A 114,102-nucleotide genomic window follows, 5' to 3' on the forward strand; every position below is an offset into this window, starting at 1 on the left:
TCGATGCGCAGCCGGGCGCGGCGCCGGGCGCCGGAGTGCTGCGGGCCGTCGAGCAGCGACGACGACCGGGCGAGCGTGCCCGCACGCGCGGCCTGGACGAGCGCGAGGGTCCGGGCGGCCCAGTCGTTGTGGGCGGCCTCGTGGAAGTAGTTGGCCGCGCACCACTCGGGCGTCGGGGTGCGGAAATCGGCCTTGGCGAGGTCGTCGAGGGTGCCGAGCGAGCCGGAGCCCTCGAACACCAGGTTGATCATCTCGGCGCTGACCCCGAAGTCGGACAGCACCAGCAGCGGCACGCCCTGGGCGATGGCCTCCAGCGCCGCCGTCGAGCTGACCGTGACGAAGCCGTGGGCGCGGGCCAGGTGCTCGTGCATCGGCCCTGCCTCGAACGACAGCTTGTCGGCGGGCACCCGGCCGTCGGCGGCCATGGTCTTCCAGAGCCGCTCGTAGTGGTGCTTCTCGTTGTGGGTCTGGCGTTCGTCGTCGCGGGCCCGCAGCTTCACGACCACCCGCAGGTCGGGCCGGGCGTCGGCGAGCGACTTCAGCGCCAGCAGCACGCTCTCGCGGTCGTCGCGCTTCATCGGCACCTTGGCCTGGGTGGCGAACACGACCCGGTCGCGCGCGTCGCCGGCCGAGGGGTGGCCGGTCAGGTCGAGGTAGGGCAGCCGGGCCAGCGCGATCTGGCCGCCACCTCCGAGCCGCTGGGCGATCTCGCCGAACTCCTGGGTCTCACGGCCGCTGTGCAGGATGAACAGGTCACACCCGCTGCGGTAGATCCAGGCCTTCTCGGTGGCCGGGACCGAGATGCCGGGCAGGCCGGTGATGAAGACGGGACGCGGCTTCAGCCCGGACAGGACCTCGCTGACCAGGGCGTCGACGACCGGCCCCGTGCAGGACACCAGGATCACGTCGGGCCTGAACCGCTCGGCGGCCTTGCGCAGCGCCCGCGCGCCCAGGGTCGGCACGTCGTGGAACCGGGTCCCGCTGACGGCGGCGGTGATCTGCGACTCCGAGGGGGCGATCGGGGTGCGCACCACGGCGAGTTCGATCTGCCAGTCGGCAGGGGCTCCTCCGACGAGCCCCGCGGCCCATTTCAAGTAGGAGTCGGAATCGGCCACGGCGAAAACGCGGATCAAGGAGCGACTCTTTCGTGAGCGAAAAGCTGGAGGTGGGAGCGGAGCGACGGACCCGCTGAGGCGGTCCACCAGTCGTCCGGCACGTCGACCGTCTCCACCGAGACGCCGCGTGCTCGCAGCAGGATACGGAGAGAAGTGACCGCCGTCGACGGCAGACTCAGCACCCGCTGGCCGGGGCGCAGGTCGCGCAACGTCATCTCGGCGGGGGCGCCGGTCTCGTAGACGGTGACGCCGTCGATGCGGCGGACCCGGTCGAGGTCCCTGGGGTCTTCGCGGCGGTGCGGGTAGTAGGCGACCGGCTCGTCGAGCGCGGTCAGCCACTTCACGTAGGCGTCGCGGTGGATCAGCCCGTTGCGCACCAGCGAGGTGCCCAGCACGACCGTCTTCTCGGTCGGCGGGCGCTTGCCGGGCTGGCTGCGCAACCAGGGGAAATCGTGTTTCACCACGTCGGCGCCGAGGGCGCGGACGGCCTCGACGACCTCGTCGGGCACCGGCAGCGCGGTGAAGACGGTGAGACGCCTGCGGCGGGCCAGCCGGCGCAGCCGCACCCCCGCCACCGCCCCCATGGCGGTGCGCGCGGTGCCGGGCACGGCACGGGCGCGCAGCAGCGGGCGGCGGGCGGCGAGCAGTTCGAGCAGCCGGATCGTGGCCAGGCCGTCGTCGACGAGCAGCAGCCGCCGGACCGGCGAGGTCAGCAGGCTGAGCTGGACGCGCCCGGAGAAGGCGTCGCCGACCGCCCAGGAGCGGCCGGGCTTGGGCATCTTCGCGGTGGGCTCGGCGAACCTCAGCCCGGTGGGCAGGTCGAGCCGGGAGATCTCGTTACGGGTCAGGCGGAGTGCGGGCAGGCCGGAGCGCGGCACGACGGTGGCGTCGTCGCCGAGCAGTCCCGCGTGCTGCGCCTCTATGACGCAGAGCAGTTGCAGCGGGGACTCGACCCACGCGACGGACGAACCGTCAGGACTCGCAGAACACTCCATGGACCCGTTCACGACGGGCTCACCGTAGCCGCCGTTGTCGACAGGACAGGGAACGACGGGTGAACAGCCGAATACGTGAACCCCCGGATCTCATGTGAATCACTGTCCCGGAGCGATTACAACGGTGCAACCGGTTGAAGGAATCCACTACGTTTCGTGTACGGTCCGCTGCTAAATGTACGTTTTCGCAGGTGTAACACAGGCAATGATCTGCCCCATGCTGAAGAGGAGTCTCGCCTGCGGTCTCGCTTTCGCCTTCCTGGCGGCGCCGCTGACCATAACCCCGGCCACCGCTGCGAAGGCGCCTCCGAACGTCGTTTTCATCCTGGCCGACGACCTCGACACGGCCGACCTCCACCGGTTCCCCAACATCAGGCGGCTGGCGTCGAGCGGCACGACGTTCTCGCACTTCTATGTGACGAATCCGTGGTGCTGTCCGTCGAGGTCGTCGATCCTGCGCTCGCAGTACATCCACAGCCACGGCGTGACCAGCAACCGCTTCCCGACGGGCGGGTTCAGGAGGTTCAAGCCGCTGGAGGAGAGCACGCTCGGCACCTGGATGAAGGACGCGGGTTACCGCACCGCGCTGTTCGGCAAGTACCTGAACGAGTATCCGGGCCACGAGGTGCCGCGCACCTACATCCCGCCGGGCTGGGACGAGTGGGCGGTCCCGGTCACCAACCTCTACCGCGAATACGGCTACGCCCTCAACGACGACGGCATCATCGTCGAGCGCGGCGGGCAGCCCGAGGACTATCTGACCGACGTGCTGGCCGGCAAGGCCGCCTCGTTCGTGCGCCGGAGCGACCCGTTCTTCCTCTACCTGTCACCCACCGCGCCGCACCGCCCGGCCAACCACGCCCCGCGCCACGCCGACGCGTTCGAGGGGGCGCGGGCGCCGCGCACGCCGTCGTTCAACCAGGAGGACCTGTCGGCCGAGCCGCTCTGGGTGCAGCAGCGCAAGCCGATGTCGCGGCGGGTGACGCGCAACCTCGACCAGATGTACCGCGACCGGCTCCGCTCGACGGCGGGCCTCGACGACCTGGTGGGCACGGTCGTCTCGGCGCTCGAGCAGGCCGGGAAGCTGGATGACACGTACATCTTCTTCGGCTCGGACAACGGCTTCCACCTGGGCCAGCACCGGCTGCGGTCGGGGAAGACGACGCCCTACGAGGAGGACATCCGGATCCCGTTGATCGTGCGCGGGCCGGGGGTGCAGGCCGGGCGGGTCGACACCTCGCTGGGCTCGACGGTGGACCTCGGCCCGACCTTCGCCGAACTGGCGGGCACGCAGGTGCCGGGCTTCGTCGAGGGCCGGTCGCTGGCGCCGCTGCTGCGCGGCCAGAAGGTGCCGTGGCGCGACGCCGTGCTGGTGGAGTTCGACAAGCCCGACTACGCGCCGGGCTGCCCGCCCACCTACCGGGCGCTGCGCACCGAGACCCACGCCTACGTCGAGTACGACACCGGCGAGCGCCAGCTCTACGACATGATCAGCGACCCGCACCAGCTGACGAACCTGGCCGCCACCGCCGACCCCGCGCTGCTCTCCGGGCTGTCGGGCCGATTGGCCGCGCTGCACGCGTGTTCGGGGGCCGGATGCCGGGTCGCCGATACCATTTTGGGTGAACGGTCAGATTTCCCTCCCTCAGGAGTGCAATGGATCGGACCCCGACCCCCGAACGCGCCGCATGTGATCGGCTGAGCCCAGGATTCGGTCATCTGATCCGGGCCGCGACCACCCTGGAACACCTGATCGACAGGGCGTTGCAGGACGAGATCGGGATCACCCACGTGATGTTCGAGGTGCTCATGCGCCTCTACCGCGACCACGACGGCTGCACCGCGATCAGCGCTCTCGACCTGACGCTGACCAGCGGCGGGATGACCCGGCTGCTCGACCGGATGGAGCGGGCCGGGCTGGTCACCCGGGCCCGCCACCCCGGCGACCGGCGGATGACGCTGATCCGGCCGACCGAGGAGGCCTCGGAGATCTTCCTGCGGGCCGTCGAGGTGCACGTGCGGGTGGTCGACCGCCACTTCGAGGCGCCCCTGTCGGCCACTGAACGGGAGCTCCTGCGGCGGGCCCTGGCCCGGCTCGAAGAAGTCTTGACCGAATAAATTTGGTTGCGCGGGAAGAAGTTGCTGACGAAGAAGGTTGTCGCACAACATGAGTGCCATTGCAACCGAGAACGTCCTCGACGCGACCGCCCAGGACCTGCTCTTCCGTGCCGCGCGGACGGCCAACACCTTCACCGACGAGCCCGTCTCCGACGAGACCGCGCACGCGATCTACGACTTGATCAAGTGGGGCCCGACCGCGTTGAACAACCAGCCGCTCCGCATCGTCTACGTCCGCTCCCCCGAAGCGCGGGCCAAGTTGGTCGAGCACATGAGCCCCGGCAACCAGGCCAAGACGTCCACCGCCCCGCTGGTCGCCATCCTGGCCGCCGACGTCGACTTCCACGAGCACCTGCCGCGGACGTTCCCGCACTTCCCGGGCGCGAAGGACGCGTTCGCCGACCGCGACGCACGGGTGGAGTCGGCTCGGTTCAACGGCGCTCTGCAGGTGGGCTACTTCATCCTCGGCGTGCGCGCCCACGGCCTGGCCGCCGGGCCGATGGCCGGCTTCGACAAGGCCGCCGTGGAGAAGGAGTTCTTCCCTGAGGGCCGGCACGAGGTGCTCGCCGTGGTGAACATCGGCAAGCCCGGACCGGACGCGTGGTTCGCCCGCAACCCCCGCCTCGACCTCCACGAAGCCGTCACGACCGTTTGATCCTGCCCACATGTGGCCCATCTCGATTGTGAGATGGGCCACTTTGTTCTGTATGAACTGGGAGCGCTCCCAACTGCGGTTATGTACTTTTTGTCCCCTAGAATCCCTTTAGATGTCGCTAACCGTTACAGGAGTAACAGTTAGGTTTCGGCATATTGACGGGTGCGTGGCCCATAGTGGACTCTTCGTGGGAGCGCTCCCAACCTGCTGAGCAGTCGGGGGTCGGCCGGGAGCCCACCTTTAGTCACAAATTCGGGAACCACCTGAGAGGGGTCCGGAATGATGAACAACACGCGCCGCGGTGTGCTCGCGGCCGTGGCCGCAGGATCGCTGGTCTTTACGGCAGCGGCCTGTGGCGGCGACGAGGCACCCGCAGCGGCACCAAGCGCGGGCGGCTCCGCGGCCCCTGCCGAGAAGATCGAGATCACGCTGAACACCTTCGGCGGCGGCGAGAACTTCGCCTACGACGACGCGGTGGCCCAGTGGAACGCGGCCAACCCCAACGTTCAGGTCAAGTACGTCAACCTGACCGACCGTTTTGAGGACACCTACCTGCCCCAGGTCCTCCAGTGGCTGGAGGCCGGCAGCGGCGCCGGCGACATCATCGCGATGGACGAGGGCGCGATGGGCCTCATGGCCGCCCGCCCGCAGTACTTCGCCGACCTCGGCCAGTACGGGCTCGACAGCCGCAAGGCCGACTTCCCCGCGTTCAAGTACGACGTGGGCGTGAACACCGAAGGCAAGCTGTTCGCCCTCGGCACCGACATCGGCGGCATGGCCATGTGCTACCGCACCGACCTGTTCGAGAAGGCCGGCCTGCCGACCAACCGCGACGAGGTCTCCAAGCTCTGGCCGACGTGGAACGACTACCTCGAGGTCGGCAAGCAGTTCAAGGGCAAGGTCAAGGACGCGGGCTTCGTCGACGGCGCCAACACCGTGTACAACTCGGTGCTCGCCCAGGAGGCCGGCAAGAACGGCGGCCTCTACTACTTCGACAAGTCCCAGGCCCTCGTGGTCGACAAGAACCCGGGCGTCAAGGCCGCGTTCGACTACGTGCAGTCCCTCAGCTCCGCGGGTCTGACCGCCAAGCTTCGCTCCTGGAGCGAAGAGTGGAACACCGCGATGCAGAAGGGTGGCTTCGCCACCATGGGCTGCCCGTCGTGGATGCTCGGCGTGATCTCCGGCACCTCCGGTGAGGGCAACGCCAAGAAGTGGGACGTCGCGGCGGTGCCCGGCGGTTCCGGCAACTGGGGCGGCTCGTGGCTGATGGTGCCCTCGCAGAGCAAGCACCCGAAGGAGGCCGCCGACGTCCTCAACTTCCTGACCGGGAAGGACGGCCAGGTCGCGGCGTTCAAGGAGGGCGGCAACTTCCCGAGCTCCGTGCCGGCGCAGCAGGACCCGACCGTCGCGGAAGCGAAGAACCCGTACTTCAACGACGCCCCGAGCGGCCCGATCTTCGCCGCCTCGGTCGCGCAGCTCGCACCGGTCTTCTTCGGTGAGAAGCACGCCCAGGTGAAGGCCGCCGTCGAGGAAGTCCTCGTGGGCGCCGACCAGGGTTCGGTCAAGTGGGACGAAGCCTGGACCCGCTTCGTGGAGGAGGGCGTGAAGGCCGCGGGCTGATCCCCCGGCCGTGCCTGACCGGCCCTTGCGAAAGGGCCGGTCACCTCGACCCCTGAGCGGCCGGCACGGGCGACCCGCCCGCCGGCCGCTCCTTCCACGAAAGGTTGACGATGAGCCTCAGCGTCGACGCGGGCTCCCGGACCCGCACGGTGCCGCCCGGGCCGCGGCGGCACGCGCGCCCGCCGGGCGGCCGGCGACTGCTCTCCTGGCTGGACCTGCGGGCCGCACCGTATTTTTTCGTCTCGCCCTACTTCATCCTGTTCGCGATCTTCGGCATCTTCCCGCTGATCTTCACCGCCTGGGTCTCGCTGCACGACTGGCAGCTGGCCGGCGACAAGACGTTCATCGGGATGGAGAACTACACCGAGCTCCTCGCGGACGACAAGTTCTGGAACGCGGTGCTCAACACCGTCGGCATCTTCGTGATCGCGACGGTTCCCCAGCTGCTCCTGGCCCTGCTGCTGGCCAACGCACTGAACAAGAAACTGCGCGGCCGGCTGGTGCTGCGGCTGAGCATCCTCGCGCCGCTCATCACCTCGGTGGTGGCCGTCGCCGTCGTCTTCACCCAGCTGTACGGCCGTGACTACGGCCTGATCAACTGGGTGCTGGGCGGGCTCGGCATCGAGCCGATCCACTGGCAGAACGCGAAGTGGTCGTCGTGGGTCGCCATCGCCACGATGGTCGACTGGCGCTGGACCGGCTACAACGCGATCATCTACCTGGCCGCGATGCAGACCATCCCCAAGGACCTCTACGAGGCCGCCGCGATCGACGGTGCCTCCCCGCGCCGCCAGTTCTGGGGCATCACGGTCCCGCTGCTCAAGCCCACGATCATCTTCACCGTCATCGTCTCGACGATCGGCGGCTTCACCCTGTTCGCCGAACCGGTGATGTTCGGCGCCGGCCTGATGACCGGCGGCACGACGGGCCAGTTCCAGACGGTGGCCATGTTCATCGTCAAGGAGGGCTTCCGGGACTTCCAGTACGGCTACGCCGCGGCCGCGGCCTGGATCCTGTTCCTGCTCATCATGATCACCGCGCTGATCAACTTCGCCATCGTCCGCGGCCTTGGGAGATCACGATGACGACGCTGACCCACCGGGCCCCGAAGAGCTCGCCGCGCCGGTCTCGCGCTGGAGCGGACGGCCTCGACCCGTTCCGCGCCACCACGATGACCAAGGCGATGCTGGGGCTGGCCATCTTCCTGTCGATCTTCCCGATCTACTGGATGATCGTCATCGCGACCCGTACCAACGAGGACGCGCACAGCATGCCGCCGCCGCTGATCCCGGCCGGCAACCTGGGCGACAACATCAGGGCCGTGTTCGAGGCCGAGAACGCCCACTTCATGACGGGCATCATCAACTCGATCATCATCGCCTGCACGGTGACGATCGGCATCGTGATCATCTCGACCCTGGCCGGGTTCGCGTTCGCCTCGCTCACCTTCCGGGGCCGGAACCTGCTGCTGCTGTCGGTCGTGCTGACCATGATGGTGCCGCTGCAGCAGATGGGCATCGTGCCGCTCTACCAGATGATGGTCACGCTGGGCTGGACGAACACGCTGAAAGCGGTCATCCTGCCGTTCCTGGTGAACGGCTTCGGGGTGTTCCTCATGACGCAGTACACCCGCCAGGCCGTACCGAGAGAACTGGTCGAGGCCGCGCGGGTCGACGGCGCGAGCACCCTGCGCATCTGGTGGAATGTCGCCGTACCGGCGGTCCGGCCCGGCATGGCGGTGCTGGCGATCCAGACATTCATGCTGATCTGGAACGAGTTCCTCTGGCCACTCATCGTGCTCACGCCGGACAATCCGACTGTGCAAGTCGCCCTGAGGGCCCTGAACGACCGTTATTCGACGAACTACGTGCTCATCTTCGCGGGCACGACCATCTCGATCATTCCCCTACTGCTGGTATTCGTCTTTTTCGGACGCCAGATCATCGGCGGACTCATGGAAGGTGCGGTCAAGGAGTGACCCAGAACACAGAGACCCAGATCGACACCCCCGGTCTGGTGTTCCCCACCGGCTTCGTCTGGGGATCCGCGACATCGGCCTACCAGATCGAGGGCGCCCTCTCGGCCGACGGCCGCGGCCGCTCCATCTGGGACACCTTCGTGGCGCAGCCAGGGCGGGTCGTCGGCGGCGAGGACGCGTCGCTGGCCATCGACCACTACAACCGCTACCGCGACGACGTGCGGCTGATGGCCGATCTGGGGCTGACCGCCTACCGGTTCTCGGTCTCCTGGTCGCGCATCCAGCCCGACGGCAAGGGCGAGGTCAACGCCAAGGGCCTCGACTTCTACAAGAACCTGGTCGACGAGCTGCTCTCCTACGGCATCGCGCCGTGGGTGACGCTCTACCACTGGGACCTGCCGCAGGCCCTGGAAGACGACGGCGGATGGCCGTCACGCGATCTGTCGAAGCGCTTCGCGGACTTCGCCGCGATCGCCCACGGCGCCCTCGGCGACCGGGTGGCCAACTGGGCCACGGTCAACGAGCCGTGGTGCGCGGCCTTCCTCGGCTACTCCTCGGGCGAGCACGCCCCCGGCCGCCGGAACCCGGCGGAGTCGATCAAGGCGGCCCACCACCTGAACCTGGCCCACGGCCTGGCCGTGGAGGCGATGCGGGCCCAGCGCACCGACACGAGGATCGGCGGCTGCGTCAACCTCTACGCGATCAGCCCCCAGAGCGACACCGAGGCCGACCGCGAGGCCGCCCGCCGCATCGACGGCATGCAGAACCGCTTCTTCCTGGACGCCCTCATGCTCGGCCGGTACCCGCAGGACGTCCTCGACGACCTGACCCCGCTGATCGCGCCCGAGGAGTACATCAAGGACGGCGACCTGGAGCTGATCGCGGCCCCGCTCGACATGCTGCTGATCAACTACTACAGCCGCTTCACCGTCACCGGCGCGGAAGGCGGCCCCAAGTCCGCCTCGGCGGCCCCCACGGACTCGGGCTCCGCATGGCCCGGCAACGAACACGTGGGCTTCGTCAACGGCGGCCGCCCGGTGACCGGCATGGGCTGGGAGGTCGACGGATCGGGCCTGTTCGAGGTGCTCACCCGCCTGCGCGACGAGTACCCCGCCGTTCCTCTGTACATTTCAGAGAACGGCGCCGCCTACGACGACGTCCTGACCGAGGAGGGGACGGTCCACGACGCCGAGCGCCAGGCCTACATCGACACCCACCTGAGGGTCTGCCACCAGGCCATCGAGGCGGGCGTGCCGCTGGAGGGCTACTTCGCCTGGTCGCTCATGGACAATTTCGAGTGGGCGTGGGGCTACGGCAAAAGATTCGGCCTAGTCTACGTGGACTATCCAACCCAGACGCGCATCCTGAAAGATAGCGCTCTCTGGTATGCCGAGACCATCCGGCACGGGGGCCTCCGGGGTCCGGCACAATAGCTCCAACGTGGTGAGGGGGCAAAACTGATGAACGGGGACCGCCGCTCGGTCGTGAGGCCGACGCTCGAAGCCGTCGCCGCGCGGGCCGGAGTCGGGCGAGGAACGGTTTCACGGGTCATCAACGGCTCACCGAAGGTGAGCGAAAAGGCCCGCGACGCCGTGCTCCTCGCCATCGACGAACTCGGATACGTGCCCAACCGGGCGGCGCGCACTCTCGTCACCAACCGGACCGACACCATCGCCCTGGTGGTGTCGGAATCCGAGCAGCGCGTGTTCGACGAGCCCTACTTCGCCGGCCTGATCAGGGGAATCGGGTCGGCGCTGGCCGAAACGGGCCTCCAGCTCATCCTGAGCATGGCCCAGAACCGCAACGAGCACGACCGCCTGGAGCACTACCTGACCGGGCAACACGTCGACGGCGTCCTGCTGACCTCGGTCCACGGCGCCGACCCGCTGCCCGGCCGCCTCGAGGAACTGGGCGTTCCCACCGTGCTCGGTGGGCGCCCCGTCGGCCTGAACCCCTACAGCTACGTCGACATGGACAACCGCGCCGGGGCCAGGCAGGCGATCAAATACCTGCTCGGCAAGGGCCGCACACGGATCGCGACCATCGCCGGCCCCCAGGACATGGGCGTGGGCGTCGACCGGCTGGCTGGTTACCGTGACGCCCTCCTCGCGACCGGGCTGACCGAACGGGTCGTCTACGGAGACTTCTCCGAGGAGAGCGGCTCGACGGCGATGCGCGAACTTCTCGAACGCCACGGCGATCTCGACGCCGTGTTCGCGGCCTCCGACCCGATGGCGGTGGGCGCGCTGCGCGTGCTGCGGGAACGGGGCTGCGCGGTGCCGCAGGACGTCGCGCTGATCGGCTTCGAAGACTCGAAGGTGGCGCTCCACACGGAGCCGCCGCTGACCAGCGTCCACCAGCCGACCGAGTCGATGGGCCGCCAGATGGTCCAGCTCCTGGTCTCCCGCATCAACGGCGAGCCGCTGGAGCAGCCGGTCGTCATCCTCGACACCCACCTCGTGATCAGGGCGTCGACCTGATCACCCGGTGGTGAGGAAGGCCGGACAGCCCGTGGGGCGGCCCGGCTCTCCCGACCGGACCGCCGGCTTCCACGGGCTCAGCTCATGGCGACCAGGACCCGGCGGGAGCCCTGGAAGGGTCTGCGGCCATGGCCGACCAGGACGTTGTCGATCAGCAACACATCGCCGGTCCGCCAGTTCACGTCGACCGCGTGTTCCAGGCCCCGATCGCGCACCTGGATGACGTGGTCGGCCGGGATGGGGGTGCCGTCGGCGTACTGGACCGACTGCGGAAGATCCTCCGGGGGCATGATCTCCGCCAGCATCATGGCCGTCTCGTCGCCCAGGGACGCCGGGTGCCACTGGTCCGACTGGTTGAACCAGACCTCCGCCCCGGTCACCGGGTGGCGGGTGGTCGCGGGGCGGATCTGGGTGACGCGCAGGCCGCCGTCGCTCCGCCACGTCCATTCGGCCGACGACGCGTCGAGGAAGGTCTCGACCTCCTTCTTGTCGGACGTCTCGAAGGTCTCCTGCCAGCTCTTCCCCAGGCCCATCCCCCCGTGCAGGTTCTGGGTGTAGCGGACGCCCTTGGCGAACGCCTCCCGGACATCGGCGTCGAGCGATTCGAGCCACGTCACGCCGTCGACCACGGGCGTCGCGCCGCCGGACTCGGCGGCTTTCGCGCAGAAGAACATCAGGCGCGAGGGCCAGGTCGCCGCGTAGGAGAGTTCGTTGTGCATGGAGATGGTGTATTCGGCCGGATATTCGGTCGAGGTGTAGACGTTCTGGCCGACCTTGGTACGCGGGGAGTTGCCGTGGACGTAGGCCAGCCGGTTGGGCAGGAGCAGGTCCATCGGGGCGTCGAGGGCCGCCTCGGTCACGCCGAAGCCGCGGAAGACCAGGGCCTTCTTCTCGATCAGCAGGTCGTCGACCGGCGTCTCGCGTAGGAAGTCGGCCAGGGGTTGACCAGGGGAGGTCAGTTCGTGTGGTTGCCAGGTCATCGGGATCCCCTTTTGAGGTGACGGCGGAGCGCTTCGCGCTGGGATTCCGTGAGGACCGGGCGACTCGGGCGCGGCGGGTCGAGGAGCGAGGCAATCAGGGCCGCGGTTCTCGTGATGCCCGCCGACGGGTCGAGGTCCTCCGGAGCTGCGGGCTGCTCCCCCGATGCGAGCAGCTCACGCAGGTGTTCCCCCGCCTCGGGCCATTTCCCGGGCGGAAGCCATTTCGCCAGGCCCAGCTTCGCGAGCCGGGCGGCGTTGTCGGGACGGTCGGCCCCATCGGCCAGAACGAGCTGCGGAGTTCCGGCCATCAAAGCGCGGGTGAGGGTGCCGATGCCGCCGTGGTGCACAACCGCTCTGACTTTCGGTACGACCTGGTCGAACGGTAACCGATCGAACCAGCGCACCCCTTCTGGCAGCGGCGTGGGCAGCAATTCCGGATAGGGCGTCACTACTACAGCCGGTAGGCCGTCGACCGCTTTCAACGCGGACAGGTAGAACGCCTCGTTCAGCATCCGGCCGGTGCCGCCGGAGATGAGCACCGGGTGGTCGGCCACCACATCCGGAGAGAACGCTCCCCGGGACACGGCGTCGGGGACGGCGAATCCGGCGAGTTCGAAGCGCGCCGGTGATTTCGCGCCGGCCCGGTCGAACCAGTGGGGCCATAATCCGATGTCCATCGTGGCGCCGGCGAAGTAGCCATACCAGTCGGTTATGGGTGGCAGGCCGAGGTCGTCGCGGACGGACTGGAAGCCCGCGGCGAGTTCGGTCGAGTACATGTGGGCCGCCAGGCGGGCGCCCATGACCTGGATCGGCGACACCGCCACCCAGGCGACCGGGCACTTCAGCAGCTCGGCGGCGAACCTCACCGACAGGGCCGAGGTGTGACGGCCGACCAGCACGGTCCGGCCGGGGTCGTGGCGCTCCGCGATGGCCTTGACCTCGAAGGCGAGCTGCTCGAACAGGCCGTTGCGCTCGTAGAAGCCGAGCCACCCCAGGCCTCCCCTGGTGTCCATCAGCTGGGCGGTGTCGGCCTGGTGACGGGCGTACTGCTCGGCGGTGTCGATGGCGGCGAAGTCGAGGCCGGACGCCGCCGCCCGGTAGTGGGCGTGGGTGATCAAAGTCACCTCGTGGCCGCGCCCGCGCAGTTCGGCGCCGAGCCGGACGAAGGGCATCACGTCGCCGTCGGTGCCGTGGGTGACGGCGATTATCCTCGGCACGCCACCCGCCCGGCGCCTGGAATTTCGGCTGACAGTGAGTTGCGCATGAAAGTTTCTGTTCCCTTGCATCGGTGGCGGCCGGTGGGTGATACTCCGACTGAGAAAGCGCTCTCTCTTTCCCGGATGCCCGTCCTGGAATGAGACCAAAGAAGCAGTAGTGACATGTTCCTGTCAACGGTGATCCCGCATAATGGAACGGCCGGTTCCGGCGGTCCGGGAATGCGGGGCAAGCTCAGGTCGTGACTTTTTTTAAGTTCTATACTATCCTGCTTCCGGATGCCTGACCTGCACGGGAACTCGGCGAAGGAGGGTCGTCATCTTACTCGTCGGTAATTCAAGGGTAAGACGACATTCCAGAGTGGGGCGCGGCGTGCACTTGCGCGCGGCGAATGGATTCGTTTAATCTCTTGTGGGAGTGCGGTGGGAGCGCTCCCATAACGGTAAATCGGGTTCCGCAAGTTTCTGCAACTCAGCGCAACATTAGGAAGACGCTTATCGCGCCGGCCTTTTTCGGGTTGCCTTGGACCGTTCAAAGAAAGGCCACTCCGTGGCAGTGACGTCCACATCCACACCCGAGTCCGCGCCTCGTAGCTCCCTCGGCGGGCTCTCCCCCCAGCGCCAGGCTGCCCTCGCGCGCCTGCTCACCGCGCGCACGACCACGCCCATCCCCGCCGTCCCCCGTGACCAGGGCCCGCTCGTCTGCTCCTTCGAGCAGCGGCAGATGTGGCTCGGCGCGCAGCTCGACGGCGCGGCCCCGGCCCCCCACGCGACGCTGGGGCTGAAGCTCGACGGGCCCCTCGACGTCCCGGCGCTGACCGCCGCACTCGACGCCCTGATCGTCCGGCACGAGAGCCTGCGCACCGTCTACGCGCCTCCCGGCGCCGAGGCCGTGGAGCATCAGGGCGAGCCGCTCCAGATCGTGCTCGACCCGTTCCCGATGCCTCTCGACTTCCACGGCACGCCCGACCTCGCCGGCGAGATCACCGCCGAGGCCGTGACCAGGCGGTTCGACCTGCAGACCGGGCCGGTCGTGGCCACCACGCTGATCCGGCTGGCCGAGGACTCGCACGCGCTGCTCCTCGTGTGTCACCACATCGCCGCCGACGGCTGGTCGATGGGGGTGCTCGCCGATGAGCTGGCCGCCCTGTACAAGGACGCGCTCGGGGTTCCGGCGGCCCTCCCCGGGATCCCGGTTCAGTACGCCGACTACGCCGCCTGGTCGCGGGCCGAGCTCACCCCGGAAACCCTCGAGAGCCGCGCCGCCTACTGGCGGACCACGCTCGGCGGCACCGGCTCCGTCGACCTGCCGATGCGGCGCGAACGGCCGGTGCCTGACGGGCGGCGTACCCACACGAACTGGAGCCTGCTCGCCCGGGGCACCCTCGCCGCCCTGCAGACCGCCGGCGGGCCGGGCACGACGCCGTTCACCGCCCTGCTGGCGGTGTTCTCGATGCTGCTGGCCCGCTACACCGGCGCCGAGGGGGTCACCCTGGCGACCACCAACGGCGGACGCAGGCGGCGCGAGCTCGAAGGCGTCGTGGGGTGCTTCGTCAACGCGGTGCCCCTCCACGGCGACCTGTCCGGCGACCCCGCTTTCGCCGAGGTCGCGGCGCGCGTGCGCAAGGCCGTGGGCGGCGCGCTGAGCAACCAGCTGCCGCTGTCGGTGCTGGCCGACTCCGTGGATCTCAAGCTGCCGGTCAGCTTCTCGCTGCGCGGCTTCCGCGACCAGCGGGGCGGCGACTGGCCCGGCCTGACCGCCTCGATCTGGGATCACGAGGTCGACCACCAGGGCTATGAGCTGTCGCTGCTCGTCCACCTCGACGGCGACGTCACCGGGCTCGACTTCACCTACCGGCGCGACCTGCTCGACGACGACGTCGTCGACCGGATGGTCGGGCACTATCACCACCTCGCCGCCCAGATCGTGGCGAACCCGGCGGCCACGCTGGCGCAGCTCGACCTGGTGACGCCGCAGGAGCGGGACACGATCTTCGGGACGTGGAACGACTCGGCGAAACCGTATCCCGAGAGAGCGCTCCCTTTGTTGCTGGCCGAGCATCGCGACTCGACCGCGACCGCGACGACCTTCCACGGCGTCGCCCAGAGCCACGCCGACCTGCACGCCCGCGCCAACCAGATCGCCCGGCGGCTCCTCGACGAAGGGGTCACGCCGCAGAGCACGGTCGGGGTGCTGCTGGACCGCTCGCCCGACCTGATCGCGTCGCTGCTGGGCGTGTGGCTGGCCGGGGCGGCGTACGTGCCGATGGATCCGGCGTTCCCGCCGCAGCGGATCGCCGACATGCTCGAGACGGCGGCCACCGCGCTGGTGCTGACCGAGCGGAAGTACGTCTCCCGGTTCGACGGCCCTAAGATCATCGAGGTCGCCGCGATCGACGGCGACACGGCACCCGTCGACGTTCCACTGGACGTCGACGGCCTCGCCTATCTGATCTTCACCTCGGGCTCGACCGGGAAGCCGAAGGGCGTCCAGGTCACTCATCGGGGGCTGGTCAACCACGTCTGGTGGGCCGTCGAAGAACTCGCGGCCCGAGGCGACGGCGGCGCGCCGCTGCTCGGATCGGTGGCGTTCGACCTGGTGGTGCCCAACCTGTGGGCGCCGCTGGTGGTGGGCCAGACCGTGACGATCCTCGACCAGGACTTCGACATGGGCGAGCTCGGCGACCTGCTCTCCGAGAAGAGGTTCAGCTTCATCAAGCTCACCCCGGGCCACCTGGAGGTCCTGGGCCACCAGCTCGACGACACCCGCGCCGCGAGCCTGGCCGAGGTGATCGTCGTGGCCGGCGAGGCCCTGCCGGGATCGCTGGCCGACCGCTGGCTCGAGATCCTGGGCCCCGGACGGCTGATCAACGAGTACGGCCCCACCGAGGCCACCGTCGGCACGTGCGTCTACCCGGTCACCCACCGGCAGAACCACGAGGTCGTCCCCATCGGGGCGCCCCTGCCCAACATGCGCATGTTCGTTCTCGACCCGCACCGCCGCCTGCTCCCCGCCGGCGTCCCCGGCGAGCTCTACGTCGGCGGCACCGGTGTCACCCGCGGCTACATGAACCGACCGGACCTGACCGCCGAACGGTTCGTGGAGTTCGAGGGTGAACGCGTCTACCGGACGGGAGACCGGGTCCACTGGCTGCCCGACGGCAACGTCGCGTTCCTCGGCCGGTTCGACGACCAGGTGAAGATCCGCGGCTACCGCATCGAGCTGGACGAGGTCAGGGCCGCGCTCCTCGACCATCCCGGCGTGCGGGACGCGGTGGCGGCGGTGCACGAGGAACGTCTGGTGGCCTACTACGTTCCGGTGCGGGGCCAGGTCAGAGATCTGGCCGAGCACTGCGCGCTGAGGCTGCCCGAGTACATGGTCCCGGTGGTCTTCACCGAACTCGACCACATGCCGCTCAACGCGAACGGGAAGGTCGACAGGAAGGCGCTGCCCGCGCCTTCGACGGAGGCGACCTCGGCCGTAGAGCCTCGTACGGAGACCGAACAGAGGATCGCCGACGTCTGGAAAGAGGTCCTGAACCTCGAGACGGTCGGCGTCGAAGACGACTTCATCGCCCTGGGCGGCCACTCGCTGCTGCTGATCCGCATGATCGCCAAGCTCCGCCAGACGATGCCGGACAAGCCGATCAGCGTGGTCGACGCCCTGGCCAACCGGACCGTGGCCGCGCTCGCGGCCCTGGTCGACGGGCCGGCCGAGGACTCCACCGGTCTCCTGGTCAGGCTCACGAAGAACATCGCCGCCCCCACCATGACCCTCGTCTGCGTCCCCTACGGCGGCGGCAGCGCGGTCGTCTACCAGGCGCTCGCCGAGGCCTTACCCAAGGGCGTCGCGCTCCACGCCGTCGCCCTCCCCGGTCACGAACTCGGCGTCGACGAGGAGGTCCTCCCCTTCGACGAGGCCGCCGAGCAGATCTGCGCAGAGATCCTGGCCAAGGTCAAAGGCCCTCTGGTCCTGTACGGCCACTGCGTCGGCAGCGCCCTCACGACGGAGATCGCCCGGAAGGTCGAGTCTTCCGGACGGGAGATAGACGCCGTCTACATCGCCGGCAGCTTCCCGTTCGCCGTCCCGACCAAGGGCTTCAGCGGCCTGCTGAACAAGCACTACTTCAACAACCGCAGGCTGCGCAACAACAACTCCGAGGCCAACTGGCTGCGCGCCATCGGCGCCGACCTCGACGGCCTCGGCGTCGACGAGGTCGAACGCATCGTCACGACCATGCGCTCGGACGCGAAGGCCGGCGAGGCCTACTTCACCCGCCTCATCGACGAGGGCGCGACTCCCCTGAAAGCCCCGGTCGTCTCGATCGTCGGCAGCCGCGACCCGATCACCGACTTCTACGAGGAGCGCTACCGCGACTGGCACGTCACCGCCAGGACGACGGCCCTCGTGGTGATCGACGAGGCCGGCCACTACTTCCTCAGGTACCGGGCCGAGGAACTGGCGAAGATCATCACCACCGTCCACACCGACCTCGACGGCCCGCACACTTTCAGTACCTGGCGCAAAGAAGCCGTCTCCCGCGACAAACCCGCACAAGAGGCCACCCTCGGCCGGTTCCTGCGGGTCGCCATCGGTCAGACCGTGTCGATGGTCGGCACCGCGATGACCGAGTTCGCCGTCCCGATCTGGGCCTACCTGAAGACCGGCTCGCTCCTCCAGTTCAGCCTGTTCGCGATCATCGCGCTGGTGCCGGGACTGCTGCTGGCCCCGCTGGTCGGCGCGCTGGTCGACCGCAGCGACCGGCGCAAGGCGATGCTCGTCGGCGACGGCGCGTGTCTCGGGTTGCAGGCGCTCATGCTGGGGCTGCTGCTCACCGACGCCCTCCCGATGCCCGCTCTGTACGGCATCCTCGTCCTGCTGAGCGTCGCGCTGACGGTGCAACGCCTGGCCTGGGCGTCAGCCGTACCGCAACTGGCTCCCAAGCACTATCTCGGTCACGCGGGCGGTGTGCTCCAGCTGGGCAACGCCATCGGCCGCCTGATGGTCCCGCTGTTCGCGGTGGCGGTGCTGGCCGCGATCGGCCTGAACGGCATCCTGATCGCCAACGTCGTCTGCTACCTGTTCGCCGTCACCGTCACGCTGCTCACCCCGTTCCCGAAGGCGATGGCCTGGGCGCGGCGCGAGTCGGTCGGCGCGGAGATCAGGAACGGCTTCACCTACCTGTGGCGGCGGCCGGGCCTGCGGGCGATGGCGATCACCATGTTCGCCGTCAACTTCTTCCTGTTCACCGCGTTCACGATGATCTCGCCGCTGGTGCTCTCGATGGGCGACCTGGGCGACACCGGGACCGTCGCGCTGGTGGCGGCGGCGGGCGCGGTCACGGGCGGGTTCGTGATCTCGATCTGGGGCGGGCCGCGCCGCCGCCGGATGTTCGGGATGCTCGCGGCCGTGGGGGTCGTGGCGATCTTCGCCTTCGCGATGGGCCTGCGCCCGTGGCTGCCGCTGGTGGCGCTCGGCGCGGCCGGGATGGCGCTGTTCATGACGATCAGCGACGGCATCTGGATCACGATCATCCACTCGAAGGTCCCCCAGCGCTACCACGCCCGGGTGATCGCCATCAACCAGATGCTGGCCATGTCGACCCAGCCGATCGGCCTGGCCGTGCAGGCGTGGCTCGCCGGGCTGGTGTTCGTCCCGCTGCTGCGCGAGGACGGCGCGCTGGCCTCGACGGTCGGCGTCGTGATCGGTGTCGGCGAAGGACGCGGCATCGGCCTGCTCTACCTGATCTGCGGCCTCGCCATGGCCGTCACCATCGTGCTCGCCCTCCGGCACCGGGCGCTCCGGAACTTCGACCGGGACACCCCCGACGCAGAACCCGACGATCTCGTCGGCCTCGCTGAACTGAAGGGAACCTCCGCATGACCCCCACCGAATCCGCCGTCGCAGAGATCTGGACCGAACTGCTCGGCGAAGCACCGCCGTCGGTCGACGACGACTTCTTCGAGCTCGGCGGCCAGTCGCTGACGATGGTCCAGTTCCTGGCCCGGGTCGAGGAGCAGTTCGGCGTCGAGTTACCCATCGACGTGCTGTTCGCCAGCGGTTTCACGGTCGCGGAGGCGGCGAAGGCGATCGACCAGGGCCGGATCGCGGCCGTGGACGACGACGAGCTGGCCGCGCTGCTGAAACAGCTCGACGGCATGTCGGACGACGAGATCAACGAACTGCTCTCCGACGCATGAGAATCCTGCTCGCCCAGAACATGTTCCACCTGCCCAGCCACGGCGGGGCGAACAAGTCCAACCGGATCATGATGGAGCAGCTGGCCGCGCGCGGCCACGAGTGCCACGTGGTGGCCCCGATGAGCGGCGCGCTGCGGGACACCTCCATCGACGATCACGTGACGTACCTGAAGGGGCTGGGCGCGGAGGTGACCTCCGCGACCCCCGACGTCCTGAAATATCGGTACAACGGGGTGCAGGCGCACGTGGTGACCAGAGCGTCGTCGCTGGCACGGCAGATCGGCGAGGTGGCCGGCGAGGTCTCCCCCGACTGGACGCTGGTGCCCTCGGACGACCCCGGGCTCATCGTGCTCGGCGCCGCGCTGAAGGCGACCCCCGAGAGGGTCGTCTATCTGGCCCACACGCTGCAGCAGCTGCCGTTCGGCCCGGGGGCGTTCTACCCGAGCGCGGCCGGGACGCGGATGGTGAAGCGGGCGGCGTCGATCGTGGCGGTGAGTCAGGCTGCGGGGGCGTATCTCAAGAAGTGGGGCGAGATCTCGTCCACGCTGATTTATCCCCATATTTACGGAGATCCGCCGGAGCTGGCCGCCGGGGACCTGGTCACGATGATCAACCCCTGTGGCTACAAGGGCCTGAGCGTCCTGCTGGGTCTGGCCGACGCGCGGCCGGAGGCCGGGTTCCTGGCCGTCCCCACGTGGGGCACCACCCCCGAGGACCTCGACGAGCTGCGGAAACGCCCCAACATCGAGATCGGGCAGCCGTCCGACGACATCGACGACATCCTGTCGCGGGCCAAGGTCCTGCTCATGCCGTCGCTCTGGGACGAGACCTTCGGGTACGCCTGCGTCGAGGCCATGGCCCGGGGCGTCCCGGTGATCGCCAGCGCCGTCGGCGGCCTGTCGGAGGCCAAGCTCGGCGTGCCCTACTCGGTCCCGGTGCGCGGCATCGAACGCTACGAGTCGGTCGGCCAGGCCAGACCCGTCCCCGTGGTCCCTTCCCAGGATCTGGGGCCCTGGCTGAACGCGCTGGACCCCGTGGTGGGCGACGACTCGCTGCACCGCCACCTGGCCCGCCGGTCGCGGAAGGCCGCGCTCGGATTCATCGCCTCACTGGACGAGGCCGCTTTGGAGACCCACCTGGCCGCCCTGCGCCCCAACCGCCGCCTCGCCGCACTGGCGGCGCTCGCCGCGGCCCGCGCTAAGGAGTCACAGTCATGATCGGAGCGGTGAGGGAACGCACCCTGACGCCCGTGTCCGAGGCCGATCTGTCGCGGATGCTACGGATCCGGCACTTCGAGAAGGCCCTGCTGCGCCTGTTCGAACAGGGCCGCCTGAACGGCACCACCCACACCTGTCTCGGCCAGGAACACGTCCCGGTCGCGGTCAGCGGGCTGCTGAAGCCGCACGATCACGTCTTCAGCAACCACCGGGGTCACGGCCACTTCCTGGCCAGGTACGACGAGCCGCACGCCCTGCTGGCCGAGATCACCGGCCGGGAGGGCGCGCTCTGCAACGGGGTCGGCGGCAGCCAGCACATCTACCACGAGCGGTTCCTGTCGACGGGCGTCCAGGGCGAGTCGCTGCCGGTGGCGGTCGGGGTCGCGCTGAAGCACAAGCGGACCGGTGACGGGATCGCCTGCGCGTACATCGGCGACGGCACGTGGGGCGAGGGCTCGGTGTACGAGGCCCTCAACATGGCCCAGGTCTGGGGCGCGCCGCTGCTGGTCGTCGTCGAGCACAACCGGATCGCCCAGTCGACGCCGACCACGGCCCAGATGGCCGGCACGATCGCGGGCCGCTGCGCCGGGTTCGGGGTGCTGCACCACCGGGTGGAGTCGGTCGACGTCAACGTGGTCCGATCCTCGCTGGAACCGCTGCTACGCCGGATCCGGGAGGAGAAGCGGCCGGCCGTCTTCGAGGTCTCGGTGCACCGGGCCGGCCCGCACAGCAAGGGCGACGACACCCGGACCGCGACAGAACTCGCCGAGGCCGCCGCCGGGAACTGGTACGCGCACTACCTGCGTGACTTCCCCGCGCAGGTCGCGGCGGCTGAGGAGATCGAGCGGGCGTTCATCGACGCCGCGGTCGAGAACGTGCTGGCCCGCCCCCTGTCGGAGTGGTCATGAGAGTCGCCGAACACCTGAACAGGGCCCTGCACTCCGTTCTGGAGAAGGACCCGTCGGTCCACGTGCTGGGCGAGGACATCTCCGATCCGTACGGCGGCGCGTTCAAGATCACCAAGGGCCTGTCCGACCGGTTCGGCCCGCGCGTGATGTCCACGCCCCTGTCCGAAGGGGGGATCGTCGGCGTCGGCGCCGGGCTGGCCCTCGCGGGCGATCGCGCCATCGTGGAGATCATGTTCGGCGACTTCGCCACGCTGGCCTTCGACCAGCTGGTGAACTTCGCCGCCAAGTCGACGACCATGTACGGCCGTCAGGTGGACGTACCGCTGATCGTGCGTCTGCCCACCGGCGGCCGCCGGGGCTACGGACCGACGCACAGCCAGAGCCTGCAGAAGCACTTCATCGGCGTCCCCGGCCTGTCGGTGTACGAGATGAGCCCCTTCCACGACGCCGAGCACCTGTTCACCGAGATCTTCGGCAGCGGCCGCCCGGCGGTGTTCTTCGAGGACAAGGTCCTCTACACCAAGCCGATGCTCAGCGGCGGCGACGGCCTGCACACCTTCGAGATGCGCGACGGCTGGGCGGTGATCCGCACCGAGGAGGACACCGAAGACGTGCTGCTGGCCCCCGGCGGCCTCACCGACCGCGCCCTGATCGCCCTGCGCGACCTGCTGCTCGAAGACGAGATCGCCTGTACGTTGCTCGTCCCCGCCCGCCTCCACCCGCTCGACGTGACTCCGGTCGCCGACGTGCTGGCCGCGGCCAAACGGGTGCACGTCGCCGAGGACGGCACCGCCGGGGGGACGTGGGGCGCGGAGGTGGCCCGGCTGCTGCACGCGCGGCTGTGGGGCCGGCTGACCGCGCCGATCACGCACATCTCGGCGCCCGACTCGATCATCCCGACGGCCGCCCATCTCGAGGCCCGTTGTACCGTCCAGGCCGCCGACATCCGCCGTGACATTCAGAGGGCAATCAGCAGGTGACCGAATTCCGTATTCCGAAGCTGAACAACAACGATGACAGTTACATCCTCGTCGAATGGCTCGCCGCCGACGGCCAGGAGGTGAAACAGGGCGATCCGCTCGTGGTCATCGAGACGTCCAAGACGGCGGAGGAACTGGAAAGCCCGGTGGACGGTCTGCTGACCATCAAAGTGCATTCGGGTGACTGCGCGCCGGGCCAATTGATCGCGGCCATCGGTTCTTTCGTGGAGGTCGTGGAACCGGTCGTACCGGAAATCCCGCCATTTGAATCCGGCGAGATCGACATCGTCATCACGCGCCCGGCCCAGGTGCTCATCGAGCGGCACGGCATCACGCTGGAGCGGGTCCGCGCGCTGGGCAAGAAGGTGATCCGCGCGGAGGACGTCGAGACGCTGTCCGACCCCCGGGAGATCGTCCGGCTGCCGAAGGCACAGCGTCAGGCGGCCGACGTGGTCGCGATGTCGCACCAGACGATCCCCGCCGCGTTCACCGTGGTCAAGGCCGACGTGACCGACACGGGCAAGCTCACCCGGGACCTGTCCAAGCACGCCCGGACCCTGATCGGCCTGTCGGAGCTGCTGGTCAAGGCGGTGGCCGACCAGCGCGCCGCGTTCCCGCGCCTCTTCGCCGAGTGGCTCGGCGACGGCCGGATCCGGCTCGCGGAGGGGTCGCACGTCGGCGTCACCATCGACGTGGGGAAGGGCCTGTTCGTCCCGGTCGTCCGCGACGCGGACGCGCGTCCGCTCGACGCGGTGGCCCGGGAGCTCATGGACTACCGGATGACCGCGCTGCGCGGCAGCTTCCGCGAACGCGACCTGGTCGGCGCCAACATCGCCGTCACCCTGCACACCGAACCCGGCGTGGAACTCGCGGTGCCCATCATCTACCCCGGCCACGTGGCGGCGCTCTCGCTCGCCTCGGCCCAGCAGGAGGTCCAACCGTCCGATGAAGGTTTCACGGTCCGCCAGACGGTACGCATCGGGCTCGCCTTCGACCACCGTGTCGTGAACGGCCGCGATGCCGCGCTCTTCCTCGGAGCGGTCAAACGGTTGCTGGAAGAACCGCGCAGATGGTTGGAATAACCCGGCGTGGTGTATTTGTGCTGATGTCACTCAGCGCCGCCGGCGCCTGCGCCGCAGACCGACCGAGGAGAACCATGACTCCCCTACGCTTCCCGCGCGAGTTCGTCTGGGGGGCGGCGACCTCCGCCTTCCAGGTGGAAGGAGCCACCAAAGAAGACGGCAGAGGGGTGTCGGTCTGGGACACCTTCGCCGCCACCCCCGGGAAGGTGCGGGACGGCGACACCGGTGACCCGGGCGCCGACCAGTACCACCGCTACGAGCAGGACATCCAGCTCATGCGCGACCTCGGCCTGGAGAGTTACCGCTTCTCGGTCGCCTGGCCGCGCGTCCAGCCCACCGGCACCGGCCGCCCGAACCTGAAGGGCCTGGACTTCTACAAACGCCTGGTCGACGGCCTGATCGGCGCCGGCATCCGCCCGATGGTCACGCTGTTCCACTGGGACCTGCCACAGGCCCTCCAGGACCAGGGCGGCTGGGAGAACCGCGACACGGCCTACCGTTTCGCCGAATACGCCGAGATCATGTACGACGCCCTGCACGTCCGCGACTGGCTCACCATCAACGAGCCGAAGACGGTCGTCGACTGCGGCTACCGCACCGGCATCCACGCCCCCGGCATCAGCGACGACGACCGCGCCCTGGCCGCCTGCCACCACCTGCTGCTGGGCCACGGCCTGGCCTCGCGGATCCTGCACGACAGGCACCCCGGCCGCCGGATCGGCCCCGCGCTGAACCTCCACCCGACCTACCCCGCCGACGACTCGCCCGAGGCGAAGGAGGCCGCCCGCCTCCAGGACGCCCGCGAGAACCGCCTCTACCTGGAACCCGTCTTCAACGGGACCTACCCGGAGGAGGCCATGACCCGCCATGACATGATCATGGCCGGAGACCTCGACATCATCAGCGAGAAGGTGGACGTGCTCGGCGTGCAGTACTACACGCCCCTCTTCATCGACGCCGACCAACGACGCGTCGTCCGCCACCCGGTCAGGGTGGCCAACTGGCTGGAGGACTACCCCGACGGCCTGCACGACATCCTGATGCGCCTCACCCGCGACCACCCCGACGTGCCGATCGTCATCACCGAGAACGGCCTGGCGACCGACGACTCGGTGGCCGCGGACGGCGGCGTGCACGACGAGGATCGCGTGAGTTATCTGCGCGGCCACATCGGCGCGATGCACCGCGCGATGAAAGCGGGCGCGAAAGTCGAGGGATATCACGTCTGGTCATTGCTCGACAATTTCGAATGGGCCGAGGGATACAGCCAGCGATTCGGTGTCGTGCACGTCGACTTCGAGACCCAGAAAAGAATTCCCAAGGACAGCGCACATTGGTACCGGGACCTCATCGCGACCGGCGAACTGCGTTGACCCAGCAGTTGTTCGTTGACTCACCCATCCAGAAAACACTAGGTTGTGGGAGCGCTCCCACTCGGGCGGCCAAGAGGCTGCCGAGCTGGGCCTGTGACATGGCGCATACCCTTGACCCTGTACCTCGGAGAAAGGACACCCCCCGTGCCCCAGTACACCCTCCTCAGCGGCGGTTACCGCGCGGAGCTCACCGAACTCGGCGGCGCCGTGTCGGCCCTCACGCACGGAGGACGTGACCTGATCCCGAGCCGGCCCGTCGACGGGCCGATCGAGTTCTACAACGGCACCCTGCTGGCGCCGTGGCCCAACCGGGTCGTCGGGGCACGCTACGTGTTCGCCGACGAGTGCTTCGAACTCCCCGTGAACGAGCCCGACCGCGGCCACGCGCTGCACGGCTTCGTGTCGGAGGCCCACTGGTCGTGCGTGGAGTTCACCGCGATCGAAGACCACCGCTCGTCGGCGGTCATGACGTACACGCTGGAACCGCACCAGGGCTACCCCTACCGGCTGGCCCTGACCGCGACCTACGTCCTCGACGAGTCGGGCCTGACGACGACGCTGAAGGCCGAGAACATCGGCGACGCGGCCGCGCCCTACGGCTGCGGCCCCCACCCGTGGCTGCTGGCAGGCCCCGACGAGACCGAATACACGCTGTCGCTCCCGGCCGGGAAGGTCTTCCTGACCGACGAGCTGCTGGCCCCCACCGACCTGGTGTCGGTCGAGGGCACGGAATACGACTTCCGCACCGCCCACGCCCTCGGCTCGGTGGCGATCGACCACGCGTACACCGCCCTGACCGAGGGCCGCGTCGTGGTCGGCGGTCCCGGCGGCGCCGTGGCGATGACGTGGGACCACCAGGCCCTTCCGTGGGTCCAGGTGTGCAACGGCGTGGGCCTGGGCTTCAAGGGCGTCGCGGTCGAGCCGATGACGTGCCCGCCCGACGCCTACAACAGCGGCACCGACCTGATCGTCCTCAAGCCCGGCGACACGCACGAGGCCGCTTGGACCATCTCGGCGGCCTGACGACCCATGGACAGCAAAACGAAGCGGTCGCTGACGACCGCCCAACTCGACGCGCTCGTGATCGGCGCCCTGGGCGCCGGCGTCGTGTCGGCCGAGGAACTGCCAGACGGCTTCGCCAACGCCGTCTGGCGGCTCGGCCTCGACGACGAGTCCCAGGTCGTCCTGAAGGTCGGCCCTCCCCCGGGCCTGCCCCTGCTCACCTATGAGCGGGACCTGCTCCGGACCGAGGCCATGGTCTACCACCTGGCCAAGGGCACGGGCCTCCCCATGGCCACCCTCCTGCACGCCGGCTTCGACGACCCGGAGATCGGCGGCGACTGGCTGATCCTGTCGATGTTGCAGGGCACGCCATGGAACCGAGCGGCCCCCGACCCCGCCCGCGACGCGTCACTGCGACGGGAGATGGGCGGCCACCTGGCGACCCTGCACCGCATCCCCGGCACGGGGGACTTCGGCTACCCCTACGCCGGGCTCACGGGCGACACGTGGCGCGAGGCGTTCCTGAAGATGGTGGGAGCCGTCCTCGACGACGCGGTCAAGTGGGACACCCGCCTCCCCGCGACCATCCTCGACCTGGTCGGCGCCTTCCACCGCAACGCCGCGGCCCTCGACGACGTGCGCTCGCCGTCGCTGGTCCACTTCGACATCTGGCCCGGAAACGTGTTCCTCAACGCCGACGGAACCGTCGAGGCGCTGATCGACCACGAACGCGCCTTCTGGGGCGACCCCTTGGCCGACTTCGTCACCCCGACCATCTTCGGCGACCTCTCCGGCGACGATCCGATGCTGGCCGGCTACCAGGAGGGCGGCGGCCGGGCCGCGTTCACCCCGACGTCTCGAGTGCGCTTCGCCATGTATCAGGCGTACCTGTACCTGATCCTCCTGGTCGAGGACGGCCCGAGGCAGTATCCACAGGCGGAGTACGCCCGCATCCGCAACGGCGCCACCGAGGGCCTCGTCCGCGCCCTCGGAGTGCTCACCCACGGTTGATCTTCAGCGGCGGCGGGACGCGATCCGCCGCCGCTGAAAGTCTCACTTCCTGCGCCTCTCCGTCTCTTGGGATGACCGGCTGCCACCTTCGTGAACCAGAGCGTTCTCTCCATGTCGTCTATCAGGTACCAGACCCGGCCGCCTGCGGTGACCTCGTACTGCCACTGCTCGAGCTCCCGGCCTTCCAGCTTCACCCTGCCGAGGGTCCCTTTGAGCGGGTGCTGTCGATCACTGACACGGCGCGGCTCGCTGGTGACGTCGATCCAGCAGCGGTCACAGTTTCCCGGGGCCTGCGCGCAGAGTTCGCGCCACGATTTCGCCGCCCTGCCGTTCTCGGCGCGTACCAGCTAGTTCGTGGGGCGCCGGAGCTCGTCACCGCGCCCGGTCATTCCACACCGTGGATGGACTGTCCTCCTGAGCCGTCGAAAGGACCCGCCAGCTCTCGTGCGGTCTCGGGGTCGCTCCACACCAGGGCCGTCGACGTCCATGACTTACGGGCCTGGGCGTAGGGCAGCAGCTCGCCGGTGTCCGCGCCGGCGAGTAGATGCGCCAGCAACTCCCGGACGCACTGAAGGCGCTCCGATTCGGGCAGCCAGACAAGCCACGGAAGATCCTCGCTGAGCGCCTCTTCCGCGAGTACCGGATTTGCTCGCGCGACGATGGCCATCGATCGAGCCAAGGTGAGCAGCGCGCCTCGGGCGGCCTGATATCGCTCATCTCGTACGAGCCACACATTCTCCGCATCGCGCCGTTCGAGCAGCACGTCAGCGGCGTCGAGTTGGGGGAACACCTCATTGCGCTCACGCGCCAGCGCACTGAACGGAAAAGTCTTCACCCGCCCAGGCTAGTCGAACCATGCATCAGTAGCGCAACACTAATTCAACACTCTCGCCAATCTTAGCGGAGAGTGATCCCTCAAACACAACCAATCCCACATTCGCCGCATGACGAAGTGGGCGGAACCCCGCGGGGTTCCGCCCTCTGCTCGGTCAGACCACCTTCGCGAGCATGATCGGTTCGGTCGTCGGCTGTTGGGAGCCTCCGGCCGGTTCCACCGTCACTCCCAAGTGTTCCGTCCCCGCCGGCAGGTTCACGGTCGCCGTTCGCACGCCGCCGCCGTCCATCAGCCCGGCCGAGCGGATCTGTTCGCCGCCGATGACCCACATCTGGTAGGTCTTCGAGGCGTCCAGCGGGGGCAGGTCGGAGGTGAACATCACCTTTCCGCGGTCGCCGGAGGCGATCACGGTCGCGGTGCCGCCGCCGACCATCCTGACCTTGCGGACCACGGCGTCGGGGGCGGCCAGGAGGCTCTGGGTCTCCTGGATCGTCGCGTCCCTGGCCTGGATCTCGTTGATCGCGATGACCCCGATCGACACCGCCGCGACCGCCGAGGCGGCGGCCAGGGCGAGCGCCCAGCGGCCGCCCCTTCGGCGGAGCGGGACCACCTCGGCGACCGGTGGTTCCTCCTCCTCCTCGACCTGAGGAGGTTCCTGGCGGACCTCGGTGATCTGCGCCATCACCCGCGACTTCAACGCCCGAGGCGGCATCTCCGCCACGGCGGCGCCGAGCCGGGCGGCGGTCGCCTGTAGTCCGCGGACCTCGATCGTGCAGGTCTCGCACCTCGACAGGTGCCCCTCGAACTCGCCGAGTTCGCGGAGGGGCAGGGCGTTCAGGGCGTAGGCCCCGGACAGGGTGTGGATCTCGTCGTTCACCTCTCCACCCCCATGCAGTCTCGCAGTCGTACCAGCCCGTCGCGCATCCGTGTCTTCACGGTCCCCAACGGGACCTTCAAGAGACCGGCCACCTCGGGATAGGAATATCCGCCGTAGTAGGCCATCGTCACGGCCTGCCGCTGTAACTCGGTCAGCCCGTCGATGCAGCGCCGCACCCGTTCGCCCTCCAGGCGGGTGGTGACCGTCTCGGCCACGTGGTCGTAGGCGACGTCTCCGCCCATCTGGGCGACCCGGTTCTCCCGGTCGGTCGACGCCTGCGCGGACCTGACCCGGTCGACGGCGCGGCGGTGGGCCACGGTCATCACCCAGGACATGGCGCTCCCCCGGGCGGGGTCGAAGCGGGCGGCGCTGCGCCACACCTCCACCATCACCTCTTGGGCGACCTCTTCGGCCTGGGCCCGGTCCCGCACGACCCGCCTGATCAGTCCGAACACGGAGGCGATCAATCTGTCGTACAGACGCTCGAAAGCCGCCTCGTCGCCACGGGCGACCAGCACCAGCAGCTCGTCGAGCTCGGGGTTGCGGCCCGTGATGGTTATGGGCACGACATCGTTCACAAACCCCATTCGCCGCAGGCTGCCTCACGGATTGCCCGGGTAGAGGGGAATTATGGAAACCACCGTGGTGATCGCGGGCGGCGGGCCCGCGGGGGCGATGCTCGGCCTGCTGCTGGCTCGGGCGGGGATCGAGACGGTCCTGCTGGAGAAGCACGCCGACTTCTTCCGGGACTTCCGGGGGGACACGATCCATCCCTCGACGATCCAGGTCCTCGACGAGCTCGGGCTGCTCGACGAGTTCAACGCCATTCCGCACCGCGAGTTCGAGTATTTCGGGCTCTACACCGGTGAGGAGTTCATCCCGATGGCCGACTTCCGCGGGCTGCCCGGCAGGCACCGGAAGCTGGCGATGGTGCCCCAGTGGGACTTCCTGAAGCTGATCACGACCACGGCCGACAAGTACCCGAACTTCCAGATCATGATGGAGACCAAAGCTGTCGGCGTGATCCGCGAGAACGGCGCCGTGCGCGGGCTGAGGGCCGAGTCACACGGGAGGCAGACCGAGATCCGGGCCGCGCTCACCGTCGCGGCCGACGGACGGCAGAGCGATCTCCGCAGGACCGTCGGGTTCGAGCCGACCGACATCGGGGCGCCGATGGACGTGCTGTGGTTCCGGCTCCCCCGCCACGACGGGCATCCCGACGACGTCTTCCTCCGGCCGGGGCGGGGCACGGCGCTGGTGTCGATCAACCGGGGCGACTACTGGCAGATGGCCTATCTGATCCCCAAGGGCGGGTTCGACGACCTGAAGGCGCGGGGGCTCGACCACTTCCGTACCAGCGTCACGAACCTGCTGCCCTACCTCGACACGAGCACGATCACCTTCGACGACGTCCAGCTGCTGACCGTGATCGTCGACCGGCTGCCGCAGTGGCATCTGCCGGGGTTCCTGGTCATCGGGGACGCCGCGCACGCCATGTCGCCCATCGGCGGGGTCGGGATCAACCTGGCGATCCAGGACGCGATCGCGGCCGGGAATCTGGTCACCGGGCCTCTCGTGAGGGCGCAGGCGAATCGCCGGCCCTTCCTCGCGCCGGTCCCGGGTTCTCTCCTGGCGAAACTGCGGCGCCGCCGGTGGTACCCGACGGCGGCCACCCAGGCGCTCCAGGTGCAGGTCCAGAACCGGATCATCGCCAAGGTCCTCGCCGGTGACGCCGATGCGGGGTCCATCGGCGCCGCCGCGCGCAGGATCCCGATGCCGGTACGCCGTCTCCTGGGCCGTGCCATAGGGCTGGGTTTCCGGCCGGAGCACGTACGCTCATCTCACTGAATGGACATGGCAGGCCTGTCTTTTGGACGAGGAACGATAACCTCGTATGTCGTGAGCGCACTCAACCTCGACACCTGGCGTGACCTGCCCGCCGCACAGCAGCCTGAGTGGCCTGACCGCGGCGCGCTCGACGATGTCGTCACCGAGTTGCGCGGGTTGCCGCCGCTGGTCTTCGCCGGAGAGTGCGATCGGCTGAAAGACGAGCTGGCGGCCGTCGCGCGCGGCGAGGCGTTCGTCCTGCAGGGCGGTGACTGCGCCGAGACCTTCGCCGGCGCCACCGCCGACAACGTCCGCAACAAGATCAAAACGCTGCTCCAGATGGCGATCGTGCTGACCTACGCCGGGCGGGTGCCGGTGGTCAAGATCGGCCGGCTGGCCGGGCAGTTCGCCAAGCCGCGGTCAAAGAACACCGAGATCCGCGACGGCGTGGAGCTGCCGGCCTACCGGGGCGACATGGTCAACGGGTTCGACTTCACCGAGGCGTCGCGGATTCCCGACCCGGGCCGCCTGCTGCGGGCCTACCACTCCTCGGCCGTGACGCTGAACCTGGGCCGCGCCTTCACCAAGGGCGGCTACGCCGACCTGCGCCAGGTCCACGCCTGGAACCAGGACTTCGTGTCCGGTTCGCCCGCCGGTCAGCGCTACGAGCGGCTGGCCCGGGAGATCGACCAGGCGCTGGCGTTCATGACCGCCTGCGGCGCGGAGCCCGCGGAGTTCCACACGGTCGAGTTCTACTCCTCCCACGAGGCCCTGATCCTCGACTACGACCACGCGATGACCCGCATCGACAGCCGCACGGGCCTGCCCTACGACGTGTCGGCGCACATGGTCTGGATCGGCGAGCGCACCCGCCAGCTCGACCACGCCCACGTCGAGTTCTTCAGCAAGATCCGCAACCCCATCGGGGTCAAGCTGGGCCCGACCACCACCGCCGACGAGGCGCTGACCCTGGTCGAGAAGCTCAACCCGACCAACGAGCCGGGCCGCCTGACCTTCATCAGCCGCATGGGCGCGGGCAAGGTCCGCGAGGCCCTGCCGCCGCTGGTCGAGAAGGTGACCGCGAGCGGCGCCGTGGTGACGTGGATCTGCGACCCGATGCACGGCAACACCTTCGAGGCGGCGGGCGGCTACAAGACCCGCCGGCTCGAAGACGTCATCGACGAGGTGACCGGCTTCTTCGAGGTCCACCGCGCGCTGGGCACCCACCCGGGCGGCATCCACATCGAGTTCACCGGCGACGACGTGACCGAGTGCGTCGGCGGCGGGCACCAGATCCTGGAAGAAGACCTGGCGCTGCGCTACGAGACGGCGTGCGACCCGCGGCTGAACCGGTCGCAGTCGCTCGACCTGGCGTTCCGCGTCGCGGAGCTCTACCGGGGCGACTGACCCGGCTCGGGGAAACGCGAAAGGCCCCCAGAAGGGGGCCTTTGTCGTCTGGTCAGACGATTCGTGCTGGGGGCCGCGATGTCAGCCCGTACGGAAACTAGCTCTTCTTGATCTCGGAGCTGATCTCGGCCCGGATCGAGTCCATGTCGAGTGCGCGGACCTGGGTGATCAGGTCGTCGAGCGCGGGGGCCGGGAGAGCGCCGGGCTGCGCGAAGACCACGATGCCGTCGCGGATGGCCATGATGGTCGGGATCGCCGTGATGTCGAACCCCTGGGCCAACGCGGGCTGGGCCTCGGTGTCGATCTTGCCGAACTTGATGTCCTCGTGCTTGCCCGAGGCCTTCTCGAAGATCGGCCCGAACGACTTACAGGGGCCGCACCACTCCGCCCAGAAGTCGAGCAACACGATGCCGTCGTCGGCGATCTCGTTGAAGTTGCTCTCGGTTACCTCGATGGTCGCCACTCGCGACTCCTTTCCTCATGGGGATGCAACCCGTTCGGGTCGCGCCGCATTCCAAGGCCTATCACGCCGGTCAGGTTGCCCGATCGGGCCCGTGGGTACGTCCCGCGTCCCGACTACGGCGAGGAGACCACCATGATCCCCGGTTGTGGCTCATGTAACTGCACCGACGAGATCCTCAGTACCCTGCGCCCTCCGCGCATCACCCAGCTCAGCACCGAATGAGATCCGGCCCCGGGAGCCGCCCCGGGGCCGTTTCGCTTGATCGGCAGTGAATTCGGGCAAGGTGTGGCACTGACGACACAATTGACAGAACGCGGTGAACGCACGGGAAAGAAACCGCGTCGACGGTCGATCGTGGGTAAGTCTTCGGCATGAGGCAACTCCTTTCCTGGAGCACCTGCGCCACGAGCGCCGATTGCGTAGGGGTGTCACGGCAGCCGTACAACCGCTGTCTGACCCACATGGAAGCCGAGGAACTCGACGTCCACCTCGCCACGCTGAGGCCGGGGCAGTGCCTCGATCTACGCGGCACGACCCTGCCCGCCGGGCTGCTCGACCGGATTCTGGCCGCGATGGAGAACGTCGTCGGCCGGGCCCGTTTCGACCGGGCCACGTTCTCCGCCCCCGCCCGCTTCGGCGATGTCACCTTCAATGGCGACGCGTCGTTCGACGACGCCCGTTTTGAGGCGCTCGCGTCATTCTTCGGCACCCGTTTCGGAGGAAATGTCTCATTTCAGGGCGTGCGTTTCGGTAAGGAAATCTCTCTGTACGGCTCCCGCGTGCGCGGTCACCTCTCGATGGACGACGCCGCCGTCGCCAGTGACGCCCTTTTCGGTGAGGCGTGTTTCGGATCCGCGTCCTTTCGCGGGGCCGAGTTCCACGGGTTCAGCTCCTTCGACCAGGCCAGGTTCCACGGCGACGCGACGTTCCGGGGGGCCAGGTTCTCCCGTCCGGTGTCCTTCCTGAAGACCGCGTTCGAGGGCACGGCCGGGTTCCAGTCGGTCAGGTTCTCGGCGAAGGCGTTCCTGGCGCCGGCGCTGGTCGGCCGTCAGCTGGCGCTGAACCAGGCCCGCGCCCAGGGCCCGGTCGAGCTCCACGTCACGGGCTGCCCGGTCGACCTCTCGGAGGCGCGGGTGCTCGGCCGCCTGACCGTGAAGGCGGGCGACGCCGACCTCGATCTCACCGGCCTGACCAGCCGGGGCCGGTCGAAGGTGATGCGCAAGGGCGGCCCGATCAGGATCCTGTCGATCGCGGGCCTCGACGCCGACGAGCTGACCATCGAGGGCGCCGACCTGACCCGCTGCCACCTGCCCGGCGCGGTGAACGCCGAGCGTCTGCGGCTGCGCGACTGCGTGTTCGCGGCCAGCCCCGGCGGCCGGCGGCAACTGCGGTTCAGCTGGCCACCGCTGCGGCGGACGTTCTTCAGCCGCCTGTCGTGGGTGGCCCTGCTGTGCCTGGTGGCGGTGGCGGCGGTGCTCTGGTCGTCCACCCCGCAACAACCGAACCGTCATCCACGCCCGACGATCACCCAGGGCGGAACGTGGGCCCACTCGTCGGGGACGCATCAGGGATCGCCCTGATGCGTCGGCCGCGAACCCCCGCATAGCCTGTCCGACAACCATGGAAACCGCATACGACGCCTATCTCAACGAGTTGGCCAAAACGCTCCGGGGTCCTCGGCGGGCCAGAAACGACCTCCTCGCCGAGGCCCGTGACGGCCTGCTCGACGCTGCCGAGGCCTACGAGGACCAGGGCCTGCCGCCCGATGAGGCACAGGTCCGCGCGTTGGCCGACTTCGGCCCGGTCGCCGTGGTGGCGCCGGGGTTCCAGGAGGAGCTGACCGCCGCCCAGAGCCGCCGGACCGCCGCCCTGCTGTTCCTCAGCACCCCGGCGGTGGCGCTCATGTGGGGCGTGCTGTGGCAGATCTTCCCGACCGATTTCGACGTGGTGAAGCCGATCTGGTTCGGCGTGGTGGCGCGGGCGGTCGACCTGATGCAGGTGGCGACCGGCCTGGTGGGCGCGGCGGTGCTGCTGCGGCTGCGCCGGACGCGACGCTCGCGCGGGATCGCCCGGCTGCTGGGCCTGCTGGTGTGGGGACAGGCGCCGCTGATGGCCGTGCTCTGCGGGGCGCTGATGGTGACGGCGGGGGTGGCCCTGGCGGCGTTCCCGGGTTACCTACCGGGTCTTTTCGCGACGTGGATCAGTATGGGCTTCTGGGCCTGGCAGCTGTCGAGCGCCGCCCGCTGCCTCAAGTCGGCCACACCGGCGAAGGCGATCTAGGCCGCCCGGCTCAGGTCTGGGGGTTCAGGACTCGCCCGATCGCGCTGGTGAAGCTGGTCCAGGCGGTGCGCTCCCCCGCGAGTTCCGCCCGGCCCGAATCGGTCAGGCGGTAGGTGCGGCGTTTGCGGCCGCCGACGGTCGCCCATTCGCTGGACAGGAATCCGGCTCGCTCCAGCCTGCGCAAAGCGGGGTAGACCGTCCCTGTCGGTACGTCGAGCGCGCCGCCTGACCGCAAGTGGAGGGCCTCGATGATCGCGTAGCCGTGGAGGGGCTCGTGCTCCACCACGGACAGCAAAAGGGCGTCCATATGCCCACGGAGCGCGTCGGGGTTCACATGTTCACCTTAACCGTGTGCGGCATGTAGCCAGTCTACATGTAGGCTCTCTATATGTAGCCAGACATAAGGAGCCTTCCATGGACGTCCTCGACCTGGCCCGGTTGCAGTTCGCGGTGACAGGGAGCCTGCATTTCCTGTTCGTCGTGCTCACACTGGGCTTGGCCCCCCTTGTGGCGATCATGCACACCCGATACGCCCGCACCGGGAACGCCCTCGACGAGCGCATGACGCGCTTCTGGGGGCAGATCTACGTGACCAACTACGCGCTCGGCATCGTCACCGGCATCGTGATGGAGTTCCAGTTCGGACTGAGCTGGAGCGGTCTGTCCCATTACGCCGGCGACGTCTTCGGGGCCCCGCTGGCGCTGGAGACGCTGATCGCGTTCTTCCTCGAATCCACGTTCCTGGGCCTGTGGATCTTCGGCTGGCACCGGCTGCCCAAGTGGCTGCACCTGGCCACGATCTGGTTGGTCACGATCACCGCCTACGCGTCGGCCTTCTGGATCATGGTGGCCAACTCGTTCCTGCAGCATCCGGCCGGGTCGGTGCGCGACGGCGACGTCCTGCGCCTCGACGACTTCAGCGCGCTGCTGACCAACCCGTCGCTGTCGATGGCGCTGCCGCACGTGCTGTCGGCCGGGCTGACCGTGGGCGGGTTCGTGGTGATGGGCGCGAGCGCCTACCACCTGTTCAGGAAGACCCCCGACCAGGAACTCTTCAGCCGCTCGCTGCGGATGGGGATCTGGACCGCCTTCGTCGGCTCCATGCTGGTCGTCGGCTTCGGGTTCGCCCAGTTCGGCCCGGTGACCAGCGTCCAGCCGGACAAGTTCGTGGACAAACCGGTGGCCGCGATGGCGCTCAGCCTCATGATCCTTCTCGGGCACCTGCTCCAGCTCGCCGCGCTCGCGCTGGTCGTGGTGGTCAAGTGGGCGCCGCGCTGGCGGGGGCTGCATCCGCTGATCGTGCTGCTCACGCCGCTGCCCTTCCTGGCCGCCGTCCTCGGGTGGATCGCCCGGGAGGAGGGCCGCCAGCCCTGGATGATCTGGGACCGGCTGAAGGTCGCCGACGCCCTCACCCCCGGTCTGACCAGCGGCGAGATCACCTTCTCCTTCATCGGCTTCGTCGGGGTGCTGTCCCTGCTGGCGGTCGCCGACTACGTGCTGATCGTGCGGATCATCCGGAGGGGTCCCCATGAGATCGCACTGGGCGAACGCCCGGCGCCCGAACCCGTCCTGACCTACTGATGGAGCAGAAAGGAACACCGATGCCCCGCCTGTCACCCGCCGACTGCAGTCCCCCGGGCAGGTTCTGATGGAAATCCTCTGGTTCGGCATACTGTCGGTACTGCTGGCCGGCTACTTCGCTTTGGAGGGCTTCGACCTCGGTGTCGGCCTGCTCCTGCCGGTCACCCCCGACCGTGACCGGGCGATCGGCGCCATCGGCCCGTTCGTGCTGGCCAACGAGGTGTGGCTGATCGCCGTCGCCGGAGTGCTGTTCGGCGCGTTCCCCGCGCTCGAAGGCGTCCTGAGCGCCAACTACTCCGCCGTGGTGCTGCTGCTGGTCTCGTGGGTGATCCGCGACGCGGGCCTGTGGTTCCGCCGCCGCCTGCTCTCTCCTGGTTTCTGGGAGTACGGGATAGCGCTCGGTTCCCTCGGCATCTGCCTGGCCTGGGGCGTGATCCTGGCCGGCCTGGCCGGTTTCCCCCTCCTTTCCGGGCTCCTGTACGGCCTGCTGATCGCCGGCCTGTTCGTCCTGCACGGCCGGAGGTTCCTCGACTGGCGGCTGACCGGAGGGGGAACGCTGCTGGTCACCGGGGCGCTGGCGGCCGTACCCGCCCTGGTTCCGATGATCGGGATGGCGGGCGAGGTGCTCGGGAACGCGGCCCCGTCCGCGAACCTGACGGTGCTGACGTTTATGGTGTTGCCGTTCGTCCCGGTCATGGCCGGGGCGCAGATCTGGGTGTGGCGGGCCTTCGGGAAGGGTCCCGTTCCCTCCTACTTCTGACCGGGGGGTTGGGTGCACAAGGATCTCGTCCGGCTGCTGCCGCGCCGCCACCTGATGGTGTGCCTGGGTGCGGCGGTGGTGGCCGGGCTGCTGGTCCTGGTGCAGGCCGAACTGCTGGCCGGGGTGCTGTCCGGGCGGTTCGCCGTCGGCGTGCTGGGCTGGCTGGCCGTGGTGATCGCGGCCCGGGGAGCGCTGGGCTGGGTCCAGGGCGTGGCCGCCGGAGCCACCGCGAGCGGAGTCAAATCGGAGCTGCGCCACCGCCTGCTGCGCCGCTTCCAGGGCATGAGCCCGGCAGAGACCCGATCGGGCGAACTGGTGACGCTGACCGGCCGTGGCCTCGACGCGCTCGACCCCTATCTGACGGGCTACCTGCCGTCGATCGCGGTCGCTGCGGTCGTACCGGCAGCGGTGATCATCCGCCTGTTCGTCGCCGACCTGACGACCGCGCTGATCGTGCTGGTGACGGTGCCGCTGATCCCCGTTTTCGGCGCCCTGGTCGGCATGACGACCAAGGCGGTGACCGAGAAGCAGTGGTCCGCCCTGTCCCGGCTGGGCGGGCACTTCCTCGACGTGGTGCGCGGCCTGCCGACCCTGCGGGCGTTCGGCCGGGCCCGCTACCAGGCGACCGTGATCCACGACGTCGCCGGGGCGCATCGGTCGGCCACGATGAAGACGCTGCGGGTGGCGTTCCTTTCGTCCCTCGTCCTCGAACTGATCGCGTCGCTGTCGCTGGCCCTGGTCGCGGTCCCGGTGGGTCTCCGGCTGCTCACGGGCTCCCTCGACCTGACGACGGCGTTGCTCGTCCTGCTCCTCGCCCCCGAGGCCTATCTGCCCCTGCGCGCGATGGGCACCCGGTTCCACGCCGCGATGGAAGGCGTGACCGCCGCCGATTCGGCGTTCGCCCTGCTCGAAGGCGCCGAGCCCGCCGCCCCCCGGCCCGGGACGGTGACGGAGCGCGTCCCCGAGATCCGCCTCGAACACGTGACCGTCCGCTATCCGGGCCGCGACGACCCCGCCCTGCTCGACGTGTCCCTCATCATCGCCCCCGGCGAACGGGTGGCCCTGGTCGGCGAGAGCGGCGCAGGCAAGAGCACCCTGCTCCACCTCCTGCTGGGCTTCATCACCCCCTCCGAAGGCCGTGTCCTCATCGGCGGGGCCGACCTGGCCGGCCTCGACCTGGACAGATGGCGACGGCATCTGGCCTTCGTGCCCCAGCGCCCCCACCTGTTCGCCACCTCGGTGGCGGGCAACATCTCCCTCGACGGCACGGCCACCCCGGAAGCGATCCGCGCGGCGGCGGTCTCCGCCCAGGCCGACGTCTTCATCACCGACCTGCCCGAGGGCTACGACACCGTCATCGGCGAACGCGGCGCCGACCTGTCAGCGGGCCAACGCCAGCGCCTGGCCCTGGCCCGCGCCTTCTGCCGCCCCGGCGCGGGCCTGCTGCTCCTCGACGAACCCACGGCCCGCCTCGACGGCCGAAGCGAGGCGGCGGTCATCGAATCCACCCGCCACCTGGCCGAAGGCCGCACGGCGGTGATCGTCGCCCACCGCCCTGCCATGATCGCCCTGGCCGACCGGGTGATCCGGGTCGACGATGGAGTGATCAGATGACCCGCGCCACAGCCTGCCGACACCCGGCTTACCAGGAGCCGCCCGGATGAAACGCCACTTCAAGCTGCCCTACATGGGCGAAGACATGACCGAGGTCGAGATCGTCCGCTGGCATGTGGCCGTGGGCGACCGCGTCGAGGTCAACCAGATCATCGTCGAGATCGAGACGGCCAAGGCGTCCGTCGAACTCCCGTCGCCTTACGAGGGCCGGGTGGCGGCCATCCTGACGGGTGAGGGCGAGACGGTCGAGGCGGGCGACGTCATCATCACCATCGAGACGGACGTCGTCGCATGATCTGGAATCGGCGGCTGCTGGTCGCCGCGCTGGCCGGGTCGGCCGCCGACCTGGCCGGGCTCGGGTTGATCGCGTCCGCCGCCTGGCTGATCACGCGGGCCGCGCAGCAGCCCGAACTGGCCGCGCTCTCCGTCGCGATCGTGGCGGTGCGGGCGTTCGCGACCTCTCGTGGGGTCTTCCGCTACGCCGAGCGCCTCTCCGGGCATGATGTCGCGTTGCGGGCGCAGGCCGCGACGCGGGAGCGGCTCTACGACTCGCTCATCCCGGCCGGGCCGCTGTCGCACCGTGGGGCCGATCTGCTGAGCCGGATGGTCGACGACACCGATGCCGTCCAGGACCTGCTGGTCAGGTGTCTGCTGCCGGCCGTCGCCGCGCTGGTCACAGGGGTGACGGCGGTGGTCATCGCGGCGTTCCTGCTGCCGCTCGCCGCTGTGGTGCTGGCGGCCGGGCTGGTCGTCGCCGGGGTGCTGCTTCCGGCGGCGACGGCGGCGCTGGCCCAGAGGTGGACGGCCCGGCTGGCGCCCGCCAGGGGCGATCTGGCCGCGCACACCGCCGACCTCGTGCACGGGTCGGCCGACCTCGCCGCCTACGGCGCGACCGGCAGGGCGCTCGACGCCGCGGCGGCGGCCGACGACCGGCTGGCCGGGCTGGAACGCGGCCAGGCCCGGGTCAACGCGACCGCGCTGGCGGCCGGGGTGCTGGTGCAGGGGCTCACCGTCGTGATCGTGGTGGCGGTGGCCGGCGCGCTCGACGCCGGTTCGATCGCGACCGCCGTGCTCGCGTTGATGTCGCTGGTCTCGTTCGAGCCGGTGCTGCCGCTGGCGGTGGCCGGGGAGCGGCTGACCGGGGTGCTCGCGGCGGTCAAGCGGCTGCGGGAGATCGAGGCCACTCCCCCGGCGGTGCCCGCGCTCACCGATCCGCTTCCCCGGCCCGAGGGGCCGCTGACGGTCGTCGTCGAGGATCTCGTCGTGCGGCACGGCGACCGGCCCGCGCTCGGCGGGATCGGTCTGACCCTCACTCCGGGGAAGCGCGTCGCCGTCGTGGGGCCGAGCGGGGCGGGCAAGAGCACGCTGCTCTCGGCGCTGATGCGGACCGTCGACGTCGTGTCGGGAACCATCACCGTCAACGGCGCCGACCTGCGCCGGATCTCCCCCGACGACGCCCGCGCCATGATGACCGGCCTGACCCAGGACCCCTACGTCTTCCAGACGACCTTCCGCGACAACCTCCGCCTCGCGGGACCGGCGTCCGGGGACGAAGCGCTCGACCGGGCGGTCCGGGAGGCCAGGCTCGACACGTTCGCCGACCGGGCCGGATGGGACGTCCAGCTCGGCGAAGACGGCCGCACCCTGTCGGGCGGCCAGATCCAGCGCCTCGCCCTGGCCCGCGCCCTCCTCTACGACCCGCCGATCCTGCTGCTCGACGAGCCCGCCGAAGCACTCGACGAGACGACGGCCGACGCCCTGATGGGCGACCTTCTCGACGCCACCCGGGGGCGCACCACGCTCCTGGTGACTCATCGGCTGCGCGGGCTGGAGGAGATCGACGAGATCGTCGTCCTGGAAGACGGGCTGGTGGTGCAGCGCGGCACCCACGAGGAACTCCTCCACGAAGGCGGCTACTACCGCGAACTCTGGGACGCCGAGAACATGATCAGACAGGGCTGATCACGACAGAAGGGCGTCGGCCCAGAGTCGCTCGCGCTCCTCGATGTACTCGGCGTCGCTCCGCCACGCGTCGCCATGGCCCTCGGCCCACAGCGTCGCCCATGGCTGGACGCCGTCGACGGCCTGCTGCCGCAGGAAGTCATGCATCGAACGGGTGCGCCGGCCGAGCAGTGGCGGCAGCCGACGGCGCTGAGCCTCGTCCAGGCCGTACACGTCGGCGAAAGCCCTCAGCCTTCGACCGGCCACCGGAAATCGACCAGCCCTCTCAGACTTCCGGAAACAACGACATCCCCACGCGCGAAAAGGCCGACGACGCCCCCCATGCGCTGGGGGCGCCGCCGGCCTTCCCTGTTCCCCTACCCGAGAGATTCCCGCGTCAGTTCGTCGTCTTCTCCTCCAGAGTGATCGTCGCCGTACTCGCCTGACCGTTCCGCACATAGGTCACGGTCACCTTGGTGCCCGGGGCGTGGCCGCGGATGATGCCGACGACGGTCTCGCCCGCGTCCACGGCCGTGTCGTCGACCTTGGTGATGATGTCGCCCTGCTGGAGGCCCGCCTTGGCGGCCGGGCCGTTCTGCTCGATGGACGCCACCAGGGCGCCGGGGGTGTCGCCGGTCGCGTCGTTGACGCCTACGCCGAGGTAGGCGTGGACGGCCTTGCCGGTCTTGATGAGCTGGTCGGCGACGTTCTTGGCGGTGTTGATCGGGATCGCGAAGCCGACGCCGATGTTGCCGGAGCCGCCGGAGGTCGCGATGGCGGTGTTGATGCCGATGACCTGGCCGGCCGAGTTGACCAGGGCACCGCCCGAGTTGCCGGGGTTGATCGCCGCGTCGGTCTGGACCATGCCGCCGATGGTGGTGCTCGTCTCGGCCGGCGCCTGCTGCTGCTCCTGCTGTTCCGGCCCGAAGCCGCCGCCGCCCCAGCCCGGAGGCAGTTGCTGGCCGCCGCCACCGCCACCCTCGCCCGAGGTGACCGTACGGTCGAGGGCCGACACGATGCCCGAGGTGACCGAGCCTTCCAGGCCGAGCGGGCTGCCGATCGCCAGGACCGACTCGCCCACCTGGAGGGCGTCGCTGTCGCCCAGCGAGGCGGCGGTCAGGCTCGAGACGCCGGTGGCGCGGATGACCGCGATGTCGGTGGTCGGGTCGGTGCCGACGAGGGTCGCCTGGGCGGTCTTGCCGTCGCTGAACTTGACCGTCATCTGCGAGTTCGCGCCGGCGCCGGCCACCACGTGGTTGTTGGTGAGGATCAGGCCGTCGGCCGAGAGGATCACGCCGGAGCCCTCGCCCTGGCCCTGCTGCGAGGTGACGGTGATCATGACCACCGACGGCTGCACGGCCTTGGCGACCGCCGCGATCGATCCGGCCATCGGCGCCGGCTTGACCGGAGCGCCAGGGTTGGAGATCGGGCTGACCGCCACCGGCACCGTGTCGTCGTCCATCGCGTTGGTGATGAGAGCCCCTGCGACCCCACCGCCGATCGCCACGGCGGCCAGTGCGAGCACCGAGACGCCCCGCTTCCAGGCCCGGCCGTCGGACCGCTGGTGCCGGGGAGGCTCCGGCGGGAGCGGCGGGATGCCGAAGACGGCGGTGTTGCCGATCGGGTTCGCGCCGACGTGGCCTTGGATGGGGCCGGGCTCCTGCGGTGGCGGGGGCGGTGCGAAGTGTGGGGTGGGCTGGTCGGCCCGGTAGTCGCCGTGCTGCGGAGCCCGCCGGCCGAACTGGCTCCAGCCGCGTGCGTCCAGGACCTCGGTGGTCCCCTGTTCGTTCTCCCGCCGCTCGTCAGCGCTCATCTCTGCCATCCCCTAACCGGATTCCCCGGCTCCCTCGGGGCCGGTGGTTCTAAGATGGCAAATCCTCGATAAGGCCCGCTTAAGCGATCAGCCCGCTGACCTGGCGAAACCGAACGTCCGCCTTATCTTCCCTGCTCCAGACGGTATTCGTCGCGCAAAATTCGTTTGTACAACTTTCCGGTGGGGTGCCGGGGCAGCTCGGTTCGGAAGTCGACGGACCTCGGGCACTTGTAGTGGGCCAGGTTCTCGCGGCAGTACGCGATCAACTCCGCCGCAAGGTCCGGCCCGGCCTCCGACGGGTCGGCGGGCTCGACTACGGCCTTCACCTGTTCGCCCATCTCCTCGTCCGGCACCCCGAAGACGGCCACGTCGGCGACCTTCGGATGGACGGCCAGGAGGTTCTCCGCCTCCTGCGGGTAGATGTTCACCCCGCCCGAGATGATCATGTACGAGCTGCGGTCGGTCAGGTAGAGGAAGCCCTCCTCGTCGAGGTGGCCGATGTCGCCGAGCGTGGACCAGCCCCGGCCCTTCGGGTCGTGCGCGGCGGCGGTCTTCCCGGGGTCGCCGTGGTAGACGAACCGCGGCCCGTCGGAGATGTAGACGACGCCGGTCTCCCCCGGGGCCAGCTCCTCGCCCCCGGGGTCGAGGATGTGCAGCTTGCCGAGCAGCGGCCGCCCCACGGTGCCCTTGTGGGCGAGCCAGTCGTGCGGGCCGGCGTACACGAAGCCGTTGCCCTCGGTGCCCGCGTAGTACTCGTGCACGATGGGGCCCCACCAGGCCATCATCCGCTCCTTGACCGGGATGGGGCAGGGCGCGGCGGCGTGGATGGCGTAGGCCAGCGTCGACAGGTCGAACTGGGCGCGCACCTCGGCGGGGAGTTTCAGGAACTTGATGAAGTGGGTCGGCACCCACTGGGAGTGCGTGACGCCGTACTTCTCAATGACCGCCAAAGCCTGTGAAGGGTCGAAGCGGTCCATGACGACGACCGTGGCGCCGAAGCGCTGGAAGGTGAGCGAGTAGCGCAGCGGGGCCGCGTGGTAGAGCGGCGCCGGCGACAGGTAGACGCTGTCGGCCGTGGGCGCGAACAGGAAGCCGATCAGTTGCATCAGCGGGCCGGGTTCGTCGAGGGGCCGGCCGGTCCAGTTGGGCTTGACGCCCTTCGGGCGGCCGGTGGTGCCCGAGGAGTAGAGCATGTCGATGCCCTGCACCTCGTCGGCCACGGGGGTGGCGGGCATGGGGGCGGTCGCGGCCTCGTACGAGAGGAAACCCGGCACCGTGCCGTCGAGCATGAGGCGGATCGGCGGGCCGGTCACCGCGGCGGCCGTCTCGGCGCACGCCGCCGAGCTGATGAACGCCTTCGCGCCGCAGTTCTCCACGATGTACGTCAGCTCGCCCGCCTGCAGCCGCGAACTGATCGCCGTGTAGAACAGCCCCGAGCGCTGGGCCGCCCACGCGATCACGAGGAACAGGGGGTGGTTCTCGAGCATGAACGCGATGTGGTCGCCGGGCCGCAGTCCGGCCTCGCGCAGCAGGTGGGCGAGGCGGTTGGACTCCTCGTCGAGTTCCCGGTAGGTGACCACCCGGCCGGAACCGGCCATGATCACAGCGGCTTTGTCTGGGCTCACGGCGGCGATGGCACCCGGATACATGACCGAACGGTACTCGGTGATCGTCGGGGTGAAAAGGAAGAAACGGCCCGCGCCGGGAGTGGCGCGGGCCGTTCAGTAGACCGCTCAGCCTACCGTTTCAGGGGTTTCAGCAGCTCAGGCAGCTGCGTACACCGGGGACCAGGGACCGAAGAAGCCCTTGGGGCCGAAGTGGTTGCCGCGGGAGACCTGGACGTCGATCGTGTTCACGTTCGTCTCGGTGAACCCGATCCAGTCGCCGCCCTTGTGGCAGTTCTTGAACTTCTCGAAGGAGGTGTGGCCGTCGAGGTCCTCGATCTTGAAGACGGCCCAGGCGCACTTGTACTTCTTGTCGCCCCACCACTTGTGGTTCGTGAGTTCACCCTTGACCGAGATCTTGGTGTACTCCTCCCACTTCCAGGTCCACTTCTTCTCCCACTTCCAGCCGACGACCTTGCACTTCTTGTCGCCGTGCTCCCACCAGCACTTCTTGATGGGCTTCTTGAACTTCTCCCAGTACCAGACCTTCTTCTTCTCGTGGTCGACGACGAACTTGCCCTCGGCCTCGGCCTTGTGGTCTGCGGAGAAGTAGGGACCCCAGTGTCCGACGAACGGGGACGCACTGGCGGTCGCCGGCGCAACCACGGCGCCGGTGATGAGAGCGGCGGCGACGCCACCGGTCACGAGGAGCTTCTTGATGAATCGCACTTTCTGATTCCTCTCGGGACGAGGAGTTTTGACAAGGTAAGAAGTAATCCGTCCCGATAGAGGCTGAGTAGCGACCGGCTTGACGCTCGCTTTAAAGCCCAGGTCACACCCCGACGATGAGACCCATCGCGCGTTTCCGCAGCTCAGGGCTGGCGTTCGCGGCCGAGCCTGAAGTGAACGGTGGGGCCGGGTCATACTCCATCGCCAGCTGCACGGCCCTGGCGGTGTCCTCGTCCCGCAGGCGGGCCAGGAGTTCCAGCGCCATGTCGATGCCGGCCGACACCCCGGCGGCGGTGACGACCTTCCCCTCCGTGACGACCCGTTCGGCGACCGGGATCGCGCCGAACCCCGCCAGCTGGTCGTGGAAGCCCCAGTGGGTGGTGGCCGGGAGCCCCTTCAGCAGGCCCGCGTGCGCGAGCAGGAACGAGCCGCTGCAGACCGAGGTGGTCCACGTCGTGGTCTGGTGGGCGGTCCTGATCCACTCGACGAGGCGGGCGTCGTTCAGCGCCTCGACCGTGCCGGGGCCGCCGGGAACGAGGATCACATCGGGATCGGGCAGTTCGTCGTAGGTCGCGGTCGCGATGATCGACAGGCTGCCCTGGTCGTCGAGCACCGGCCCCGTGTCCCCCGCCACGAAGGTGACGGAGATGCCGGGCGTGAACGCCAGGACGGTGTAGGGGCCGACCGCGTCGAGGGCGGTGAAGCCGGGGTAGAGAGGGATGGCGACGCGCATCTAGTGCTCCTTGGTCCGGAATCGGCGGCGGTAGTCGCCGGGGGAAACGCGCAGGTGCCGCCGGAACACCCGGTAGAGGCTCCCGGGCAGGCCGAGGCCGGTGCGCCGGGCGACGACGTCGAGCGGTTCGTCGGTGGCCTCCAGCAGGCGCCGGGCCGCGCCGGTGCGGGCGAGTTCGACGTACCGCCCGGGCGGCATGCCGGTCTCGTCGGTGAAGACGCGGGAGAAGTGGCGCTCGCTCAGGTTCATCCGGCGGGCCAGCGCCGGGACGCTGAGGTCCTCGGCGGGGTGCTCGTCGATCCAGGCCTGCAGCTCCTTCAGAGGCTCACTTCTCGGTACGGCCTGGATCGGCGCCGAGAACTGCGACTGCCCGCCGGGCCGGTGGAGGTAGACGACGAGCCCCCTGGCGATGTCCCGGGCGACCGCGTGGCCGTGGTCGTCGGCGACCATCGCCAGGGCCAGGTCGATGCCGGTGGTCACCCCGGCGGAGGTCCAGACGTCGCCGCTCCTGACGTAGATCGCGTCGGGGTCGGTCTCGACGGCGGGATATCGCCTGCTCAGGTCGTCGGTGGCAAGCCAGTGGGTGGTGGCCTTCCCGCCGTCGAGCAGCCCGGCCTCGGCGAGCACGAAGGCGCCCGTACAGACCGATCCGGTGCGTCTGGCCCCCGCCGCCAGCCTGCGGACCCCCTCCACCAGGCCGGGGTCGCGCAGATGGTCGTCGATGGTGAGCCCGCCGGCCACCAGCAGCGTGTCGACCGGGCCCGTGATCTCCCCGATCGGGGTCTCCACCAGCGTGGCCAGCCCGTTCGAGGACCGGACGGGCCCCGCGACGGCCGAGGTCACCTCCATCGTGTACGCCGCCTCCCGGCAGACCAGCCGCGCGGTGGCGAACACGTCGGCCGGACCGGCCAGATCGAGGTGCTGGAACCCTTCGGTGATGACGACGACGACCCGCATGACTCCATCCTGGGAGCCGTCGGGCGATGGCCGCAACGACGGGGACCTTGCAGATCAGGACATGACGAAGGGGGCTCCCCTGTCCCGGGAGCCCCCTTCTGGTGTGTTACGCGGCGGCCGTCTGGCTCACCGTCGCCGGGGTCAGCGCGATCTCCAGGACCTCACGCACGTCGCTGACGGCGTGGACCGTGAGGTCGGCCAGCACCTCGGCCGGGACGTCGTCGAGATCCGGCTCGTTGCGGGCCGGGATCAGGACGGTGGTGATGCCCGCCCGATGGGCGGCCAGCAGCTTCTGCTTGACGCCGCCGATCGGCAGGACCCGCCCGGTCAGCGACACCTCACCGGTCATCGCCACGTCGTTGCGCACCGGGCGCCCGCTGAGCAGCGAGGCCAGCGCGGTCGTCATGGTGACGCCGGCCGACGGGCCGTCCTTCGGCACCGCGCCCGCCGGGACGTGGATGTGGATCTGACGGTCCTTCAGCGACCCGACCGGCAGCTCCAGCTCCGCGCCGCGTGAGCGCAGGTAGGAGAGCGCGATCTGGGCCGACTCCTTCATCACGTCGCCGAGCTGACCGGTCAGGGTCACCCCGGTCGAGCCGGTCTCCGGGTCGGCCAGCGACGCCTCGACGTAGAGGACGTCACCGCCCGCGCCGGTCACCGCGAGGCCCGTGGACACGCCGGGCACCGAGGTGCGCTGGCGCGACTCCGGCAGCGACGACTCCGGCACGTGACGCGGCCGCCCGAGGTAGGCGACCAGGTCGGCGTCGGCGACGGTCAGCGGCAGGGACCGCTCGCCCATCGCGACCGACGCGGCGACCTTGCGCAGGATCCGCGCGACCGACCGCTCCAGGGAGCGGACGCCGGCCTCCCGGGTGTATTCACCCGCGACGCGGCGCAGCGCGCCGTCTTCGATCGTGACCTCGTCGGCGGTCAGACCGGCCTTGTCGAGCTGCCGGGGCAGCAGGTGGTCACGGGCGATGACGACCTTCTCGTCTTCGGTGTAGCCGTCGAGGGTGACGATGTCCATGCGGTCGAGCAGCGGGCCGGGGATCTGCTCCAGGGCGTTGGCGGTGGCCAGGAACAGCACGTCGGACAGGTCGAGCTCGACCTCGAGGTAGTGGTCGCGGAACGTGTGGTTCTGCGCCGGGTCGAGCACCTCCAGCAGGGCGGCGGTGGGGTCGCCCCGGTAGTCGGCGCCGATCTTGTCGACCTCGTCGAGCAGCACGACCGGGTTCATCGACCCGGCCTCGCGGATCGCCCGGACGATGCGGCCCGGCAGCGCGCCGACGTAGGTGCGCCGGTGACCGCGGATCTCCGCCTCGTCGCGGACGCCGCCGAGCGCCACCCGGACGAACTTGCGCCCCATGGCGCGGGCGACCGACTCGCCGAGCGAGGTCTTGCCGACCCCGGGAGGACCGGCCAGCGCGAGCACCGCGCCGGAGCGCCGCCCGCCGACGACGCCGAGCCCCTGGTCGGCCCGCCGCTTGCGGACCGCGAGATATTCGATGATCCGGTCCTTCACGTCGTCGAGGCCGGTGTGGTCGGCGTCGAGGATCGCGCGGGCGGAGGCGATGTCGTATTCGTCTTCGGTGCGCTCGTTCCACGGCAGGTCGAGGACGGTGTCGAGCCAGGTGCGGATCCAACCGGTCTCGGGCGACTGGTCGGAGGTGCGCTCGAGCTTGTCGACCTCCTTGAGGGCCGCCTCACGCACCTTCTCGGGCAGGTCGGCCGCCTCGACCCGGGCGCGGTAGTCCTGCTCCTCGGTCTCGGGGTCGCCGTTCAGCTCGGCCAGTTCCTTGCGGACCGCCGCGAGCTGCTGGCGGAGCAGGAACTCGCGCTGCTGCTTCTCCATGCCCTCCTGGACGTCCTTGCGGATCGTCTCGGCGACGTCGACCTCGGCCAGGTGGTCGCGGGCCCAGCCGACGAGCTTCTCCAGCCGCTCGCCCGCGTCGGCCAGCTCCAGGAGCAGCAGCTTCTGGGCGGTCGACAGCCAGGGCGCGTAGCCGGAGCTGTCGGCCAGGACCGAGGCGTCGTCGATGCCGTTGACCTGGTCGACGACCTGCCAGGCGCCGCGCTTCTGCAGGATCGTGGTGGTGAGCGCCTTGTATTCCTTCATCAGGGAGCTCACCTGGGCGTCGGGCTCATCGGTGCTCTTCGGCACGATGGTGGCCTCAACCCACAGGGCCGCGCCGGGACCGGTCGTGCCGGTGCCCACGCGTGCCCGCGACACACCCCGCACCACGGCGGCGGGCTCGCCCCCGGGCAGCCTTCCGACCTGCTCGACGACGGCGGTGACGCCGACCGCCCCGTAGTGCCCGTCGATGCGGGGCACCAGGAGGACATGCGGCTTCTTCGCGCCGGTGGCCTGGGCGGCCTCGATCGCCGCGCGCACCTCAGAGTCGGACAGATCGAGGGGGACGACCATGCCGGGCAGGACGACCTCGTCGTCCAGCGGCAGGACGGGAAGGATCTCAGTCATGTGCGCTCCTCAGCCTTGAGTTATATGCGCTCAACTAAGGGGAGTCCCATGGTGTTCCCAAGATTGCGTGAGTTCGCTGAGAGCGATCGTAATCGTGTAATCAGGTTTAACGACAACGTGTCATCAACATGTTGACGACCATGGCGAAGGTTTGTGACACTTCGTCATGAACGACACGTGCTGAGGAGCCTGCGATGGGTTTTGCCGAGGTCCTGCGGACCGCGACCTGGACCGACCACGAGTCCGCGGAGGACGACAGCTACCTGAAGAACCTGATGGCGGGCAGGCTTAGTCCCGAGGCCTACGGCGAGATGGTGGCCCAGCACTACTTCGCCTACATGGCCTTGGACGGAGCCTCCCGCCGCCTGGCCGACGACCCGGTCGCCGGCGCCTTCGTCTTCCCCGAGCTCTACCGGGAAGACGCTCTCGTACGCGACCTCAAGGCCGTCTACGGCGACGACTGGGCCGGGCGGATCGCCCCCAGCAAGCCGACCCAGACACTGGTGGCCCGGATCAACCAGGTTTCCGACTCGCCGGGCGGATATGTGGCGCACCATTACACTCGTTACCTCGGCGACCTGTCCGGGGGGCAGTTCATCCGGATGGAACTGCAGAAGATCTACGGCTACGGCAAGGGGGGCGGGGTGGACTTCTACCACTTCGACATCGGCAGCCTCCCGCGCTTCAAGGACGAATACCGGCGCCGCCTCGACGTGCTCGGCGAGAGTCTCGACGAGGCCGGGCGGCAGCGGATGATCCGCGAGACGCGCCTGGCCTACCAGCTCAACACCGAGGTGCTTGGCGACCTGGGCCGGGTGGCCACGGTGGCGGCCTGACGTGCCCCGGATCTCGGCCGCCACGATCGGCGAGCACCGCGCGCGGACCCAGGAGAAGATCCTGGAGGCCATCGCGCGCCTGGCTCGCCGTCAGGGCATCGACGCGATCTCGATGACCGAACTGGCGGCCGAGGCGGGCATCACCCGGACCGTTCTCTACAACTACTTCCCGGACAAGACCGCGCTTCTGCTCGCTTTCACCGAGCGGGTGACGCAGTACTTCGTGGAGAGTTACGCCCGCGATCTGCCGGCGGACGCGTCACCTTCCATTCGGCTGCGGGCCTTCATCCGGCTTCAGCTCACCGGATTGATGGCCCATCCGCATCCCGGCGCGGCCGACCTTTCCGCCACTCTCGGGCCGGACGCCTATCAGCGTCTGGCGGCGCACGTCGCGCCGATGCAGGCCATTCTGCGGGAGATCATCCAGACCGGCGTCGATTCGGGCGAGTTCCAGGCCGCTGACGTGGAGGCTTCGGCCCGCGCCGTGCTGGCGGTGCTGGGGTCGGAGCGCATTCCGCTGACCGACGGCAGCCGGAGCCTGGAAGAGGCCGAGGAGTTCGTGTCGGTCTTCTCGCTGCGGGCGCTGGGGTCGGAATAACGCCCGAGCCGGTCGTATGGCCGGGCGGGCGGAGCCGTAACGAAAAATCAGGCTTGTGAAAGAGGGACGGCGCTAAAGTCCCCGGCGGCGGTCAGCTATGATCGGCGCTTTGCCGCCGAATTGTCGGGGATGGCAGTGTCCAGTCGATTAGCGACGGTAATTGTCGGTGTTTATTACGCCGCCACCATTATCGCCTACGTGTTTTCCGAGGCGGTTTTCGGCTCCGCCGCGACCTGGAGTGACTTCTACCGCGCGGTCGACGGCCTGCCGACCGTGCTGCTGCTGCTCGTCTTCATGGGGCTGCACGCCTGGCTGATCTGGCTGCTGCTGGTCCGGCCGCCGCTCGCGGGGCCGTGGTGGCTGCGGCCTGCTGATCGCCGGGCTGGTGTCCCAGATGCCTGTCTCCCCGGGGACTGAAATGCGTTGGTGTGTGGGGCTTCGAGCGGGCTAGCTTGGCCGGATGACGGCTCACCTCGACGCGCTCTGCATCGACGCGCACGACCCGCCCGCGCTCGCCCGGTTCTGGGGCGGCCTCCTGGGCTGGGATCCGGGAGACGACAGCACCCTCCTGCCCACTGACGACACCGGGTTCCGGCTGCGCTTCCTGCCTTCTGAGGAACCGAAGACCGTACAGAACCCCATGCACTTCGATCTGACGAGCCAGTCTCTCGAGCAGCAGCAGGAGACGGTGGCGCGGGCGCTCAAGCTCGGCGGGCGGCACATCGACGTCGGGCAGCTGCCGGAGGAGGAGCACGTCGTGCTCGCCGATCCCGAGGGCAACGAGTTCTGTGTCATCGAGGCAGGCAACAAGTTCCTCGCCGAGTGCGGGTTCATCGGGGCGCTCGCCTGCGACGGGTCGCAGGCGGTCGGGTATTTCTGGAGCGCGGCGCTGGGGTGGCCGCTGGTGTGGGACCAGGACGAGGAGACGGCGATCCGGTCGCCGCTCGGTGGGCCGAAGATCACGTGGGGTGGGCCGCCGCTGCCGGTGAAGACGGGGCCGAACCGGCTGCGCTTCGAGCTCTCCGGCGTGGAGGTCGCGTGGCTGGTCTCCCTGGGGGCGACCCTGCTCGACGACGGTCCGGTGGCGCTCATGGCCGATCCCGACGGGAACGAGTTCACCGTCTCACGGTGAAGTCCACGACGAGTTCCAATCCGCCGCCCGGGTGGGGGTCGGCGTGCATGAGGGCGCCGTGGGCGCGGGCGATGGCGGCGGCGATGGACAGGCCCAGCCCGGCGCCCTGGGTGCGGGTCGTGCCGATGCGGCGGAACGGGGCGAACAGGTCGCCGAACCGTTCCGGCGGGACGACGGGGCCGGTGTTCACCACGCGCAGGACGCCTCCGGCGAGCGTGATGTCGGCCGTTCCGCCCGGGACGTTGTGGCGCACGGCGTTGCCGGCCAGGTTCGTCACGAGACGGTGCAGCAGGGTCCGGTCGCCGAGCACCACGTAGGGCTCCGCCTTCGCGGTGACCGTCACGTCGCCGTGGTCGAGTTCGGCCACGGCGAGCCGCACCACCTCGTCGAGTTCGACGCCCGCGAGGGCGTCCAGCCCGTGTTCGGCCTGGGCCAGCACGAGCAGCGCGTCGATGAGGCGTTCGCTGCGGCGGTTGGCGGCCAGCAGTTTGCCCTTGATCGGGCCGATGTCGTCGGGCAGGCCGATCTCGATCGCGGCGCGCTGGACGGCGAGCGGGGTGCGCAGCTCGTGGGAGGCGGTGGCGATGAAGCGGCGCTGGCCCTCGACCGAGCGTTCCAGGCGGGCCAGCATCTCGTCGAAGGTGTCGGCCAGTTCGCGGAGTTCGTCGTGCGGTCCGGCCAGGGCGATGCGTTCGTGCAGGTTCGACAGCGACAGGCGGCGGGCCGCTTCGGTGATGCGGGTGACCGGCCGCAGCACGCGCCCGGCGAAGAACCAGCCGACCACGAGCGACACCACGGTCATCACCAGGATGGCGATCCCGGCCACCTCCCACTGGTAGGTGACGACCTCCTCCACCAGGTGCGGGACCGGCGGCCCGACGGGCGACGGGCCCGGAAAGAGGGCGGGCGGGGCCGGCGGGAGCATCTTGACTCCGAGCCGGTAGTGCAGCGACAGGTTGACGCTGACCAGCAGCACGGCGGCGGTCAGCAGGAACAGTCCGGTGTACGTCAGCGCGAGCCGGACGCGGATCGTCTTCACAGCGCGTATCCCGCGCCCGGCACGGTCGTGATGCACGGCGGGTCGCCGAGTTTGGCGCGGAGCCGGCTGACCACGACGCGCACGACCGTCGTGAACGGGTCGGCGTGCTCGTCCCACGCCAACTCCAGCAGGCGTTCGGCGCTGACGAGGGCGCCCTCGGCGCGGAGCAGCGCCTCCAGGACGGCGAACTCCTTCAGCGACAGGTGCAGGTGCCGGCCGTCGCGGGCCGCCTGCATGTGGCGGGTGTCGAGCACGATCCCGTGCCGGGTCAGCACCGGCGGCACCGGTTCGCGGCTGCGGCGTCCCAGCGCCCGCACCCGCGCCACCAGTTCGGCGTAGTCGAACGGCTTGGGCAGGTAGTCGTCGGCGCCCATCCCCAGGCCCGCCACCCGCTCGGAGATCGAGGCCGCCGCGGTCAGCATGAGGATGCGGGTCCGGCTCCCGCGTTCGGCCAGGTCGCGGCAGAGGTCGTCGCCGTGGACCTCGGGCAGGTCGCGGTCGAGGACGACCACGTCGTAGTCGTGCACCGCGAGGCGTTCGGCCGCGGCGGCGCCGTCGTAGACGACGTCGACGGCCATCGCGTGCCTGCGCAGTCCCTCGCCGACAAGGTCGGCCAGATCGCGCTCGTCCTCCACCACCAATACTCGCATGTGGTCGTTCGTACCGGTTCGGGGGTTACAGCGGCGTTAAGAGTGCCGCCAAGGAAAGTTTCAGGGATCGCGCGCACATCGGCGCAGTTCAGAGACACATGGCAGTCATTGGAGACCGAAAGTTTCTAAGAATTCTTGACACATTTCGTAACATTTCTCAGACTGACGAGCACTCACCTGCTGATCGATGCACCAGTGGAGGACCAGGCATGATCGACAATGCCCTCCCGGACGGCGGACGCCGCAGGCGCCCGTCCGGTTTCCGAAATGCTCTCGTCATCGGAACCGTGGGCCTCCTCACGGCCGGTGTGGCCGTGGTGGCCATGTCCACCCCCGCCAGTGCCGCGAGCACACTGGGCGCCTCGGCCCAGCAGAGCGGCCGGTACTTCGGCACCGCGATCAGCGCGAGCAAGCTCGGCGACTCGCAGTACACCTCGATCGCCAACGCCGAGTTCGACATGGTCACGGCCGAGAACGAGATGAAGATCGACGCCACCGAACCCAACCGGGGGCAGTTCAACTTCACCAACGCCGACCGGGTCTACAACTGGGCCCGGCAGAACGGCAAGCGGGTGCGCGGCCACACCCTGGCCTGGCACTCCCAGCAGCCGGGCTGGATGCAGTCGCTGTCCGGCTCCAGCCTGCGCCAGGCGATGATCGACCACATCAACGGCGTGATGGCCCACTACCGCGGCAACATCTACGCCTGGGACGTCGTCAACGAGGCCTTCGACGACGGCAACTCCGGTGCTCGCCGGTCCTCCAACCTCCAGAGCACCGGCAACGACTGGATCGAGGTCGCCTTCCGCACCGCACGGGCCGCCGACCCGGCCGCCAAGCTCTGCTACAACGACTACAACATCGACAACTGGACGTGGGCCAAGACCCAGGGCGTCTACAACATGGTCCGCGACTTCAAGTCGCGTGGTGTGCCGATCGACTGCGTCGGGCTGCAGGCGCACTTCAACAGCGGCAGCCCCTACAACTCCAACTTCCGCACCACCCTGTCGAGCTTCGCCGCCCTCGGCGTCGACGTGCAGATCACCGAACTCGACATCCAGGGCGCCTCGGCGACCACCTACGCCGCCGTCGTGAACGACTGCCTGGCCGTCCCGCGCTGCAACGGCATCACCGTCTGGGGCGTCCGCGACCAGGACTCGTGGCGCTCGGGCGACACCCCGCTGCTGTTCAGCGGCGGCAACAAGAAGCCCGCCTACACCGCGGTGCTCAACGCCCTGAACGGCGCGCCGACGACCACCCCGACTCCGACTCCGACGTCCAGCCCCACGCCGACCCCGAGCCCGACGGTCAGCCCCGGGGCGACCTTCCGGTTGCGCAACGAGGGGGCGGGACGATGTGTCGACTCGCCGAACAGCGCCACCGCCAACGGCACCCTGTTCCAGATCTATGACTGTCACACCAACCCGAACCAGCGGTTCGCCTACAGTTCGGGCCGGCAGCTCCAGATCCTCGGCAAGTGCCTGGACTCCCCGACCAACGCCGGATCCGGCACCCGCGTCCAGCTGTGGGACTGCCACACCAACAGCAACCAGCAGTGGGTCTTCAACTCCAACGGCACCGTCACCAGCGCGGCCAACAACCTGTGCCTGGCCGTCGGCGGCACCGGCAACTCCAGCACGGTGACCGTGGCCAGCTGCAACGGCAGCGCCAACCAGCGCTGGACCCGCGCATAACCAGTAGCCAGCCCTGACACCGCGCCGGTCCGGACGATCCTCGTCCGGACCGGCGCCGTCGTATCGGCCCAGGGGTTACAGCGCCGTTAATGATCGCGTTCACCGTCACGCAACGCGGGGCACGCGACAGTCGGCCGCATGAAGAGAATCCTGGCCGCGGCGGTCGCCGCCGCGTTCCTGATCACCCCGGCCACTCCGGCCGCGGCCTCCGTCGCGCCTCCCGCGTGTACCCGTCCCACCGGCCCGCCGCCCGCCACCGCTCCCCCGACGAGCGTGGACACGCTCGGGCAGGCGTACTTCTGCGTGTTCGCCAACTACTACGGCGGACCGGGCCTGCGCAGTCAGGACCTGCTGAAGGACGCGTTCGCCTCCTACACCCGCAACCTGCAGAAGCGCGGCGTCGACGTCGCCGGCCTGCAGCTGCCCGAGCTGACCGGGGACCGCGACGCCGACTGGGCCGCCGCGGCCGGGACGCTCGGCGCGGGGGATCCGGTGGCGCTGCGGGCGGCCATCGAGGGCATGGTCGCGGGGCTGCGGGACAACCACGCCCATTACGAGGTGCCGGAGCCGCGGCGCGAGGGCGGGCCGGTGGGCACCGGCATCGTCGGGGCGTCCGGGCTGAGCGGACCGGCGATCGATCCGACGGCCCGGCCGCCGTTCTTCATCACCGATGTCGTCGCCGACAGCCCCGCCGGCCGGGCCGGCGTCCGGGCCGGGGACATCGTGCAGGCGATCGACGGGGTGCCCGTCTGGGTGGGCGACACGCTCAACCCGCTGCTGATCACGCAGGTCCAGCAGCCGTCGTACACGCTCCGGCTGAAGCGCCCCACGACCGGCAAGGTGCGCACGGTCAAGCTCACGGAGGGGCCGATGAGCCGTCCCGAGCCCGCCGTGTCGGTCAAGGACGTCTCGGGCGCCCGGTATGTCCGGCTCCCCGGCTTCTACGAGGGCGCCGCCGACGAGGTGATCGCCGCACTGCGCGGCGGGCCCAAGAACGTCGTCCTGGACCTGCGCGGCAACGGCGGCGGCTCCCCCAGGGAGGTGGTGAAGTTGCTCGGCGCGTTCGCGCACGGCAAGGTCACCAGCTATTTCTGCAAGTACGACGGCTCGTGCACCCCCAACCGCACCGACGACAGCGTGCCTCTCCTCGGCGCGAAGCTCGTCGTGCTGACCGACCGGCGCTGCGCGTCGGCGTGTGAGGACTTCAGCGGGGCCGTCCACGACCACGGGATCGCCCCCACCGTCGGCACCCGCACGGCGGGCGCCGTCTCCGGGCCCGCCTCTCCCTGGCTGCTGAACGACGACACCGCGATCTTCCTGCCGTCGGTACGCCACCTCGGCCCCAAGAAGGAGATCATCGACACCGTCGGCGTCCCCGCCGACCACCACGCCCCCACGACCGCCCTGGACCTGGCCACCGGCCGCGACCCCGCCCTGCGCAAGGCGCTTTCGCTGCTCGACTGAGGGTCCCCCGGCCAGCATGGTGTAGAGGCCGAGGCTGATCCCGGCGGCGGCGAGGAGCAGGCACGCCCTCGCACCGACGCGACCGGCCTCCCGGCCGCTCGACAGACCCACCAGGGCCAGGGAGAACAGCGCCGCCGAGCAAACTCCGGCCAACAGCGACGCCACGAGCACCTTCCAGAGCACGTCCAAGTCCATGATTTCTTGTCTTCACGCACGGGCGGGCGTGAGCCCGCCGGTCCACTCGTCGTTGACGTTGCCCGCGTGCACCGGGCGGGCGACCCAGGAGAGCAGGCCCGACAGCAGCAGCATCGCGGCGAACACCACCCCGACCCCCACGGTGCCGCCGATGAGGTCGGCGGCCGCCCAGGCGACGGCCCCGACCGCACCGGCGGCCAGCAGGGTGAACAGCCAGGCCACGCCCACCCCGGCCGCCAGGCCCAGCGCACCTGAGCGGTCCGCTTGACAGCGGGAAGCCGAAGTACCAGGTGATCAGATTCCAGGCCAGCCCGTTGACGATCCGGCGAACACCACAGGGAGCGTGAGGGCCCCCAGCCGACACCTCTGGATGAGTACCCGAACTCGGCACCATGCAGTTGGCCAAGCGACCTTATCTGGGGTGCGGGTGCCCGCTTCGGCCATAGCCGTATGCGGATGTTCCTCTAAGAGGAGGAGGCGGCGGCGGGATCTGATAAGGGGGAATAACCCTGATCTCCGGCTGTCCGTATCCATTGTCCATGACATACGGCAAGGCACCGACGTTTCTCTGGGACAGTAACTGAACGATTTGATAAACCGCCCCAGCGTCGCCATGCGCGATGAAGGTATGGTCCCCGCTCGGCGACATCGTCAGGGACATATTTACCTTCGGTGCCTCCCAGTGAGCTACGTGGGAGCCGATCGCCGTGCGTGTTGCCGTGTCCAGAAGGACCGGTGCCGTCTGGTAGGCCGACTGATAGTCGGCGACCCCAGTGCCGGATCCCCGAAACAGACGAATCGCTGTCAGGCTGCCGATGATACTGATCAGCGCGACGAAGATGTACGTCATAAGGCCCCTCCCGCCTCTCGCCTCGGCCGATAGCTGCCGAGATTTCTCTGTTGATCGCAGTTTCGGCGCTACAATCTCCCTATCAAATTCGAATAAGACTGTCCGAATTTCATTGGAAGCCCGAAACTTTCCGACTTACAGAAATGACGGTAGAGCGGACACCATACTTCCGATATCAGGGCTTACCCCGATACAACCCCGACGCAGGACTGATATTTCAGACGAGCTGGAATTCCAACTCGCTCATATAAGGGATTTCCAGGGAACTATCACCCCTGAAGCGGCAACGGCCCGCCGTGGCCCGGGATGCCCCTGTCCGGCGGGATCGGCTCCTCGGCCGCGTCCTCGGCGGTGATCCCCCGGGCCCGGGTCTGTTCGGCGAGACGCCGGTAGTAGGCCCCCACCGCGTCGAGCGCCGCGCTGACCGCGTCGAGCAGCGTGGCGCCCGCGCGTTCGACGACCTCGCCCTCGTGGACCTCGAACGCCTGGACGCCGGTCAGCACGGCCGCCTTCAGGTCGCGCAGCAGCCGCACGTCGTGGTGGGCGTAGGTGCGGCAGAGGGTCGTGACGTCGTCGCCGGAGTTCAGCAGGTCCTTGACGGCCGACACCGAGTTCCGGACCAGCCGGACCTCCGGGCGCTCGGCCATGGCGGCCAGATCTGCGTCGTAGGACCGGATGTCCCGGTCGGCGTCGCAGAAGCCGACGGTCCGCTGCCACAGGGTGCGCAGGTCGTCGCCGAGCAGGCCGTCGAGGTAGCTGACCAGGAACCGGCGGTGGGCCTCGACGACGTACTGGGCCTTGAACGGGGTCAGTTCCGCCGGGTCCTCGCCCGATGTGGTGGTCGTCGTGGTGAATCCGTAGTCGGCCGACAGCGCGTTCTCCATGCCGACCACCAGGTAGACGAACCGGACCCAGGTCCGGAACAGCTCCTCCAGCGGCAGCGCGCGCAGGCCTTCCTCGGTCAGCACCACGCCCCACCGGGCGCCGAAGTCGAGCCGCCGCAGATGGCCGATCTGGTACATGGCGAGCTGCGCGTCGATCTCGGCGTGCGCGTGGTGCAGGACCTTCCGGTAGGCGGCGGTGGCGTCCAGGCCGACGTGGTTGCGGACGATGTGCGGGCCGCCGATGTGCAGGTGCTGGAACTCGGTGACGTCGAAGACCGCGCCGCCGATCGCCATCCAGTAGCCCGCCTCGGCGGTGGTGTGCCGGGCCAGTTCCGACACCTCGAAGCGGGGGCCCTGCTGCGCGTGGCCCAGGTAGGTGGTGAAGACGTCCTGGCTCAGCCGTCCCTCGGCGGTCAGCCGGCGCAGGAACTCGGGGCCGTCGCCGGGCACGATCGAGGTCAGCGCGTCGATGACGGAGACGGCGAAGTTCGCGCTCCCGCACACGTAGACGTGCGCGCCGCGGTCGAGCAGGTCGTTGAGGTCGTCGGCCTCGGCGCGGATCACGTCGTCGACCCGGCGCCGCCGTCCGGCCCCGACGACGTGCCGTTCGCCGTCGAAGGTGACCGAGGCGTCCGCGCGGGAGAACGCCGTGGACAGGCGCAGGCGGCCCTCGGCCGCCGCGGCGTTCAGTTCCTGGTGCTGTACGAACTCCTCCGGCGTCCGGATGCCCAGGTAGAGGCGGTTCTCCCCCGGTCCGGTGCGCGCGGCGACGAAGCCGAGGAAGGGGGCGATGCCGGACCCCGCCGCGAACATGACGATCGGGCGGCCCGGGTCGGCGGGCAGCCGGAAGCGCGGCGTGGAGACGATCCGCAGCGACAGCTTGCGCCGGCCTTCCAGACTCGCCCGGCGCAGGAAGTGCGAGGCCGTGCCGCGCCGTTCGCGGGGGTAGGACCAGGGCGTGCGGGCGCTCGTGTAGTCGAGACCGGCGACCACCAGCCGGAGCGTCGTGGCGGCCTCGCCGGGGGGCGGGGCCGAGGCGATCGAGTAGAGGCGGAAGGGTTCGGGCGCGATCACCCGGCAGAACGCGTCGGGCTCGTGGAGGTCGGCCTTCCACAGGCGGGTGACGTCATGGCCGCCCGCGTACAGGAGATTGAGGACGTCCCACAGTTCCCACTGGTCTTCCATGCGGGCGTCCACGACGCGCTGCCACGCGCCCGCGGCCGTCAGCCTGATGAGGCGTTTGGCCACCTCGCGGCCGATGGGCCTGATCTTGGCGAAGCGCAGCAGGGTGCGCAGGGGCAGCACGTCGACGTCGCCGTAACCGGCCCGGGAGGCCACCGCCGCCCGCCACTCGGGGGTGAGCGGCACCAGTTCGTCGCCGTCGGCCTGGAGCGCGGTGACGGTGCGGCGGACCAGCTCGTCGTCGTTCTCTGCCAGTACGCCGACCCGGTCGCCGGGCAGGTGGTGGACGCCCTGGCCGGTGACGTCGAGGTCGAGGTAGCACGTCCAGGAGCCGGACTCTCCGGTGACCACCCGGCCTCTGCGGGCGGTGCCGTAGACGACCGGCGCGCCCACCGGGGGGCGGCGTTCCTCTCGGACGGTGGCGAGTTCGGCGTCGACCTTGTCCCAGGTCCGGTCCTTGAACAGGCCGGTGAAGCGGGCGCCGGTGGTGACCTGGCGGCCGACCTTGAAGGCCACTTCCAGGAAGCCGTAGGCCTTGATGCGGTGCAGCCCCATCCAGCCCCGGTCGCCCACGTAGGCGTCGAGCATGGCGTTGTAGACGCCGCGCAGGGTGCTGTCGCGGGTGTCCTCGACGTACTGGCGGACCGACACCTCGCGGAGCGCGGCCACCAGCTCCTGCCAGTGCCGGGGGAAGAAGCCGGCGAGGTAGGTGCTCTGCTGGCCGACCATCGAGCCGTATTCGCGGCGCTCCAGGAAGGCGTCCAGTGCGTGGACCTGCGGCTGGGCGGTGCCGCTCGGGCTGGGTGCGCCGTCGAAGATGGGGACGCCCGCCGTGCCGACCGTCTTGGCCCAGAGCACCTGGTCGAGGGGGTGGCGGCCGCGCGGGTTGGGGTCGATCTGGGGATAGACGACCTGGGTGACGTACCGCAGCTGGTCGTGGATCACCAGCAGGGAACGCTCCAGCGCGGCCGGGTCGTCGGCGACGACGGCCTCCTGCGCCTCGATCATCGCTCCGAGCACCGGCGTGAGGCCCATCGCGAACTCGGTCGTGACCAGGTAGAACACGCGTTCCGCGGCGTTGTCCCAGGTCGGCACGAGCAGGTCCATGTTGTCCAGTGCCCGCGCCCCGGCGGGGTCGCGCAGCCGCCAGTTGTAGAAGAACAGGTCGATGTACGAGACGGCCGGCACCTTCTTGCCCAGCCGCCGCGAGACGGTGGTCCACGGCCGCAGCAGCGACTCGGGCAGCGCGTTCGGCGGATCGGCCGCCATGTACTGGTAGGCGTGCGCGAACACGCCGAGCATCGTCGAGGCGCGGAGCAGATACCGCTCGGGCAGCGCCTCGGGCCGCGCGTCGAGCACCGGCATCGCGTCGAACGCCCGGCGCAGCGTCAGCCGCCGGAACAGCTCGGGCAGCCGGGCGGTCATCTCGTCCCAGGCGCGGTGCGAGTCCGGGAAGGCGAGCAGCGGCTGCTCGGCCGGCAGGAACCCGTGCTCGATCGACAGGAACCCGTCAAGCTCGTGCCCCACCCGCCGGTTGTGCGCCTCGGCGGCCTCGACCACCCGCCGCGCGGCCACGCGCTGCGGCCCGACCGGCCGCAGCATGGTCAGCTGGTCGAGGGCGATGGACGTCGTCCGGTCGGGGTCGATGAACGTCCAGGTCAGCTCATATCGGCCGATGCGGACGCGATCCCCCGGCGCGATCACGTGCCGGGTGATCCTGGCGTCGTTGACGAAGGTGCCGTTGGAGCTGCCGAGATCGGTGAGCACCAGACGGCCGTCGGCTCCGGATTCCAGCCGCGCATGGCGCCGTGAGACGGCGCTGTCGTCCAGGACCACCGCCGCCAGACCCGAGTCGCGGCCGAGGGTGACGGGCAGGACGCACACCCGGTCGTTGGTCGCCCGGGTGTGCCGATCGGTGACGGTCAGCCGAAGTTCACGAATGGTAGATCACCGCACGACACAGATCGGCCCGGGACAGCGTGCCGACGAGGGCGCCGTCGTCCACCACGGGAAGCCTGCGGATCCCCCGCTCGATCATCACGATCGCGGCCCGCGCCAGTTCGTCGGCGGGTCGCACGGTCGCCGTGTCGCGGACGACCAGGGGGTCGATGACCCGATCGGCGAGGGTGCGGCCCTTCTCCAGGAAGAGCCGGAAGGCGTCGGTGAGCGTGCCGCCGCCGGCGGTGACGTCGCCGAAGCTCGGCAGCATCGCCCGGACCAGGTCCTCTTCGGCCAGCGTCCCGACGAACCTGCCGTCATGGTCGAGGACCATGAGCTGGCCGACCTCCGACACGCTGACGACCTCCGCCGCGCGCCGGATGGTCGCGCCGAGCCGTATGTGAGCGGGAAACCCTGTCATGACGTCGCTGACGAGCACGCCACCTCCGTGTGATCTGCAGGGAGCATAAATCGGCGCAGATCGGGTGTATAGCACTCCAAGGCCCTGACATGCAGGAGCCATCAGATCCGCTGGATCCCGGTCAGAGCGTGATAGATGTGGTCGACATGGCCACCCACATCGCCCGGCCGTTGATGCACCAGAGGTGGTCGCACATCACCTTCGTGCACTGGCGTTATCCCGCCGCCGAGATCCAGGCGCTGCTTCCGCCGGGACTCACCGCCGAGCGGCACGACGGGTCGGCCTGGGTCGCGCTCACCCCGTTCCTCATGGAAGACGTCCGGCCGCCCGGCCTGCCGGCCATCCCGTGGCTGTCGCGTTTCCCTGAGACCAACGTGCGCACCTACGTGCGCGACGAACAGGGGCGCAGCGGGCTGTGGTTCCTGTCCCTCGACGCGAGCCGCCTGCCCGCCGTGGCCGCGGCCCGCGCGGGGTTCCGGCTGCCCTACTACTGGTCCAGGATGTCGGTCCACGTGGCGACCGACCGGATCGCCTACCGCAGCCGGCGCCACCCGCCCGGCCAGGCCGGGGTGCGGGCCGACGTCGACATCGAGATCGGCGCGCCTCTGGCCGGCCCGGAGGAGCTGACCGACTTCCTGGTCGAGCGCTACCGGCTGTTCACCGTGGTCGCCGGGCGTCTGGCCACCGCCGAGGTCGAACACCCGCCGTGGCGGCTTCGCCGCGCCCGCATCCTGCGGCTGAACCAGGGACTCTTCCAGGCGGGCGGTCTCACCGCCCCCACGGGTGAACCGCTCGCGCACACCTCCACGGGGGTTCCCGTCCGCATCGGACGGTGGCGCTGGTGCCCGGCCTGATCAGACAGGCACTCTGATCAGAGAGGAACACCGAGGGCGAACACGGCGATGTCGTCGACGGTGTGGCCGCCGGTGAAGGCCAAGACGGTCTGGCGGATGTGGTCGACCGTGCCGGTCGCGTCGAGACCCGCGCAGGCGGCGAAGGTGTCGAGCAGGCGGTCGTCGCCGAACAGGTCCATGTCGTCGCGCCGGTGCGCCTCGGTCACCCCGTCGGTGTAGAGCAGCAGCATGTCGCCGGGGCCCAGGGTGAAGTGGGTGTTGCGCAGGTCGGGGTCGTCGAAGGCGCCCAGCATCGACCCCGCCGACCGGATCTCCTCGATGCCGCCGCCGGCCCGGCGCAACAGGGCCGACGGATGCCCGGCCGTGCTGAGGACCCCGCTGATGTCCCCGCCGCGGACGCGGAAGACCAGGCAGGCCGCGGTGAGGAACTGCATGGTGGCGGTGCGCTGGGCCATCAGCGCGCTGTTGAGCTGGTCGAGGATCTTGCAGGCGGAGACGTGGTTGTGGGCGTCGGCCCGGACGGTGTAGCGGGCCAGCGCGGTGAGCTTGGCGGCCTCCAGGCCGTGCCCGGAGACGTCGCCGACGATCGCGCACCACCGCGACGGGGCGGTCTGGAACAGGTCGTAGAAGTCGCCGAGGACGGTGTCGGTGCCGGCCGGGACGTAGACGGCCGCGGCGTCGGCGCCCGGCGGGTTGGGCAGGACGGGCGGCAGCAGGCTGTCTTGAAGGGTGCGCGCCAGCGCCGCCGAGGTCGCGGCCTGCCGGGTCATCCGGCCGAGGGCGTCGCGCAGGGCGATCTCGCCGGTGACGGAGCGGGCGAGGGTGGCCAGGGCGCTGATCTGGCCGGGGGTCCAGTCGCGCGCGACGGTGTCGACCACGCAGAGGGTGCCCAGCACGTGGCCGTCGGGCGAGTGGATCGGATAACCGGCCCAGGCGCCGATGCCCATCGAGGTCACCGAGGAGATGTCGTTCACCCGCTCGTCGTTGGGCGCGTCGGTGATGATGAGCGGGCCGTCGTCCTGCACGACGAGGTGGCAGAAGCTCTCTTCGGCGGCGTTCTGCCGCTGCTCCGGCGTCAGCTCCCCCAGGCCGAGGACGCTCTTCCAGAACGAGCGCCGCTCGTCGACCAGCGTGATGAACGCCATGGGCGCCCGGGTGACGGAGATCGCCAGCGCGGCCAGGTCGTCGAAGGTCGGGTCGGGCAGCGTGTCGAGCAGCCCGGTGGCGCGGACCGCGGCCAGGCGTGCCGCATCGGACAACTCGGGAGGCATGTCCTGAGGTCCCTTGAAACGGACAACCGATGTGCCGGGCACAGCCCTCCTCCGCAGACTCGATCTGGCACCAGCCGCTCTGACCGTACCTCACCCCGCCGACGCGGAATCCCGCAGATTAGACGTGTTCTGCCGGGTAGGTGACGCCCGGCAGTCCGATTCAGCCACTCGAAGCACGCGCCCGGCTGATCAGCGGGTGAGGAAGGCATTGATGCCATGGAACCCTCACGAGAACCCGCCGGGCGACTGGCGGTCATGCACCTGTCCGGAGACGTGGACGCGGCGACGACGCCCGCCCTGGACGCCGACGTCCAGGACGTGCTCACCCCTCCCGCACCGTCGGTTCTGATCCTGGAGGTGTCGGAGGTCAGGTTCTGGGACTCGGCCGGACTCAGCATGATCGTCAGGGCGGTCAAGGCCACCAGAGCCAGGGGCACCCGGTTGGTCCTGGCCGGCGCCCGCCCCCAACTGCGCCACCGGCTGGAGCTGACCTGCCTGACCGACCTCTTCGAGTTGTACGACTCCCTGGAGGAGGCCCTGGCCGGACTCCGGCGGCAGGGGCCCGGAAATGTCGGTGGCGGTCGTTAGTTTCTGATCAACCCCCGAACACGGAAGGTTGGTCATGTACCGACAGGGCGACATCCTGATCATGCCGGTGCCGGAGGCGTCGGTGCCTCCCGGTCTCGCCGCCGAACCGCGCGACGCCAAGGGCCGCATCGTGCTGGCCCTCGGCGAGGCCACCGGCCACGCCCACGCGCTCCACGGCCCGGGCACCCTCTACCGCGGCTACCTCCACCTGCCCGAGGGCGGGCGGCTGGTCCACGAGGAGCACGCCACGATCCCGCTGCCCAAGGGCTGGTTCCGGATCGTTCGCCAGCGTGAATACGTGCCGGGTTCGTTCCGGGTGGTGGCCGACTGATGAGCGTCGAGACCATGATGACCTGGGCCGACGTCGCGTTCGCCACCGGTCCGGGCGACCGGGCCGAGGCCGAGGCGGGCGTCCGCGACGCCTATGCCGCCGCCGGGCTGGCCGCGCCCTCGGTGATCCTGTGGGCCGGTTCGCCGGTCGTCGCGTCGGCCGCCGCGGCCATCCACCACGGTGGCGAGGCCGCCGTCGAGGCGCTGAACAAGGCCGGCCTGGGGTCGCTCATCCTGTCGGCGGCGGCGTTGCTGACCCAGCCTCTCGGTCATTCCGTCCGCGAAGAGGTGCGCACCCAGCCCTGGGAGTGGGCCCGCGCCGACGTGCTGCGCGAGGCCGGCGGGGCCGGGTGGGCGCGCATGTGGGAGTCGACCGGCGGGCTGCTGTGGCCGAGGGTGAACACGGTCGTCCAGGAGATCCGCCGCGGCCTGTCGGTGCTCGGCGGCGAGGAGGCCGGTGACCTCCTGCGCCAGGCCGCGCTCGACGCGGTGCTCGGCCAGCACGACGCCGCCTGGCTGTCGGCCTTCGACGACGCCCCCGGCCTGGCCGGGCTGGCGCGCGTCTCCCGGCACGCGGGCTGGTGGTTCCCCTACGCCGACGTGGCCATCATCTGCGAGCGCCCGATCGAGCTGCACCGCGACGAGCCGGGCCGCCTCCACCGGTCCGACGGCCCCGCGCTGGTCTTCTCCGACGGGTTCGCGCTGGAGGCCTGGCACGGCATGCCGGTGCCCGAGGGCTTCGTCGCGTCGATGGCCGGCCTGACCCCCGAGCGCATCCGCGCCGAGGAGAACGCCGAGCTGCGCCGGGTCATGCTGGAACACTTCGGCTTCGACCGCTACCTGGCCGACTCGGGGGCGACCCCGATCCACAAGGACGAGACGGGCATCCTGTGGCGCATCGGCCTGCCCGACGACGAAGACGTGGTGACGGTCGAGGTGGTCAACTCGACCGCCGAACCCGACGGCACGTTCCGCACCTACTTCCTGCGGGTGCCGCCGTGGGTGCAGCGAGCCCGGCAGGGCGTGGCCTGGACGTTCGGGGTGAAGGAAGAGGACTACCAGCCCGAGAAGGAGACCTGAGCCGGGGCTCGGGAAAGATCACCAGCCGTGTCTCAGGTCTGCCACGGGGCTCCGCACCATGTCTCAGGCCGGACCGCTTGGCACCGCCAGAGTGAAGGTGGCTCCCTCGCCGGGTGCCGTGCGCAGGTCGAGGCGGCCGCCGTGGGCCGTGGCCAGGGAGCGGGCGATGGCCAGGCCGAGTCCGGCGCCGCCGGGGCCCGACCTGCTGCGGGAGGCGTCGGCGCGGGAGAAGCGGTCGAACACCCGGTGGGCCTCCTCGGCGGTGAGCCCGGGGCCGTTGTCTTCGATGACCAGCACCGACTCGCCGTCCCTCGTTCCGACGCCGATGCGCACGGGGGTGCCGTCGGGGGTGTGCGCGACCACGTTCCCGACCAGGTTCGTCACCACCTGGCGCAGCCGGGCCTCGTCGCCGAGCACGGGCGCCGAGGCGGGCGGCCCGTCGTCGGGGCCGGTCAGCTCGACCGGGCGGCCGGGGGCCAGGGCGCGCAGGTCGAGGCGGGCGTCGGCGGCCAGGGTGCGCAGGTCCATCGGTGCCAGGTCCATCGGCAGGGCGTCGCCGCCCTCGTCGAGGCGGGCGAGCAGCAGCAGGTCCTCGACGAGGCGGGCCAGCCGTCCGGCCTCGCTCTCGATCCTGGCCATCGCCGGGCCGACCTCGGTCAGGCCGCCCATGCGGTAGAGCTCGGAGAAGCCCTTGATGCCGACGAGGGGGGTGCGCAGCTCGTGGCCGACGTCCGCGACGAACCGCCGCAGCCGGGCCTCCGATTCGGTGCGCGCGGCGAAGGCGTGCTCGATCTGCCCGAGCATGCCGTTGAGCGAGGCCGACAGGCGGCCGACCTCGGTGTCGGGGGCGGCGTCCGGCACTCTCCGGCCGAGGTCCCCCGAGGCGATGGCGGCGGCGGTCTCCTCGATGGTCCGCAGCGGACGCAGCCCCGCCCTGATCGCGAACCATCCGGCCAGCGTGAGCAGAGCCAGCAGAGCGGCCCCGGTGATGACGTAGGTGATCCGCAGCCGGGCGACCGTCGCCTGCACCGCGTCGAGCGAGGCGGCCACGACCACCGAGGTCCCGGTCCGCGCGCGTGGCACCACGAGCACCCGCCATTCGGCGCCGCCCGCCGAGTCACGCGCCTCGAACGGGTTGCCGTCCAGGCGAGACGGGAGTTCTGGACCGCCGGGGCCGGTCGGAAGACGCACCTCGGAGCCGACCTCGCCATCGGGGCCGATCTCGGCGAGGTAGAGGCGGTTGATCAGGTCGAGGTTGGTGGAAAGGGCGTTGCCGGCCAGCCGGTCGGCGGGCGCCCGGGAGGTGATCTCGGGCGGCATGACCGCGATGATGCCGCCGAACACCCGGAGCTGGGTGTCGACCCGGTCGACCAGACCCGACCTGAGCAGCCCGATCACGATCGACCCGCTCAAAAGCAGCCCGGCCGCCAGCAACGCACAGGTGATCAGCAGCAGCCGGGCGCGCAGGGACCTGCGCCGCCAGGTCATCGGGACTCGCGCAGGACGTAGCCGACGCCGTGGACCGTGTGGATGAGTCGGGGGCCGGTGGCTTCCAGTTTTCTGCGTAGGTAGCTGACGTAGGTGTCGACGATGCTGGTGTCGCCGGCGAAGTCGTACTGCCAGACGTCCTCGATGATCGAGGTCTTGGAGACCACCCGGCCCGCGTGGTCGGCCAGGTAGCTGAGCAGGCGGAACTCGGTGGGTGAGAGCCGGACCGTCACCCCGGCCCGCCGAACATGGTGGCCCTCGACGTCGACCTCCAGGTCGCCCACGACCACCGCGTGGGCGTGCGGTACACCCGTACGGCGCAGGATCGCGCGGATGCGGGCGAGCAACTCCGACAGGTCGAAGGGCTTGGTGACGTAGTCGTCGCCGCCGAGGGTCAGGCCGGTGACCTTGTCGGCCGGGGAGTCGCGGGCGGTGAGGAACAGCACCGGCACCGGTGGTCTGGCCAGGTCGCGCAGTCGGCGGACGACCTGGAAGCCGTCCAGATCCGGCAGCATCACGTCGAGCAGGATCAGATCGGGCCGCAGCACCCGGACCGCCTCGACGGCATCGGTGCCGGTGGCGGCCGAGCTCACCTCGAACCCGGCGAAACGCAGGGTCGCCGACAGCAGTTCACGTACCGTCGGCTCGTCGTCGACGACCAGCAGCCGCTCCATCGTGCCCCCTTTGTCCCTCACATCATGCGTCCCGTCTGCGGAACACCGCGTACGCGGTGACCAGCAGAACCGCAGCCCAGGCGCAGGTCACGGCGATGCCCGCCCACGGGCCCGGCAGGTCGGGGTCGCCGTCCAGGCTGAGCAGGCGCAGTCCGGCCGTGATCGGCAGGTAGCTCAGGATGAGCCGGGCCAGCCACTCCGGGTAGAGCGAGGCCATCGCCGGGACGAACACCCCGATCACGATGGTGATGATCAGCGCTCCGGCCGTGCTGCGCACCAGGGCGCCGACGGCCAGGCCGATCAGCCCGAGCAGGGCCAGCAGCAGCCCCGGCCCGGCCAGCACCCGGAGCATGCCCGGGTCGGTGAGCGCGGTGACGGGCATGTTCTGCGAGGTCAGCACGGCCCGGTTGACGAAGACGACCACGAGCCCCGTCACCGTCCCCACCGCCAGCGTCACGCCGAAGCAGACGACGGCCTTGGCCGCCAGCACCCGGCCCCGGCGCGGCACCGTGGTCAGGGTCAGCGCCATCGTCTGGGTGAGATGTTCGATCGTGAACATCCGCAGGCCCAGGTAGCCGACGGCGACCTGCACGAAGATCAGCGGGCGGAAGTCCGGTTCGGGGCCGAACGCGGCGGGGTCACGCGCGTGCTCCGCCGCCGCGGCGAAGCCGAACAGGAGGGCGAACAGGCCGCCGAGCGCGACGATGAGGGCGACGGTGAACCAGGTCGAGCGGGTCGACCACGTCTTGGCCCATTCCGAGCGGATGGCGTCGATCATCGGGTCAGCTCCATGAAGGCCTCTTCCAGGGACGCGCGGCGGGGTGTGAGCTCGTACAGGACGACTCCTTCCGCGGCGGCGAGCTCACCGATCCGCCGCTCGCTCATCCCCTGGACGACCAGTTCGTCCCCGGCGGGATCGACACCCGAGGCGCCTTCGGTGACGAGCACCCGCGCGAACCGGCGAGCCTCCGGGGTGCGCACCAGGACCCCGTCGGGGCGGGCGAACGCCTCGACGGTCGTGTCGGCGATCAGCCGTCCGCGCGCCACCACGATCAGGCGGTCGGCGGTCACCGCCGTCTCGGCCATCAGGTGGCTGGAGACCAGGACGGTCCGCCCCTCGGCCGCGAGCCGGCGGACCAGCCCTCGGATCCAGACGATGCCCTCGGGGTCGAGCCCGTTGACCGGTTCGTCCAGGATCAGCACGGACGGATCGCCCAGCAGCGCGGCTGCCAGCCCGAGGCGCTGCTTCATGCCCAGCGAGAACGCGCCCGCGTGCCGGTGGGCCACGGCTGTCAGCCCGACCAGGTCGAGCACCTCGTCCACCCGCTGCCGCGCCAGCCGGTTGCTCACCGCGAGGCACCGCAGGTGGTCGCGGGCCGAACGGCGGGGGTGCACGGCCCCCGCGTCCAGCAGCGCCCCCACCGCCCGCATCGGCTCCGGCAGGTCCGCGAGCCGGGCCCCGTGGACCCTGGCCTGCCCCGAAGTGGGGGCGTCGAGGCCGAGGACCATCCGCATCGTGGTCGTCTTGCCGGCGCCGTTCGGGCCGAGGAAACCGGTCACCACGCCCGGTTTGACGTCAAAGGTGAGGTCGTCGACGGCGATGACGTCGCCGTAGCGTTTGCTCAGTCCGCTCACTTCGATCATGCGGCCGAGCATGCGCCGCCCGGCTGCGGGCTTTCTGAGCGGTTCTGTGAGAGATCTGTGACGGCTAGAGCCGTCCCGCCGGAATGCGTTCGAGGATGCCGCCGGCGAAGACGTCGTACAGGCCGGTCGGTTCGAGGTGGACGTAGCCGATGTGGCAGTCGCACTCCAGCTTCGGGCACGCCTTCGGGCCCAGCCGGCTTCGGAACGTGCCGTCGTAGAGATTTCCCAGCACAGTCGGGATGAAATGACACCTGCGGACGGTGCCGTCACCGTCCACGGAGATGACCGTGTCGCCGGTCCGGCAGGCCTGGCCCGCGCTGAGATGCGGGAAGCGGCTGTAGCGGAACAGCGGGTCGATCTCCTGCCACCGCGCCGCCTCCTCGTCGGTGTAGGTGCGGCCCTCCTCGGCGTTGATCCACAGGTAGGTGCCGGCGGGCAGGTCCTGCCGCAGGCGGCGGGCGTCGTCGAGGTGCGCGGGGTCGCCGACCACGCCGACGCTGTGGCGGACCTTCAGCCCCGTGACCTTGGCCAGGAAGCGGTCGTAGGTGATCTGGGTCGGGTGGTAGGTGACCCAGAGCGCCAGCTTTCCGGGGTCGGCGGCGTCCAGCCAGGTGGTGCGGGTGCTGAGGTTGGTCTGGACGGCGACGCGGCGGATGTTGGCCTGGTGGCTGAGCTCGACCATCGCCTCGCGGTACCACGACCTGACCAGGCCCTCCCCCCACGGCGTGAACAGGACGCTCAGGTCGTGGTCCTGATCCTTCGTCCATGAGGTGAAGCGGAGCAGCGCGGCCCTGTCGGCGCGGAGCTGCTCGGGGGTGTCGCGGCGTTTGGCGAAGGGGCAGTAGGCGCAGTCGTAGTCACAGCTCGCCAGCGGGCCCCGGTAGAGGATCGTGAGATGGGTCATCGGGCGTGGTTGGCGGCCATGAGGGTGCGCACCTCGTCCGAGAACAGGGCGGGTCCGACCCAGTCGGAGTGGGCGAGCCCCTCGTCGGTCAGGCGCAGCGTGCGGTCGTCGCGGACGAGCCAGTGGTCGGGGACGGCGGTGACGTCGGGGTCGGCGCCGAATCGGTCTCGGTAGAGGCCCAGGTCCAGGCCGTCCTTCTGGAGGAGGCTCTGGATCGTGTGGCGGCGGCGCTGTTCCGGCTCCGGCACGGTGAAGCCGATCAGGGCCTGGGTGAAGTCGTCGCGCCGCACGTAGTCGTCGATGATGGTGCGGACGTGGCGGGCGCCGACCGCGTATTCGTGCGAGTAGTGCAGGGTGCTCGTGTACGACCTCGCGCCGCACCCCACACTCGCCATGCCGTCGGTCTGGCAGCAGTAGTCGGTGGACGTTCCCGTGCCCGGCAGACGGAACATCCGCATGGACACCTGCTCGTAGCCCTGGGACAGCAGGAAGTCGCGGCCCTCGCGGTAGAGCTCCATCCGCTGGTCGTCCCAGTCGCGGCCGATCTTGCCGAGGCCGGTGAGGGGACGTACGTAGAGCGGGTAGAGGTAGAGCTCCTCGGGGGCCCAGTGCAGCGCGGTCTTCAGCGAGTGGAGCCACGACTCCGCCGTCTGGCCGTCGATGCCGTAGATCAGGTCGATGTTGAGGATCGGGAAACCCGTCGACCGGATCGCGTCGAGGGCCTGCTCGACCTCGGCGCGCTTCTGCGGCCGGACCGCCGAGCGCGCTTCCTCGTCGATGAAGCTCTGCACCCCGATGGAGATCCGCGTCGCCCCGCGTTCCTTCAACACGGCCAGGCGGTCGGCGGTCGCCGTGGCCGGGGAGGTCTCCACGGACAGCGGAATCGTGCCGTAGGGCGCGAGCTTGCCGGTGATGTCGAACAAGCGGCTGAGCTCGAACGGGCTCAGATAGGTGGGGGTGCCCCCGCCGATCGCCGCCGTCGTGAACGCCGGATCGACGGCGTCCGACAACGCCAGGGTCTCGCGTTCCAGGGCGTCGAGGAACGCCGCCACCAGTTCTTCGGGGGCGCCCGTCCGGGTGAAGAGGTTGCAGAAGCCGCAGCGCATCTCGCAGAACGGGATGTGGGCGTAGAACGACCCGGCCTTCTCGCCGCGCCAGACCTCGGTCAGGTCGGGGCGGGGATCGAGGGGGCGGTACGCGGTTTTGTGCGGGTACGCGTAGACGTAACTCTCATACGGACTGATCATCGGAGCTCCGGTCGAGGACGAACTCGGCGTAGGGGACGGTCCAGACGACGTCGTGCGCGACCCGATGTCCCACATGACCGTCTTCACCGTAGGCGGTCCCGTGATCGGAACAGACGATCACGAAGCACGGGCGGCGGCGGGTCATCAGGTCGAACAGGCGGGAGATGTGCCGGTCGACGTATTCCAGCGCCGCCGCGTGGGAGTCGATGGAGTCGTCCACCGCGCCGGGCAGGTAGAAGCGGTTGGGCTGGTGCATCGCGGCGACGTTCAGGAAGAGGAAAACCGGGTCGGGTACGTCACCGAGCACCTCCTCCACCCGATCGAGTTGCCGTTCGAACCCGAAAGGCGAGGTCACCCCGAACGACGACTCCCAGTGGCTCTCCTGGAACAACCCCGGCAACACCGACCCGAGCGGGCTCAACCCGTTGAAGAACCCCACCCCGCCGACGCACACGGTCCGGTAGCCGACCTGGGCCAGCCCGGCCGGCAGGTCGGGCGCGTCGAAGACCCAGGTCTCCGGCGCGATGGTCGCGCTCCCGGGGAAGGCCGCCGCGAACGGCCGGTCGTGCGGCCCCGGCGTGACCGGCGTGGGGAGGAACCCGGCGAACATGGCGGCGTGCGACGCGAACGTGAAACTCCCCGGGCTGTGCCGCTTCTCCCAGGTCAAATAGGAGGCGAACCCAGGCGTCCGCCCCTCGTCCATCAGCCGCTGAGCGACGTCGTACCGCAGCGTGTCGAGGGTGACGAGCAGGATGTCGTGGGTCCCCACGATCGCGTTCATGTCGCGCACGATCGCCACCCCGCCGCGATGGCCTTCGCCTGGCACTCGTAGGTCGTCAGCCCGCTCCCGTCGAGGGCCCCCAAACCGGGCAGCAGGTCGCCGAACGCGTTGACCTCCGCGACGGCCATCGAGCGCCAGTCGGTGCCGATCATCAGATCGACCCCGGTCATCAGGCTGCCGGGGAAACACGCGGCGGTACGGGCGCAGACGTCCATCGCCTCGTCCCACCGGTCGCCCAGCCGTCCCCGGATCGCCCCCAGATCACCGCGTTCGCCGCCGAGGTGCAGGTTCGTCATCGGCACCCGGCTCACCCGCGCCACCGCGTGCGTCGGCCGCCCGGCCACCGTCACCACCCGCAGATCGAAACAGCCGCCCGCCACCGAGGCCTTCGGGAACCAGCGCTCGACGTGGAGCCCGTCGGGGGCCAGCGCGTCGACCAGACGGGAGACGGTTCTCTCGTCTCTGTACGTCTTCACCGCCAGCGAGTTCCGCAGGTCCTCCGTGGCCGACGTCACGGCCCGCAGGCGGGTGCCGGAGGTCTCGAAGGCGATCACGCCCGACGCCGAACTGCCGTGGGCGGGCTTGACGAACACCCTCGGCCACGACCGGGAGGCCATCTGCTCGCGCAGCTCCTCGTAGGAGCCCACGGTCGTGCCGCCGGGTACGGGGATGCCCGCTTCCTCCAGAACCGCATGGCAGCGACGCTTGTCGAACATCGTCGCGATCTCGGCCACGTCGGCCAGCAACTCGCCGCCCGCCGACGCGACGCGCCCGAGCCCGGCCATGAAGCGGGCGTACCAGGTCGCCCCTCCCCCGGCCCTGGCCGGGTCGCCCGCGCCCCGGAGCAACGTGTCGGCCTCAGAGCTTTCGCCGGGTGAGTCGACGCGGACCAGACCGGAGAACTCCAGCGGTCCTCCGGTCAGCACGTGGGTCCACGGAACCACGGTGATCTCGCCCAGGCCGTGGGTCCGGGCCGCCGCGCCGAACAGGTCGGCGCGGCGGTCGCCGGGGGTGCCGACGACGATCACTCGCTCACCGCGGTGTACATCCAGCCGTCTTCCTCGTCAGGGGTCTCCTGGTCGTCGAGGTCGAGATCGACCGAGGCGAGGGCCGAGCCCAGGCGGGCCATCATGGCGTCGGTGAGGTAATGGTGGTGCAGGTCGAGGCGCCGCAGGTGGGTGAGCGGCTGGCCGCTGAGCAGGGCCTCGGCGCCCTCGTCGTTCAGCGTGCCCATCGACAGGGCGAGGGTGTCGAGCCGGGCGACGATCGGGGCGGTGGCCACGGCGACGGCGACGTCGTTCTGACGGTCGCTGTCCTGCAGTCCGAGGTGACGGAGGGCGGGCAGGTTGTCGCCGGTCAGGATCGGGCCGAAGTCGTCGACGGCGTAGTCGCCGTTGTACTCGTCGACGCCGAGCCACAGCTCCAGATGCTCCAGGGCGGGAAACTCACACGAGGCGACGCCGCGGACGAACCCACTGCGGAGCCCGCCGCTCTCGACCCGGAACATGCGCAGCTTCTCATGCCGGACCTGGGAGATCTCCAGGTGTGATCCCCCACGGACGTCGAGGCGCTCCAGGTCGGGGAGCGCGGTCAGCAGCGGGGTGAGGTCACTCTGGTTGATCCACGAGATCTCGTTCTCCTCCTGCGGGATCGCCCCGAGGAAGATCGCGCGCAGCGCCGGAAGCCGGTGGGCCTCGGCGGCCAGTCTCTCGATGATCGGCCGGGAGGAGCTGTCGTAGTTCCAGCTGACGACGAGGGCGCGCACCTCCTCGGTGGCGACCTGCTGGAAGAAGGAGTCCAGGTCGGTCGGAAGGCCGTCCTTCTCCGGCCAGAAGGACAGGCGCCAGGCCACTTCACCGGGTCGCCGCTCTCCCGCGACGTCGAGCTCGACCGTCGGCAGGCCCGCGTAGTGGCCCTCGTAGGCGTCGGCGTCCTCGGGTCGCGAAGGCAGCGCGAGGGAGATCGGCTGGGTCACTCGGCCACCGACACGTAGATCCAGTCGTCGCGCTTCTTGCGCTCGCTCAGGTCGAGTTCGGCGTCGCCCACCGCCGTGCGCAGTCGTTCGGCCAGCGGGTCGGTCACGTAGTTGTGGTGCAGGTCGAGGACCTTCAGGTGGCTGAGCGGCTGGCCGCTGAGCAGGGCCTCGGCGCCCTCGTCGCCCAGGGTCCCCATGGCGAGCGACAGCACGTCGAGTCGGGCCACGATCGGGGCGGCGGCCACGGCGGCGGCGATCTGGTCCTGGTTGTCGCTGTCCTGCAGGCCCAGGTGCTTCAGCGCGGGCAGGTGGTCGCCGGCCAGGATCGGGGCCAGGTCGTCGATCGTGGAGTCGCCGCCGTAGCTGTCGATGCCGAGCCACAGGTCGAGGTGCTCCAGGGCGGGCAGGTCTGACCCGGCGACCGCGCGGACCACCTCGGCGGGCAGGCCGCCGGTCTCGAAGCGCAGCACCCGCAGGGCCTCGTGGCGGACCGCGGACAGGCCTAGGCCGGTGCCGCCGCGCACTTCCAGGCGCTCCAGTTTGGGGAAGGCGGTGAGCAGCGCGGTGACGTCGGACTGCTGGATCCACGAGATCTCCGCCTCCTCCGACTGGATCGCCCCGAGGAAGATCGCCCGCAGCGCCGGGAAGCGGCTCGCGTTCTCGCTCAGCATCTTGACGATCACCGACGAGTCGGTGTCGTACGCCTGCTCCCAGCACCCGATGACCAGCGCTTGCACCTCTTCGACCGCGACCTGGTCGAGGAACACCTGGAGTGTCCCCGCGAAGGCGCCGTCCTCGGCGTCGTACGCCTCGGGCTCGGCGATCCGCCAGGCCACCGTGCCGGCGGGCGGGAGCTTCTCGTCGTCGTCGTCCGGGGGGAAGACGAAGACGTCAAGACCGGCGTAGCGCTCGTCGTACAGGTCCCACGGATTGGGGCGGATGTTCTCCGGGAGGATTGTCAACATGGGCCACGTTCCTATCAGAACGCACAGACAAATCACTCGCTAACCGACACATAAGCCCCGCCCTGCCAGTCGGGGACACGCCTAAGACGGGCTGCCTAGGAAGGGCTGAACGTGGGACGCGGCGAGGCCGTGAACCCGAAGCTCCGGTCGCGGGCGCCCCGGGCCAGGTGGAAGGGCCGGCCCCTGTCGTCGATCGTCGCCAGCCGGCGCTTCCCGTCCAGGGTGTAGTCGACGTCCAGGACGTAGAACGCCGATTTCCGTGCCGCCGGGATCTCGACCACGACCGTGTAGGACTCCGACTCGCCCGGCCGGAGCACGGAAGGTTCGAACCGTTCCCTCGTCGAGCCGCCCACGGTCAGTTTGGGCTCGTAGAAAAAGGGGTCCCCGCCCCCGAACGTGTCGCCGCCGGAACACTCGACGGTGATCGGCGGCGCCGGGGGCGGCTCCCGATCCACGATCCGGGCCGTCACCCGGACGATGCGCAGGTTCGTGGCCCGGAGCGCGCGGACGTTGATCACCATCGGCTGGGAGAAGAGCCGGACCGGACCGGCGCCCTTCCGCCTGAGCCAGCCGAGCGCCTCGTCGCAGCCGGTCAGGGCCGCCGGGAGCGCCGTCCGGGGCGGCGGCCGGTGGACGCCCATGCTCCACGGGTAGTCGTCGTGGAGCGGCGGCTCCGCCGCGGTCATGCGCACCGGGGGGAGCGGCGGCGCGGGGACGGGCGGCTGGAAAGGCGTCGAGACCAGCGCCACGGCCAGCACCCCGCTGCCCAGCCCCGCCGCGGCGACCGCCGCCGTCCTCAGCGCGCCCATCGCTCCTCCTGGTCGGTGACGTCCTCGTAGCGTCCGGTGTCCGGGCTCAGTTCGAACTCCGAGGTGTACGGGGGCGCGAAGGCCGTCATCCGGAACGGTTCGCCGTCGTTGTCGACGACCACGACGCTTTCGTCAGTTCCGGACCGGGTGGTGAGGTCGAAAACCCATTCGCAGTAGCAGGTGGCGGTGACGACGTTCGCGATGAGGACGATCGGCTCGCCCAGTTCCAGGGAGATGAAATGGTCGTCGATGTAGCGGCCGACCCACTCGCCCGTGTCGTTGATCGCGGTGGCCTCCGCCGGACGGTCGAGGTCGAAGCCCAGCCTGACCGTGGTGTCCTGCCCCTCCGGCCAGCGGCCGACCAGGCTTCCGTTCCACGGGGACAGGCGTTTGGTGATCCGGGGCACGATGCTCTTGATCAGAACGGGTTTGGTCCGGTTGCCGTTCAGGGTGATGCGAATCTGGGAAAGCGCCTTTTGCTGGTTCTGATGTGATTTCGGCGCGATCTGCAGGGGTTCGTAGTCCTTGAGTAATTGGCCAGCGCTCATCGTCACGGCCTTGGGATCACTCAGCAGGCGTTTCCCGGCGTCGTCCAGGGGCCGGGCGAACGCGAAGAGCAGACTCGATGTCGACCCGAAGTCGTAGACGGCCTCGTGGAGCAGCGAAGGCTGCCCTCTGAGCCGCTCCTCTTCGCTCTGCCGCACCTCCTCCTGGGAGCGGACCTCCTGGAGTGGCCCGACGAACCAGGCCGCGACCAGGCCGACCACCGCTGTGGTGAGCCCGATGACGAGATCGCGCCGCCACGCGAGATCTCGTTTGCCGGACCTGCGGGAGCGCCTTCTTTTGCGATTCCTTTTTCCCATGCCGCTACGACACGTTAGTGCGATATCGCGCTGCGTATTGGCCGGAAAGCGATTTACGGTATTTCGCGCAAAAGACCGTGACCCGCACGCCTAGCCCCAGGCGTGCGGGTCACGGAGCTGTCGGACGTGCGATCAGCCGGGCTGCTTCACCCCGTTCACCGTCAGGGTGTACGGCGCGTACTGCTGGCCGGTCTCGGTCGGCTCGTCGTAGGCGACGATGGCCACGATCTTGGTGAACGGCCGGGCGAGCAGGAGCTCGAGGCGGTTCAGGTTGATCGTGCCCTTGCCGTTGAACTCGACCTGGGCGGCCACGTGGTGCTTCTCGTCGATGCCGACGAGGCGGACGTTCCAGTTGTGGACCGCGGTCGGCTTGATCTCGGTGACGGAGTCGAACGGTTCCAGGCTGGAGCCGTCGCTGATCACGGTGCCGCCGACGGTGACGTCGTCGACGAGCAGGCCGCCCTCGTTGACACCGCCGTCGGAGGTGTACTGGAAGCCGAGCAGGATGCTCTGGCCCGCGTACGCCGACAGGTCGAACGTGTGCGGCTCGAAGCCGGTGGTGGCGCCGTTCAGCGACGGGCCGAGCGGGCCCGGCACGGTCTGGTCACCGGCGACCGGGGTGTAGGTCGTGCCGCCGTCGGTGGAGACGACGACGTAGCCGTAGTCGTAGCCCTCTTCCGCGCCATACTTGGCGAGCAGGCGCAGGGTCGGGTCGGCGGCCGGAACGGTGACCTCGGCGATGGCGCTGACGTTGAGGTTCTCCTCGTTGCCCGACCACAGGACCGGGTTGCCGGGGCGGTCGGGGTCGTTGCTGACGACCGTCCAGGCCAGCGGCAGGGCGGGCAGGCCGGTGGCGCCGGTGAACTTCAGCGTCCGCAGCTCGCTGCCCTTGAAGGGCTGTCCGTTGGCCTTCTGGAGCGTCACGTAGTCGGCGCCGTTGGGTGCGGCCCCGGGGGTGTCGTAGGTGTCGGGGTTGGCCAGGTTGACGGTGGAGCTCAGCGAGGCCGAGGTCACCCGGGACTTGGGCACGCCCAGCACGATGCCGGTGCGGTTCTCCACGATCCGGTCGAGCAGCACCATCGACTGGTAGTCGTGGATGACCCGCCAGAGGTCGGCGCCCTCGGCCGCCAGAGCGGCCTCCAGACTGGCCAGACCCTGGTGCTCGCCGTCGCGGTGCAGGGTGGACATGAAGTCGGCGCCGTAACGGTCGTACAGGAAGAGCATCATCTCGTAGGCGTTGCCGTAGTCGGCGAGCACCTCGCTCGGTTCGCCCTCACCCCAGAGGGTCAGCGAGTTCTGCGGGCCGCCGCACTGCCTCGGATTGGGGTTGTACGGCGCCTGCACGCTGCCGAAGCCCTGGAAGCAGTAGATGTGGCTGTCGGCGCCCTTCTCGTTGATGGTCGCCCTGGCGTTCACGTAGCCGGTGAGGGTCTGGGCGAAGTCCGCGAGGCCCTCGTTGATCCAGTTCCCCTCGAACGGGTCGGTGTAGTACATGAGCAGGTGCTGCCACTCGTGGGCGAACGTGCCCTCGTAGGCGCTCGGGCGGGCCGGGCGGCTGGTGCACAGGTCGCCGGTCGGCTCGTCAGCCGGGTCGGCGCCGGTCCGGTGGGCCCAGTCGAAGGCGTCGACGGTCATGACGTTGCGGTCGACGCGCTCGTTGATCCCGGAGGAGAAGAAGCCCGCGATGTACGTCGGCGCCGCCGGGAAGTCGTAGAAGTTGTCGTCGCGGATGTTGTCGATCAGGGCGACGGTGTTGTCGCCCTCGCCGCTGTAGTCACCCGGGATGCGGGCGTTGGACCCGTCGCGGTCCGGCGGCGTGGAGAACGCCGCGGTCTCCTTCGGGTACATGTTCGTGTCGAACTCGTTCACGAAGTAGGCGACCTGGGCGTCGGTGATCGTCGTGGAGTTCGGGATCTGCGCGCGGCAGTCCCCGGCCGGGAACGACAGATCGTTCGCGACCCACACCTCGATCTTGTCACCGACACCGCGCAGCGTGAACGCCTTGGGGAACGGCGCGGGGTTGGGCAGGGTGTCGTCGATGGCCAGCCAGTTGCGGACCGTGCCCACGGGGGGCGTCACGGCCGCGGCGGCGGTCTTCCTGGCCTTGGACGGCTCGTACCGCGTGGGCAGGTCGAGCTTCTTGCCCTGGAACGTGTCCCCGGTCTTGCCGTCCCAGTGCCGGAAGTCGCTCACCGGGGCGGAGGCGGCCGGGGCGGCGGCGGCCGGGGCGGCGGCGTTCGCGGAGGCCGGGAGGAGCGTCACTAACGGGAGGGCAAGGGCGGTGACTGCTAACGCGATGACACGACTGCGTGTCATGTAACCCCCTTCGGGTGCTGCTGCGGATGCATGACATGCCGCACTGACACAACGTGACTATCCGGCGGGAGGCAGCGTCAACAAGCATGACATCTGCCAATAAATATCTGTCACTTTGGCGGTAAGCGCTTCTTCCTCACATCACCCAGGGAAAAGAGTGAGGCCCGCGCGGTAAAAAGAAGGAGCCATTAAAGCCGGAAAATCAGCCCAAAGTGGCGGGCGCGCCGCCGCCCGGTGCCAGGAGGACTCACCCCCCGTGACTAGGTTGGGGGCATGCAAGCGGTTGCGCTCAGCTCGGCCAAGGGCCGTTGGATTCTGGCCACCACGGTCCTCGGTTCGGGCATGGCGCTCCTCGACGGGACCGTCGTCAACGTCGCGCTGCCGAACCTCGGCCGCGACCTCAACGCCGACATCGAGGGCCTGCAGTGGACCATCAACGCCTACACGCTGACCCTCGCCGGGCTGATCCTGCTCGGCGGCTCCCTGGGTGACCGGTTCGGCCGGCGCAAGGTCTTCATGATCGGAGTGGTCTGGTTCGCCATCGCCTCGGCCCTGTGCGGCCTGGCGCCCAGCATCGAGACCCTGATCGCGGCCCGCGCCCTGCAGGGCATCGGCGGCGCCCTGCTGACCCCCGGCTCCCTGGCGATCATCCAGGCCACCTTCTCCGCGCTGGACCGGCCGAAGGCGGTCGGCGCCTGGTCGGGCCTGGGCGGCACGGCCGCCGCCGTCGGGCCGCTGCTGGGCGGCTGGATCGTCGAGACGATCGGCTGGCGCTGGGTCTTCCTGATCAACCTGCCGCTGGCCGTGGTGGTGCTGCTCATCGCGATGAAGCACGTGCCGGAGACCCGCGACGAGGAGGCCGTCGGCAAGTTCGACGTGCTGGGCGCGGCGCTGGCGGCGATCGGGCTGGCCGCGCTGACCTACGGGCTGATCGAGACCGAGACCGTCCCGATGGTCCTCGGCGTGCTGATCCTGGCCGGGTTCGTGATCGTCGAACACCACCGGGGCGCGCAGGCGCTGGTGCCGGTGACCATCTTCAAGAACCGGACCTTCACCGCCGTCAACGTGGTCACGCTGTTCATGTACGCCGCCATGGGCGTGGTGTTCTTCCTGCTGGTGCTCCAGTTGCAGACCGTCTCGGGGTTCCCGCCGTTCGCGGCGGGCTCGGCCCTGGTGCCGGTGACGCTGCTGATGCTGGTCATCTCGCCCTACTCCGGCGAGCTCGCCCGCCGCATCGGCCCGCGCTGGCCCATGACGATCGGCATCCTGCTGGCCGGGATCGGGTTCATGTGGATGAGCAGGATCGGCCCCGACGCCCACTACCTGACCGACGTGCTGCCCCCGGTGACCCTGTTCGGCCTCGGCCTGTCGGCGACGGTCGCACCGCTGACGGCGACCGTGCTGGCCAGCGCCTCGCAGCGGCACGCCGGCGTCGCCAGCGGCGTCAACAACGCCGTCGCCCGGACCGGCAGCCTGCTGTCGGTGGCGGCCATCCCTCCGCTGGTGGGGCTGACCGGGGAGGCGTACCGGAACCCCGGCCTCTTCGACGCGGGGTTCCAGCTGTCCATGTACGCGTGCGCGGGAATGATGGCGATCTCCGCGCTGATCTCCCTCGTGGGAATCAGAATCCGCTTCTAACTGAGGCCGAACCCGAAAAGGCCGTCGCCTTCGGCGAGTTTCCGGCCGTTTTTATTCACTCCCGGGTACGAGCCCTTTTTCACGCTGCCCCGATAGACGACGACCTCCCCGCGCGTCGGCGCGCCGACCACGAGGTGGCCGTCGATCACCGTGACCGCCGCGCCGAACTCGGCGTCCTTCGGGCCGGGGATGAGCAGGTTGTGGTTCTTGGTCAGGCCGCCGGTCTTCGTGCCGGGCAGCACCTGGACGGCGTTCTCTCCCGGCACCCCGACCACGAGCTCGTCGTCGCCGTCGCCGTTCAGGTCGCCGGCGGCCAGGGAGGTGCCGAAGCGGTCGTACATGACCGCCTCTCCGGCCAGGGTGTTCTGGGTCCAGGCCTCGGCTCCGGCGGGGCGCAGGCCGCCGGGCGATCCGTAGATGACGTCGACGGCGCCCTCGCCGTAGTCGCCGGCCCGCTGGAGCGACGACAGGCCCTCGCCCGGGACGCCGATCGCGAGGTCGTCGCGGCCGTCGGCGTTGAAGTCGCCGCTGGCCAGGGCGGCGCCGAAGGCGTCCCAGCTCTCGGAGAGGCCGTCGATTCCGTAGGTCTCCTGGGAGTAGAGGAGACGCCGGCCGCCCTTGCCGACCAGCGTCACGGTGCCCTCGCCCTGGCGGATGAGGTTGGCGCCGGGGGCGCCGATGACCAGTTCGTCGGTGCCGTTTCCGTCGAAGTCGCCGGTGGTCAGGGCCTCGCCGAACTGGTCGGTGACCGACCCGCCCTCGTTCTTGATCCGGCGGAGCTTCGAGCCCTGGCCGTAGACGTAGACGCTGCCGCCGCCGGGGGCGCCGATGGCGAGTTCGTCGTCGCCGTCTCCGTCGAGGTCGCCCGCCGCCAGGGCGGCGCCGAAGCGGTCTCCCCCGCTGCCCGGCAGCTTGACGACCTTCCGGTCGGTCAGGCCGAAGAGGATCTCCACCACGCCGTGGCCGTCGGCGCCGTTCAGCGGTCCCTCGTCCTCCTCGGACGCGCCGACGGCGAGGTCGGTGCAGCCGTCGTCGTCGAAGTCGCCGGTCGCCAGGGCCGAGCCGAACATGTCGCCCGGTTCAGGGTCGTCCTGGGTGATCGTCTGGCGTTCGGTGAAATCAGTGAAAATCCGGACCGCGCCTGCTCTGACCTGGCCGTCGACCGTCGCGTAGGGCTGGGCGACGGCCAGCGGGCCGGTCGTGGCGCACGCGGGGGCCAGGCCGGTGAGCAGGGGGATCGTCAGGGCCACGACGCCGAGGATCATGCGAACCTCCGCTCGCCCGACGGGACGGTGAACCGGGCCGAGGTCTTGGCGGGGGCGCCCCTGCGGCTGATGTAGTCGAGGGTGCGGAAGTCGGCCGTCAGCTCCTGGGCCGACAGGCGGGCCAGGATGTAGCCGCGGCGCTGGTCGAGGTACTTGATGTGCGGGTTCTCGGCGCGGAGCGCGGACATCCGCTCGTTGTCGCGGTAGCCGTCGCCGTCGCTGGCGATCGAGGTCGCCACCAGTTCCACGCCGACGTTGGTGGAGGGGTCGTCGAAGTCGGTACGGAGTTCCGCCGCGTGGTGGATGTGCGCGTCACCGGTGAGCACGACGGGGTTGCTCACCCCCGCCATGCCTTTCAGCAAGGTCGCGCGCTCGGCCGCGTAGCCGTCCCAGGAGTCGAGGTTGGCCTCCCGGCCGGGGCCGAACTTGAGGTCCTTCTGGGTCATCACGATCTGCTGGCCGACCAGGTTCCACTGGGCCGGGGAGTCGCGCAGGCCGTCGACGAGCCACTTGTGCTGAGCGGCGCCCAGGAGCGAGCGGGAGCTGTCGAGACGGTCGTCGCAACCGGCCCTCACCCCGTCCTCGCACGCCTGGTCGTCGCGGAACTGGCGGGTGTCGAGCAGGTGGAAGCGGGCCAGCGGGCCCCACGAGACGCGCCGGTTGATCGTGATCGAGGCGCCCTTCGGCAGGCTGCCCCGCCGCAGCGGCATGTTCTCGTAGTAGGCCTGGAAGGCGAAGGCCCGGCGCTGGTCGAAGGCGGGGGCGTCGCTGGCCGAGACGTCGGCGGCCCAGTTGTTCTCGATCTCGTGGTCGTCGAAGGCGACCAGCCACGGCGCGACCGCGTGGGCGGCCTGGAGGTCGGGGTCGCTCTTGTACTGGGCGTGCCGCATCCGATAATCGGCCAGCGTCGCGCACTTCACGCCGCCCGAGTGAGTACGGATGTTGCCGAAGGGGGCGGTGTAGCCGTTGGGCTGGTATTCGTACATGTAGTCGCCCAGGTGGACGACCAGGTCGGGCTCCTGCTCGGCCAGCCGCCGATACGCCGTGTAGTAGCCGTGCTCCCAGTGGGCGCAGGCCGCGATGGCGAAGGTGAGGGGCGACAGGGCCGTCGGGCTGGTCCGGGTGCGGCCGACGGGTGAGACGGCGTTCTCGGCGCGGAAGCGGTAGAAGTACTCCCGGCCCGGCTGGAGTCCCGCTAATTCGACGTGCACGCTGTGCGCGGACCGGGCCGAGGCGACGGCCGTCCCGTCCCGCACGACGGTCGCGAAGTTCTCGTCTGTGGACACCTGCCACTTCACGTCGATGTCCCGCGAGGGCATCGAACCCCGGCCGTCGGCGCCGTAGGGGTCGATCACGAGCCGGGTCCACAACACGAAGCCATCAGGGGTCGGGTCTCCCGAGGCCACGCCGGCACCGAAGGGATCGGTCTTCAGGGCGCGCGAGGGAAGCGACGGAAGGGCGGGCGCGGCGGCGGCCAGGATCACGCCGGAGATGAACGATCTGCGCTGCACTCTGACAGTGCAAGGGGTCAGTCTGTCCGAATTGTTTTACCGCTCTGACCAGTGCGAGAACCAAAAGTGAACAGACTCGGCCGTACCCGTTGTCAATGAACGCCAGACGTCTTTCAGTGGTCCGCCAGGCCAGCAATGAACGCCTCGATGCTCGCGCAGACCTCGTCGTCGCCCGCCTCGCGGAACGCGCCGAGCGCCTCCTCGGCGGTGATCTCCGCCTCGAAGCGCCGCCCGACGCGGGCGTAGGCCTCCGCCAGGGACAGCCGGGCGTACCGGACCGGCTCCATGTGCCCCTCGGCGACATACTGCGCGACGGCCTCGACGAGGTCGTCCAAGGCCTCGGGGACCGCGCCCAGTTCGAGGTACAACGAGCCGCGTTCGTGGTGGATCCCGGCGCGCTCGGCGCTGGGGGCGTGTGCGAGGGCCTCGTCGTAGGCGGCCAAGGCCTCCTCGTTCATGCCGGTGTTCAGCAGGGCGTGGGCGTATTGGACGCAGGCGCGGGCCAGACCCTCCCGGTCGTCTTCCGCGCGCATCGCGTCGCGGGCCCTCGAAGCGGTCTCGACATCGCCGCGCAGCCCCGCGAGCAGCAGCAACCCACTGGCCGTGGGCGGTGCGGCGACCAGCACTTCCTCGGCTTCTGCTTCTCGCCCGAGGGCCAGATAGGCGTGGGCGAGACGGACCACGGCGTTCGGATTGGCCGACACGGAGGCCGACGCCTCCACCAGCGGAAGCCCTTCTTCGGCCCTGCCGAGCTGGCAGAGCAGCAGGCCGATGCGGCCCAGGGTGCTCTGACGGCGCTCCTCGTCGGTGTGCAAGGAGGCGGCCCGCCGCCATTCGGCCAAGGCCTTGTCCGTGTTCCCGGCGACCATGGCGCTCAAGCCCCGGCCATCGGCCCGGCGGGCCTCCAGAGCGGCGTCGGGCACGGCGTCGGGCACGGCGTCGGGCACGGCGTCGGGCACGGCGTCGTACCGTTCCCAGGCGGCCCTGGCCTCGTCGAGACGGCCGCGCTGCCAGGCCTCTTCGGCCAGGTCGAGCAGTTCCCCGGGCGTGTGCGCGGGCGGCAGCGGTGCGGGCGGGAGGGGCGGCGGCGAGTACCGGGCGCGAGGGTCGAGCGGCACGTGCTCGTCCAGGGCCCGCGCTGTCAGCCATTCGTCCACGCGGCGGCTCTGTTCGAGGGTGCCGTTGCGGGCGTCGAACCTGGCCGCGATCTCGCGGGCCTTCGCGGTCAGCGCGGCCTCTTCAGACGCGTCGCCGGGCTGGGCGTGGCCCTGCTCGCGGAGCAGGCGCAGTAACAGCGCGCCCGCCGCCGCGAACCACATCGCCGCGCCGGGGCTGGGCGCCCTGTCGAGCAGGCGGCGTTCCCGGGTGAAGATCTCCAGGCCGCGGGCCAGGTTGCCGCTGACCGCGCAGAACCACAGGTGGGTGGCGAGCTCCTCGACCTCGTTGGCGTCGCCGCGCATCGCCCGGTAGGCGACCCGGTGGGCGTGCGCGGCCTCGGCGTACCTGCCGATCCGCACGTAGGCGGGCAGCAGGGTCGTCAGGATGCTCTGCGGCTGCACGTGGCAGGTCAGCTCGCCGCTCAGCACCGGCTCGGCCAGCGCGACGGCCTCCTCGTCGCGGCCGCGCAGGGTCAGGTAGAAGGCCTTGGACGTCGGGTCGCAGCCCTCGCAGTCGCTCAGGATGTCGCGGGGGGTGGTCGTCCAGCGGTGGTAGAGCTCGTCGGCCTGCTCGAAGTCGCCCAGGTGGGCGGCGTGGGCGCAGCGGGCGGCGTGCACGGCGTGCAGGCCGTTGCCGCTCTCGCGGTAGCGGCGCTCCATGTCGTCGAGCATCTGGTGGGTGCGGGCCAGCGGCACCTCGGGGAAGCGCCGCAGGTCGCCGACGATCCACTTGAAGTGCCAGAGCACGTTGTGCAGCGACCACTCGCCGAAGCCGCCTGGCTCGGCGTCGTGGTCGGCCAGGCAGCGGGCGAACGCCGCGAAGGCCTTCGCGTGCTCGGCGCCGTATTGGTAGGCCTCGGTGAGTTCCATCCGGACCGCCCAGATGAGGCTCCTGTCGCCGGTCTCCTCGGCCCGCTGCAGCGCCGTCTCCAGCAGCGTGGTCTTCGATTCGCCGTACGGCAGCGCCTGCGCCCGGTCGATCAGCTCCGCCAGGTCATCGGTCACCGGGCTCACTCCCTTCCGACGACGGCCCAGTCGAGCAGGCCCAGGAACGACCGGTTGAGGGTGGCGGTGTCGGCCGCCCGCAGGGGATGGTGGCCGTGCAGCAGCGCCATGCCGTAGAGCGCCTCGACGGCGGTCGCGGCCAGCGCCGGATCGGACAGCCGGGTGACCCGGCGTACCAACGGATTGCGGTGGTTCAGCACCAGCTGCGGCTTCTCACCGCCCCCGGCGTCGAGCGCGCCCAGCACGTCGGCCCACATCTCCCCCGCCACCTCGCCGGCCTCCTTGGCCTGCGCGTCGTGGCGGGCGGCCCGGCTGGTCAGATAGAGGGCGGGCAGCGCGGCCGGGTCGAAGTCGCGCAGCACCACCTCGCAGCCCAGCGGGGCCAGCGCGTTGCCGGCGGCGGCGAGGAACCCGCGTACCGCGAGCTCGGCCGCCGGGTCGACGGGGCCCATCCGGGTGGTGAGCTCGGCCGGCTCCAGGCGGGAGAGGCCGTGCCCCGGCTCGATGCGCGACAGCCGCGCGAGGATGTCGCCGTCGTAGACGTAGCCGCCGTTCAGCAGCCCCACGCCCTGGGCCGCGCAGACCCCGGCGAGCTGCCGGAACTCGTCGACGCTCGTGGTGAAGCGTCCGTGCGGGTGCCGGACCCGGAACTGGGCGAGGGTCATCGGCCCCTCGGCGGTCTCGTATTCGAGCCACCGGTCGACCAGCCGCAGCATGTCGTCGTCGTGCAGCGCGAGGGCCTTCACCCCGAGGTGGTGCAGCCGCAGGAAGCCGCGCAGCCGGGCCGGATCGGTGGCGGCCAGCTTCACCAGCCATTCGCGCAGCTGCGCGCCGAGCGCGTCGCGGGTGTGTTCCAGCAGGTCGTCGTCGTAGAGGGCCTCGCGTGAGGCGGTCGGCCGCAGCTCGGCGGCGTCGACGACGACGCGCACGAAGAACGCCCATTCGGGCAGCAGCCCGGTCAGCTTCTCCGACAGCAGCATGCCCTTGAGGTAGACGCGGTGCGCGTCCCTGGCCCCCGGGTTGGCCGGATGGGGCACCACGAACGCCACCCCGGTCAGCCCAGCCTCGGGCACCTCCAGGTCGATCACGTCGAAAGCCGAAAAACCGAAAAGCTCTCTCCCGTACGCCACCAGCGCCTCCCGCCGCAGCAGCGGACTGGCGTGGCGGACCTGCCAGGGCGCCCCGGCCCCGGAGACCGGGGTGCCGTCGACGGTCACCTCGACGGGCAGCAGCGAGCCAAAGAGGGCGGCCAATTCGGTTACGGTCCGGCCGGAAGTCCACACGGCCGCGTCCCGGCGGGGACGCAAGGTGACCGTGGTGCCCGGCTCGGATTTCTGCGAACCGCTCGTGGCGACGTCGTAACTGCCGTCGGACCGCCCGGTCCACAGAACCGTCTGCCCACCGGTCGCCGACCGCGACTCGACGTGGATCTCGTCGGCCACGAGGAACCCCGACAGCAGCCCGATGCCGAACTGCCCCAGGAACTCGTGCCGCGCGAACCCCAGCTCATCGCGCTTGGACGACCGCCCGATGGTGGCCAGCAGCGTGTGCACCTCGTCTTCGGTGAGCCCGATGCCGGTGTCGTGCACCCGGATCGCCTCGGGACTCACTTCGACCCAGATGCGCCCGGGGGCCATCGGATCGCCCGACCGCCGCGCGATGATCGCGTCGCAGGCGTTCTGCAGCAGCTCGCGGACGTAAACACGCGGACTGGAGTAGAGATGCCGGCTGAGCAGATCGACCACTCCGCGCAGGTCGACCTGAAAGGCCCGGGTCCCTTCGGTGTACGGCACGCCAAGACCCTATCGAGCTTTTTACTGCAGAAAATCCCGCAAATGGGAGTTCAAGACACCACAACCCAGGTAATTGCGGACGGTATGAAAGTCCAGCCAGTCAATGTTGCACTGGTAGTCACGTTCCACACCGGAGAACACCGGACGTAACTCCGTGGGAATGGCCGCGATGTCATCTTTGTCGGCGATGTTGATCCACCGCCTCACCCCCGGCGGCCGCGCCCCCATCCCGGCGACCGGCAGCGGCGCCAGCCGCTCGAACACCACGTTCCGCATCCCCAGCGGCGACCCGAGCGTCACCAGCAGGTCGGCCCGGAGATCGGCGTGCGCCCAGAACGCCTCGTACGTCACCACGCTCCCCAGCGAGTGCGCGATCACCACGCGAGGCTTGCGCCGCCGGATCACCGCCGCCACCGCGTCCCGCGACTGGGTGCGCGGCGCCCCGCCGCCCAGATAGGTCGCGACCTCCGGGCAGAAGTCTTCAGCGAACTTGAGCGCCCCGTCGCCGAGCCGGTCGAGCAGCCACGACGCCAGGCGGTGGACGACGGCGGTCAGGGTCTCCCCCGCCGCAGCGGCGATCCGCCGGTCTTCGAGCTGGCGCATCCAGTCGGTGAAGACCATCTTCTCCGGCGGCGCCATCTTCTTCGGCGGCTGCGGGGTGCCTTTACGCAGGTGGTGGGCGTAGTAGGCGACTTCGACGACCGGACCGGTCTTCACCCCGCCGTCGGCGAAATAGCGGTTCCATTTGGCCCGCATCAGCTCCGCCGCCTTGGCCGGGGAGCCGTCGCCCTGCTCGAAGTACTTGTACTTCCCGATGCCGTGCACACCGACGATCGTCACCCGCCAACAGTGCCGGAAAAATGCGTTGATCGCACAAGTAATCTGGAGCCATGACCGAGATTCCGGAGGCCGAGCTCAGCTGGCGGTTCTCGCGTTCCTCCGGGCCGGGCGGCCAGGGCGTGAACACGACCGACAGCCGGGTGGAGCTCAGCTTCGACCTTGCCAACACCGAGATCCTGACCGACGTACAGAAGGAACGCGCCTTCACCCGGCTGGCCAACCGGCTGGTCGACGGTGTGCTGACGATCAGCGCGCAGGAGTTCCGCTCCCAGCTCCGCAACCGCGACGCCGCGCGGGCCCGCCTGCACGCGCTGCTGCGCGAGGCGATCGCGCCGCCCGCGAAGAAGCGACGCCCGACCAAGCCCTCGAAGGGCCAGGTGGAGCGCCGCCTGCAGAACAAGAAGCGCCGCTCCGACGTGAAGAAGCTGCGCCGCGACGTCTCCTAGCGCTCGGTCCGGTCCTGCATCTCCCAGACGTGGTCGAGCACGTGCCAGATGATCCGCCGGGAGGCGTAGCGGATCGGCCACTTGTAGTCGTCGCCGTTCAGCGGCCTTGACACCACCTCCAGGAGCCTCGGCCGCAGCTCGGCGATCTCCGCCGCCTTGACGCTGACGTCGAGTTTGCGGGCGTAGGCCCGTTGGGCCTCGACGACGTGGGCGACCATCTTGTCGCGGTCGCGCCCGCCGCCCCGCGGCCCCTTGCGCAGCTCCTCCGGGGTGATCCCGACGACCTCGTCGAAGACCTCCCACGCCGCCTTCATCAGCGCGGCGTTCTTGACGGCCTCGGCCGCGCCCCAGGGCTCCTCGTCGAGGACGGCGGGCAGGGCGGGCGCGCCGTAGTCGGTCGTCGCGTTGCCGGTGATCTTCTCGGCGATCCGGACCTCGTCCGGCTCGAACACCAGCCCGGCCCGGTCGGCGACCACGCGGTAGCGCTCCTCGTAGGACAGGAGCGCCTCGACCGCGTCTTCCTCGGTCTTGGCCGAGCGGCTCCAGCCCGGCCAGTCGACCGAGTTGGCGAAGACCCTCTTCTTCCCGAGCTCCAGGTAGATCGTGTGCATGCTCACCACCCTGGCACTCATACCTGCCAAAACCTGGCAACTACACCATGTCGATCAGGTCGGCGACCGAGTTCACCACCTGCGACGGGCGGTAGGGCCAGCGGTCGATCTGGTCGGCCTTGGCGACGCCGGTCAGCACCAGGATCGTGTGCAGGCCGGCCTCCATGCCGCAGACGACGTCGGTGTCCATGCGGTCGCCGATCATCGCGGTCGACTCGCTGTGGGCGTCGATGCGGTTGAGGGCGCTGCGCATCATCATCGGGTTGGGCTTGCCGACGAAGTAGGGATCGACGCCGGTCGCCTTGGTGATCATCGCGGCGACCGCCCCGCAGGCCGGCAGGTTGCCCTCGTGGGAGGGGCCGACGGCGTCGGGGTTGGTGGCGATGAAACGGGCGCCGTTCTCGATCAGCCGGATCGCCCGCGTTATGTGGGAGAAGCTGTAGGTGCGGGTCTCGCCGAGCACGACGTAGTCGGGGTTCAGGTCGGTCAGGTAGTAGCCGGCGTCGTGGAGCGCGGTGGTCAGGCCCGATTCGCCGATCACATAGGCGCTGCCCTCGGGGCGCTGGCCCGCCAAAAAGTCGGCGGTGGCCAGCGCGGAGGTCCAGATCGCTTCCGGCGGCACCTCCAGACCGGCCGACCTGAGCCGGACCGACAGGTCGCGCGGGGTGTAGATCGAGTTGTTGGTGAGCACGAGGAACCGTTTCCCCGACGAGCTCAGCCGTTTGATGAACTCATCGGCCCCCGGGACGGGTTGCCCCTCGTGGACCAGGACGCCGTCCATGTCGGACAGCCAGCATTCAATAGGCCTGCGCTCGCTCATGGGGCTAAGCATCGCAGAAGGAAATAACCGGAGTAAGACTCCGGTTATACGTGTTCGTGGACAATATTCGTGGGGTGGCCCGCGGGACGGCCGAGGTCCCGCTGTCGGTTCTGGAACTCGCGACCGTCGGCGACGGGATCACGCCCACCGAGGCGCTGCGCGGGGCGACCGACCTGGCGAAGAAGACCGAGGCGTGGGGCTTCCACCGCATCTGGGTCGCCGAGCACCATGGCATGCCGGGTGTGGCGAGCTCCTCCCCCGCCGTGCTGATCGCCCACTTGGCGGCGGCGACCGAGCGGATCAGGATCGGCTCCGGCGGCGTGATGCTGCCCAACCACGCGCCGCTGGTGGTGGCCGAGCAGTTCGGCACGCTGGAGGCGCTGCACCCGGGCCGCATCGACCTGGGGCTCGGCCGGGCGCCGGGCACCGACATGGCCACCGCGCACGCCCTGCGCCGTAGCGCCGAGGTCGACCCCGACGAGTTCCCGCAGGCCGTGGGCGAGCTGACCGCCTTCCTCGACGGGACCTTCCCCCGGATCCAGGCGATCCCGCGCGGGCCGCAGCGCCCGCCGATCTGGCTGCTCGGGTCGAGCGGCTTCTCGGCCAAGCTGGCGGGGCTGCTCGGGCTGCCGTTCGCGTTCGCGCACCACTTCAGCGCGGCCAACACCGAACCGGCGCTGGAGATCTACCGCACCTCGTTCCGCCCGTCGGAGGTGCTCACCGAGCCCTACGCGATGCTCGGCGTCTCGGCGCTGGCCGCGGAGACCGAGGAGGAGGCACGCCGCCAGGCGCTGCCCGGCGCGCTCTCGTTCCTGAAGCTGCGGTTCGGCACACCCGGCCCGTTCCCGACGCCCGAGGAGGCCGCCGCGTACGAGTTCAGCCCGATGGAGGCCGAGTTCGTCCGCGACCGCCTGGCGAATGTCGCCCTCGGCACCCCCGACCAGGTCAGAGCCGACCTCGACGAGCTGCGCAAGCGCACCGACGCGGACGAGCTGATGATCACCACGATGGTCCACGGCACCCAGACCCGTATCCGCTCCTACGAGCTCATCGCGCAGGCCTACGGGCTCATTTAGGCGCGAGCTTCTCCATCGCCTCCTCGGCCACGGCCAGGGAGGCGGCCGGGTCGGCGTCGGGGGCGCCGAAGGCGGGGTTGAAGTTGAGGTCGTGGAAGATCTCGGTCATGCCCTGGGCCGCGAGCGCCTCGACGTCCTCCCGGATCTTCTCGTAGGGGCCGGCGAGCAGCCGGGAGGCGTCCTCGCCGGGCGCGGTGACGCCCCGGCAGACGAAGCGCAGCGCCGACGGGTCGCGGCCGGCCTCCTCGGCCGCCTCCTTGATCGTGGCGATCATGGCCGGGAGGTCCTCGGTGAGCATCCGGCTGGAGCTGATCCAGCCGTCGGCCAGCCGCCCGGCGCGGCGCAGCGCGGCGGGCGCCCCGCCGCCGAGCAGGATCGGCGGCGGCGTCTCCGGCTTGGGCTCCTGGCGGGAGGGCACCACGTCGTAGAACTCGCCGTGGTGCTCGATCACGTCGTCGGTCCAGAACCTCTTGAGAAGCGCGAGGTATTCGTCGGCGCGCTTGCCCCGGCGTTCCAGCGGCACCTTGGAGGCGATGAACTCCTCCTCCATCCAGCCGAGCCCGAGCCCGGCGTCGAGCCGCCCGGCGCTGACCGCCTGGAGCGTGGCCAGCTGCTTGCCCAGCAGCGCGGGCGAGAAGAACGGCAGGTTCAGCACGGCCACGCCGAGCCGGATCCGCGAGGTCAGCGCCGCGACGTACGCGAGCGACACGATCGGGTCCTGCACGCTGCGGTAGACCGCGCCGATGTCGGTCCCCGCCGGATGCAGCAACCGCTGGAACGTCCAGACCTCGTGGTAGCCGAGTTCCTCGGCGCGGGTCGCCACCCGGGCCATGATCTGGGGCGTCGCCCACGTGCCCGAGACGGGCACACCGAAGCCGATTCTCATGTACGCGACCTTATAGATTGTCCGCGTGCCCCTCCTGGACGACCCGCTGCTCGACGACCTGATCCGCCACGTGGGCGACGGGCCGGTGACCGTCCTGAAGAACACCAAGGTGCTCGTCGTCCGGGTCGGCAACGTCGTGGTGAAGGCACACCCGCCGGAGACCGACGAGGCCGACCTGCGGGCCCGGCTCGCCGTGCCGCTCCCCGACGACCTGATGCTGAGCGCGCTGTCCCTCGACCGGATCGGCGACCGGCTCGTCTCGGTGTGGCCCGCCGGGCGCCCGCTCACCCCCGACGACCTCGACGAGGCGCCGTGGGAGCGGGCCGGGGAGCTGCTGGCCGAGCTGCACCGTCAGCCGGTGCCCGACGGTGTGCCGATGCAGGCCGGCCCGTCCCGGGTGACGAACGCGGTCGGCAGGCTGATGCCCGGTGACATTCCCGTACTGGCTTATCCGGCCCTCGACCTGACCCAGCGGCGGCGTCTGCTGACCCATGGCGACTTCCACTTGGGGCAGCTCGTGAAGTACGGCGGGCGGTGGGTCCTCATCGACCCCGACGACCTCGGCTGGGGCGACCCCGTGTGGGATCTGGCCCGTCCGGCCGCGTGGTTCGCCAGCGGGATCCTCGACCCCGGCTCGTGGGATCAGCTGACACGTTCCTACCTGCGGGCCGGCGGCACCGCCGTCTCCGGCGACGACATGTGGCGGGAACTCGACGGGCCCGCCCGCGCGTTGACCGTCCAGTTGGCGGCCGTCGCGGTGGCCAATGCCCGCGAAGACGGCGTTCCGCTTGACGACGCGGCGGCGGCTCTGATGTCCTCCTGCGAGAGGATCCTGGCCGTACCGCCGCTGTCCTAGAGTGAACGGTGCACGTCACATAAGGAGATGAACCTCATGCAGTGTCCTAAGTGCAGAGGCAACATGCGGACCCTCGACCGCAACGGTGTCCACATCGAGCAGTGTGACAACTGCCGTGGCATCTTCCTCGACTACGGCGAGCTCGAGTCCCTGAGCCGCATGGAGAACCAGTGGGCCCAGCAGCACCACGCCGCGCCCCCGCCCCCGCCGCCGCCCGCTTACGGGGCTCCCGCTCACGGCCCTGCCTGGGGAGCCGGCCACCATGGCGGCCACTACGGCCACCGCCGCAACAGCTGGGTGGGCATGCTCTTCTCCAGCTAGACCACACGTCCGACGAGCCGCGCCCCTGCGACAGGGGCGCGGCTCGTCGCCGTTACAGGTCCAGCCGCCGGGTGATGCCGATCGAGTCGAGGAACGGCAGGTCGTGGCTGGCCACGATGAGCGCTCCCCGGTAACTCGACAGCGCCTGGGCGAGCTGGCGCACGCCGGCCAGGTCGAGGTTGTTGGTCGGCTCGTCGAGCAGCAGCAGCTGGGGCTGGGAGAACAGCAGCCGGGCCAGCGCGGCCCGGAACCGTTCGCCGCCCGACAGCGTGCCCGCGATCTGGTCGCCCCGGTCGCCCCGGAACAGGAACCGGGCGAGCCCGGCGCGGATGTCGTTCTCCGTCGCGTCCGGCGCGACCGCGCGCACGTTCGCCGCGATGCTGACGCTCTCGTCGAGCACGTCGAGCCGCTGCGGCAGATAGCGCGTCGGCACCAGTTCGGGCCAGTCGGTGATCGCCTCCAGCAGCGTCGTCTTGCCGGAGCCGTTGGGCCCGAGCAGGGCGATGCGTTCCGGCCCCCGGATGACGAGCTCCGACGGTTCGCGGCCACGGCGTTCCGGCACGACTTCCAGCGGTCCCGAGACGTCCCGGTCGGTGACGAACGTGCCGCCGAGCGGGAACTCCAGGACCATCCGGGTCTGCGGCACCGCCGTGCCGGGCAGGTCGATGCGGATCTCGGCCGCGTCGCGGACCGCCTCTTCGGCCTCGCTCAGCCGGTCGCGGGCATCGGCGAGCCGGTCTTCGTGCATGAGGCGGTGCTTGGCCGCACTCTCCTGGGCGGCGCGTTTCTTCGCGCCGATCACGATCTTCGGCAGGCCGCGGGTCGCCTCGGCCTTCTTGGCGTTCTTCGCCCGCTTCGCGAGTTTCTCGTGCGCCTCGATGAGGTCGCGTCTCTCGCGCCGCAGGTCGCCCTCGGCCGCGCGGACCGTCCGCTCGGCCGCCTCCTGCTCCACTTCCAGAATTTCCTCGTACGCCGTCAGCCCGCCCCCGAACGTCCGCCCGTCGGGGAGTTCGGCCAGCCGGTCGACGAGGTCGAGCAGCGTCCTGTCGTGGCTGACCACGATGATCGTGCCGGGCCAGGTGGTGACGGCGTCGTAGAGCCGGTGGCGGGCCGACAGGTCGAGGTTGTTGGTCGGCTCGTCGAGCAGCAGCACGTCGGGGGCGCGGAGGAACTCGGCCGCGAGGCCGACCATGACGGTCTCGCCGCCCGACAGCGTGGCGACGGTCCGGTCGAGGCCGACGTCGTCGAGGCCGAGCTTGTCGAGTTCGGCGCGGGCGCGCTCCTCGACGTCCCAGACGACGTTCTCGAAGTGCTCCTCCGAGGTGTCACCCGCCTCGATGGCGTGCAGGGCGCGCCGGGCGGCGGTGATGTCCATGAGGTCGGAGACGGTGCGTCCCACCCCTAGCGGCAGGTTCTGCGGCAGGTAGCCCACCGAGCCCGTCACCTGGACCGAACCCCCGATGGGCACCAGCTCGCCGGCCGCCAGCTTGAGAAGAGTGGACTTGCCGGAACCGTTCACCCCGATCAGCCCGGTCACACCGGGGCCGATCACCAGGTCGAGGCCTTCGAAGACGGGGGTGCCGTCGGCCCAATAGAAGAAGAGGTCGTCACAACGCAACATGGCGCGTCAACTCCAGAGGTCATGTGTCAGTGAGGAACGGACATGAGCTCTAGAGCTTCAACGGATCTCCCGAAGGCAGGCGATGTGACTCATCCACGTTAGATGACCTGGTCACCAGCCTTCAAACGGTTTTTCAGAGGCGGGATCGGTAGACCTGGGCAGCCTTCTCGATGAGGTCGAGGTGGTCGGCGAGCTGGCTCGGCGAGTCGAGGCGGGCGTGCACCCTGACCGTCTGGTCGAGCAGGGCCAGCCATTCGAGGCACCACCGCACGTCTTCGGCGCGGGCGACCGGGCGTCCGGCGACGTCGATGTAGATGGGGCTGGTGTGGGCGTACACCTGGCGGCGCAGCGACCTCCGGTGGGGGCCGCCCGAGGCGGTGGCGACGATGTAGGTGGGTTCGGTGACCTTGATGAGAGCCCGGAGCTCACCGCCCGGACCGATGGCGGCCGTGCCGTCGGCGGTGCAGATCTCCAGGCGTTCGACCTCGGGGCCGACGCTGCGCACGACGACCTCGACCTCGTCTCCGGCCGGCAGGCACCAGGTGTCGCCGATCTCCGCTCCCCCTGCGGTCAGCTCCAGCCACGGGCCGGTGGTGGCGAACGTCCGGCCCTGCCGCACGGCGTGCGCGTACGCCTCGGCGGAGAGGGGGCCGCCGAGACGCGCGTACACGCGTTCCCAGCCGGGTGGGCTGGAGACGGTGTCCTGCCGGGTGTAGGAGAGCATCGAGTCGGTGCCCGCCAGCGCGGCCAGGCGGTTGCCCGCGCCGAGGAGCCGGCGGTAGACCTCGACGGTGCCGGAGATCTCCGAGAAGTGCAGCAGTTCGACGCCGTCGACCAGGCCGAGCGCGGCGTCCACGACCAGGGCGCGGGCGTTGCAGTCGCGGCGGCCGGAGCCGATGACGTCGCCGGGGGTGGTGACCGGGCCGTGGAACGGGTGGGCGTAGCCCAAGACGGCCTGGAGTTCGCGCAGTTCACCGCAGGCGGCGCCGTTGGGGGGCCAGTCGGCGTCGTCGAGGAAGCCGGTGTGGTAGATCGAGGGCGGGGCGGCCAGGCCGAAGGCGTGGACGTGACCGAGCAGGTCGTTGCGGTATTCGACGCCCATCCGGGCGACGTGCCCGGCGTCCGACCACGGCAGGTCGCGGCCGGCCCAGTGGTGCAGCGCCTCCTGGTCGTAGACGCGGCGACCGGCGACGTTGCCCGCCACCAGGTTGAGCACGTGCAGGTCCTCGCCGTGCTGCATGACGGCGGCCTCGACGGGTGCGGCCACCACGTCGCCCGCCCAGTTGAGGTGGACGTGCAGGTCGGCGCCGTACCAGCCCTTCGCGGCGGCGTCGTAGACGCGTTCGGGGGTGAGTTCGACGGTGGTCTCGCGCCAGGGCGACGGCGTGACCTGGGTCTCGGCCTGTTCGTATTCCATCCCGCGGGTGACCCGGACGACCAGGGGTTCGGCCGGCACGGGGACCAGCACGTCGTCGCCGTGGAAGTAGGGCACGCCGTGGTAGTCGCGCCGGTTCGGGGCGCCGTCGGGCCACCAGCCCTGGCCGTCGGTCGAGGTCACACTCCAGCGGCAGGGGAAACCGGCTCGGAGGCGCAGCCGCGCGGGGACCGCCGCCCGGGTGAGGACCGACAGGTCGACCGGTTCGCCGTCGACGCGCAGGTCGCTGTCGCTGGTGAACTCGGCCAGATGCGCTCCTTGGGGACCGATGGCGTGCTCCGCGCCGTCGAGGGTGACGGTGACGGGGGTCGTACGGAGCGAATCGACCAGGAGCACGCCCGCCACCGGGGTCGCGGAGAGCACCGCGGACGAGCGGGCCTCCAGGATGTAGCCGCCCGGGGTGAGCCGCAGCACGGTCAGCCCGTCGGGGGCGTCCCGGCCACTGACCGCGTCGCGGAAGGCCCGGTCGAGGTCGGTGTCGCCGGACATCTGATACGCCTCGTCCGGGAACCTCAGGAAACTCATCATGCGCACGTAGCCGATCGGCGGTTCACCCCAGGTGATGCCGTGCTCGGCCAGAAGTGCGCGGTAGTCGTCGAGTGCCCGTGCCACCGCCGGTGGCAACAACGGGTCGTGATGCATGATCGCCTCCCCGATATCCGAAAGCGACAGCATCGTCACACCGGATCACCAGGCATGGGGTGCAATCATGCGTCAAGGTGCAGCACGCCCGAACCGGGAGGGAGAAAACCCGAACCGGGGAGGGAAAAGCCTTACCCGTGAAGGGTCGATGAACGCCCTCTGAATTCTTTTTGTGGCACGCGTCGGCTTTCGCGGCTTCTCACATAATTCGAGATGAGATGAGGAGAAGACTGCTCGGTGTGGCGCTGGCCATCCTCCTGGGGGGAGCGGTCGTCGCGGCCCTCGTCCTGGGCAATCAGGGGTCAGGCGTCACCGTTGTCCGCGGCGTCATCGGGTCGGAGAAGAAGCCTTTCTTCGAGGACCCGAAGGTCAAGGCCTCCTTCGCCAAGCACGGCCTCCAGGTCGAGGTCGACACCGCCGGGTCACGCGAGATCGCCACCAGCGTGGACCTGGGCAAATATTCGTTCGCCTTCCCGTCGAGCGCGCCCGCCGCCGAGAAGATCAAGAAGGCGCGCGGGGCGACCCGGACGTTCGCGCCGTTCTTCTCGCCGATGGCGGTGGCGACCTTCGAGCCGATCGTGAGCACGCTCACGCGGGCCGGGGTCGTCAGTGGTACGACGTTCGACATCAGGAGATATCTGGACCTGGTCGCCGAGAACACTCGGTGGGATGGGCTGCCCGGGTCGTACAAAGCCAGAAAACGGGTGCTGCTCACCACGACCGACATCCGCACCTCGAACTCGGCGGCCATGTATCTGGCCATGACCAGTTTCGTCGCCAACGGCGACGACGTGATCAGGGGCGCGAACGCGCGGGTGGCGGAGAAGGTCGCGCCGCTGTTCCTCGACCAGGGCTATTCGGAGTCGACCTCCGAGGCGCCGTTCGAGGACTACCTGGCCATGGGCATGGGCAAGACGCCCATGATAATGATCTACGAGGCGCAGTACGCCGCGCGCCTGTTCGCGAACGACGGCACCATCGGCCCCGAGATGCGGCTGCTCTACCCGTCGCCGACGGTGCTCAGCAAACACACGCTGGTGCCCTTCGACGAGGACGCGAACGAGGTCGGCCGCCTGCTGACCGAGGATCCCGAGTTCGCCGAACTCGCGGCGCGATACGGCTTCCGCACCGCGGACCCCGGCGTCTTCGCCGGTCTCGCCCAGGGCACCCCGCTCGCCCAAGACCTGGCCGACGTGGTCGAGCCGCCCACGTACGACCACCTGGAACAGCTCGTCGCGATGATCGAAGAGCGTTATCTCTGAGGAAGGTCTGATGGACCTCGTACTCACGCCACCGGAGCCCGTCCCGCCGGTGCCCGTGGAGAAGGCCTCCCGCATGATGCCGGTGTCGGCGGAACGCGACACCGAACTCACCGGGCGGGCCCGCGCGTTCGCCGGGGAGCTGGCCGCGATCGACCCACGTTCTCCCGACTTCACCAAGAAGGTCGCCGACATCACCGCGATGGGCGCCGGGGAGATCAGCTCGTCGTCGCAGGTGTCGAACCGGATGCTCAAGCGCCCGTTACGGGCGTCGGAGGGCCCGGTCGCGGGCGACCTGGTGTCGCTGCGCCGCACGATCGTCGACCTCGACCCGAAGAACGCCACCACGGGCCGCCGTCTGATGGGCCTGCTGCCGAACAGGCTGCGTGACTATTTCGCCAAATATCAGAGCGCGCAGAAGCACCTCGACGACATCGTGCGCTCGCTCAAGTCGGGGCAGGACGAATTACGCAAGGACAACGCCGCCATCGAGGGCGAGCGCCGCCTGATGTGGGACGCGATGCTCAAACTCCAGGAGTACGCCGTGCTGGCCGCCGCCCTCGACGCGGAGATCGAGGAGCTGATCCTGCGCGAGACCGACGAGGAGCGGGTCACCGCGCTGCGCAGCGACGCCCTGTTCGCGATCCGGCAGCGCCACCAGGACCTGCTCACCCAGCTCGCCGTCTCGGCGCAGGGCTACCTGGCGCTCGACCTCGTGCGCAAGAACAACCTGGAGCTCATCAAGGGCGTCGACCGCGCCACCACGACGACGATGGCCGCGCTGCGCACGGCGGTCGTGGTCGCCCAGGCGCTGGCCGGGCAGAAACTGGTGCTCGACCAGATCACCGCGCTGAACTCCACCACCTCCGACCTGATCGTGTCGACGAGCGAACTGCTGCGCGGCCAGGCCGCCGACATCCAGGCGCAGGCCGCCTCGACCACGATCGACCTCGACTCGCTGCGCAAGGCGTTCGACAACATCTACGCCACCATCGACACCATCGACGAGTTCCGGTCGCGCGCCGTGGACACCATGGCCACCACGATCGGCAGCCTGACCGTGGAGATCGAGAACGCGCGCAAGTACCTCGACCGGAGCGAGCGATGAGGGCGTTGCTGGCGCTGCTGCTGGTGGCGGCGTCGCTGACCGCGTGTTCCGCCGACGAGCCGTTCAAGATCCTGGCCGGCAGCGAGGTCGCCGACCTCGAACCGCTGCTGAAGGAGTCGGGCGTCGAAGTCGAGTTCACCTACACCGGCACCCTCGACGGCGCCGAGCAGGTGGCCCGGGGCGACGCGGGCGACTACGACGCGATCTGGTTCTCCTCCAACCGCTACCTGTCCCTCATCGACGGGGCGCGCGAGAGACTGTCGACCCAGACGAAGATCATGAACTCGCCGGTCGTGCTGGGGCTCAAACCCGCCAAGGCGGCCGAGCTGGGCTGGGACGGCAAGCAGGTGTCCTGGACGGACATCGCCACCGCCGCCTCCTCCGGCAGGTTCACGTTCGGGATGACCAACCCGGCGTCGTCGAACTCCGGGTTCTCCGCGTTGGTCGGCGTGGCGGCGGCGCTGTCGAACGCCGGTGACGCCCTCGACGCTCAGACGATCGCTTCGGTGACGCCGAAGCTGAAGGAGTTCTTCTCCGCGCAGCGGCTCACGTCGGGGTCGTCGGGTTGGCTGGCCGACGCCTACACGGCACGGCCGGACGTCGACGGTCTGGTCAACTACGAGTCGGTGCTGCTCGGCATGCGCGACAAGCTGACCCTGGTCTATCCGTCGGACGGGGTGGTGTCGGCCGACTATCCGCTGACCCTGCTCGCGTCGTCGGCCCGGCAGGAGCAGTACGACGAGCTGGCTTCTTGGCTGCGTACACCCGAGACCCAGCGGAAGATCATGGCGGCCACGCATCGGCGGCCGATCGTGCCGGGGGTTCACCTCGCGGAGGAGTTCGGGACGGCCTCACTCGAGGAACTGCCGTTCCCGAACCGGCGGTCGGCGGCCGACGAGCTGATCGGGGCCTACCTGAACCAGGTGCGGGTGCCCGCGCGGGCGGTGTTCGTGCTGGACACCTCCGGGTCGATGGAGGGCGACCGCATCGACAGCCTGCGGACCGCGCTCGTGACGCTGACCGGCGCCGACACCTCGGCCTACGGCACGTTCTCCCGGTTCCGCAACCGCGAGTTCGTGACGCTGCTGCCGTTCAGCGACCGGACCAAGCCACAGCATGACTACCAGCTCCCCGAGAGCGATCCGGAGGATATGCTCGGCCAGATCAGGAGCTACGCGGAAGGGCTGTCGGCCAGCGGCGGGACCGCCATCTACGACGCCCTGCGGGCCGCCTACGAGCAGCCGGTCGACACCGAGCGCTATTCGTCGATCGTGCTGATGACCGACGGCGAGAACACCGACGGCTCCGAATACCTCGACTTCCAGCTCTACTACCAGGCGCTCCCCGCCGAGAAGAAGGCGGTCAGGACCTTCGTGGTGCTGTTCGGCGACAGCGACGTCGACGAGATGAACGAGATCGCCAAGCTGACCGGCGGCGCCGTCTTCGACGCCAGGAACGGCTCGCTGGCCGAGGCGTTCAAGGAGATCCGTGGCTACCAGTGACCGGGTCCTGACCTATCTGGGCTCGACGAAGAACATCGTCGGCTCGATCTGCGGGCTGGTCGGGGTCGGCCTGGTGTTCCTGGGCGTCGCCGGATCGCTCTGGCCCGTCGTCGTCTTCGGCCTGTACGGCCTGGGCGCTGTTTTGGCCCCCTCGGACAAGACCAGAGTCGTACTGTCCCTCGCCGAGGCGGAGACATCGGTGTTGCGGGCCGAGCTGGATTCTTTGGTCGGGCGGCTACGCGGCTTCCCGGCCGACGTGATCGAGCGCGTGGTGGAACTGGCCGAGACGCTGCGCGGCGTGCTCGGCCGGGTGCAGTCGCCCGACCACCTCCACGTGGTGTCGCAGACGATCCGCGACTACCTGCCCACCAGTCTGGAGGCGTACGGGCGGCTGCCTGTCGCGCGCCGGGAAGCCGCCCATGCCGAACTGCTGAGCCAGCTCGACCTGCTGAAAACGGGCCTGGGCCGAGTGGCCGACGCGGTCCACGCGGGCGACGAACAGGCGCTCAAGGACCAGGGCCGCTTCCTCCAGGACCGCTTCGGCGGATCGTCGCTGGATCTGTGAAACGGTCCTCACCGGTTCTGTACAGCAGGTCGGCCGCCTGAGCCGGGGTGAGGACTCCGTCGAGGACCTGCTGCTCTATCTCCGGGGCGATGCCTCGAGTTCGTTGCCGAAGGTCGGTCAGCACCCGTTCCCGGACCATCGCCCAGGTCCAGTCGACCGCCTGGCGCTGCCGTCTGGCCGTCAGGTCGGTCGTCTCCTGGTGCTTCAGCACGTGCGCCCACAGCTCGGTCAATCCCGTCCCGGTGAGGCCGCTGCAGGTCAGCACCGGTGTGTGTGAGTTCAGCAGGCGCAGCGCGCCCGACAGTTCGCGGGCCGCCTTCTTCGCGGCCAGTTCGTATTCGCCGTCGGCCTTGTTGACCGCGATGACGTCGGCCAGCTCCAGGACGCCCTTCTTGATCCCTTGGAGTTGGTCTCCGGTCCGCGCCAACGAGAGCACGAGGAACGTGTCGACCATCTCGGCCACCGCCGTCTCCGACTGGCCGACCCCGACGGTCTCGACGAGCACGACGTCGTATCCGGCCGCCTCGACGACGACCATCGCCTCCCGGGTCGCCTTCGCCACCCCGCCGAGGGTCCCGGCGGTCGGCGAGGGCCGGATGAAGGCGTTCTCGTCGACGGCCAGACGGCTCATCCGGGTCTTGTCGCCCAGGATGCTGCCGCCTGATCGAGTGGAGGAAGGGTCGACCGCGAGCACCGCCACCTTGTGGCCCTGGCCGGTGAGCATCGTGCCGAGGCCCTCGATGAACGTCGACTTGCCCACGCCCGGCACCCCGCTGACGCCCACCCGGCGGGCCTTCCCGGCCGACGGGGTGAGCTCCGCGAGCAGGTCCTGGGCCTGCTCGCGGTGGTCGGCGCGGGTCGACTCGACCAGGGTGATGGCGCGGGCGATCGACCGGCGATCTCCCCTTCTGACCCCTTCGGCGATCATCGGTTGCGCAGGTCGCTGACCAGGCCGAGGGCGGCGTCGGCGATGACCGTGCCGGGCGGGAAGATCGCGTCGGCCCCGGCGGCGCGCAGCGCGTCGAAGTCGCCGGCCGGGATCACCCCGCCGACCACGATCATGATGTCGCCCGCGTTCTGCGCCTCGAGCGCCTTCTTCAGCGCCGGGACGAGCGTCAGATGCCCCGCCGCCAGCGACGACACCCCGACGACGTGGACGTCGGCCTCGACCGCCTGGCGGGCGACCTCTTCCGGCGTCTGGAACAGCGGGCCGACGTCGACGTCGAACCCGAGGTCGGCGAAGCCGGTCGCGATCACCTTCTGGCCCCGGTCGTGGCCGTCCTGGCCCATCTTCGCCACCAGGATCCGGGGGCGGCGGCCCTCCTCCTCGGCGAACTCGGCGCAGGCCTCCCGGACCTCTTCGATCTTGCCCATGCCCGCTCCGGCCTCCTGCCGGTAGACGCCTGAGATCGTGCGGATGCGGGCCTCGTGGCGGCCGAACACCTTCTCCAGCGCGTCGGAGATCTCCCCGACGGTCGCCTTCGCGCGGGCCGCGTCGACCGCGAGCGCCAGCAGATTGCCGGAGCCGGCGGCGGCCTTGGTCAGCGCCTCCAGCGCGGTCTCCACCGCCGAAGGGTCGCGTTCGTCGCGAAGCCTCTCCAGCTTGGCGAGCTGCTGCTTGCGCACCGAACTGTTGTCGACCTTCAGCACGTCGAGGGGCTCGTCGGCCTCGGGGCGGTACTTGTTCACGCCGATCACCGGCTGGCGGCCCGAGTCGATGCGGGCCTGGGTGCGGGCCGCGGCCTCCTCGATGCGGAGCTTCGGCAGGCCCAGGTCGATGGCGCGGGCCATGCCGCCGGCCTCCTCGACCTCCTGGATGTGCGCCCACGCCTTCTCGGCCAGCTCCTCGGTGAGGCGCTCGACGTAGTAGGAGCCGCCCCACGGGTCGATCACCCGGGTGGTGCCCGACTCCTGCTGGAGCACGAGCTGGGTGTTGCGGGCGATCCGGGCCGAGAAGTCGCTCGGCAGCGCCAGCGCCTCGTCGAGGGCGTTGGTGTGCAGCGACTGGGTGTGGCCCTGGGTGGCGGCCATCGCCTCGACGCAGGTGCGGGCGACGTTGTTGTAGACGTCCTGGGCGGTCAGCGACCAGCCCGAGGTCTGCGAGTGGGTGCGCAGCGACAGCGACTTCGGGTTCCGCGCGCCGAACCCCCGCACGAGCCGCGCCCACAGCAGCCGGGCCGCGCGCAGCTTCGCGACCTCCATGAAGAAGTTCATCCCGATGCACCAGAAGAACGACAGTCGCGGCGCGAACGCGTCGATGTCCATGCCGGCTTTGGTGCCCGCCCGCAGGTATTCGACGCCGTCGGCCAGCGTGTAGGCCAGCTCCAGGTCGAGCGTGGCCCCGGCCTCCTGGATGTGGTAGCCGGAGATCGAGATCGAGTTGAACTTCGGCATCTTCGCCGAGGTGAACTCGAAGATGTCGGAGATGATCCGCATCGAGGGTTCCGGCGGGTAGATGTAGGTGTTGCGGACCATGAACTCCTTGAGGATGTCATTTTGGATCGTCCCCTGGAGCTGTTCCGGCTTCACCCCCTGCTCCTCGGCGGCCACGATGTAGAGCGCGAGGATCGGCAGCACCGCGCCGTTCATGGTCATCGACACCGACATCCTGTCGAGCGGGATGCCGTCGAAGAGCTGGCGCATGTCGTAGATCGAGTCGATCGCCACCCCGGCCATGCCGACGTCGCCCTCGACGCGCGGGTGGTCGGAGTCGTAGCCCCGGTGGGTGGCCAGGTCGAAGGCGACCGACAGGCCCTTCTGCCCGGCCGCCAGGTTGCGGCGGTAGAAGGCGTTGGACTCCTCGGCGGTGGAGAACCCGGCGTACTGGCGGATGGTCCAGGGCTGGTTGACGTACATGGTCGGGTAGGGGCCGCGCAGGAACGGCGCTCTGCCGGGATAGGTCGGCAGATAGCCGGGCAGGTCGGCGGCCTCGTAGAGCGGCTTGACCGCGATGCCCTCCGGGGTCTCCCAGGGGTCTCCGTCGATCTTGGACGGCTCGGGATGGCCGGTCCCGAGCGGGATCTCGCTGAAGTCGGGGATCATCGGTCCACTCCCAGATCGTCGAACGTGCTCTCCAGGACCTTCAGGGCGTCACACCCCGCGAAGAGGGTGGCGTCGACACCTTCATACTCCCCCTTCCCGGCCAGCCACACCTTCTGGGCCCCGGCTTCCCGCAGGGCGGCGGCGACCTGTTCGGCCTGGTCGGCGTAGAGGCGGTCGCTGGAGCAGATGCAGGCGACGGTGGTTCCGGCCTGGACGAAATCGGCCGGCTCGCCCGTCACGGTGGCGATGCCCCCGGCGGCGAAGAGGTTCGCGGCGAACGTGGCGCGGGCGGTGTGCACGGCGACCGGGCCGATCGTGGCCAGGAAGACCGTCGGGCGGTTCTCCTGCGCGTCGGCGAGGTCGCGGAGCCACTCGAAGGGCTCGGCATAGCGGTGAGGGGCGCCGGGCAGGCCGTGGCCGGGCGTTCTGGCCGGGATCTTCTCGGTGAGGTTGGGGAACTCGCTCACCCCGGTGATGGGGTGTTTGCGGCGGGCGACGTCTTCGGCCCGCTTCTCACGAGCGCCGGCGATGGCCTCTTCGATGACCTGCTCGCCGTGCTTCTCGGTCTGCTGGAACAACTCCCAGGCCTTGCCGGCCAGGTCGTCGGTCAGGTGCTCGACATACCAGGAACCGCCGGCGGGGTCGGCGACCCGGGCGATCCCGGCCTCCTCGACCAGCAGCGACTGGGTGTTGCGGGCGATCCGGCGGGCGAACGCGTCGGGCAGCCCGAGCGCCGCGTCGAACGGCTGGACCGTCACCGCGTCGGCGCCCCCGGCCCCCGCCGCGAAACAGGCGAGGGTCGTGCGCAGCATGTTCACCCACGGGTCCCGGGCCGTCATCATCGCGCCCGAGGTCACCGCGTGCTGGAGTTGGGCGGGCGGGCCGCCGGCCACCTCGGCCACCCGGGCCCACAGCCTGCGGGCCGCCCGGAGCTTGGCGATCGTGAGGAACTGGTCGGCGGTGGCGGCGTAACGGAACTCGATCAGTTCGAAGGCCCGCTCGACCGGCAGCCCCACCTCGGTGAGCCGCCGCAGCGCCCGGACGCCCTGGGCGAGCGAGGCGGCGAGTTCCTGCGCGTCGGCGGCACCGCGGTCGTGGTAGGCCAGCGCGTCGACCACGACCAGCCGGAGCTTGCCGCGGGCCCGGCCGGCGAAGTCGGCGAGATCGGGATCGTCGGGGGCGAACCCCAGGTTCCCGCCCGGCAGGTCCACGTTCTCGGCCACCTGGAGAAAGGTGTGCGCCGCCTGGGCGGCCCTGTTTCCGGCGTCCAGGACGACCGGCGCCAGATCCAGAAGCACCCCGTCGAGCGCCACCGGGAGTCCGGCGGGATCCAGGGCCGTGAGATCGAGCCACAGCGAGGAGACGCCGTTCTCCAGATCGGCGAGGATCGCCTCCCTGGTCACCCGGGCGTCGGGATGGGCGTGCCGCTGCCGGACGTCCCAGGGCCCGGCCGGCCCCACCAGGCGCGGCGCATCGGGCAGCCCGTCGTAGAGAGGCGCGATCGTCACGCCGTCATAGGTGCGGGCGGAGAGCCGGCCCTCCGGGTCGTCGCCCTCATATCCCGACTTGCGCAGCACACCGAGCGCGAGCGCCCGCCATTCCTCCCGCGATCCGGGCTCGAACCCGGCCGCCAGATCCTCTTTCATGTTCCGGATGATAAGTGGAACATCTGACGTGGGAGCCCCCCGGTCTCCCCCTAATTCACAACGTGTAGCGGAACGATTCCTCCCAGGTCTGCCGTCCCACGATCCCGTCGTCCGGCAGATCCACCCGCCGCTGGAACGTCTTGCACACGTCGCGTGAGCGCTGCCCGTAGGCGCCGTCGACGTCGAGGCCGAACCCGATCTTCTTCATCTGCTGCTGCCACCGCTTGACGTCGTCACCGACCGTGACCGGCGGGAACGTGAACAGCCGCCCCGGCCACGCCGGGATCTGCCCGTCGGGCGGGGTCTCCGGATCCCCTCCACCGGGCCGGGGCGCCCCCTGCTGCACCCACGCGTAGAGCGCCGCGCCGGGGCAGTCGGTGGAGAAGCCGTCGCGGTGCCCCTTGATCTCGGTGCCCGCGCCGCCCTCCTTGCGGAGGTATTCGATGGCGTCGAGGACGGCGTGCAGCAGATTGTCGTTGGGTTTGACGAATCCGGCGTTGCCGACGAGGCCGAGCACGGCGTAGTGGTCGGCGTTCAGTCCGGAGCCGTTGGCGGCGGGGAGGATGTCAGCACCGCGCCCGACGAACACCCTTTTGTGCGGACACGCGATCATCGAGTATCCGATGTCGATCCAGCCGTTGCCGTCCATGTGGAAGTTCTGGATCGATTTGACCTGCGCGACGCAGAGGTTGTGGTTGTCGACGATCTCCGGTGGGACGCGCCCGCCGGTGTAGTGGACCTTGACACCCTTCGTGGAGGTCAGCGGGGAGTACGACCCCTTGGGAGCTCGGGCTCCCCATTGCGAGCGGGTCACCAGCGAGATGGCCACGAAGAAACTCCCGTGCAGGTTGGACAGGACGCCGAGCATATTGGCCGCCGAACGGCGCGAGGAGCGCTTTGCCCATATCGACGGCCGATATGCCCAACGGCACTGACCCTGGTATAGCCCCTCTAGCCCCAGATCTCCTGAGCGGTCTCGACAATCAAACGCAGCTTGGCCGACTGCTCCTCCTGGGTGAGGCTGTTGCCCTCCACGGTGGAAGAGAACCCGCACTGCGGAGACAGGCAGAGCTGGTCGACGTCGATGTACTTCGACGCCGCCTCGACCCGCCGCTTGAGGTCGTCCTTGGACTCCAGGACGCCCGACTTGGTGGTGATGAGGCCGAGGACGACGTACTTGCCCTTGGGCACGTAGCGGAGCGGTTCGAACCCGCCCGAGCGGTCGTCGTCGAACTCCAGGAAGAACCCGTCGACGCCGAGTTCGCCGAACAGGGCCTCGGCGACGAAGTCGTAGGAGCCCTCGGCCGCCCAGGAGGAGCGGAAGTTGCCCCGGCACATGTGGGTGGTGATCCGCATGCCCTCGGGCTTGCCGGCGATGGCGGCGTTGATCTGCTGGATGTAGCGCAGGTGCAGGTGGTCGGCGTCGTCGCCGCGGGCGGCGATCTCCGCGCGCTGCGCCGGGTCGTTGAGGTAGGCGAGCGAGGTGTCGTCGAACTGCAGGTAGGTGCAGCCCTGCGCGCCGATCCGGGCCACTTCGGTCCGGTACGCCGCCGCGAGGTCGGTCCAGAACTCCTCGATGTCCGGGTAGACGCCAGGGTCGATGGAGGCCTGGCCGCCGCGGTAGTGGACCATGTTCGGCGAGGGGATGGTCAGCTTGGGCGTCTGGCCCTCACCGGCCACGCTCTGCAGGTAGGCGAAGTCGTCGCCGAAGATCGTCTCGTTGAGAGTGATCTTGCCGTCGACCTTCATGCCCTTGGGCGTGAACTCGATCTTCTCGGTGTCGTTGCGGAACTTGACGACGATCTGCTCGTCGGCGGCGACGCTGATCCCGCCGAGGCGGTAGATGAAGTCCATGTGCCAGGAGGCACGGCGGAACTCACCGTCGGTCGCCGACTGGAGCCCGGCGTCGGCCTGCAGCGCGACCACGTCGCGGATGGCCGCGTCTTCGATGCCGCGGAGCTCGGCGGCGTCGATGGCGCCCTTGGCGTAGTCGTCACGAGCCTGGAGCAGGGATGCCGGCCGCAGGAGGCTGCCGACGTGATCCGCGCGGAAGGGGGGCTCTGTGCGCATTGCGAATCATCTCCGTGGATGTCTCAATCATGACGGAAGTCGTCAAGACGCTAGCGCATAACGGCTCGGTCCTTGATCACGGAACCAGCGTTTCTCCCCGCGCGGGCCGGACCACCCGTCGCTCGGTCACGATGGCGGTGATGAGCTCGGCGGGCGTGACGTCGAAGGCCGGGTTATAGGTGTCGATGCCCGGCAGCGCGGTGACCTCGGCGCTCCCCCGGTCTTCGATCTCGATCTCCACGCCGCTCGGCGTCAGCGGGTCGATGGTGGTCTCCGGCGCGACCACGATGAACGGCACCCCGGCCCGATGCGCCCCGAGGGCGAGCATGTAGGAGCCGATCTTGTTGGCGGTGTCGCCGTTGACCGCGATCCGGTCGGCCCCGATGACGACGGCGTCGGCCAGCCCCCGCGCCAGCAGGAAGGGACCCGCGGAGTCGACGATGAGCCGGAACGGCGCGCCCATGTTCTGGAGCTCCCAAGTGGTCAGCCGAGCCCCTTGGAGCAGCGGCCGGGTCTCCAGGGCGATCGCCTCGGTGAGCGTGCCCCGTTCGTGCATGGTCTGGATGACCCCGAGCGCGGTGCCGCGCTCGACGGTGGCCAGGGCGCCGGTGTTGCAGATGGTCATCACGCGGGTCGCGGCGTAGGAGGCGAGCAGGTCGGCGCCGCGCTCCCCCATCTCCCGGCAGGCCCAGACGTCGTCGTCGCGGATCTCCAGGGCCCGCTTCAGCGGGTCGGCCGCCATCGCGGCCTCCCGCACCCCCCACGCCAGATTCACCGCGGTCGGCCGCGCCTCCGCCAGGGGTTCGATCGATTCGCCGGTACGTGCCGCGAGCGCGACCCCCAGCGCCCCCGCGACTCCGAGGGCGGGCGCCCCGCGAACGGCGAGCCGTTTGATCGCGTCGATCAGTTCGGCGACCGTGGTGATGCGAAGGTGGACCAGCTCACCGGGCAGCCGGGTCTGGTCGATGAGGACGATGGCGTCGTCGTCCCACCCAATAGTGGTCATACCCCCGACGCTAGCGCGAACAGGCTCATATCGCCCCCGGGTGCCGCCATCAGCGAAAGCCCCAGAGGACACGAGTCGAGCAGCGTCACCGGCAGGCTCAGCACCGGCGCCCCCGCGATCGGCGCCAGGCACGTCAGCCGCAACGTGGCCGCCCGCATCCGCGACGGCCTCCCGATGACGGGCGCGACACCGGGCGCGCTCGGCAGCGCCATGACCGCGCCGTCGAGCAGTTCCAGCAGCCGCAGCCGCGCCTCCGCGACGTTCTTCGCCGCCAGACTGACCTCTTCGGACGTGAGCCGCTCGGCCCGCTCGAACCGCGCCGCCACCCCCGGCCCGAACTCGGGCCGCTCGGCGCGCACCCAGTCGCCGTGACACTCCCAGACCTCGGCCGCCTGGGTGACCGCGAACGCGTCGGTGACGTCGAGCCCGAAGGAGGTCCGGTCGATCGGCAGCCCGAGTCGCCGGATGGCGGGCGCCAGCGCCGCCCCCACGCGCGGGGACAGCTCACTCCAGAGGTCGGCCGGCACCCAGACGCGTTCGGGCGTCTTCGGCTCGGGGGCGGGATCGAGCAGCGCGTCGACCGCCCATTCGAGCAGCGGCAGGTCCCTGGTCAGCAGCCCCGGCACGTCGTAGGAGGGCGCCAGCGGCACCATGCCCGTCTGGGGAACCCGGGAATGGGTCGGGCGAAAGCCGTACAGACCGCAATAAGAAGCCGGAACGCGGACCGAACCGGCAGTATCGGTGCCCAGCCCGATATCGGCGAGGCCGCCGGCGACAGCCGCGGCGGACCCGCTCGACGACCCCCCGCACACATGCCCCGGCGCGGCCGGATTCTCCACCGCGCCGTAGTGCTGGTTGATCCCGCCGAGGCTCCAGGCGAGCTCGTCGGTGTGCGTCTTGCCCGCGAACACGCTCATGGCGCGGAGCCGCGCCACGGCCTCCGCGTCCCGCTCCGCCGGTTCGCCCAGGCGGCCGGGATGGCCCGCCCCGGTGGGCAGCCCCTCGACGTCGAAGACATCCTTGACCGCCAGACGAGGCCCTTCGGCCTCCGGCGCTGCGACACCCCACGGTACGAACGGATCGATCGCCCTATCTATCGCCATGTCTCACCTTCCTACGCGAGGCCGATTTCCGCCCCGTGTCCCACGCGTAAACGGATAATGCTTCGACACCCTCAACGACAGATCGGGATCATTGACCCATGACTCCGCTCGAGATGAAAGTGTGGGTAGACGACAGCGACAGCCCCGCTGACATCATCGATGCCCTCGCCCTGTCCCCCTTCGCGACCGGGGCACAGCCGTGGGCGCAGACCGCCACCGTGGAAAAAGTACGCAAGGACGCGCCGCTGACCGCCTCCGGCGGCGTGCTGGTCCGCGCCGCCCTCAACGACGACGGACCCAGTTCCCGCCTGTACGAGGGCGAGGGATGGACCATGCGGGTGATCCGCTACAAGGACGGCGACGCGGTGGTCGTGGTCACCGCCGTGACGGAGGATCTCGTGCAGGCCGTCATGGCCGAGACCGTCAAAGACGCCAAGGAGCCTCGCCCCGCCGACGAGGAGGCCGTGACCATGGGCTTCTACTGGATGTCCGACAGGGGGCGCCGCCGGTCGACCAAATCGATCGGCGCGACCGCCTGGGCCGACATCCGGCGGAACTATCCTCGGCTTGCTTTGGGGAAGCTGGATGCCCTGATGGCGATGAAGGCCGACTCCGCGCCCGGACGGCTCCTTCTCCTCAACGGTCCGCCGGGCACCGGGAAGACCACACTGCTGCGCACCCTCGCCCGCGAGTGGCGGACGTGGTGCCAGGTCGACTGCGTGCTCGATCCCGAGCGGCTGTTCAACGATCCGGGTTATCTGCTGGATGTGGCGGTCGGGTGCGACTGTCCTGACCACGACGAGAGCAAGTGGCGGCTGCTGGTCCTGGAGGACTGCGACGAACTGATCCGGGCGGAGGCGAAGATGTCCGCCGGGCAGGGGCTTTCGCGTCTGCTCAACCTGACCGACGGACTGTTGGGGCAGGGGCGGGACGTCCTGGTGGCGATCACGACGAATGAGGATCTGCAGCGGCTGCATCCGGCGGTGGTGCGGCCGGGGCGGTGCCTGGCGCAGATCGAGGTCGGGCGGATGGCGCCTGACGAGGCTTCGGCGTGGCTGGGAGATTCTGCCGGGGTCGGGCCTGGTGGGCTGACGCTGGCGGAGATGTTCGCGGTGAAGGCAGGAGTGGTGCCCGAGGAGGTTCCGGTGGAGACGGGGCAATACCTGTAGCGGCTCCAGCGAGCGGGCGGTCTGATCGCTCTCGCTCGGTGGATACCGGGCGGGAGATCTACCTATGGGTAATCTGACCGGCCTGTTCCCGCTCGACGACCCGATGCCACGGGAAGTCGGGCGGGAGGGCGGTCCGCTCCAGGTGGACCGCGTCGAAGCGGAGCGTCGGCACCTTGCTCAGGGCCCTGGCCAGGGTTTTCGTGCCCCCTTCGACCGCAGTGACGGTGATGCCCGCGTGGCGGTGGAGGGCGTAGGTCTGGGCGTACACATCAAGGAAAGTCCTCAGTCTCGTGTACGGCGTGAGCAGGAACTCCATCGGCTGGGGAGCCGGCCTGACCGGAGGTGTGGTCGGCTGGAAGCGGCCGAGGACGGCGTCGAGGATGGCCCGGTTGTCGAAGACGTCGGGTGTGGTGACGTGGCGGGCGTTGGGAAACTGCTCGACGTCCACACAGTCCTCCCGCCGCGCCGACGGCAGGTCGATCTGGACGACCTTGACCGGGTCGGTGGTCCGGTCGAAGTGGTCGACCCAGCGGATGCGCAGATCGGTGACGTAAGGACCGCCGCGCCGGAACCGCCCGACGCCCGCGCCCCTGTTCGGGGTCGCCAGCAGGACCATCCGGGAGACGTGCCCGGCCCAGGGGCGGTGTTCGCGTGAGTCGTCGTCGCCGTTGGCGACCAGGTAGGCGTGCCGGAACACGAGCCCGGCCGTGCCGTGGCCGACCAGTGCGATACGGCCGCCCTCCCAGTGCCGGTCGATCCATCGGCACAGGTGACGGGGGTCGTGGTGGCTGACTTTCTCCGTGCGCCAGCCTTCGGGCGTAGGGGCCGCGCCAGGGCCCTGATAAATCAGCAGATTCCTCCGCATGTCTGGAGCTTGGCGCGCTTCTGGTGGGGTCGCATGAGTAGGGGGATGCTCAATCAGGTATGGGTTGGATCATGAGTGAGGCTGCCAAGATCTGCTCCGAACTGATCCGCATCGACACGACCAACCCCGGCCCAGGGGAACGCGAGGCCGCGGAGTACGTCGCCGAGTTGCTGGCCGAGGTAGGGCTGGAACCGATCATCATCGAGAGCGCGCCCCGACGGGCCAACGTCATCTGCCGGGTGCCCGGAGACTCGCCTGACGCGCTTTTGATCCATGGGCACCTGGACGTGGTGCCGGCCGACCCTGCCGACTGGCAGCTGCATCCGTTCAGCGGGGAGATCGCGGACGGGTACGTGCACGGACGCGGGGCCGTGGACATGAAGGGCAGCCTGGCCATGACGCTGGCCTGGATCCGGCAGGGGCGGCGGCCCCGGCGAGACCTGGTTCTCGCCTTCCTCGCGGATGAGGAGTCGACCGGGGAGTTCGGGTCGCGGTATGTGGTGTCCGAGCACGCCGACCTGTTCGAGGGGTGTACGGAGGCGATCTCCGAATCCGGGGGGTTCTCCGTGACGATGCCGTCCGGGGTGCGGGTGTATCCCATCGGGGTCGGGGAGCGGGGGACGGCGTGGATGAAGGTGACGGCGCACGGGGTCGCCGGGCACGGGTCGAAGCCGCCGGTGGACAACCCGGTGGCGGAGTTGGCGCGGGCGCTGACACGGGTGGCCGACTATGAGTGGCCTCTGCACCTCACGCCATCCGTGGCGGCCCTGGTCGGCGAACTTTCCGACGCGCTGGGGATGCAGATCGACCCTGCGGACCTCTCAGAGGTGCCCGCCCAAGCCGCCGCACTGCTCAAGGGGGTACTACGGAACTCGACGAACCCGACGATGATGGCGGCGGGATACAAGGTCAACGTAATTCCATCGCGCGCGGAGGCGGGAATCGATGGGAGATTCCTTCCCGGGTTTCAGGACGAGTTCCTTTCGACAGTCGATGAATTGCTGGGACCTCGGATCACCAGGGAGTTCATCAACTTGGAAGGCGCGCCTTCCGCGCCGATGTCGGGTCTGTTTCACGACCTGGGAGACGCGATTCGAGGACAGGATCCCCTTGCCCGCCCGGTCCCTTACGTGATGACCGGCGGGACCGACGCGAAGTCGTTTGCGCGCCTGGGCATTAAGGGTTACGGCTTCGTCCCTATGTTGCTACCCGTGGATATGGATTATTTCGGTATGTACCATGGCATCGATGAGCGAGTCCCGATGGATGCTCTTGAATTCGGAGTGCGCGTTCTGAACCGGTTGCTGACGCAATGATCATCCAGTCGCATCCGGATATCCCGA

General features: G+C 69.7%; 101 protein-coding genes (1 of these 101 running past the window's edge). 47 read left to right on the plus strand and 54 right to left on the minus strand.

What is annotated here, in order from left to right:
- On the minus strand, positions 1-1,133 hold the 5' portion of the coding sequence (locus AW272_RS05705; RefSeq protein WP_245657206.1) for a DUF6716 putative glycosyltransferase. The gene continues 67 nt to the left of window position 1, outside the view; 1,133 of the gene's 1,200 nt are visible here — the first part of the coding sequence; it begins with the start codon at positions 1,131-1,133; its stop codon lies off the left edge, out of view.
- Positions 1,130-2,122: a hypothetical protein gene (locus AW272_RS05710; RefSeq protein ID WP_245657207.1), complete on the minus strand. Its 993-nt coding sequence runs from the start codon at positions 2,120-2,122 to the stop codon at positions 1,130-1,132. The genes AW272_RS05705 and AW272_RS05710 overlap by 4 nt, the downstream gene beginning before the upstream one ends.
- Positions 2,123-2,327: 205 nt before the next feature.
- Here AW272_RS05710 and AW272_RS05715 point away from each other — a divergent pair, with 205 nt between their 5' ends.
- The 8 genes from AW272_RS05715 (at position 2,328) to AW272_RS05750 (ending at position 10,961) form a co-directional block, all read left to right on the plus strand.
- Positions 2,328-3,812: a sulfatase family protein gene (locus tag AW272_RS05715; RefSeq protein ID WP_157518360.1), complete on the plus strand. Its 1,485-nt coding sequence runs from the start codon at positions 2,328-2,330 to the stop codon at positions 3,810-3,812.
- Positions 3,767-4,228, plus strand: coding sequence for a MarR family winged helix-turn-helix transcriptional regulator (locus tag AW272_RS05720; RefSeq protein WP_066361560.1), 462 nt, complete (start codon positions 3,767-3,769; stop codon positions 4,226-4,228). The genes AW272_RS05715 and AW272_RS05720 overlap by 46 nt, the downstream gene beginning before the upstream one ends.
- Before the next feature lie 49 nt (positions 4,229-4,277).
- Positions 4,278-4,883 carry a malonic semialdehyde reductase gene (locus AW272_RS05725; RefSeq protein ID WP_066361561.1) on the plus strand — a complete coding sequence of 202 codons (606 nt, stop codon included), beginning with the start codon at positions 4,278-4,280 and terminating at the stop codon, positions 4,881-4,883.
- A gap of 279 nt (positions 4,884-5,162) precedes the next feature.
- Complete coding sequence (locus AW272_RS05730) at positions 5,163-6,503, plus strand: ABC transporter substrate-binding protein (protein ID WP_066361566.1); 1,341 nt, start codon at positions 5,163-5,165, stop codon at positions 6,501-6,503.
- A gap of 110 nt (positions 6,504-6,613) precedes the next feature.
- Positions 6,614-7,588: a carbohydrate ABC transporter permease gene (locus AW272_RS05735; RefSeq protein ID WP_066361567.1), complete on the plus strand. Its 975-nt coding sequence runs from the start codon at positions 6,614-6,616 to the stop codon at positions 7,586-7,588.
- On the plus strand, positions 7,585-8,481 hold the full coding sequence (locus AW272_RS05740; protein ID WP_083958049.1) for a carbohydrate ABC transporter permease: 897 nt from the start codon (positions 7,585-7,587) through the stop codon (positions 8,479-8,481). Before AW272_RS05735 ends, AW272_RS05740 begins: the two co-directional genes overlap by 4 nt.
- Positions 8,478-9,914, plus strand: a complete 1,437-nt coding sequence (locus AW272_RS05745; protein ID WP_066361569.1) for a GH1 family beta-glucosidase — start codon at positions 8,478-8,480, stop codon at positions 9,912-9,914. The genes AW272_RS05740 and AW272_RS05745 overlap by 4 nt, the downstream gene beginning before the upstream one ends.
- Before the next feature lie 27 nt (positions 9,915-9,941).
- On the plus strand, positions 9,942-10,961 hold the full coding sequence (locus AW272_RS05750) for a LacI family DNA-binding transcriptional regulator (RefSeq protein WP_066361574.1): 1,020 nt from the start codon (positions 9,942-9,944) through the stop codon (positions 10,959-10,961).
- A gap of 77 nt (positions 10,962-11,038) precedes the next feature.
- Here AW272_RS05750 and AW272_RS05755 read toward each other — a convergent pair whose 3' ends face one another.
- Positions 11,039-11,941 (minus strand): TauD/TfdA family dioxygenase, encoded by a 903-nt coding sequence (locus AW272_RS05755; protein WP_066361575.1) that lies wholly within the window; start codon positions 11,939-11,941, stop codon positions 11,039-11,041.
- The gene (locus AW272_RS05760; RefSeq protein ID WP_066361577.1) at positions 11,938-13,158 is read right to left on the minus strand and encodes a glycosyltransferase; all 1,221 of its coding nucleotides are present in this window, start codon (positions 13,156-13,158) and stop codon (positions 11,938-11,940) included. Before AW272_RS05760 ends, AW272_RS05755 begins: the two co-directional genes overlap by 4 nt.
- Positions 13,159-13,711: 553 nt before the next feature.
- Here AW272_RS05760 and AW272_RS05765 point away from each other — a divergent pair.
- The 9 genes from AW272_RS05765 to AW272_RS05805 all read left to right on the plus strand — a co-directional run bounded on the left by AW272_RS05765 (position 13,712) and on the right by AW272_RS05805 (position 26,929).
- On the plus strand, positions 13,712-19,039 hold the full coding sequence (locus tag AW272_RS05765; RefSeq protein ID WP_066361580.1) for a non-ribosomal peptide synthetase/MFS transporter: 5,328 nt from the start codon (positions 13,712-13,714) through the stop codon (positions 19,037-19,039).
- On the plus strand, positions 19,036-19,356 hold the full coding sequence (locus AW272_RS05770; RefSeq protein WP_066361581.1) for a phosphopantetheine-binding protein: 321 nt from the start codon (positions 19,036-19,038) through the stop codon (positions 19,354-19,356). The genes AW272_RS05765 and AW272_RS05770 overlap by 4 nt, the downstream gene beginning before the upstream one ends.
- Positions 19,353-20,573 (plus strand): glycosyltransferase family 4 protein, encoded by a 1,221-nt coding sequence (locus AW272_RS05775; RefSeq protein ID WP_066361582.1) that lies wholly within the window; start codon positions 19,353-19,355, stop codon positions 20,571-20,573. The genes AW272_RS05770 and AW272_RS05775 overlap by 4 nt, the downstream gene beginning before the upstream one ends.
- The gene (locus AW272_RS05780) at positions 20,570-21,481 is read left to right on the plus strand and encodes a thiamine pyrophosphate-dependent dehydrogenase E1 component subunit alpha (protein ID WP_066361587.1); all 912 of its coding nucleotides are present in this window, start codon (positions 20,570-20,572) and stop codon (positions 21,479-21,481) included. Before AW272_RS05775 ends, AW272_RS05780 begins: the two co-directional genes overlap by 4 nt.
- Positions 21,478-22,461 (plus strand): alpha-ketoacid dehydrogenase subunit beta, encoded by a 984-nt coding sequence (locus AW272_RS05785; protein WP_066361592.1) that lies wholly within the window; start codon positions 21,478-21,480, stop codon positions 22,459-22,461. Before AW272_RS05780 ends, AW272_RS05785 begins: the two co-directional genes overlap by 4 nt.
- The gene (locus AW272_RS05790; protein WP_066361593.1) at positions 22,458-23,543 is read left to right on the plus strand and encodes a 2-oxo acid dehydrogenase subunit E2; all 1,086 of its coding nucleotides are present in this window, start codon (positions 22,458-22,460) and stop codon (positions 23,541-23,543) included. The genes AW272_RS05785 and AW272_RS05790 overlap by 4 nt, the downstream gene beginning before the upstream one ends.
- 74 nt (positions 23,544-23,617) lie before the next feature.
- The gene (locus AW272_RS05795) at positions 23,618-24,916 is read left to right on the plus strand and encodes a GH1 family beta-glucosidase (RefSeq protein ID WP_218010799.1); all 1,299 of its coding nucleotides are present in this window, start codon (positions 23,618-23,620) and stop codon (positions 24,914-24,916) included.
- 144 nt (positions 24,917-25,060) lie between these two features.
- Complete coding sequence (locus tag AW272_RS05800) at positions 25,061-25,939, plus strand: aldose 1-epimerase family protein (protein ID WP_066361596.1); 879 nt, start codon at positions 25,061-25,063, stop codon at positions 25,937-25,939.
- A 6-nt stretch (positions 25,940-25,945) separates the two neighbouring features.
- The gene (locus tag AW272_RS05805) at positions 25,946-26,929 is read left to right on the plus strand and encodes a phosphotransferase family protein (RefSeq protein ID WP_066361598.1); all 984 of its coding nucleotides are present in this window, start codon (positions 25,946-25,948) and stop codon (positions 26,927-26,929) included.
- Between the two features lie 385 nt (positions 26,930-27,314).
- Here the strand turns inward: AW272_RS05805 and AW272_RS05810 are convergent, their stop codons facing one another.
- The 3 genes from AW272_RS05810 to sigK all read right to left on the minus strand — a co-directional run bounded on the left by AW272_RS05810 (position 27,315) and on the right by sigK (position 29,207).
- Positions 27,315-27,764 (minus strand): hypothetical protein, encoded by a 450-nt coding sequence (locus AW272_RS05810; RefSeq protein ID WP_066361599.1) that lies wholly within the window; start codon positions 27,762-27,764, stop codon positions 27,315-27,317.
- 154 nt (positions 27,765-27,918) lie between these two features.
- Positions 27,919-28,641, minus strand: a complete 723-nt coding sequence (locus AW272_RS05815) for an anti-sigma factor (protein ID WP_066361601.1) — start codon at positions 28,639-28,641, stop codon at positions 27,919-27,921.
- Positions 28,638-29,207: an ECF RNA polymerase sigma factor SigK gene (gene sigK / locus AW272_RS05820; RefSeq protein WP_439649134.1), complete on the minus strand. Its 570-nt coding sequence runs from the start codon at positions 29,205-29,207 to the stop codon at positions 28,638-28,640. The genes AW272_RS05815 and sigK overlap by 4 nt, the downstream gene beginning before the upstream one ends.
- 64 nt (positions 29,208-29,271) lie before the next feature.
- Between sigK and AW272_RS05825 the strand changes: the two genes are divergently transcribed.
- Both AW272_RS05825 and AW272_RS05830 read left to right on the plus strand, forming a co-directional pair.
- Positions 29,272-30,489 carry an FAD-dependent oxidoreductase gene (locus tag AW272_RS05825; RefSeq protein ID WP_066361605.1) on the plus strand — a complete coding sequence of 406 codons (1,218 nt, stop codon included), beginning with the start codon at positions 29,272-29,274 and terminating at the stop codon, positions 30,487-30,489.
- A 51-nt stretch (positions 30,490-30,540) separates the two neighbouring features.
- Positions 30,541-31,875, plus strand: a complete 1,335-nt coding sequence (locus AW272_RS05830) for a class II 3-deoxy-7-phosphoheptulonate synthase (protein ID WP_245657208.1) — start codon at positions 30,541-30,543, stop codon at positions 31,873-31,875.
- Positions 31,876-31,972: 97 nt separating this feature from the next.
- Here the strand turns inward: AW272_RS05830 and AW272_RS05835 are convergent, their stop codons facing one another.
- A complete protein-coding gene (locus AW272_RS05835; RefSeq protein ID WP_066361607.1) occupies positions 31,973-32,338 on the minus strand; it encodes a thioredoxin family protein in 366 nt (121 codons plus the stop codon).
- A 461-nt stretch (positions 32,339-32,799) separates the two neighbouring features.
- Here AW272_RS05835 and AW272_RS05840 point away from each other — a divergent pair, with 461 nt between their 5' ends.
- Positions 32,800-33,918 carry a pentapeptide repeat-containing protein gene (locus tag AW272_RS05840; protein ID WP_066361612.1) on the plus strand — a complete coding sequence of 373 codons (1,119 nt, stop codon included), beginning with the start codon at positions 32,800-32,802 and terminating at the stop codon, positions 33,916-33,918.
- A 40-nt stretch (positions 33,919-33,958) separates the two neighbouring features.
- Positions 33,959-34,618 carry a permease prefix domain 1-containing protein gene (locus AW272_RS43705; RefSeq protein WP_066361613.1) on the plus strand — a complete coding sequence of 220 codons (660 nt, stop codon included), beginning with the start codon at positions 33,959-33,961 and terminating at the stop codon, positions 34,616-34,618.
- A 10-nt stretch (positions 34,619-34,628) separates the two neighbouring features.
- Here the strand turns inward: AW272_RS43705 and AW272_RS05850 are convergent, their stop codons facing one another.
- Positions 34,629-34,952 carry a PadR family transcriptional regulator gene (locus AW272_RS05850; protein ID WP_083958050.1) on the minus strand — a complete coding sequence of 108 codons (324 nt, stop codon included), beginning with the start codon at positions 34,950-34,952 and terminating at the stop codon, positions 34,629-34,631.
- An 80-nt stretch (positions 34,953-35,032) separates the two neighbouring features.
- On the opposite strand from AW272_RS05850, the gene AW272_RS05855 reads away from it, so the two are divergent.
- The 5 genes from AW272_RS05855 to cydC all read left to right on the plus strand — a co-directional run bounded on the left by AW272_RS05855 (position 35,033) and on the right by cydC (position 40,535).
- Positions 35,033-36,199: a cytochrome ubiquinol oxidase subunit I gene (locus tag AW272_RS05855; protein ID WP_066361615.1), complete on the plus strand. Its 1,167-nt coding sequence runs from the start codon at positions 35,033-35,035 to the stop codon at positions 36,197-36,199.
- Positions 36,200-36,266: 67 nt separating this feature from the next.
- Complete coding sequence (locus AW272_RS05860) at positions 36,267-36,959, plus strand: cytochrome d ubiquinol oxidase subunit II (RefSeq protein WP_066361616.1); 693 nt, start codon at positions 36,267-36,269, stop codon at positions 36,957-36,959.
- Positions 36,960-36,971: 12 nt separating this feature from the next.
- Positions 36,972-38,573 (plus strand): thiol reductant ABC exporter subunit CydD, encoded by a 1,602-nt coding sequence (gene cydD, locus AW272_RS05865; protein ID WP_218010800.1) that lies wholly within the window; start codon positions 36,972-36,974, stop codon positions 38,571-38,573.
- Between the two features lie 46 nt (positions 38,574-38,619).
- Positions 38,620-38,868 carry a biotin/lipoyl-containing protein gene (locus AW272_RS05870; protein WP_066361618.1) on the plus strand — a complete coding sequence of 83 codons (249 nt, stop codon included), beginning with the start codon at positions 38,620-38,622 and terminating at the stop codon, positions 38,866-38,868.
- The gene (gene cydC / locus AW272_RS05875) at positions 38,865-40,535 is read left to right on the plus strand and encodes a thiol reductant ABC exporter subunit CydC (protein WP_066361619.1); all 1,671 of its coding nucleotides are present in this window, start codon (positions 38,865-38,867) and stop codon (positions 40,533-40,535) included. Before AW272_RS05870 ends, cydC begins: the two co-directional genes overlap by 4 nt.
- Here cydC and AW272_RS05880 read toward each other — a convergent pair whose 3' ends face one another.
- The 7 genes from AW272_RS05880 to lon all read right to left on the minus strand — a co-directional run bounded on the left by AW272_RS05880 (position 40,536) and on the right by lon (position 48,829).
- Positions 40,536-40,781: a hypothetical protein gene (locus tag AW272_RS05880; RefSeq protein ID WP_218010801.1), complete on the minus strand. Its 246-nt coding sequence runs from the start codon at positions 40,779-40,781 to the stop codon at positions 40,536-40,538.
- A gap of 130 nt (positions 40,782-40,911) precedes the next feature.
- On the minus strand, positions 40,912-42,327 hold the full coding sequence (locus AW272_RS05885) for a S1C family serine protease (protein ID WP_066361620.1): 1,416 nt from the start codon (positions 42,325-42,327) through the stop codon (positions 40,912-40,914).
- A gap of 122 nt (positions 42,328-42,449) precedes the next feature.
- Positions 42,450-43,952, minus strand: a complete 1,503-nt coding sequence (locus AW272_RS05890) for an acyl-CoA synthetase (RefSeq protein ID WP_245657209.1) — start codon at positions 43,950-43,952, stop codon at positions 42,450-42,452.
- Between the two features lie 138 nt (positions 43,953-44,090).
- Complete coding sequence (locus AW272_RS05895; RefSeq protein ID WP_066361622.1) at positions 44,091-44,660, minus strand: hypothetical protein; 570 nt, start codon at positions 44,658-44,660, stop codon at positions 44,091-44,093.
- A 103-nt stretch (positions 44,661-44,763) separates the two neighbouring features.
- A complete protein-coding gene (locus tag AW272_RS05900) occupies positions 44,764-45,393 on the minus strand; it encodes a DJ-1/PfpI family protein (protein ID WP_066361624.1) in 630 nt (209 codons plus the stop codon).
- Entirely contained in the window at positions 45,394-46,350 is a 957-nt protein-coding gene (locus AW272_RS05905; protein WP_066361626.1) for a GlxA family transcriptional regulator, read from the minus strand.
- A 106-nt stretch (positions 46,351-46,456) separates the two neighbouring features.
- Positions 46,457-48,829: an endopeptidase La gene (lon, locus tag AW272_RS05910; protein ID WP_066361628.1), complete on the minus strand. Its 2,373-nt coding sequence runs from the start codon at positions 48,827-48,829 to the stop codon at positions 46,457-46,459.
- Between the two features lie 194 nt (positions 48,830-49,023).
- Between lon and AW272_RS05915 the strand changes: the two genes are divergently transcribed.
- The 4 genes from AW272_RS05915 to AW272_RS05930 all read left to right on the plus strand — a co-directional run bounded on the left by AW272_RS05915 (position 49,024) and on the right by AW272_RS05930 (position 51,395).
- The gene (locus AW272_RS05915) at positions 49,024-49,665 is read left to right on the plus strand and encodes a biliverdin-producing heme oxygenase (protein WP_066361629.1); all 642 of its coding nucleotides are present in this window, start codon (positions 49,024-49,026) and stop codon (positions 49,663-49,665) included.
- Position 49,666: 1 nt separating this feature from the next.
- Positions 49,667-50,263 (plus strand): TetR/AcrR family transcriptional regulator, encoded by a 597-nt coding sequence (locus AW272_RS05920; protein WP_157518364.1) that lies wholly within the window; start codon positions 49,667-49,669, stop codon positions 50,261-50,263.
- A gap of 198 nt (positions 50,264-50,461) precedes the next feature.
- Complete coding sequence (locus AW272_RS05925; protein WP_157518366.1) at positions 50,462-50,680, plus strand: hypothetical protein; 219 nt, start codon at positions 50,462-50,464, stop codon at positions 50,678-50,680.
- A 43-nt stretch (positions 50,681-50,723) separates the two neighbouring features.
- Positions 50,724-51,395 carry a VOC family protein gene (locus tag AW272_RS05930; RefSeq protein WP_066361632.1) on the plus strand — a complete coding sequence of 224 codons (672 nt, stop codon included), beginning with the start codon at positions 50,724-50,726 and terminating at the stop codon, positions 51,393-51,395.
- On the opposite strand, the gene AW272_RS05935 is transcribed toward AW272_RS05930, so the two are convergent.
- On the minus strand, positions 51,379-52,434 hold the full coding sequence (locus AW272_RS05935) for a sensor histidine kinase (RefSeq protein ID WP_083958051.1): 1,056 nt from the start codon (positions 52,432-52,434) through the stop codon (positions 51,379-51,381). The genes AW272_RS05930 and AW272_RS05935 overlap by 17 nt on opposite strands.
- Entirely contained in the window at positions 52,431-53,084 is a 654-nt protein-coding gene (locus AW272_RS05940; RefSeq protein ID WP_066361638.1) for a response regulator transcription factor, read from the minus strand. Before AW272_RS05940 ends, AW272_RS05935 begins: the two co-directional genes overlap by 4 nt.
- Before the next feature lie 209 nt (positions 53,085-53,293).
- Between AW272_RS05940 and AW272_RS05945 the strand changes: the two genes are divergently transcribed.
- Positions 53,294-54,778, plus strand: coding sequence for a glycoside hydrolase family 10 protein (locus AW272_RS05945; protein WP_066361639.1), 1,485 nt, complete (start codon positions 53,294-53,296; stop codon positions 54,776-54,778).
- Between the two features lie 138 nt (positions 54,779-54,916).
- Positions 54,917-56,242 (plus strand): S41 family peptidase, encoded by a 1,326-nt coding sequence (locus AW272_RS05950; protein WP_066361640.1) that lies wholly within the window; start codon positions 54,917-54,919, stop codon positions 56,240-56,242.
- A gap of 207 nt (positions 56,243-56,449) precedes the next feature.
- Here the strand turns inward: AW272_RS05950 and AW272_RS05955 are convergent, their stop codons facing one another.
- The 4 genes from AW272_RS05955 to AW272_RS41825 all read right to left on the minus strand — a co-directional run bounded on the left by AW272_RS05955 (position 56,450) and on the right by AW272_RS41825 (position 61,730).
- Positions 56,450-56,659 carry a hypothetical protein gene (locus AW272_RS05955; protein ID WP_066361642.1) on the minus strand — a complete coding sequence of 70 codons (210 nt, stop codon included), beginning with the start codon at positions 56,657-56,659 and terminating at the stop codon, positions 56,450-56,452.
- 190 nt (positions 56,660-56,849) lie between these two features.
- Positions 56,850-57,287 (minus strand): hypothetical protein, encoded by a 438-nt coding sequence (locus tag AW272_RS41820; RefSeq protein ID WP_157518368.1) that lies wholly within the window; start codon positions 57,285-57,287, stop codon positions 56,850-56,852.
- A 269-nt stretch (positions 57,288-57,556) separates the two neighbouring features.
- Positions 57,557-61,237, minus strand: a complete 3,681-nt coding sequence (locus AW272_RS05960) for an FHA domain-containing protein (protein ID WP_066361644.1) — start codon at positions 61,235-61,237, stop codon at positions 57,557-57,559.
- 49 nt (positions 61,238-61,286) lie between these two features.
- Entirely contained in the window at positions 61,287-61,730 is a 444-nt protein-coding gene (locus AW272_RS41825) for a CBS domain-containing protein (protein WP_066361648.1), read from the minus strand.
- A gap of 128 nt (positions 61,731-61,858) precedes the next feature.
- Between AW272_RS41825 and AW272_RS05970 the strand changes: the two genes are divergently transcribed.
- Positions 61,859-62,566 (plus strand): YqjF family protein, encoded by a 708-nt coding sequence (locus tag AW272_RS05970; RefSeq protein ID WP_066362508.1) that lies wholly within the window; start codon positions 61,859-61,861, stop codon positions 62,564-62,566.
- 17 nt (positions 62,567-62,583) lie between these two features.
- Here the strand turns inward: AW272_RS05970 and AW272_RS05975 are convergent, their stop codons facing one another.
- Positions 62,584-63,837 carry a PP2C family protein-serine/threonine phosphatase gene (locus tag AW272_RS05975; protein ID WP_066361649.1) on the minus strand — a complete coding sequence of 418 codons (1,254 nt, stop codon included), beginning with the start codon at positions 63,835-63,837 and terminating at the stop codon, positions 62,584-62,586.
- Positions 63,838-64,053: 216 nt separating this feature from the next.
- Here AW272_RS05975 and AW272_RS05980 point away from each other — a divergent pair, with 216 nt between their 5' ends.
- Genes AW272_RS05980 through AW272_RS05990 form a run of 3 tightly spaced genes read left to right on the plus strand, consistent with a single transcriptional unit; the run spans position 64,054 to position 65,835 of the window.
- Complete coding sequence (locus AW272_RS05980; RefSeq protein ID WP_066361650.1) at positions 64,054-64,425, plus strand: STAS domain-containing protein; 372 nt, start codon at positions 64,054-64,056, stop codon at positions 64,423-64,425.
- A gap of 34 nt (positions 64,426-64,459) precedes the next feature.
- Positions 64,460-64,756 (plus strand): DUF8820 family protein, encoded by a 297-nt coding sequence (locus AW272_RS05985; protein ID WP_066361651.1) that lies wholly within the window; start codon positions 64,460-64,462, stop codon positions 64,754-64,756.
- Entirely contained in the window at positions 64,756-65,835 is a 1,080-nt protein-coding gene (locus AW272_RS05990) for a DUF6745 domain-containing protein (RefSeq protein ID WP_066361652.1), read from the plus strand. The genes AW272_RS05985 and AW272_RS05990 overlap by 1 nt, the downstream gene beginning before the upstream one ends.
- A 63-nt stretch (positions 65,836-65,898) precedes the next feature.
- Here the strand turns inward: AW272_RS05990 and AW272_RS05995 are convergent, their stop codons facing one another.
- The 13 genes from AW272_RS05995 to AW272_RS06055 form a co-directional block, all read right to left on the minus strand.
- A complete protein-coding gene (locus tag AW272_RS05995; protein WP_066361653.1) occupies positions 65,899-67,323 on the minus strand; it encodes a sensor histidine kinase in 1,425 nt (474 codons plus the stop codon).
- On the minus strand, positions 67,320-67,997 hold the full coding sequence (locus AW272_RS06000) for a response regulator transcription factor (protein WP_066361655.1): 678 nt from the start codon (positions 67,995-67,997) through the stop codon (positions 67,320-67,322). Before AW272_RS06000 ends, AW272_RS05995 begins: the two co-directional genes overlap by 4 nt.
- 22 nt (positions 67,998-68,019) lie before the next feature.
- Positions 68,020-68,775, minus strand: coding sequence for an ABC transporter permease (locus tag AW272_RS06005; RefSeq protein WP_066361657.1), 756 nt, complete (start codon positions 68,773-68,775; stop codon positions 68,020-68,022).
- Complete coding sequence (locus AW272_RS06010) at positions 68,772-69,641, minus strand: ABC transporter ATP-binding protein (RefSeq protein ID WP_066362509.1); 870 nt, start codon at positions 69,639-69,641, stop codon at positions 68,772-68,774. Before AW272_RS06010 ends, AW272_RS06005 begins: the two co-directional genes overlap by 4 nt.
- A gap of 64 nt (positions 69,642-69,705) precedes the next feature.
- A complete protein-coding gene (locus AW272_RS06015; protein WP_066361658.1) occupies positions 69,706-70,545 on the minus strand; it encodes an STM4011 family radical SAM protein in 840 nt (279 codons plus the stop codon).
- Positions 70,542-71,792 (minus strand): STM4012 family radical SAM protein, encoded by a 1,251-nt coding sequence (locus AW272_RS06020; RefSeq protein ID WP_066361659.1) that lies wholly within the window; start codon positions 71,790-71,792, stop codon positions 70,542-70,544. The genes AW272_RS06015 and AW272_RS06020 overlap by 4 nt, the downstream gene beginning before the upstream one ends.
- Positions 71,776-72,573 (minus strand): STM4013/SEN3800 family hydrolase, encoded by a 798-nt coding sequence (locus AW272_RS06025; protein ID WP_066362510.1) that lies wholly within the window; start codon positions 72,571-72,573, stop codon positions 71,776-71,778. Before AW272_RS06025 ends, AW272_RS06020 begins: the two co-directional genes overlap by 17 nt.
- The gene (locus tag AW272_RS06030) at positions 72,570-73,601 is read right to left on the minus strand and encodes an STM4014 family protein (protein ID WP_157518372.1); all 1,032 of its coding nucleotides are present in this window, start codon (positions 73,599-73,601) and stop codon (positions 72,570-72,572) included. The genes AW272_RS06025 and AW272_RS06030 overlap by 4 nt, the downstream gene beginning before the upstream one ends.
- Complete coding sequence (locus AW272_RS06035) at positions 73,598-74,548, minus strand: STM4015 family protein (RefSeq protein ID WP_157518374.1); 951 nt, start codon at positions 74,546-74,548, stop codon at positions 73,598-73,600. Before AW272_RS06035 ends, AW272_RS06030 begins: the two co-directional genes overlap by 4 nt.
- On the minus strand, positions 74,545-75,513 hold the full coding sequence (locus AW272_RS06040; RefSeq protein ID WP_157518376.1) for an STM4015 family protein: 969 nt from the start codon (positions 75,511-75,513) through the stop codon (positions 74,545-74,547). Before AW272_RS06040 ends, AW272_RS06035 begins: the two co-directional genes overlap by 4 nt.
- A gap of 95 nt (positions 75,514-75,608) precedes the next feature.
- Positions 75,609-76,322 (minus strand): hypothetical protein, encoded by a 714-nt coding sequence (locus AW272_RS06045; RefSeq protein WP_066361661.1) that lies wholly within the window; start codon positions 76,320-76,322, stop codon positions 75,609-75,611.
- Positions 76,310-77,185 carry a hypothetical protein gene (locus AW272_RS06050; protein WP_157518378.1) on the minus strand — a complete coding sequence of 292 codons (876 nt, stop codon included), beginning with the start codon at positions 77,183-77,185 and terminating at the stop codon, positions 76,310-76,312. The genes AW272_RS06045 and AW272_RS06050 overlap by 13 nt, the downstream gene beginning before the upstream one ends.
- A gap of 132 nt (positions 77,186-77,317) precedes the next feature.
- On the minus strand, positions 77,318-79,501 hold the full coding sequence (locus tag AW272_RS06055) for a M6 family metallopeptidase (protein ID WP_066361665.1): 2,184 nt from the start codon (positions 79,499-79,501) through the stop codon (positions 77,318-77,320).
- Positions 79,502-79,774: 273 nt separating this feature from the next.
- On the opposite strand from AW272_RS06055, the gene AW272_RS06060 reads away from it, so the two are divergent.
- Positions 79,775-81,139, plus strand: coding sequence for an MFS transporter (locus AW272_RS06060; RefSeq protein WP_066361666.1), 1,365 nt, complete (start codon positions 79,775-79,777; stop codon positions 81,137-81,139).
- On the opposite strand, the gene AW272_RS06065 is transcribed toward AW272_RS06060, so the two are convergent.
- The 5 genes from AW272_RS06065 to AW272_RS06085 all read right to left on the minus strand — a co-directional run bounded on the left by AW272_RS06065 (position 81,136) and on the right by AW272_RS06085 (position 88,710).
- The gene (locus AW272_RS06065; RefSeq protein WP_066361668.1) at positions 81,136-82,404 is read right to left on the minus strand and encodes an FG-GAP repeat protein; all 1,269 of its coding nucleotides are present in this window, start codon (positions 82,402-82,404) and stop codon (positions 81,136-81,138) included. The two genes, AW272_RS06060 and AW272_RS06065, sit on opposite strands and share 4 nt — an antisense overlap.
- Positions 82,401-83,915, minus strand: a complete 1,515-nt coding sequence (locus tag AW272_RS06070) for an alkaline phosphatase D family protein (protein ID WP_066361670.1) — start codon at positions 83,913-83,915, stop codon at positions 82,401-82,403. Before AW272_RS06070 ends, AW272_RS06065 begins: the two co-directional genes overlap by 4 nt.
- A 113-nt stretch (positions 83,916-84,028) precedes the next feature.
- On the minus strand, positions 84,029-86,077 hold the full coding sequence (locus tag AW272_RS06075; protein WP_157518382.1) for a tetratricopeptide repeat protein: 2,049 nt from the start codon (positions 86,075-86,077) through the stop codon (positions 84,029-84,031).
- A 5-nt stretch (positions 86,078-86,082) separates the two neighbouring features.
- On the minus strand, positions 86,083-87,870 hold the full coding sequence (locus AW272_RS06080; RefSeq protein WP_066361672.1) for an HSP90 family protein: 1,788 nt from the start codon (positions 87,868-87,870) through the stop codon (positions 86,083-86,085).
- 21 nt (positions 87,871-87,891) lie between these two features.
- Positions 87,892-88,710: a hypothetical protein gene (locus tag AW272_RS06085; protein ID WP_066361673.1), complete on the minus strand. Its 819-nt coding sequence runs from the start codon at positions 88,708-88,710 to the stop codon at positions 87,892-87,894.
- Positions 88,711-88,760: 50 nt separating this feature from the next.
- On the opposite strand from AW272_RS06085, the gene arfB reads away from it, so the two are divergent.
- The gene (arfB, locus tag AW272_RS06090) at positions 88,761-89,156 is read left to right on the plus strand and encodes an alternative ribosome rescue aminoacyl-tRNA hydrolase ArfB (RefSeq protein WP_066361675.1); all 396 of its coding nucleotides are present in this window, start codon (positions 88,761-88,763) and stop codon (positions 89,154-89,156) included.
- On the opposite strand, the gene AW272_RS06095 is transcribed toward arfB, so the two are convergent.
- A complete protein-coding gene (locus tag AW272_RS06095; protein ID WP_066361676.1) occupies positions 89,153-89,767 on the minus strand; it encodes a hypothetical protein in 615 nt (204 codons plus the stop codon). The genes arfB and AW272_RS06095 overlap by 4 nt on opposite strands.
- A 40-nt stretch (positions 89,768-89,807) precedes the next feature.
- Positions 89,808-90,587, minus strand: coding sequence for an HAD-IIA family hydrolase (locus AW272_RS06100; RefSeq protein WP_066361678.1), 780 nt, complete (start codon positions 90,585-90,587; stop codon positions 89,808-89,810).
- A gap of 74 nt (positions 90,588-90,661) precedes the next feature.
- Between AW272_RS06100 and AW272_RS06105 the strand changes: the two genes are divergently transcribed.
- Positions 90,662-91,663 carry an LLM class flavin-dependent oxidoreductase gene (locus AW272_RS06105; RefSeq protein WP_245657210.1) on the plus strand — a complete coding sequence of 334 codons (1,002 nt, stop codon included), beginning with the start codon at positions 90,662-90,664 and terminating at the stop codon, positions 91,661-91,663.
- Here the strand turns inward: AW272_RS06105 and AW272_RS06110 are convergent.
- A complete protein-coding gene (locus AW272_RS06110) occupies positions 91,656-92,549 on the minus strand; it encodes a TIGR03619 family F420-dependent LLM class oxidoreductase (protein WP_066361680.1) in 894 nt (297 codons plus the stop codon). The genes AW272_RS06105 and AW272_RS06110 overlap by 8 nt on opposite strands.
- A gap of 25 nt (positions 92,550-92,574) precedes the next feature.
- On the opposite strand from AW272_RS06110, the gene AW272_RS06115 reads away from it, so the two are divergent.
- Positions 92,575-93,405, plus strand: a complete 831-nt coding sequence (locus tag AW272_RS06115) for a phosphotransferase family protein (RefSeq protein ID WP_083958054.1) — start codon at positions 92,575-92,577, stop codon at positions 93,403-93,405.
- 36 nt (positions 93,406-93,441) lie between these two features.
- Positions 93,442-93,726, plus strand: a complete 285-nt coding sequence (locus AW272_RS06120; RefSeq protein WP_066361681.1) for a TFIIB-type zinc ribbon-containing protein — start codon at positions 93,442-93,444, stop codon at positions 93,724-93,726.
- A 52-nt stretch (positions 93,727-93,778) separates the two neighbouring features.
- Here AW272_RS06120 and AW272_RS06125 read toward each other — a convergent pair whose 3' ends face one another.
- Both AW272_RS06125 and AW272_RS06130 read right to left on the minus strand, forming a co-directional pair.
- Entirely contained in the window at positions 93,779-95,347 is a 1,569-nt protein-coding gene (locus AW272_RS06125) for an ABC-F family ATP-binding cassette domain-containing protein (RefSeq protein WP_066361682.1), read from the minus strand.
- Between the two features lie 133 nt (positions 95,348-95,480).
- Positions 95,481-97,424 (minus strand): CehA/McbA family metallohydrolase, encoded by a 1,944-nt coding sequence (locus AW272_RS06130; RefSeq protein WP_066362516.1) that lies wholly within the window; start codon positions 97,422-97,424, stop codon positions 95,481-95,483.
- 218 nt (positions 97,425-97,642) lie between these two features.
- Between AW272_RS06130 and AW272_RS06135 the strand changes: the two genes are divergently transcribed.
- The 4 genes from AW272_RS06135 to AW272_RS06150 are packed head-to-tail and all read left to right on the plus strand — an operon-like array spanning position 97,643 to position 101,858.
- A complete protein-coding gene (locus tag AW272_RS06135) occupies positions 97,643-98,686 on the plus strand; it encodes a hypothetical protein (RefSeq protein WP_066361685.1) in 1,044 nt (347 codons plus the stop codon).
- 10 nt (positions 98,687-98,696) lie between these two features.
- A complete protein-coding gene (locus tag AW272_RS06140) occupies positions 98,697-99,791 on the plus strand; it encodes a toxic anion resistance protein (RefSeq protein ID WP_066361688.1) in 1,095 nt (364 codons plus the stop codon).
- The gene (locus AW272_RS06145) at positions 99,788-101,293 is read left to right on the plus strand and encodes a vWA domain-containing protein (RefSeq protein WP_066361689.1); all 1,506 of its coding nucleotides are present in this window, start codon (positions 99,788-99,790) and stop codon (positions 101,291-101,293) included. The genes AW272_RS06140 and AW272_RS06145 overlap by 4 nt, the downstream gene beginning before the upstream one ends.
- Positions 101,280-101,858, plus strand: coding sequence for a hypothetical protein (locus AW272_RS06150; protein ID WP_083958055.1), 579 nt, complete (start codon positions 101,280-101,282; stop codon positions 101,856-101,858). The genes AW272_RS06145 and AW272_RS06150 overlap by 14 nt, the downstream gene beginning before the upstream one ends.
- Here AW272_RS06150 and meaB read toward each other — a convergent pair.
- From meaB to AW272_RS06185, 7 genes are all read right to left on the minus strand, one after another.
- Positions 101,800-102,786, minus strand: a complete 987-nt coding sequence (meaB, locus tag AW272_RS06155) for a methylmalonyl Co-A mutase-associated GTPase MeaB (RefSeq protein WP_066361691.1) — start codon at positions 102,784-102,786, stop codon at positions 101,800-101,802. The genes AW272_RS06150 and meaB overlap by 59 nt on opposite strands.
- Positions 102,783-104,900, minus strand: coding sequence for a methylmalonyl-CoA mutase (gene scpA / locus AW272_RS06160; protein WP_066361692.1), 2,118 nt, complete (start codon positions 104,898-104,900; stop codon positions 102,783-102,785). The genes meaB and scpA overlap by 4 nt, the downstream gene beginning before the upstream one ends.
- Positions 104,897-106,546 (minus strand): methylmalonyl-CoA mutase family protein, encoded by a 1,650-nt coding sequence (locus AW272_RS06165; protein WP_066361693.1) that lies wholly within the window; start codon positions 106,544-106,546, stop codon positions 104,897-104,899. The genes scpA and AW272_RS06165 overlap by 4 nt, the downstream gene beginning before the upstream one ends.
- 55 nt (positions 106,547-106,601) lie before the next feature.
- Entirely contained in the window at positions 106,602-107,414 is an 813-nt protein-coding gene (locus tag AW272_RS06170) for a peptidoglycan recognition protein family protein (protein WP_066361695.1), read from the minus strand.
- Positions 107,415-107,497: 83 nt separating this feature from the next.
- Positions 107,498-108,616: a 5-methyltetrahydropteroyltriglutamate--homocysteine S-methyltransferase gene (locus tag AW272_RS06175; protein ID WP_066361696.1), complete on the minus strand. Its 1,119-nt coding sequence runs from the start codon at positions 108,614-108,616 to the stop codon at positions 107,498-107,500.
- A gap of 76 nt (positions 108,617-108,692) precedes the next feature.
- On the minus strand, positions 108,693-109,622 hold the full coding sequence (mtnA, locus tag AW272_RS06180; RefSeq protein ID WP_066361697.1) for an S-methyl-5-thioribose-1-phosphate isomerase: 930 nt from the start codon (positions 109,620-109,622) through the stop codon (positions 108,693-108,695).
- Entirely contained in the window at positions 109,619-110,725 is a 1,107-nt protein-coding gene (locus AW272_RS06185) for an amidase family protein (protein WP_066361698.1), read from the minus strand. Before AW272_RS06185 ends, mtnA begins: the two co-directional genes overlap by 4 nt.
- A gap of 98 nt (positions 110,726-110,823) precedes the next feature.
- On the opposite strand from AW272_RS06185, the gene AW272_RS06190 reads away from it, so the two are divergent.
- Positions 110,824-111,894 carry a DUF5925 domain-containing protein gene (locus AW272_RS06190; protein ID WP_066361699.1) on the plus strand — a complete coding sequence of 357 codons (1,071 nt, stop codon included), beginning with the start codon at positions 110,824-110,826 and terminating at the stop codon, positions 111,892-111,894.
- Between the two features lie 58 nt (positions 111,895-111,952).
- Here AW272_RS06190 and AW272_RS06195 read toward each other — a convergent pair whose 3' ends face one another.
- Positions 111,953-112,759, minus strand: coding sequence for a hypothetical protein (locus tag AW272_RS06195; RefSeq protein ID WP_066361704.1), 807 nt, complete (start codon positions 112,757-112,759; stop codon positions 111,953-111,955).
- Between the two features lie 71 nt (positions 112,760-112,830).
- Between AW272_RS06195 and AW272_RS06200 the strand changes: the two genes are divergently transcribed.
- Positions 112,831-114,075, plus strand: a complete 1,245-nt coding sequence (locus AW272_RS06200; protein ID WP_083958132.1) for a M20/M25/M40 family metallo-hydrolase — start codon at positions 112,831-112,833, stop codon at positions 114,073-114,075.
- Positions 114,076-114,102 lie beyond the last annotated feature (27 nt).

This window comes from Herbidospora mongoliensis (assembly GCF_001570545.1).
Classification (GTDB): domain Bacteria; phylum Actinomycetota; class Actinomycetes; order Streptosporangiales; family Streptosporangiaceae; genus Herbidospora; species Herbidospora mongoliensis.

What these genes read in the sequence shown, in the direction of transcription:
- AW272_RS05945 (WP_066361639.1), top strand. Translation starts at nt 53,294, where the DNA reads ATGATCGACAATGCCCTCCCGGACGGCGGACGCCGCAGGCGCCCGTCC.
- AW272_RS05905 (WP_066361626.1), bottom strand. Translation starts at nt 46,350, where the DNA reads ATGCGGGTCGTCGTCGTCATCACCGAAGGGTTCCAGCACCTCGATCTG.
- AW272_RS05780 (WP_066361587.1), top strand. Translation starts at nt 20,570, where the DNA reads ATGATCGGAGCGGTGAGGGAACGCACCCTGACGCCCGTGTCCGAGGCC.
- AW272_RS06010 (WP_066362509.1), bottom strand. Translation starts at nt 69,641, where the DNA reads ATGATCGAAGTGAGCGGACTGAGCAAACGCTACGGCGACGTCATCGCC.
- AW272_RS06110 (WP_066361680.1), bottom strand. Translation starts at nt 92,549, where the DNA reads ATGAGAATCGGCTTCGGTGTGCCCGTCTCGGGCACGTGGGCGACGCCC.
- AW272_RS05990 (WP_066361652.1), top strand. Translation starts at nt 64,756, where the DNA reads ATGAGCGTCGAGACCATGATGACCTGGGCCGACGTCGCGTTCGCCACC.
- scpA (WP_066361692.1), bottom strand. Translation starts at nt 104,900, where the DNA reads ATGATCCCCGACTTCAGCGAGATCCCGCTCGGGACCGGCCATCCCGAG.
- arfB (WP_066361675.1), top strand. Translation starts at nt 88,761, where the DNA reads ATGACCGAGATTCCGGAGGCCGAGCTCAGCTGGCGGTTCTCGCGTTCC.
- AW272_RS06045 (WP_066361661.1), bottom strand. Translation starts at nt 76,322, where the DNA reads ATGGGCGCGCTGAGGACGGCGGCGGTCGCCGCGGCGGGGCTGGGCAGC.
- AW272_RS06065 (WP_066361668.1), bottom strand. Translation starts at nt 82,404, where the DNA reads ATGATCCTCGGCGTCGTGGCCCTGACGATCCCCCTGCTCACCGGCCTG.
- meaB (WP_066361691.1), bottom strand. Translation starts at nt 102,786, where the DNA reads ATGATCGCCGAAGGGGTCAGAAGGGGAGATCGCCGGTCGATCGCCCGC.
- AW272_RS06140 (WP_066361688.1), top strand. Translation starts at nt 98,697, where the DNA reads ATGGACCTCGTACTCACGCCACCGGAGCCCGTCCCGCCGGTGCCCGTG.
- AW272_RS06190 (WP_066361699.1), top strand. Translation starts at nt 110,824, where the DNA reads ATGACTCCGCTCGAGATGAAAGTGTGGGTAGACGACAGCGACAGCCCC.
- AW272_RS05785 (WP_066361592.1), top strand. Translation starts at nt 21,478, where the DNA reads ATGAGAGTCGCCGAACACCTGAACAGGGCCCTGCACTCCGTTCTGGAG.
- AW272_RS05860 (WP_066361616.1), top strand. Translation starts at nt 36,267, where the DNA reads ATGGAAATCCTCTGGTTCGGCATACTGTCGGTACTGCTGGCCGGCTAC.
- AW272_RS05930 (WP_066361632.1), top strand. Translation starts at nt 50,724, where the DNA reads ATGACGGCTCACCTCGACGCGCTCTGCATCGACGCGCACGACCCGCCC.
- AW272_RS06050 (WP_157518378.1), bottom strand. Translation starts at nt 77,185, where the DNA reads ATGGGAAAAAGGAATCGCAAAAGAAGGCGCTCCCGCAGGTCCGGCAAA.
- AW272_RS06185 (WP_066361698.1), bottom strand. Translation starts at nt 110,725, where the DNA reads ATGGCGATAGATAGGGCGATCGATCCGTTCGTACCGTGGGGTGTCGCA.
- AW272_RS05985 (WP_066361651.1), top strand. Translation starts at nt 64,460, where the DNA reads ATGTACCGACAGGGCGACATCCTGATCATGCCGGTGCCGGAGGCGTCG.
- AW272_RS06000 (WP_066361655.1), bottom strand. Translation starts at nt 67,997, where the DNA reads ATGGAGCGGCTGCTGGTCGTCGACGACGAGCCGACGGTACGTGAACTG.
- AW272_RS43705 (WP_066361613.1), top strand. Translation starts at nt 33,959, where the DNA reads ATGGAAACCGCATACGACGCCTATCTCAACGAGTTGGCCAAAACGCTC.
- AW272_RS05995 (WP_066361653.1), bottom strand. Translation starts at nt 67,323, where the DNA reads ATGACCTGGCGGCGCAGGTCCCTGCGCGCCCGGCTGCTGCTGATCACC.
- AW272_RS06165 (WP_066361693.1), bottom strand. Translation starts at nt 106,546, where the DNA reads ATGAAAGAGGATCTGGCGGCCGGGTTCGAGCCCGGATCGCGGGAGGAA.
- AW272_RS06130 (WP_066362516.1), bottom strand. Translation starts at nt 97,424, where the DNA reads ATGCATCACGACCCGTTGTTGCCACCGGCGGTGGCACGGGCACTCGAC.
- AW272_RS06015 (WP_066361658.1), bottom strand. Translation starts at nt 70,545, where the DNA reads ATGACCCATCTCACGATCCTCTACCGGGGCCCGCTGGCGAGCTGTGAC.
- AW272_RS06055 (WP_066361665.1), bottom strand. Translation starts at nt 79,501, where the DNA reads ATGACACGCAGTCGTGTCATCGCGTTAGCAGTCACCGCCCTTGCCCTC.
- AW272_RS05795 (WP_218010799.1), top strand. Translation starts at nt 23,618, where the DNA reads ATGACTCCCCTACGCTTCCCGCGCGAGTTCGTCTGGGGGGCGGCGACC.
- AW272_RS06040 (WP_157518376.1), bottom strand. Translation starts at nt 75,513, where the DNA reads ATGTTGACAATCCTCCCGGAGAACATCCGCCCCAATCCGTGGGACCTG.
- mtnA (WP_066361697.1), bottom strand. Translation starts at nt 109,622, where the DNA reads ATGACCACTATTGGGTGGGACGACGACGCCATCGTCCTCATCGACCAG.
- AW272_RS05970 (WP_066362508.1), top strand. Translation starts at nt 61,859, where the DNA reads ATGGCCACCCACATCGCCCGGCCGTTGATGCACCAGAGGTGGTCGCAC.
- AW272_RS05740 (WP_083958049.1), top strand. Translation starts at nt 7,585, where the DNA reads ATGACGACGCTGACCCACCGGGCCCCGAAGAGCTCGCCGCGCCGGTCT.
- AW272_RS06020 (WP_066361659.1), bottom strand. Translation starts at nt 71,792, where the DNA reads ATGATCAGTCCGTATGAGAGTTACGTCTACGCGTACCCGCACAAAACC.
- AW272_RS06060 (WP_066361666.1), top strand. Translation starts at nt 79,775, where the DNA reads ATGCAAGCGGTTGCGCTCAGCTCGGCCAAGGGCCGTTGGATTCTGGCC.
- AW272_RS05900 (WP_066361624.1), bottom strand. Translation starts at nt 45,393, where the DNA reads ATGCGCGTCGCCATCCCTCTCTACCCCGGCTTCACCGCCCTCGACGCG.
- AW272_RS05855 (WP_066361615.1), top strand. Translation starts at nt 35,033, where the DNA reads ATGGACGTCCTCGACCTGGCCCGGTTGCAGTTCGCGGTGACAGGGAGC.
- AW272_RS05755 (WP_066361575.1), bottom strand. Translation starts at nt 11,941, where the DNA reads ATGACCTGGCAACCACACGAACTGACCTCCCCTGGTCAACCCCTGGCC.
- AW272_RS06175 (WP_066361696.1), bottom strand. Translation starts at nt 108,616, where the DNA reads ATGCGCACAGAGCCCCCCTTCCGCGCGGATCACGTCGGCAGCCTCCTG.
- AW272_RS05870 (WP_066361618.1), top strand. Translation starts at nt 38,620, where the DNA reads ATGAAACGCCACTTCAAGCTGCCCTACATGGGCGAAGACATGACCGAG.
- AW272_RS06100 (WP_066361678.1), bottom strand. Translation starts at nt 90,587, where the DNA reads ATGAGCGAGCGCAGGCCTATTGAATGCTGGCTGTCCGACATGGACGGC.
- AW272_RS41820 (WP_157518368.1), bottom strand. Translation starts at nt 57,287, where the DNA reads ATGACGTACATCTTCGTCGCGCTGATCAGTATCATCGGCAGCCTGACA.
- lon (WP_066361628.1), bottom strand. Translation starts at nt 48,829, where the DNA reads ATGACTGAGATCCTTCCCGTCCTGCCGCTGGACGACGAGGTCGTCCTG.
- cydC (WP_066361619.1), top strand. Translation starts at nt 38,865, where the DNA reads ATGATCTGGAATCGGCGGCTGCTGGTCGCCGCGCTGGCCGGGTCGGCC.
- AW272_RS05735 (WP_066361567.1), top strand. Translation starts at nt 6,614, where the DNA reads ATGAGCCTCAGCGTCGACGCGGGCTCCCGGACCCGCACGGTGCCGCCC.
- AW272_RS06145 (WP_066361689.1), top strand. Translation starts at nt 99,788, where the DNA reads ATGAGGGCGTTGCTGGCGCTGCTGCTGGTGGCGGCGTCGCTGACCGCG.
- AW272_RS05775 (WP_066361582.1), top strand. Translation starts at nt 19,353, where the DNA reads ATGAGAATCCTGCTCGCCCAGAACATGTTCCACCTGCCCAGCCACGGC.
- AW272_RS05840 (WP_066361612.1), top strand. Translation starts at nt 32,800, where the DNA reads ATGGAAGCCGAGGAACTCGACGTCCACCTCGCCACGCTGAGGCCGGGG.
- AW272_RS05915 (WP_066361629.1), top strand. Translation starts at nt 49,024, where the DNA reads ATGGGTTTTGCCGAGGTCCTGCGGACCGCGACCTGGACCGACCACGAG.
- AW272_RS06005 (WP_066361657.1), bottom strand. Translation starts at nt 68,775, where the DNA reads ATGATCGACGCCATCCGCTCGGAATGGGCCAAGACGTGGTCGACCCGC.
- AW272_RS05715 (WP_157518360.1), top strand. Translation starts at nt 2,328, where the DNA reads ATGCTGAAGAGGAGTCTCGCCTGCGGTCTCGCTTTCGCCTTCCTGGCG.
- AW272_RS06195 (WP_066361704.1), bottom strand. Translation starts at nt 112,759, where the DNA reads ATGCGGAGGAATCTGCTGATTTATCAGGGCCCTGGCGCGGCCCCTACG.
- AW272_RS05730 (WP_066361566.1), top strand. Translation starts at nt 5,163, where the DNA reads ATGATGAACAACACGCGCCGCGGTGTGCTCGCGGCCGTGGCCGCAGGA.
- AW272_RS05950 (WP_066361640.1), top strand. Translation starts at nt 54,917, where the DNA reads ATGAAGAGAATCCTGGCCGCGGCGGTCGCCGCCGCGTTCCTGATCACC.
- AW272_RS05885 (WP_066361620.1), bottom strand. Translation starts at nt 42,327, where the DNA reads ATGAGCGCTGACGAGCGGCGGGAGAACGAACAGGGGACCACCGAGGTC.
- AW272_RS06135 (WP_066361685.1), top strand. Translation starts at nt 97,643, where the DNA reads ATGAGGAGAAGACTGCTCGGTGTGGCGCTGGCCATCCTCCTGGGGGGA.
- AW272_RS05825 (WP_066361605.1), top strand. Translation starts at nt 29,272, where the DNA reads ATGGAAACCACCGTGGTGATCGCGGGCGGCGGGCCCGCGGGGGCGATG.
- AW272_RS06025 (WP_066362510.1), bottom strand. Translation starts at nt 72,573, where the DNA reads ATGAACGCGATCGTGGGGACCCACGACATCCTGCTCGTCACCCTCGAC.
- AW272_RS06200 (WP_083958132.1), top strand. Translation starts at nt 112,831, where the DNA reads ATGAGTGAGGCTGCCAAGATCTGCTCCGAACTGATCCGCATCGACACG.
- AW272_RS06170 (WP_066361695.1), bottom strand. Translation starts at nt 107,414, where the DNA reads ATGCTCGGCGTCCTGTCCAACCTGCACGGGAGTTTCTTCGTGGCCATC.
- AW272_RS05720 (WP_066361560.1), top strand. Translation starts at nt 3,767, where the DNA reads ATGGATCGGACCCCGACCCCCGAACGCGCCGCATGTGATCGGCTGAGC.
- AW272_RS06120 (WP_066361681.1), top strand. Translation starts at nt 93,442, where the DNA reads ATGCAGTGTCCTAAGTGCAGAGGCAACATGCGGACCCTCGACCGCAAC.
- AW272_RS06095 (WP_066361676.1), bottom strand. Translation starts at nt 89,767, where the DNA reads ATGCACACGATCTACCTGGAGCTCGGGAAGAAGAGGGTCTTCGCCAAC.
- AW272_RS05725 (WP_066361561.1), top strand. Translation starts at nt 4,278, where the DNA reads ATGAGTGCCATTGCAACCGAGAACGTCCTCGACGCGACCGCCCAGGAC.
- AW272_RS05770 (WP_066361581.1), top strand. Translation starts at nt 19,036, where the DNA reads ATGACCCCCACCGAATCCGCCGTCGCAGAGATCTGGACCGAACTGCTC.
- AW272_RS05750 (WP_066361574.1), top strand. Translation starts at nt 9,942, where the DNA reads ATGAACGGGGACCGCCGCTCGGTCGTGAGGCCGACGCTCGAAGCCGTC.
- AW272_RS05940 (WP_066361638.1), bottom strand. Translation starts at nt 53,084, where the DNA reads ATGCGAGTATTGGTGGTGGAGGACGAGCGCGATCTGGCCGACCTTGTC.
- AW272_RS06125 (WP_066361682.1), bottom strand. Translation starts at nt 95,347, where the DNA reads ATGTTGCGTTGTGACGACCTCTTCTTCTATTGGGCCGACGGCACCCCC.
- AW272_RS05975 (WP_066361649.1), bottom strand. Translation starts at nt 63,837, where the DNA reads ATGCCTCCCGAGTTGTCCGATGCGGCACGCCTGGCCGCGGTCCGCGCC.
- AW272_RS05805 (WP_066361598.1), top strand. Translation starts at nt 25,946, where the DNA reads ATGGACAGCAAAACGAAGCGGTCGCTGACGACCGCCCAACTCGACGCG.
- AW272_RS05980 (WP_066361650.1), top strand. Translation starts at nt 64,054, where the DNA reads ATGGAACCCTCACGAGAACCCGCCGGGCGACTGGCGGTCATGCACCTG.